101 protein-coding genes (2 of these 101 cut by a window edge) are annotated in these 115343 nt (G+C 73.7%); 43 read left to right on the top strand and 58 right to left on the bottom strand.

Going from position 1 to position 115343, the window contains the following annotated elements; genetic code table 11:
- From ABD208_RS18230 to argC, 4 genes are all read right to left on the bottom strand, one after another.
- A protein-coding gene (locus tag ABD208_RS18230) for an acetylornithine transaminase (RefSeq protein WP_425561130.1) crosses the window boundary here: on the bottom strand, window positions 1-1245 show its 5' portion. 102 nt of this gene lie to the left of the window's left edge; 1245 of the gene's 1347 nt are visible here — the first part of the coding sequence; the start codon lies at window positions 1243-1245; the stop codon falls past the left edge of the window.
- Window positions 1246-1493: 248 nt separating this feature from the next.
- Window positions 1494-2390, bottom strand: a complete 897-nt coding sequence (gene argB / locus ABD208_RS18225) for an acetylglutamate kinase (protein WP_344105701.1) — start codon at window positions 2388-2390, stop codon at window positions 1494-1496.
- Entirely contained in the window at window positions 2387-3583 is a 1197-nt protein-coding gene (argJ, locus tag ABD208_RS18220) for a bifunctional glutamate N-acetyltransferase/amino-acid acetyltransferase ArgJ (RefSeq protein ID WP_344105699.1), read from the bottom strand. Before argJ ends, argB begins: the two co-directional genes overlap by 4 nt.
- Window positions 3580-4632 carry an N-acetyl-gamma-glutamyl-phosphate reductase gene (gene argC / locus ABD208_RS18215; protein WP_344105697.1) on the bottom strand — a complete coding sequence of 351 codons (1053 nt, stop codon included), beginning with the start codon at window positions 4630-4632 and terminating at the stop codon, window positions 3580-3582. The genes argJ and argC overlap by 4 nt, the downstream gene beginning before the upstream one ends.
- Window positions 4633-4747: 115 nt before the next feature.
- Here argC and ABD208_RS18210 point away from each other — a divergent pair, with 115 nt between their 5' ends.
- The 6 genes from ABD208_RS18210 to ABD208_RS18185 all read left to right on the top strand — a co-directional run bounded on the left by ABD208_RS18210 (window position 4748) and on the right by ABD208_RS18185 (window position 10998).
- Window positions 4748-5707, top strand: coding sequence for a cation diffusion facilitator family transporter (locus ABD208_RS18210; protein WP_344105695.1), 960 nt, complete (start codon window positions 4748-4750; stop codon window positions 5705-5707).
- Window positions 5708-5716: 9 nt separating this feature from the next.
- Window positions 5717-6703, top strand: coding sequence for a quinone oxidoreductase family protein (locus ABD208_RS18205; RefSeq protein ID WP_344105693.1), 987 nt, complete (start codon window positions 5717-5719; stop codon window positions 6701-6703).
- A gap of 79 nt (window positions 6704-6782) precedes the next feature.
- Window positions 6783-8114 carry an MFS transporter gene (locus ABD208_RS18200; RefSeq protein ID WP_344105691.1) on the top strand — a complete coding sequence of 444 codons (1332 nt, stop codon included), beginning with the start codon at window positions 6783-6785 and terminating at the stop codon, window positions 8112-8114.
- Window positions 8115-8219: 105 nt separating this feature from the next.
- Window positions 8220-8900, top strand: a complete 681-nt coding sequence (locus ABD208_RS18195) for a DUF2306 domain-containing protein (RefSeq protein ID WP_344105689.1) — start codon at window positions 8220-8222, stop codon at window positions 8898-8900.
- A 14-nt stretch (window positions 8901-8914) separates the two neighbouring features.
- Entirely contained in the window at window positions 8915-10348 is a 1434-nt protein-coding gene (locus tag ABD208_RS18190; RefSeq protein ID WP_344105688.1) for a sensor histidine kinase, read from the top strand.
- On the top strand, window positions 10345-10998 hold the full coding sequence (locus ABD208_RS18185) for a response regulator (RefSeq protein WP_344105686.1): 654 nt from the start codon (window positions 10345-10347) through the stop codon (window positions 10996-10998). The genes ABD208_RS18190 and ABD208_RS18185 overlap by 4 nt, the downstream gene beginning before the upstream one ends.
- 1 nt (window position 10999) lies before the next feature.
- On the opposite strand, the gene ABD208_RS18180 is transcribed toward ABD208_RS18185, so the two are convergent.
- Window positions 11000-11584, bottom strand: a complete 585-nt coding sequence (locus ABD208_RS18180) for an SRPBCC family protein (RefSeq protein ID WP_344105684.1) — start codon at window positions 11582-11584, stop codon at window positions 11000-11002.
- A gap of 286 nt (window positions 11585-11870) precedes the next feature.
- Here ABD208_RS18180 and ABD208_RS18175 point away from each other — a divergent pair, with 286 nt between their 5' ends.
- The 3 genes from ABD208_RS18175 to ABD208_RS18165 all read left to right on the top strand — a co-directional run bounded on the left by ABD208_RS18175 (window position 11871) and on the right by ABD208_RS18165 (window position 13807).
- Complete coding sequence (locus ABD208_RS18175) at window positions 11871-12437, top strand: TetR/AcrR family transcriptional regulator (protein ID WP_344105682.1); 567 nt, start codon at window positions 11871-11873, stop codon at window positions 12435-12437.
- A gap of 112 nt (window positions 12438-12549) precedes the next feature.
- On the top strand, window positions 12550-13329 hold the full coding sequence (locus tag ABD208_RS18170) for an LLM class F420-dependent oxidoreductase (RefSeq protein ID WP_344105680.1): 780 nt from the start codon (window positions 12550-12552) through the stop codon (window positions 13327-13329).
- Between the two features lie 31 nt (window positions 13330-13360).
- Window positions 13361-13807, top strand: a complete 447-nt coding sequence (locus ABD208_RS18165; RefSeq protein ID WP_344105678.1) for an SRPBCC family protein — start codon at window positions 13361-13363, stop codon at window positions 13805-13807.
- Between the two features lie 30 nt (window positions 13808-13837).
- Here the strand turns inward: ABD208_RS18165 and ABD208_RS18160 are convergent, their stop codons facing one another.
- From ABD208_RS18160 to infC, 9 genes are all read right to left on the bottom strand, one after another.
- Window positions 13838-15658 carry a glycoside hydrolase family 15 protein gene (locus ABD208_RS18160; RefSeq protein ID WP_344105676.1) on the bottom strand — a complete coding sequence of 607 codons (1821 nt, stop codon included), beginning with the start codon at window positions 15656-15658 and terminating at the stop codon, window positions 13838-13840.
- A gap of 73 nt (window positions 15659-15731) precedes the next feature.
- Window positions 15732-16706: an SDR family NAD(P)-dependent oxidoreductase gene (locus ABD208_RS18155; protein ID WP_344105674.1), complete on the bottom strand. Its 975-nt coding sequence runs from the start codon at window positions 16704-16706 to the stop codon at window positions 15732-15734.
- On the bottom strand, window positions 16699-19314 hold the full coding sequence (gene pheT, locus ABD208_RS18150) for a phenylalanine--tRNA ligase subunit beta (RefSeq protein ID WP_344105672.1): 2616 nt from the start codon (window positions 19312-19314) through the stop codon (window positions 16699-16701). The genes ABD208_RS18155 and pheT overlap by 8 nt, the downstream gene beginning before the upstream one ends.
- Window position 19315: 1 nt before the next feature.
- Window positions 19316-20416, bottom strand: a complete 1101-nt coding sequence (gene pheS / locus ABD208_RS18145; RefSeq protein WP_344105670.1) for a phenylalanine--tRNA ligase subunit alpha — start codon at window positions 20414-20416, stop codon at window positions 19316-19318.
- A 316-nt stretch (window positions 20417-20732) separates the two neighbouring features.
- A complete protein-coding gene (gene thpR, locus ABD208_RS18140; RefSeq protein WP_344105668.1) occupies window positions 20733-21359 on the bottom strand; it encodes an RNA 2',3'-cyclic phosphodiesterase in 627 nt (208 codons plus the stop codon).
- Between the two features lie 82 nt (window positions 21360-21441).
- Window positions 21442-22359 carry a TrmH family RNA methyltransferase gene (locus ABD208_RS18135; protein ID WP_344105774.1) on the bottom strand — a complete coding sequence of 306 codons (918 nt, stop codon included), beginning with the start codon at window positions 22357-22359 and terminating at the stop codon, window positions 21442-21444.
- 57 nt (window positions 22360-22416) lie between these two features.
- Window positions 22417-22800, bottom strand: coding sequence for a 50S ribosomal protein L20 (gene rplT / locus ABD208_RS18130; protein ID WP_344105666.1), 384 nt, complete (start codon window positions 22798-22800; stop codon window positions 22417-22419).
- 69 nt (window positions 22801-22869) lie between these two features.
- Window positions 22870-23064 (bottom strand): 50S ribosomal protein L35, encoded by a 195-nt coding sequence (gene rpmI, locus ABD208_RS18125; protein ID WP_344105664.1) that lies wholly within the window; start codon window positions 23062-23064, stop codon window positions 22870-22872.
- 111 nt (window positions 23065-23175) lie between these two features.
- Window positions 23176-24222: a translation initiation factor IF-3 gene (gene infC / locus ABD208_RS20485; protein ID WP_425561128.1), complete on the bottom strand. Its 1047-nt coding sequence runs from the start codon at window positions 24220-24222 to the stop codon at window positions 23176-23178.
- 311 nt (window positions 24223-24533) lie between these two features.
- On the opposite strand from infC, the gene ABD208_RS18115 reads away from it, so the two are divergent.
- The 3 genes from ABD208_RS18115 to ABD208_RS18105 all read left to right on the top strand — a co-directional run bounded on the left by ABD208_RS18115 (window position 24534) and on the right by ABD208_RS18105 (window position 26330).
- Window positions 24534-24887: a DUF1844 domain-containing protein gene (locus ABD208_RS18115; protein WP_344105662.1), complete on the top strand. Its 354-nt coding sequence runs from the start codon at window positions 24534-24536 to the stop codon at window positions 24885-24887.
- 151 nt (window positions 24888-25038) lie between these two features.
- On the top strand, window positions 25039-25578 hold the full coding sequence (locus tag ABD208_RS18110; RefSeq protein WP_344105660.1) for a hypothetical protein: 540 nt from the start codon (window positions 25039-25041) through the stop codon (window positions 25576-25578).
- Complete coding sequence (locus tag ABD208_RS18105; protein WP_344105658.1) at window positions 25575-26330, top strand: S1 family peptidase; 756 nt, start codon at window positions 25575-25577, stop codon at window positions 26328-26330. Before ABD208_RS18110 ends, ABD208_RS18105 begins: the two co-directional genes overlap by 4 nt.
- A gap of 21 nt (window positions 26331-26351) precedes the next feature.
- On the opposite strand, the gene ABD208_RS18100 is transcribed toward ABD208_RS18105, so the two are convergent.
- From ABD208_RS18100 to ABD208_RS18075, 6 genes are all read right to left on the bottom strand, one after another.
- Complete coding sequence (locus tag ABD208_RS18100; RefSeq protein WP_344105772.1) at window positions 26352-27083, bottom strand: SseB family protein; 732 nt, start codon at window positions 27081-27083, stop codon at window positions 26352-26354.
- Between the two features lie 77 nt (window positions 27084-27160).
- Window positions 27161-27901: a bifunctional 1-(5-phosphoribosyl)-5-((5-phosphoribosylamino)methylideneamino)imidazole-4-carboxamide isomerase/phosphoribosylanthranilate isomerase PriA gene (gene priA, locus ABD208_RS18095; RefSeq protein ID WP_344105656.1), complete on the bottom strand. Its 741-nt coding sequence runs from the start codon at window positions 27899-27901 to the stop codon at window positions 27161-27163.
- A gap of 113 nt (window positions 27902-28014) precedes the next feature.
- On the bottom strand, window positions 28015-28674 hold the full coding sequence (gene hisH / locus ABD208_RS18090; RefSeq protein ID WP_344105654.1) for an imidazole glycerol phosphate synthase subunit HisH: 660 nt from the start codon (window positions 28672-28674) through the stop codon (window positions 28015-28017).
- Window positions 28674-29276: a hypothetical protein gene (locus tag ABD208_RS18085; protein WP_344105652.1), complete on the bottom strand. Its 603-nt coding sequence runs from the start codon at window positions 29274-29276 to the stop codon at window positions 28674-28676. Before ABD208_RS18085 ends, hisH begins: the two co-directional genes overlap by 1 nt.
- Window positions 29277-29281: 5 nt before the next feature.
- Entirely contained in the window at window positions 29282-29902 is a 621-nt protein-coding gene (gene hisB / locus ABD208_RS18080; protein ID WP_344105650.1) for an imidazoleglycerol-phosphate dehydratase HisB, read from the bottom strand.
- Window positions 29899-31023: a histidinol-phosphate transaminase gene (locus tag ABD208_RS18075; protein ID WP_344105770.1), complete on the bottom strand. Its 1125-nt coding sequence runs from the start codon at window positions 31021-31023 to the stop codon at window positions 29899-29901. Before ABD208_RS18075 ends, hisB begins: the two co-directional genes overlap by 4 nt.
- Window positions 31024-31284: 261 nt before the next feature.
- On the opposite strand from ABD208_RS18075, the gene ABD208_RS18070 reads away from it, so the two are divergent.
- A complete protein-coding gene (locus ABD208_RS18070; protein ID WP_344105648.1) occupies window positions 31285-33933 on the top strand; it encodes a RecQ family ATP-dependent DNA helicase in 2649 nt (882 codons plus the stop codon).
- Between the two features lie 182 nt (window positions 33934-34115).
- Here ABD208_RS18070 and ABD208_RS18065 read toward each other — a convergent pair whose 3' ends face one another.
- From ABD208_RS18065 to hisD, 4 genes are all read right to left on the bottom strand, one after another.
- Window positions 34116-35465, bottom strand: a complete 1350-nt coding sequence (locus ABD208_RS18065) for a carbohydrate-binding protein (RefSeq protein ID WP_344105646.1) — start codon at window positions 35463-35465, stop codon at window positions 34116-34118.
- Between the two features lie 237 nt (window positions 35466-35702).
- Window positions 35703-37427, bottom strand: coding sequence for a cellulose-binding domain-containing protein (locus ABD208_RS18060; RefSeq protein WP_344105644.1), 1725 nt, complete (start codon window positions 37425-37427; stop codon window positions 35703-35705).
- A gap of 157 nt (window positions 37428-37584) precedes the next feature.
- Window positions 37585-40911 (bottom strand): DEAD/DEAH box helicase, encoded by a 3327-nt coding sequence (locus ABD208_RS18055; protein ID WP_344105642.1) that lies wholly within the window; start codon window positions 40909-40911, stop codon window positions 37585-37587.
- Window positions 40912-41085: 174 nt separating this feature from the next.
- Window positions 41086-42423, bottom strand: a complete 1338-nt coding sequence (gene hisD, locus ABD208_RS18050; RefSeq protein WP_344105640.1) for a histidinol dehydrogenase — start codon at window positions 42421-42423, stop codon at window positions 41086-41088.
- A gap of 81 nt (window positions 42424-42504) precedes the next feature.
- On the opposite strand from hisD, the gene ABD208_RS18045 reads away from it, so the two are divergent.
- Window positions 42505-42762, top strand: coding sequence for an RNA-binding S4 domain-containing protein (locus ABD208_RS18045; protein ID WP_344105638.1), 258 nt, complete (start codon window positions 42505-42507; stop codon window positions 42760-42762).
- A gap of 130 nt (window positions 42763-42892) precedes the next feature.
- Here ABD208_RS18045 and ABD208_RS18040 read toward each other — a convergent pair whose 3' ends face one another.
- The gene (locus ABD208_RS18040; RefSeq protein WP_344105636.1) at window positions 42893-43474 is read right to left on the bottom strand and encodes a hypothetical protein; all 582 of its coding nucleotides are present in this window, start codon (window positions 43472-43474) and stop codon (window positions 42893-42895) included.
- A 133-nt stretch (window positions 43475-43607) separates the two neighbouring features.
- Here ABD208_RS18040 and ABD208_RS18035 point away from each other — a divergent pair, with 133 nt between their 5' ends.
- Together ABD208_RS18035 and ABD208_RS18030 are read left to right on the top strand one after the other, a co-directional pair.
- A complete protein-coding gene (locus ABD208_RS18035; RefSeq protein ID WP_344105634.1) occupies window positions 43608-44297 on the top strand; it encodes a response regulator transcription factor in 690 nt (229 codons plus the stop codon).
- Window positions 44290-45774, top strand: coding sequence for a sensor histidine kinase (locus ABD208_RS18030; protein WP_344105632.1), 1485 nt, complete (start codon window positions 44290-44292; stop codon window positions 45772-45774). Before ABD208_RS18035 ends, ABD208_RS18030 begins: the two co-directional genes overlap by 8 nt.
- Before the next feature lie 6 nt (window positions 45775-45780).
- Here the strand turns inward: ABD208_RS18030 and ABD208_RS18025 are convergent, their stop codons facing one another.
- Window positions 45781-46713, bottom strand: coding sequence for a hypothetical protein (locus ABD208_RS18025; RefSeq protein ID WP_344105630.1), 933 nt, complete (start codon window positions 46711-46713; stop codon window positions 45781-45783).
- Between the two features lie 187 nt (window positions 46714-46900).
- Between ABD208_RS18025 and ABD208_RS18020 the strand changes: the two genes are divergently transcribed.
- Together ABD208_RS18020 and ABD208_RS18015 are read left to right on the top strand one after the other, a co-directional pair.
- Complete coding sequence (locus ABD208_RS18020) at window positions 46901-48235, top strand: sensor histidine kinase (protein ID WP_344105628.1); 1335 nt, start codon at window positions 46901-46903, stop codon at window positions 48233-48235.
- Window positions 48232-48834 carry a response regulator transcription factor gene (locus ABD208_RS18015; RefSeq protein WP_344105626.1) on the top strand — a complete coding sequence of 201 codons (603 nt, stop codon included), beginning with the start codon at window positions 48232-48234 and terminating at the stop codon, window positions 48832-48834. Before ABD208_RS18020 ends, ABD208_RS18015 begins: the two co-directional genes overlap by 4 nt.
- 53 nt (window positions 48835-48887) lie before the next feature.
- Here the strand turns inward: ABD208_RS18015 and ABD208_RS18010 are convergent, their stop codons facing one another.
- From ABD208_RS18010 to ftsZ, 11 genes are all read right to left on the bottom strand, one after another.
- Complete coding sequence (locus ABD208_RS18010) at window positions 48888-49292, bottom strand: pyridoxamine 5'-phosphate oxidase family protein (protein WP_344105624.1); 405 nt, start codon at window positions 49290-49292, stop codon at window positions 48888-48890.
- A gap of 73 nt (window positions 49293-49365) precedes the next feature.
- Entirely contained in the window at window positions 49366-49974 is a 609-nt protein-coding gene (locus ABD208_RS18005; protein WP_344105622.1) for an NUDIX hydrolase, read from the bottom strand.
- Window positions 49971-53519 carry a DNA polymerase III subunit alpha gene (gene dnaE / locus ABD208_RS18000; RefSeq protein WP_344105620.1) on the bottom strand — a complete coding sequence of 1183 codons (3549 nt, stop codon included), beginning with the start codon at window positions 53517-53519 and terminating at the stop codon, window positions 49971-49973. The genes ABD208_RS18005 and dnaE overlap by 4 nt, the downstream gene beginning before the upstream one ends.
- Window positions 53520-53569: 50 nt before the next feature.
- The gene (locus ABD208_RS17995; protein ID WP_344105618.1) at window positions 53570-54499 is read right to left on the bottom strand and encodes an RluA family pseudouridine synthase; all 930 of its coding nucleotides are present in this window, start codon (window positions 54497-54499) and stop codon (window positions 53570-53572) included.
- The gene (locus ABD208_RS17990) at window positions 54499-55140 is read right to left on the bottom strand and encodes a signal peptidase II (protein WP_344105616.1); all 642 of its coding nucleotides are present in this window, start codon (window positions 55138-55140) and stop codon (window positions 54499-54501) included. Before ABD208_RS17990 ends, ABD208_RS17995 begins: the two co-directional genes overlap by 1 nt.
- Before the next feature lie 192 nt (window positions 55141-55332).
- Window positions 55333-55794, bottom strand: coding sequence for a TraR/DksA family transcriptional regulator (locus ABD208_RS17985; protein WP_344105614.1), 462 nt, complete (start codon window positions 55792-55794; stop codon window positions 55333-55335).
- A gap of 182 nt (window positions 55795-55976) precedes the next feature.
- Window positions 55977-56615 (bottom strand): DivIVA domain-containing protein, encoded by a 639-nt coding sequence (locus ABD208_RS17980; RefSeq protein WP_344105612.1) that lies wholly within the window; start codon window positions 56613-56615, stop codon window positions 55977-55979.
- A gap of 188 nt (window positions 56616-56803) precedes the next feature.
- Window positions 56804-57103, bottom strand: a complete 300-nt coding sequence (locus tag ABD208_RS17975; protein ID WP_344105610.1) for a YggT family protein — start codon at window positions 57101-57103, stop codon at window positions 56804-56806.
- Between the two features lie 62 nt (window positions 57104-57165).
- The gene (locus ABD208_RS17970) at window positions 57166-57636 is read right to left on the bottom strand and encodes a cell division protein SepF (RefSeq protein ID WP_344105608.1); all 471 of its coding nucleotides are present in this window, start codon (window positions 57634-57636) and stop codon (window positions 57166-57168) included.
- A 201-nt stretch (window positions 57637-57837) separates the two neighbouring features.
- Complete coding sequence (locus ABD208_RS17965; protein ID WP_344105606.1) at window positions 57838-58710, bottom strand: purine nucleoside phosphorylase YfiH/LACC1 family protein; 873 nt, start codon at window positions 58708-58710, stop codon at window positions 57838-57840.
- A gap of 25 nt (window positions 58711-58735) precedes the next feature.
- The gene (ftsZ, locus tag ABD208_RS17960; RefSeq protein ID WP_344105604.1) at window positions 58736-60037 is read right to left on the bottom strand and encodes a cell division protein FtsZ; all 1302 of its coding nucleotides are present in this window, start codon (window positions 60035-60037) and stop codon (window positions 58736-58738) included.
- A 341-nt stretch (window positions 60038-60378) separates the two neighbouring features.
- On the opposite strand from ftsZ, the gene murG reads away from it, so the two are divergent.
- Genes murG through ABD208_RS17945 form a run of 3 tightly spaced genes read left to right on the top strand, consistent with a single transcriptional unit; the run spans window position 60379 to window position 64009 of the window.
- Window positions 60379-61503 (top strand): undecaprenyldiphospho-muramoylpentapeptide beta-N-acetylglucosaminyltransferase, encoded by a 1125-nt coding sequence (murG, locus tag ABD208_RS17955; RefSeq protein WP_344105602.1) that lies wholly within the window; start codon window positions 60379-60381, stop codon window positions 61501-61503.
- Window positions 61500-62951 (top strand): UDP-N-acetylmuramate--L-alanine ligase, encoded by a 1452-nt coding sequence (murC, locus tag ABD208_RS17950; RefSeq protein ID WP_344105599.1) that lies wholly within the window; start codon window positions 61500-61502, stop codon window positions 62949-62951. The genes murG and murC overlap by 4 nt, the downstream gene beginning before the upstream one ends.
- Window positions 62951-64009 carry a cell division protein FtsQ/DivIB gene (locus ABD208_RS17945; RefSeq protein ID WP_344105597.1) on the top strand — a complete coding sequence of 353 codons (1059 nt, stop codon included), beginning with the start codon at window positions 62951-62953 and terminating at the stop codon, window positions 64007-64009. The genes murC and ABD208_RS17945 overlap by 1 nt, the downstream gene beginning before the upstream one ends.
- A 123-nt stretch (window positions 64010-64132) precedes the next feature.
- Here ABD208_RS17945 and ABD208_RS17940 read toward each other — a convergent pair whose 3' ends face one another.
- Window positions 64133-65359, bottom strand: coding sequence for an FtsW/RodA/SpoVE family cell cycle protein (locus ABD208_RS17940; RefSeq protein ID WP_344105594.1), 1227 nt, complete (start codon window positions 65357-65359; stop codon window positions 64133-64135).
- Window positions 65360-65641: 282 nt separating this feature from the next.
- Between ABD208_RS17940 and ABD208_RS17935 the strand changes: the two genes are divergently transcribed.
- Window positions 65642-67063 (top strand): hemolysin family protein, encoded by a 1422-nt coding sequence (locus ABD208_RS17935; protein ID WP_344105592.1) that lies wholly within the window; start codon window positions 65642-65644, stop codon window positions 67061-67063.
- A complete protein-coding gene (locus ABD208_RS17930) occupies window positions 67060-68073 on the top strand; it encodes a CNNM domain-containing protein (protein ID WP_344105590.1) in 1014 nt (337 codons plus the stop codon). The genes ABD208_RS17935 and ABD208_RS17930 overlap by 4 nt, the downstream gene beginning before the upstream one ends.
- 121 nt (window positions 68074-68194) lie before the next feature.
- Here ABD208_RS17930 and murD read toward each other — a convergent pair whose 3' ends face one another.
- Genes murD through ABD208_RS17910 form a run of 4 tightly spaced genes read right to left on the bottom strand, consistent with a single transcriptional unit; the run spans window position 68195 to window position 74260 of the window.
- Window positions 68195-69739 (bottom strand): UDP-N-acetylmuramoyl-L-alanine--D-glutamate ligase, encoded by a 1545-nt coding sequence (murD, locus tag ABD208_RS17925; RefSeq protein ID WP_344105588.1) that lies wholly within the window; start codon window positions 69737-69739, stop codon window positions 68195-68197.
- A complete protein-coding gene (gene mraY, locus ABD208_RS17920; RefSeq protein WP_344105586.1) occupies window positions 69724-70809 on the bottom strand; it encodes a phospho-N-acetylmuramoyl-pentapeptide-transferase in 1086 nt (361 codons plus the stop codon). The genes murD and mraY overlap by 16 nt, the downstream gene beginning before the upstream one ends.
- A complete protein-coding gene (locus ABD208_RS17915) occupies window positions 70806-72452 on the bottom strand; it encodes a UDP-N-acetylmuramoyl-tripeptide--D-alanyl-D-alanine ligase (RefSeq protein WP_344105584.1) in 1647 nt (548 codons plus the stop codon). Before ABD208_RS17915 ends, mraY begins: the two co-directional genes overlap by 4 nt.
- A gap of 2 nt (window positions 72453-72454) precedes the next feature.
- Entirely contained in the window at window positions 72455-74260 is a 1806-nt protein-coding gene (locus ABD208_RS17910) for a Mur ligase family protein (RefSeq protein ID WP_344105581.1), read from the bottom strand.
- A 260-nt stretch (window positions 74261-74520) separates the two neighbouring features.
- On the opposite strand from ABD208_RS17910, the gene ABD208_RS17905 reads away from it, so the two are divergent.
- The 9 genes from ABD208_RS17905 (at window position 74521) to ABD208_RS17865 (ending at window position 87182) form a co-directional block, all read left to right on the top strand.
- Window positions 74521-77319: a cellulose binding domain-containing protein gene (locus ABD208_RS17905; protein ID WP_344105578.1), complete on the top strand. Its 2799-nt coding sequence runs from the start codon at window positions 74521-74523 to the stop codon at window positions 77317-77319.
- Between the two features lie 227 nt (window positions 77320-77546).
- Window positions 77547-77984 (top strand): division/cell wall cluster transcriptional repressor MraZ, encoded by a 438-nt coding sequence (mraZ, locus tag ABD208_RS17900; protein WP_344105767.1) that lies wholly within the window; start codon window positions 77547-77549, stop codon window positions 77982-77984.
- Between the two features lie 252 nt (window positions 77985-78236).
- The gene (rsmH, locus tag ABD208_RS17895) at window positions 78237-79319 is read left to right on the top strand and encodes a 16S rRNA (cytosine(1402)-N(4))-methyltransferase RsmH (RefSeq protein ID WP_344105576.1); all 1083 of its coding nucleotides are present in this window, start codon (window positions 78237-78239) and stop codon (window positions 79317-79319) included.
- Window positions 79316-79762, top strand: a complete 447-nt coding sequence (ftsL, locus tag ABD208_RS17890) for a cell division protein FtsL (protein WP_344105574.1) — start codon at window positions 79316-79318, stop codon at window positions 79760-79762. The genes rsmH and ftsL overlap by 4 nt, the downstream gene beginning before the upstream one ends.
- A complete protein-coding gene (locus ABD208_RS17885) occupies window positions 79759-82020 on the top strand; it encodes a penicillin-binding transpeptidase domain-containing protein (protein WP_344105572.1) in 2262 nt (753 codons plus the stop codon). The genes ftsL and ABD208_RS17885 overlap by 4 nt, the downstream gene beginning before the upstream one ends.
- A gap of 360 nt (window positions 82021-82380) precedes the next feature.
- The gene (locus ABD208_RS17880; protein ID WP_344105765.1) at window positions 82381-83358 is read left to right on the top strand and encodes an AAA family ATPase; all 978 of its coding nucleotides are present in this window, start codon (window positions 82381-82383) and stop codon (window positions 83356-83358) included.
- Between the two features lies 1 nt (window position 83359).
- The gene (locus ABD208_RS17875; RefSeq protein ID WP_344105571.1) at window positions 83360-84676 is read left to right on the top strand and encodes a DUF58 domain-containing protein; all 1317 of its coding nucleotides are present in this window, start codon (window positions 83360-83362) and stop codon (window positions 84674-84676) included.
- Window positions 84673-84831, top strand: coding sequence for a hypothetical protein (locus tag ABD208_RS17870; protein ID WP_344105570.1), 159 nt, complete (start codon window positions 84673-84675; stop codon window positions 84829-84831). The genes ABD208_RS17875 and ABD208_RS17870 overlap by 4 nt, the downstream gene beginning before the upstream one ends.
- Window positions 84828-87182: a transglutaminaseTgpA domain-containing protein gene (locus ABD208_RS17865; RefSeq protein WP_344105567.1), complete on the top strand. Its 2355-nt coding sequence runs from the start codon at window positions 84828-84830 to the stop codon at window positions 87180-87182. The genes ABD208_RS17870 and ABD208_RS17865 overlap by 4 nt, the downstream gene beginning before the upstream one ends.
- Before the next feature lie 239 nt (window positions 87183-87421).
- On the opposite strand, the gene ABD208_RS17860 is transcribed toward ABD208_RS17865, so the two are convergent.
- From ABD208_RS17860 to ABD208_RS17850, 3 genes are all read right to left on the bottom strand, one after another.
- Complete coding sequence (locus tag ABD208_RS17860) at window positions 87422-87835, bottom strand: DUF3040 domain-containing protein (protein WP_344105565.1); 414 nt, start codon at window positions 87833-87835, stop codon at window positions 87422-87424.
- A 111-nt stretch (window positions 87836-87946) separates the two neighbouring features.
- Window positions 87947-89161: a DNA polymerase IV gene (gene dinB, locus ABD208_RS17855; protein WP_344105563.1), complete on the bottom strand. Its 1215-nt coding sequence runs from the start codon at window positions 89159-89161 to the stop codon at window positions 87947-87949.
- Window positions 89162-89212: 51 nt separating this feature from the next.
- Entirely contained in the window at window positions 89213-89689 is a 477-nt protein-coding gene (locus tag ABD208_RS17850; protein ID WP_344105561.1) for an SAV_6107 family HEPN domain-containing protein, read from the bottom strand.
- A gap of 92 nt (window positions 89690-89781) precedes the next feature.
- Between ABD208_RS17850 and ABD208_RS17845 the strand changes: the two genes are divergently transcribed.
- Window positions 89782-90843: a spermidine synthase gene (locus tag ABD208_RS17845; protein ID WP_344105559.1), complete on the top strand. Its 1062-nt coding sequence runs from the start codon at window positions 89782-89784 to the stop codon at window positions 90841-90843.
- A 102-nt stretch (window positions 90844-90945) separates the two neighbouring features.
- On the opposite strand, the gene ABD208_RS17840 is transcribed toward ABD208_RS17845, so the two are convergent.
- The 5 genes from ABD208_RS17840 to ABD208_RS17820 all read right to left on the bottom strand — a co-directional run bounded on the left by ABD208_RS17840 (window position 90946) and on the right by ABD208_RS17820 (window position 96027).
- A complete protein-coding gene (locus ABD208_RS17840) occupies window positions 90946-91149 on the bottom strand; it encodes a cold-shock protein (RefSeq protein WP_344105557.1) in 204 nt (67 codons plus the stop codon).
- A 222-nt stretch (window positions 91150-91371) separates the two neighbouring features.
- Window positions 91372-92397 carry a proteasome assembly chaperone family protein gene (locus tag ABD208_RS17835; protein WP_344105555.1) on the bottom strand — a complete coding sequence of 342 codons (1026 nt, stop codon included), beginning with the start codon at window positions 92395-92397 and terminating at the stop codon, window positions 91372-91374.
- Between the two features lie 135 nt (window positions 92398-92532).
- Window positions 92533-92958: a response regulator gene (locus ABD208_RS17830; protein ID WP_344105553.1), complete on the bottom strand. Its 426-nt coding sequence runs from the start codon at window positions 92956-92958 to the stop codon at window positions 92533-92535.
- A 58-nt stretch (window positions 92959-93016) separates the two neighbouring features.
- Window positions 93017-94699, bottom strand: a complete 1683-nt coding sequence (locus tag ABD208_RS17825) for a sensor histidine kinase (RefSeq protein WP_344105551.1) — start codon at window positions 94697-94699, stop codon at window positions 93017-93019.
- Window positions 94696-96027 (bottom strand): PP2C family protein-serine/threonine phosphatase, encoded by a 1332-nt coding sequence (locus tag ABD208_RS17820; RefSeq protein ID WP_344105549.1) that lies wholly within the window; start codon window positions 96025-96027, stop codon window positions 94696-94698. Before ABD208_RS17820 ends, ABD208_RS17825 begins: the two co-directional genes overlap by 4 nt.
- Before the next feature lie 264 nt (window positions 96028-96291).
- On the opposite strand from ABD208_RS17820, the gene ABD208_RS17815 reads away from it, so the two are divergent.
- The 3 genes from ABD208_RS17815 (at window position 96292) to ABD208_RS17805 (ending at window position 102307) form a co-directional block, all read left to right on the top strand.
- Window positions 96292-98559, top strand: a complete 2268-nt coding sequence (locus tag ABD208_RS17815; RefSeq protein WP_344105547.1) for a HelD family protein — start codon at window positions 96292-96294, stop codon at window positions 98557-98559.
- Window positions 98560-98655: 96 nt separating this feature from the next.
- Complete coding sequence (gene serA / locus ABD208_RS17810) at window positions 98656-99900, top strand: phosphoglycerate dehydrogenase (RefSeq protein ID WP_344105545.1); 1245 nt, start codon at window positions 98656-98658, stop codon at window positions 99898-99900.
- A 154-nt stretch (window positions 99901-100054) separates the two neighbouring features.
- Window positions 100055-102307, top strand: a complete 2253-nt coding sequence (locus ABD208_RS17805) for an ATP-dependent DNA helicase (protein ID WP_425561127.1) — start codon at window positions 100055-100057, stop codon at window positions 102305-102307.
- A gap of 302 nt (window positions 102308-102609) precedes the next feature.
- On the opposite strand, the gene lexA is transcribed toward ABD208_RS17805, so the two are convergent.
- Complete coding sequence (lexA, locus tag ABD208_RS17800) at window positions 102610-103389, bottom strand: transcriptional repressor LexA (RefSeq protein ID WP_344105541.1); 780 nt, start codon at window positions 103387-103389, stop codon at window positions 102610-102612.
- A 196-nt stretch (window positions 103390-103585) separates the two neighbouring features.
- On the opposite strand from lexA, the gene ABD208_RS17795 reads away from it, so the two are divergent.
- The 3 genes from ABD208_RS17795 to ABD208_RS17785 all read left to right on the top strand — a co-directional run bounded on the left by ABD208_RS17795 (window position 103586) and on the right by ABD208_RS17785 (window position 104946).
- Entirely contained in the window at window positions 103586-104041 is a 456-nt protein-coding gene (locus ABD208_RS17795) for a LysM peptidoglycan-binding domain-containing protein (protein WP_344105538.1), read from the top strand.
- Window positions 104042-104196: 155 nt separating this feature from the next.
- Window positions 104197-104697: a transcriptional regulator NrdR gene (nrdR, locus tag ABD208_RS17790; RefSeq protein ID WP_344105535.1), complete on the top strand. Its 501-nt coding sequence runs from the start codon at window positions 104197-104199 to the stop codon at window positions 104695-104697.
- 60 nt (window positions 104698-104757) lie between these two features.
- The gene (locus ABD208_RS17785) at window positions 104758-104946 is read left to right on the top strand and encodes a DUF5302 domain-containing protein (RefSeq protein ID WP_344105532.1); all 189 of its coding nucleotides are present in this window, start codon (window positions 104758-104760) and stop codon (window positions 104944-104946) included.
- A gap of 121 nt (window positions 104947-105067) precedes the next feature.
- Here ABD208_RS17785 and ABD208_RS17780 read toward each other — a convergent pair whose 3' ends face one another.
- Window positions 105068-106090, bottom strand: a complete 1023-nt coding sequence (locus ABD208_RS17780) for a LacI family DNA-binding transcriptional regulator (RefSeq protein WP_344105530.1) — start codon at window positions 106088-106090, stop codon at window positions 105068-105070.
- Between the two features lie 114 nt (window positions 106091-106204).
- Window positions 106205-107737, bottom strand: coding sequence for a GTPase HflX (gene hflX, locus ABD208_RS17775; protein WP_344105528.1), 1533 nt, complete (start codon window positions 107735-107737; stop codon window positions 106205-106207).
- A 163-nt stretch (window positions 107738-107900) separates the two neighbouring features.
- Between hflX and ABD208_RS17770 the strand changes: the two genes are divergently transcribed.
- A complete protein-coding gene (locus tag ABD208_RS17770) occupies window positions 107901-108524 on the top strand; it encodes a class I SAM-dependent methyltransferase (protein ID WP_344105526.1) in 624 nt (207 codons plus the stop codon).
- Here ABD208_RS17770 and ABD208_RS17765 read toward each other — a convergent pair.
- Genes ABD208_RS17765 through miaA form a run of 3 tightly spaced genes read right to left on the bottom strand, consistent with a single transcriptional unit; the run spans window position 108442 to window position 111215 of the window.
- Complete coding sequence (locus ABD208_RS17765; protein WP_344105524.1) at window positions 108442-109236, bottom strand: TMEM164 family acyltransferase; 795 nt, start codon at window positions 109234-109236, stop codon at window positions 108442-108444. The genes ABD208_RS17770 and ABD208_RS17765 overlap by 83 nt on opposite strands.
- 57 nt (window positions 109237-109293) lie before the next feature.
- Entirely contained in the window at window positions 109294-110235 is a 942-nt protein-coding gene (gene dapF / locus ABD208_RS17760) for a diaminopimelate epimerase (protein ID WP_344105522.1), read from the bottom strand.
- Window positions 110232-111215 (bottom strand): tRNA (adenosine(37)-N6)-dimethylallyltransferase MiaA, encoded by a 984-nt coding sequence (gene miaA / locus ABD208_RS17755; protein WP_344105520.1) that lies wholly within the window; start codon window positions 111213-111215, stop codon window positions 110232-110234. Before miaA ends, dapF begins: the two co-directional genes overlap by 4 nt.
- 110 nt (window positions 111216-111325) lie before the next feature.
- Here miaA and miaB point away from each other — a divergent pair, with 110 nt between their 5' ends.
- Window positions 111326-113008, top strand: a complete 1683-nt coding sequence (gene miaB, locus ABD208_RS17750) for a tRNA (N6-isopentenyl adenosine(37)-C2)-methylthiotransferase MiaB (protein WP_344105518.1) — start codon at window positions 111326-111328, stop codon at window positions 113006-113008.
- Between the two features lie 13 nt (window positions 113009-113021).
- Here the strand turns inward: miaB and ABD208_RS17745 are convergent, their stop codons facing one another.
- Together ABD208_RS17745 and ABD208_RS17740 are read right to left on the bottom strand one after the other, a co-directional pair.
- Window positions 113022-113594 (bottom strand): type III secretion system chaperone family protein, encoded by a 573-nt coding sequence (locus tag ABD208_RS17745; RefSeq protein ID WP_344105515.1) that lies wholly within the window; start codon window positions 113592-113594, stop codon window positions 113022-113024.
- Complete coding sequence (locus ABD208_RS17740) at window positions 113591-114190, bottom strand: type III secretion system chaperone family protein (RefSeq protein ID WP_344105513.1); 600 nt, start codon at window positions 114188-114190, stop codon at window positions 113591-113593. Before ABD208_RS17740 ends, ABD208_RS17745 begins: the two co-directional genes overlap by 4 nt.
- A gap of 98 nt (window positions 114191-114288) precedes the next feature.
- Between ABD208_RS17740 and ABD208_RS17735 the strand changes: the two genes are divergently transcribed.
- The gene (locus tag ABD208_RS17735) at window positions 114289-114960 is read left to right on the top strand and encodes a hypothetical protein (protein ID WP_344105511.1); all 672 of its coding nucleotides are present in this window, start codon (window positions 114289-114291) and stop codon (window positions 114958-114960) included.
- 142 nt (window positions 114961-115102) lie between these two features.
- On the top strand, window positions 115103-115343 hold the 5' end (the start) of the coding sequence (locus ABD208_RS17730; protein WP_344105763.1) for an amino acid ABC transporter ATP-binding protein. It continues 518 nt past the right edge of the window; 241 of the gene's 759 nt are visible here — the first part of the coding sequence; its start codon is at window positions 115103-115105; the stop codon falls past the right edge of the window.

The raw sequence follows: 115343 nt of genomic DNA, 5'->3' as shown, positions 1-115343 counted from the left end.
GCCGGCGGGCAGCGCCGCGAAGAACGCCGCGGCGTCCCTGGCCTGCTCGGCGGTCAGGATGAGCGGCGGCGCCAGCCGGATCGCGTCGGGCGCGACGGCGTTCACGATGAAACCCGCCGCCAGCGCGCTCGCGGCGACCTCGGCCGCCACCGGCTCGGCGAGCTGCACCGCGAGCAGCAGGCCCCGGCCGCGCACCCCGGTGATCAGCGGGTTGCCGCAGTTCTCGATCTGGCGCCGCAGGAGTTCACCGGTCTCCCGTACCTGGGCCAGGAGCCCGTCACGCTCGATCACGCCCAGCGTCGCGAGACCCGCCGCAGCCGCGACCGGATTGCCGCCGAACGTCGACCCGTGCTGGCCACGACCCAGCAGGCCGGCAGCTTCCCCGCCGAAGGCGATCACGGCACCGACCGGGAAACCACCGCCCAGGCCCTTGGCCAGCGTGACCGCGTCCGGGAGCAGGTCAGCGTCCACCCGGGGCCGTGCGTCACCAGGCAGTTCGCCGGTTCCGGACGAGGCCGTGAGGCCCAGCGCCTCCGGCGACTGGAAGGCGAACCACTCCCCCGTACGGCCGATGCCCGTCTGCACCTCGTCCAGGATCAGCAGCGCGCCGTGCTCCCTCGTCAGGTGCCGCGCGAGCCGCAGATACCCGGACGGCAGCGGGCGGACCCCTGCCTCACCCTGGATCGGCTCCACGACGAAGGCAGCGACCTCGCCGCGCTCGGCCACGGCAGCGGGAGAGAACGCCGCCTCCAGCGCCGCGGCGTCGCCGAACGGCAGGTGCTCGACCCCGCCCGGCAGCGGCTCGAACGGCTCGCGGTACGCGGGCTTGTGCGTGAGTGCCAGCGCCCCCATCGACCGGCCGTGGAAGGCACCCTCCAACGCGAGAACGCGGGTACGGTGCCCGGCCCCACTGGACGCCGGGACGCGCCGCGTCATCTTGAAGGCCGCCTCCAGGGCCTCCGTGCCGGAGTTCGTGAAGAACACCCGCGACCCGGACGGCGCACCCGCGAGTGCCAGCAGTCGCTCCGCCAGCGAGATCTGCGCGGGCGTCCCGAAGAAGTTCGACGTGTGCCCCAGCGTGCCCAGCTGCGCGCTGATCGCCGCCGTCAGCGTCGGATGCGCGTGACCCAGCGTGTTCACCGCGATGCCCGCCAGCAGGTCCAGGTAGCGCCTGCCGTCCGCGTCCCACACGTAGGCGCCCTCGCCCCGCACCAGCACGCGCTGCGGCGGGCCGAACGTGTCCATCACGGCGCCCTGGTAGCGGTCCGTCCAGGCGGCCACCGAGTCGCCCGCCGGAGCGACCGCACCCTTCAGCCCGGCGGCACCGGTCGCCGTGGTCACGCCATCCGTCCGGGGCGCACCCGTCGATCCGGGCCCGTTCGCCACCGGCTCGTCCGTGGCGAGATCGTCGACGGTCGGCTCGTGCCCGGCGGGCTCGTTCACGATCGCGTCCTTTGCGGTCGAAGTGGTCGTCTCAGTCGTCGTCGGATCGCTCATTCCGGTACCACCATCGTTCCGTTGCCTCGGGTCGTGAACACTTCCAGCAGCACGCTGTGCGGCTGCCGCCCGTCGATCACCGTCGCCCGCGGCACACCCCCGTCGACGGCCCGCAGGCACGCCTCCATCTTCGGGATCATGCCCGACGCCAGGCTCGGCAGCAGCGAACGCAGCTGGTCCGCGGAGATCTGCTCCACGAGCGAGTCCTTGTCCGGCCAGTTCGTGTACAGGCCCTCGACGTCCGTCAGCACGATCAGCTTCTTCGCGCCGAGCGCCACCGCGAGGGCGCTCGCGGCGGTGTCCGCGTTGACGTTGAGGACCTGGGTGGGGTCGGTGACATCGGGTGCGATCGTGGAGACGACCGGGATCCGGCCCGCGTCGAGCAGATCCTGCACGGCGCGGGGATCCACCTGGACGACATCGCCCACGAGGCCGACGTCGACCGGCTTGCCGTCCACCGTCGCGTGCCGGCGGGCTGCGCCGAAGAGGCCGCCGTCCTCGCCGCTCAGCCCGACGGCGTTCGGCCCGTGCGCGTTGATCAGGCCGACCAGCTCACGGGAGACCTGACCGGTGAGCACCATGCGCACCACCTCCATGGTCTCCGGCGTGGTGACGCGCAGGCCACCCTGGAACTCGGAGTCGATCCCGAGCCGTTCGAGCATCGCGTTGATCTGCGGGCCGCCGCCGTGCACGACGACCGGCCTCAGCCCGACCTGGCGCAGGAACACCATGTCCTGCGCGAAAGCGGCCTTGAGGTCCTCGCGCACCATCGCGTTTCCGCCGTACTTGACCACGACGAGCGCGCCCGCGAACTCCTGGAGCCACGGCAGCGCCTCGATCAGGACCTCGGCCTTCTGGTCCGGGGTGAGCCCCGCGACGACGTCACTGGTCATGAGGTGTACGCGCTGTTCTCTTCGACGTAGGCGTGGGTGAGGTCGTTGGTCCAGAGCGTGACCTCGGCGTCCCCCGCGTGCAGGTCGATGTCGACGGTGACGTCCCGGGCCGAGGCGAGGTCGACGTTGTCCGGCGACTCGTGGGCGCCGCCCGCTTGGCACACTTTTACTCCGTTGACGGAGACGTCGAGCTCTGCCGGGTCGAAGGGCGCGACCTCCTCAGGGACCGTGCCGACCTGCGCCAGGATGCGGCCCCAGTTGGGGTCGTTGCCGTAGATCGCGGTCTTGAACAGGTTGGAGCGCGCGACCGCCCGGGCCACGGCGAGCGCCGCGTCCTCGGTGGTCGCGTTCCTCACCGTGACGGCGATGTCGTGGGACGCCCCCTCGGCGTCGGCAAGGAGCTGGCGGGCGAGATCCGCGCAGACCTCCTGGACGGCGGCGGCGAAGGCGTCCGCGTCCGGGGTGACGCCGGAGGCGCCGGAGGCCATCAGCACCACGGTGTCGGAGGTGGACTGGCAGCCGTCGGAGTCGATGCGATCGAACGTGGTCCGGGTCGCCTCGCGCAGGGCCACGTCCAGGTCCGGGCCGTCGCCGGGCCCGGCCTGGGCGACGGCGTCGGTGGTGATGACGCAGAGCATCGTCGCGAGTGCCGGGGCGAGCATGCCAGCGCCCTTGGCCATGCCACCGATGGTGACCGTCCCCGCCGGCGTCTCGATGGTCCGCACGGCGAGCTTCGGGACGGTGTCGGTGGTCATGATCGCCCGGGCGGCGGCCTCACCGGCGCTCACCTCGGCGGAGAGCGCACCCGCGACGACGGGGATGCCCGCCAGGAGGTTGTCCCGCTTGAGACGCACGCCGATCACGCCCGTCGAGGCGACGAGCACGTCGATCGCGCCGATGCCGAGTTGCCCGGCGACGGCCTCGGCGGTGGCGTGCGAGTCCTGGAAGCCACCCGGTCCAGTGCAGACGTTGGCCGAGCCGGAGTTCAGCACGACGGCCCGGGCCACGCCGTCCTTGACCGCCTGACGCGACCACAGGACAGGGGCGCCCACGACCCGGTTGGACGTGAACACCGCGGCCGCCCCGAAACGGGGCCCGTCGTTCACCACGAGGGCGAGGTCGTCCTTGCCGGACGGCTTGAGCCCGGCGGCGATCCCCGCCGCCCGGAAGCCCTGTGCTGCGGTGACACTCATGGCGCGACTCCTTCGGTTCCGAGGCCTGCCGTCTCGTCGATGCCGAGCGCGAGGTTCATGGACTGGATCGCCTGCCCGGCGGTGCCCTTGACGAGGTTGTCAATGGCGGTGACGGTCACGACCCGCCCGGCCGCCTCGTCCACGGCGACCTGCACCAGCGCCGTGTTGGCGCCCAGCGTCATGGCCGTGCTCGGCCACTGGCCCTCGGGCAGCACCTGGACGAACGGCTCGCCGTCGTAGGCGGACAGCCAGGCCTCACGCACCTGCTCGGCGGAGGTGCCGCCGAGCAACGGCGCGCTCACCGTGGCGAGAATGCCGCGCGACATCGGGACGAGGGTCGGCGTGAAGCTCACCCGCACCTCCGGCGCACCCGCCGACGTCAGGTTCTGGATGATCTCGGGAATGTGCCGGTGCGTGCCGCCCACGGCATAGGGCTGCGCCGAACCGAGCCCTTCAGCGGCCAGCAGATGCGGCTTGAGGCTCTTGCCGGCCCCCGAGTAGCCGTTGGCGAGCACGGCCACGATCCCGGCCGGGTCCACCAGCCCGGCCGCGACGCCGGGCTGCACGCCGAGCGTCACCGCGGTCACGTTGCAGCCGGGCACGGCGATCCGCCGCACGCCGGCCAGCTTGTCGCGCTGCCTGGCGCCGCCGGCGAGCAGCAGCTCCGGCAGGCCGTAAGGCCAGGAGCCCGCGTGCGCGCTCCCGTAGAACTTCTCCCACGCCCGGGGATCGGTCAGCCGGTGATCCGCGCCCAGGTCCAGGACGAGCGTCTCGTCCGGCAGCTGCACCGCAACCTCCCCCGACGCGCCGTGCGGCAGGGCGAGCACCACGACGTCGTGGCCGGCAAGTACCTCCGGCGTGGTCGGCTCGATCACGCGATCCGCGAGCGAACGCAGGTGCGGTTGATGCGCGCCGAGCAGCGAACCGGCCGACGTGTGCGCCGTCAGCGCACCCACCTCGGCGAGCGGGTGAGCGGCCAGCAGACGCAGCATCTCACCCCCCGCATACCCGGAGGCGCCGGCGACCGCGACACGGATCGTGGAAGACATATTCGCGATACTACATACTTATTCAGAGCCTCGCAACAACCTTCCTGCCTGCGAAACCACGTGCCCGGCAGGACACTGGAGCGAGGGAAGGGCGAACTGTTCGAGGATGGGGATGATGACGGACCACCACGCTCCCGGCCACCGGCCCGCGCACGGGCACGCCCACACCCCTGCGGCCGATCCCTCGGCGCCGGGGCACCGGCGCCGGCTCGGCATCGCCTTCGCCATCGGCCTCGCGGTGCTGCTCGCCCAGGCGGCCGGCGCCTGGCTCACCGGCAGCCTCGCCCTCCTGGTCGACACCGCCCACGTCCTGACCGACGTGGCGGGCGTCGGCATCGCGCTCGTCGCCGCGACCCTCGCCCTGCGCCCGCCGACGGCGCGACGCACCTGGGGCTTCCGGCGCGCGGAGGTGCTCGCGGCGCTCGGCCAGGCGGCGGTACTGCTCGCCGTCGGGATCTACGCCCTGGCCGAGGGCGTACGGCGGCTGTTCGAACCCGCCGGGGTGCCCGGCACCGAGCTGCTGGTCTTCGGGGTCATCGGCCTCGCCGGGAACGTGGCCGCGCTGCTGGTGCTGGCCGGCGCGCGGTCGTCGTCGTACAACCTGCGGGCGGCGTTCCTCGAGGTGCTGAACGACGCCCTGGGGTCGGTCGGCGTGATCGCCGCGGCGATCGTGATCGCCACCACCGGCTGGCAGCGCGCGGACGCCGTGGCCGGGCTGCTCATCGCCGCGCTCATCGTGCCGCGGGCGGTCCGGCTGCTGCTGGAGACGGCGTCGGTGCTGCTGGAGTCGACGCCTCCCGGGCTGGACCTGGACGCCGTGCGCCGGCGGCTGCTCGCACAGGACCACGTCGCCGACGTGCATGATCTGCACGCCTCGCTGGTGGCCACGGGGCTGCCGACGCTCACCGCGCACGTCGTCGTCCACGAGGCCTGCTTCCGTGAGGGCTGCGCGCCGCAGGTCCTGGACGCGCTGCAGCGCTGCGTCGCCACGGAGTTCGACGTCAGCATCGAGCACTCGACGTTCCAGCTCGAACCCGCAGGTCACCTCGGACACGAGCGCGCGCACCACGCGTAAGCTCGCAGCATGCGTGCAGTCGTGGCCCGCGAGGCGGGCGGTCCCGAGGTCCTCGTCGTCGAAGAGCTGCCGGATCCGCAGCCGGGACCCGGGCAGATCCTGGTCCGGGTCGCGGCCGCGGGCGTGAACTTCATCGACACCTACCGGCGGTCGGGCACCTATCCGATGGAGTACCCGCATCGGGTCGGCGCCGAGGGTGCCGGGACGATCGAGGCCCTCGGGGACGGCGTCACGGCCTTCGCCGCCGGCGACCGCGTCGCCTGGGCCGAAGGAGGCCCGGGCTCCTACGCCGAACTCGTCGTGGTCGACGCCGCCCAGGTGGTCCGCGTCCCCGACGGCCTCGACCTGGAGACCGCCGCCGCGCTCATGCTCCAGGGCATGACGGCGCACTACCTGGTCACCTCGACGTTCGAGGTCGGGCCCGGTCACGACGTCCTGCTCCACGCGGGGGCGGGTGGCGTCGGGCTGCTGGCCACCCAGCTCGCCGTCGCGCGCGGCGGACGCGTGGTCACCACCGTCTCCACGCCCGAGAAGGCCGCGCTCTCGGCGGCCGCGGGGGCCGCCCACACCATCGACTACGCGGCGATGCCCGACCTCGGCGCCGAACTCCCCGCCGCCGTCCGCGACCTGACCGACGGCGAGGGCGTGCACGTCGTGTACGACGGCGTGGGCCGGGCGACCTTCGAGGCCTCGCTCGACTCACTGCGGCCGCGCGGGATGATGGTGCTGTTCGGCGGGGCCTCCGGACAGGTTCCGCCGCTCGACCCGCAGGCCCTGAACCGGAAGGGTTCGCTGTTCCTGACGCGACCGAAGCTCGGCGACTACCTCGGCACGCGCGGCGAGCTGGAGTGGCGCGCGGCGGACGTGCTGGGCTCGGCGGCGTCGGGCGGGCTCGCGGTGCGGATCGGCGGGCGCTATCCGCTCGCCGACGCCGCTCAGGCACATCGCGCGCTCGAGGGGCGCGCCACCACGGGCAAGGTGCTCGTGCTTCCGTGACGAGCGGGACCCGCGCGCCCGTCGGCGATGAGTTCCGCCCCGCTTCGTCGTCCTACGAACCATGGGACAAGATCAGACCATGAACGAGACCGCGGCTCCCGACGCCGGTACCCCGGCGGGTACCGAGATGCCCGGGTGGAAGAGGAACGTCGCCCTGTTCCTGACGGGGCAGACGTTCTCCCTGCTGGGTTCGATGATCGTGATGTACGCCGTCATGTGGCACCTGACGATCGAGACACGATCCGGGTCGGTGCTCATGCTGAGCATCGTGTTCGGCATGCTGCCGCAGGCGTTCGTGTCGATCTTCGGCGGGGTCTGGGCGGACCGGCATCATCGCAAGTTCCTCGTCATGGGGGCCGACACGGTGATCGCGGTGGCGACCCTCGCGCTCGCTTTCCTCATGGCCTCCGGGGTGGACTCGCTCTGGGTGATCTACGCGGCGCTCGCCGTGCGCTCGGTGTTCGCCGGGATCCAGACGCCGGCGGTGAGCGCGATGATCCCGCAGATCGCACCACCCGATCAGCTGATGCGCGTGAACGGCATGTTCCAGTCGATCCAGTCCGCCATGATGCTGATCGCCCCGGCCGCCGCCGCGGCCATCTACGCGAGCTTCGACATCGTGTCCGTCTTCTTCCTGGACGCCGTCACGGCGCTGATCGGCGTGGGCATGCTGGCCTTCGTCCCGGTACCGCGCCTGATCCGGTCCGACGCCGGTGCGCCGGTGAGCTACTTCGGGGACCTGATCGCGGGCGTCCGATACATCCGCTCGCACGCACCCGTGCGCTGGCTGATGACCCTGTTCGCGCTCACGATGTTCCTGGTCGGCGCGCCGAGCTACCTCACCCCGCTCATGGTCACCCGCACGTTCGGCGACGAGGTGTGGAAGCTGACCGCCAACGAGTTGTTCTGGGGCTTCGGCATGCTCGCCGGTGGCGTGGCCATGGCGGCGCTCGGGCCGAGGATCGTGCACCGGATCCGCCTGCTCGTCGGTGCGGTGATCGCCACGGGCGTGCTCGTGTTCGGGCTCGGGATCGCCACGAACATGTGGGTGTTCTTCTCGATCGGCCTGCTGATCGGCGTGACCTTCGCGGCGCAGAGCACGCCGTCGATGACCATCATCCAGGAGCGCGTGGAACCCGAGATGCAGGGCCGCGTGTTCGGGTTCGTGGGCATCGTGATGACCGTGGCCATGCCGCTGTCGATGGTGGTGTTCGGGCCGCTCGCCGACCGGTTCTCCGTGGAGTCGCTGCTGGTCGTGGCGGGGCTGCTGCTGTTCGCGGTGGTCGCGGCGATCCTGGCGGTGCCGACGGCCCGGCGGTCGCTGGCGCAGATCGACGTCGCGCCGGAACCCGCCGGGACCGGCGAGCCGGCGCCCGCGGGCGAGGCCGTTCACGCCTCACCTCGGGAGTGACCCGCTTCCCCGAGGCGCCGTGGCCTCGGAGCCGGCCATCCGGCCGGTGAAGTCCGGCCGGATGGCCGATAGCGGTTGGCCTGGCCGACGGCGAAGACTCTGGGCATGGCCCTCACCACCGTCCCTGGAAGTCCTCGCGTCCGGCCCGCTGACTGGCTCGTCCCCGCCGGGCTCGTCCTGGTCTCCGTCATTCCGGTGCTCGCCGGCGCCGCGCGCGTCGGCGAGCTCGCCGGCGAGCCGGCGGCCACGGAGGAGAACGCGCGTTTCGTCACCGCGCCGGTTCCCGTGATCGTGCACATCGTCGCCGTGACGATCTACTCGATCCTCGGCGCCTTCCAGTTCTCCCCCGCGTTCCGGCGGCGCCACAACGGCTGGCATCGCACCGCCGGGCGCGTGCTGGTGCCCGCGGCCTTCGCCACCGCGTTGTCCGGCCTGTGGATGACCGCGTTCTACGACCTGCCGGCGAAGGACACCGTGGTGGTCAACTCCGCGCGGTACGTGGTCGGCGTGGTCATGCTCGTCGCGCTGGTCCTGGCGGTCCGCGCCCTGCTCCGGCACGACTACGCGACGCACGGTGACTGGATGACGCGGTCCTACGCGCTGGCGATGGGGGCGGGTACGCAGCTCCTGCTCCTCGGCCCGTGGACGGTCATCGCGAGACCCGAGCCGGACGACCCGGCCACGCCGGTGGTCAACACGATCCTGATGACGCTCGCGTGGGTCGTCAACGCCGTGCTGGCGGAGTGGATCATCCGCGGCCGGATCCGCGACCGGGCCCGGCGATGACTACGATTCCCCGCGTGCGGGCTGTCAGCGGGCAGGCTCCCCGGCGCCCGCTCCGTGCGGCGGCCGGGCGCCCGGCCGCGCCCGGAGCGCAGCCTCCTGCCGCCGGTGACTGGCTTCTCGTGGCGGTAGCGGTGACGCTGGCGATCACCGAGGCCGCGCTCCGCCCGGACATCCCCTGGCCAGCCGCCTCCGCGGCCGCGAGCACACTGTCGCTCGCCGTGCTGCCGTGGCGCCGCGTGCACCCGCTGGCGGTGCTCACCTGGGCCGTCGCCGCCGGTTCGACCCTGGAGATCGTCCAGATCGCCCAGGGCGTGGTCCCGGTCGGCCTGTACTCCGGCGTGGTCGGCATCCTCGCGCCGTACGCCCTGTTCCGCTGGGGGTCCGGGCGGGCGATCCTCGTCGGCGCACCTGTGGTGACCGCCGGCGTCGCCGTGTCGGTCCTGGCAGGCGGCGGCCGGTTCGACGACGCCGTCGGCGGCCTGACGCTGCTGGTCCTCGTCGCCCTCTTCGGCGAGGTGGTACGCCAGCGGGTCGCTGCCCGCGCCCGTGAGCTGGAGCGGGTCCGCGCGCAGGAGCGCGAGCTCATCGCCCGCGACCTGCACGACACCGTCGCCCACCACCTGTCGGCCGTCGCGGTCCGGGCCCAGGCGGGCCAGATCAGCGCCGCGGCCGGATCCGGGGACCCGGCCGCGGCCGTCGAGGCCCTGCGGATGGTCGAGGACGAGGCCCGCCTCGCGCTGACCGAGATGAGATCGCTCGTCGGCATGCTCCGCAACGAACGGCCACCGGACCCGGTACCCGGGATCGAGCGGCTGAGAACGCTGGTCGATCCCGGCCCGCCACCCGTCACGGTCCACATCGCCGACGACGCCGCGCCGCTGCCCGCCGCGACCAGTACCGCGCTGTTCCGCATCGCCCAGGAATCGGTCGCCAACGCCCGCCGCCACGCGCGGGACGCCACCCGCATCGCCGTCGAGCTGGCACGGCGCGAGGGAGGCGTCGTCCTGACCGTGCACGACGACGGCGCAGCCGTTCCGCAGCTCCGGCGCGCACCCGGCCACGGCCCGCCGCCGGACACCGGGTACGGGCTGACCGGCATGCGCGAACGCGCACGCGCCCTGGGTGGCAGCCTGCAGGCAGGGCCGGACGGCGATCACGGCTGGATGGTCCGGGCGAACCTGCCGGCAGGGCCGTCGGAACGCGGCGGCGGGGCTGGTCAGGACCATCGCACGTATCGCGACAGCACCGCCGGTCAGAAGCGCGACGCCCGCCGAGGCAGCGACCCCCGCGAGAGTCACGACCCCCGCCAGGATCACGACGCCCGCCAGCGCCGCGACACCCGCCGGGGTCACAACACTCTCCCGGGCCGCGACCCTCGTGAAGGCGGGGACGACAGCGGCGCCTGGCTCGACCCCAGGCCCGGTCACGGGCAGACGGAGGCACGATGACCGTACGGGTACTCGTCGCGGACGATCAGCCGATCGTGCGCACCGGGCTGCGCACGATCCTCGACGCGCAGCCGGGCATCGACGTCGTTGCCGACGTGGCCGACGGGCAGGAGGCGGTCCGCGAGGCGCGGCGGCTGCGCCCCGACGTCTGTCTCCTGGACATCCGGATGCCGGTGCTCGACGGCGTGTCCGCGACCCGCGTGCTCGCGGGACCTGGTGTCGACGATCCGATGGCCGTCGTCGTCATCACGACCTTCGACCTCGACGAGAACGTGCACGCCGCGATCCGGGCCGGCGCCCGGGGCTTCCTGCTCAAGGACGCCGGCCCCGCCCTGCTCGCGCAGGCGGTCCACGCCGCCGCGAACGGTGACGCGCTGATCGATCCGGCCGTCACCGTCCGGCTGCTCGCCCACTTCGCCGGACGAAGCCCCGATGCCGCCCCGCGTCCGCCGGGCGAGCCGCTCACCGCCCGCGAGGAGGCGGTGCTACGGCTCGTCGCGGCGGGGCGCACGAACCTCGAGATCTGCGCCGAGCTGAACCTCGGCATCAGCACGGTCAAGACACACCTGGCCGCGATCATGGCCAAGACCAGGACCCGCAACAGGGTCGAGGTCGCACGCTGGGCGTTCGAGTCGGGCCTGGCTTCCTGAGTCAGCCGACGGACTCGGCTTCCGCGGCTGCCTTCCAGGCGTCCAGCGAGTCGCGCATCATCCGCGCGATCGTGCCGTTCACCACGCTGCTCAGGACCGGTCGCAGGATCCCCGCCGTCGGCTGGAACGAGTACGTCCACGTGATGCGGGTGCCGCCCGGGACCTCCTCGTAGACGAAGCTCGCCACCGCGTACCGGATGGCCAGCCGGCGCTGCGGGTTGGTGAATCCCCAGATCATGTACCGGAACTCGGCCGGCGAATCGGCAAGAACCTCCTCGGCGAGATAGTGCCCGTCGGCGAACTCGACGCTCCGCCGGTGTCCCGTGCGGTCCTCGGCCGGATCCCAGGAGCCGGACAGCGGCACCGTGGCGACGACGCGGGTCGAGTCGTCGTCGGTGGTGACCAGATCGCCGAGTTCCCGCCCCGGCGCGTTCATCCAGGCCAGGTACTCCTCCCGGGACAGGCCGACGACGACGTCCTCGGCGAGCGTGACGTAGCCGTCCGCGGCCGGAGCCGGCCGCGGCTCGTCATACCGCGGCGGGTCCGACGGCGGCGCTCCCGCCCACACGGCCGCTGCTCCGGCCACGGCCACCACCAGGCCGAAGAGGCCCAGCCGCCTGCCCCGGCCCGTGCCTGATCCCCGTGCCGAACCGTCTCCCGTCGAACTGCTCCTCGCAGGGCCCTCTGCCGCGCCGTTCCCTGCCGAGCCGCTTCCTGCTCGGCCCTCCGGCGCCGAGCCGTTCGCCGCGGCAGTTGCCGCCGCACCGCCCGAAACTTGATCCGTTCCCATGACGACCTCCTAGGTTGACAACGTCAACCGCAGGCTAGGACCATCAGGTTGACGCCGTCAACCTGATGGTTAGATTCGATCCATGGACTCCACCAGGGACCGGATCGTCCGCGCGGCCGCGGAGCTGGTCGACCACGGCGGCCCAGCCGCCGTCACACTGCGCGAGGTAGGAACGCGCGCGGGGGTCTCCCGCGCCGCGCCCTACAAGCACTTCACCGGCAAGCGCGACCTCCTGGCCGCGGTCGCGGCCACCGAGCTCGACCGGCTCGCCGGGACGATCCGCGCCGCGGCCGCCGGCACCCGCTCCCGTGTCGAGGCCTTCGAGACCGCGACCCTCACGTACGTGCGGTGGGCGCAGGAACATCCCGAGCGGTTCGAGCTGGTCTTCGGCCGCTGGGACGACGAGGCGCACCCGGAACTCGACGCCGCGGCCGAGCGGGCGACGACGGCGCTGCTCGGCCTCGCCCACGACGCGGTGGCGGCCGGCGAACTCCATGGGTCCCCCGACCGCATCGCCGTCCTCGTCTGGTCGCTCGGCCACGGCGCCGCCGCGCTGGACGTCGCGGGCCACCTGCACAAGAAGCCCGGCGGCCCGTCCGCGGCGGACCTGGTCCGCGACCTGCTCGGCCTGCTCCGCGAGCACCCCTGACCGGGATCCGTGACCCAGCCGGGAACCCCGGAGGAGCTCGCCCGGGTCGCATCCGGTTCCGAGATCGCCCATCACTGGCCAGCCCGCACCAGGCGCGCCTAGGCTGACCGGCATGACCTCTCGCGCACTTCGTATCGCGGTCCAGCTCCAGCCGCAGCACGCCGACTACTCCCAGCTCCGCGACGCCGTCCTGCGCGCCGAGGACCTGGGCGTCGACGTCGTCTTCAACTGGGATCACTTCTACCCGCTCAGCGGCGACCCCGACGGCAAGCACTTCGAGTGCTGGACGATGCTCGGCGCCTGGGCGGAGCAGACCGAGCGCGTCGAGATCGGCGCCCTGGTCACCGCGAACTCGTACCGCAATCCTGACCTCCTGGCGGACATGGCGCGTACCGTCGACCACATCTCCGGCGGCCGGCTGATCCTGGGCCTGGGCGCGGGCTGGTTCGCGAAGGACTACGACCAGTTCGGCTACGAGTTCGGCACCGCCGGCACCCGGATCGCCGCGCTCGCCGAGGCCATGCCCCGGATCAAGAGCCGTCTCGCGGCGGGCAACCCGGCCCCCACCCGCGAGATCCCGGTCATGATCGGCGGTGGCGGGGAGAAGAAGACCCTCCGCATCGTCGCGGAACACGCGGACATCTGGCACACGTTCGGCGACGTCGACACCCTGACCCGCAAGTCGGGGATCCTCGACGAGCACGGCGCCGTCGTCGGACGTGACACGGCGGCGCTCGTCGAGCGTTCGGTCGGGGTCGACGGCGTCGACCCGTCCGAGACCGGCGAGAAGCTCGTCGCGGCCGGGGCCACCCTGTTCACGATCGGGGCGAGCGGGCCGGACTACGACCTGTCGCACGTCCAGAAGTGGCTCGCCTGGCGGGACGCCCGATGAGCTCCGCCCGCCGCCGGCCGGTGGCCCGCTGATGGCCTCGTACAGCGTCTCCGCGGAAGTCGCGGCACCGCCCGAGGCGGTCTGGCGGGTCGTGTCCGACGTCGAGTCGATGCCCGGGTGGACCGCCTCGATGAGTTCGGTCCGGGTCGTCGAGGGCCCGAACCCGCCTGCCGTGGGATCGGCCGTCCGCATCGAGCAGCCCGGGCTGCCGCTGGCCGTGTGGACCGTGGACGAGTGGGACCCGCCGCGCAAGTTCGGCTGGACGAGCGCCGTGCCGGGCGTGCGCACGCAGGCGGAGCACGTCGTCGAACCGGCGGGCGACGGCAGGAGCCGGGTCACGCTGGCGATCACCCAGGTCGGCTGGCTGTCCGGCGTCGTCGGCGCGCTGCTGCGCCCGAAGATCCGCCGCCTGGTCGACGCCGAGCTGGCCGGGCTCAAGGCCCGGGCCGAGTCCGGGGCTCCGGGCGCAGGCGTCTGATCGGTCCCGCCCTGCGCACGCACCGCCGGCTCAGGCGGTGACTGCCTCCCGGGCCGGGGCGCCGGCCGGGCCCAGGTCGAGGCCGAGCCGGAGCGCGGAGTTGACCAGGCCGAGGTGACTGAACGCCTGGGGCGTGTTGCCGAGCAGCCGGCCGGTGGCCGGGTCGTACTCCTCGCTGAGCAGGCCGAGGTCGTTCCGCACCCCGAGCAGCCGCTCGAACAGCGCGACCGCCTCGGCGCGGCGGCCGATCCCGTGCAGCGCGTCGACCAGCCAGAAGCTGCACACCAGGAAGGTCGCCTCGGAGCCGGGCAAGCCGTCCACCCGGCCGTCGGCCTCGGTGCGATAGCGCAGCAGGAAGCCGTCGTGCGACAGCTCGCGCCGGACGGCCTCGACCGTTCCGATCATGCGGGGATCGTCCCAGGGCAGGAAGCCGACGTGCCCCATGAGCAGGAGTGCGGCATCGACGCCGTCCGACCCGTAGAACTGGGTGAACGTGTTGCGGCGGGCATCGGATCCCCGCTCGCAGACGTCGGCGTGGATGGTGTCGCGCACCGCGCGCCAGCGGTCCACGGGGCCCTCCAGCCCGTACTGCTCCACGGCCCGCACCGCGCTGTTCATCCCCGCCCACGCCATGAACCGCGAGTGGACGAACGCCCGCCGCGGGCCGCGCACCTCCCACAAGCTGTTGTCGAGGTCCTGCCAGTGGCCCTCGAGGAAGTCGAGCAGCGTGCGCTGGAGCCGCCAGGCGTCGTCGTCGGCCTCCAGACCCGCCGTCCGGGCCAGGTCCAGCGCCTCGAGCGTCTCGCCCCAGACGTCGAGCTGGAGCTGGGAGACGGCCCCGTTGCCGATCCGCACCGGGCCCGACCCCTCGAAACCGGGCAGCCAGTCGAGGATGATCTCCGGCAGCCTGCGCCGGCCGTCCAGGCCGTACATGATCTGAAGGTCCGCCGGGTCACCCGCCACCGCGCGCAGCAGCCACTCGCGCCAGGCCCGCGCCTCGTCGACGTATCCGGTGCCCACCAGCGCCTGCAGCGTGAAGGCGGCGTCGCGGAGCCAGCAGTACCGGTAGTCCCAGTTGCGCGTGCCGCCGAGCTCCTCGGGCAGCGACGTCGTGGCCGCGGCCGCGATCCCGCCGGTCGGGGCGTACGTCAGCGCCTTGAGCGTGATGAGCGAGCGTTCCACGGGCTCCGCCCAGGGGCCGTCGTAGGTGGAGCGGGAGATCCACTCCCGCCAGAACGACTCCGTGCCGTCCAGCGCGTCGCCGGCGTCGACGGGACCCGGGGCCGCGACGTGCGACGGATGGTGGACCAGCACGAACGGGACGCGCTCACCGGCGGAGACGGTGAACGCCGCGCGCAGCTCGCCGCCCTGGTCGTCGGCGTGGAACTCCATGGCGACAGGGGTGTCGAGGGCGAGCGCATCCGGCCCGGCGACGGCGTGCACCCGGTCGCCCGCGGCGGTGACCCAGGGCGCCACGTTCCCGTAGTCGAAGCGGGGCCGTAACGTCGTGGCCACCGGCACCCTGCCGCTGATCCCTTCGACGACGCGGACGACGTCGGGCCGCTCGCCGCGCGGCGGCATGAAGTCGATCACGCGCAGGCTGCCGCCGGGCAGGTCCCACTCCGACTCGAGCACGAGCGTGCCCGGGAGGTACCTGCGACGCGTGCACTCGCCGCCCGCGGCCGGGCCGAGTCGCCACGTACCGTGCCGTTCGTCGCCCAGCAGGGCCGCGAACTGGGCGGGCGAGTCGAAGCGCGGCAGGCACATCCAGTCCAGCGCACCGTCGCGACCGATCAGCGCTGCGCTCTGGAGATCCCCGACAATTCCGTAATCTTCGATTCGACGCGGCATCGGGTTCCACGGTAGATGCCGGGCGGCCCGATCGCAGGCCCAGCGGCCGACGACGTCGCCCCGCGCCGCTCCCTCAGCGGCCCGTGAACGTCTCCGCCAGCGGGTCCGACGCGGTCTCCGCGGGCAGGACGCGCAGCCGGCGGCGTGCCGTCGCGGGCACCACGTTCCGTGCGGCCGCATCCGCGGCGAGCTCCCGCAGGGACTCCGGGGTGTCATGGGTGGCGCGGACCAGCCAGCCCGAGCAGGCGTCGAGCGTGCCCGCCGCGATCGCGTCCACCAGGTCCGTGACCCGCGCGGGCGGTGTCCACTCGGTGCGGTGCGCGTGGATCGCCAGCGCGGTGGACATCTCGGTCCTCACCACACCCGGTGCGACCTCGAAGACGCGCAGGCCCTGTGCGAAGCCCTCGGCGTGCAGCGCCGCGCCCAACCGGACCAGGGCGGTCTTGCTCGCGTTGTACGCGGAGTGACCGGCCGGGCCCTCGTGCGTGCTGGCGCCGGAGGCGAGATCCACGATCCTGCCGCCGCCGCGCGCGATCATGCCGGGAACCACGTACCGGTCGAGCAGGAAGGCGCCGCGCACGTTGACCTCGAAGGTGGCCCACCACTCATCCGGGTCCGCCGTCCACAGCGGCGCCTCGGGCTCGAGGCGGCCGGCGTTGTTCACCAGGAGGTCGACGGAGCCCAGGCCGCCGTCGGCGGGCGCCGCCTCGACCTGCTCGACGGCGGCGCGGACGTCCGCCTCGGATGTCACGTCACAGGGCACGACGACGACGCGCCGGCCGAGCTCGCGGAGCTGTTCCGCGACCTCGGCGAGGCGTGAGACGTCCCGGGCGAGAAGGGCCACGTCGCACCCTGCCCGGCCCAGGGCGAGGGCGATCTCGCGGCCGATACCGCGAGACGCCCCCGTGACCAGGGCGGTGCGGGCGGGCGCGACGACGCGCCCGCCCGGCACCGCGCCCTGCGTCGGCAGGCCGGCCGGCGCGGGCGCTGCACCCGGCACCGAGCCCGCGCCCTGGGCAGGCTGCGAAGGCCGCGCCTCGTCAGGCACGCAGCACCGCCCCCGTCTTCTCGGCGGCGGCGACGATCGCCTCCCGCGCGCCCCGCACCTCGTCCGCGGACAAGGTGCGGTCCGCGGCGCGCAGGCGCACCGCGTAGGCGAGCGACTTCTTGCCCTCGCCGAGCTGCTCGCCGGTGAAGACGTCGAACAGCTGAGCGTCCTCCAGCAGGTCGCCGCCGCCGGTGAGGATCGCCGCGCGGACGGACGCGGCAGGAACGCTCGCGTCCACCACGAAGGCGAGGTCCTCCTTGGCCGCGGGGAACGCGGAGACCGGCATCGCGGTCACCGGCTCGCCCGGGGCTGCGGCGGCGAGCCCGGAGAGGCTGACCTCGAACGCGCAGGAGCGGGCGGGCAGGCCGACCGCCTCGACCACCTTGGGGTGCAGCTCACCGGCATGGCCGATCAGCCGGCGGTTCCCCGCGGCGTCCACGGCCTCCAGCCTGGCGCAGCGGCCCGGGTGCCAGGGCAGGTGCTCGGCGTCCGGCGTGACGACCACCTCCACCCCGGCGCGCTCGGCGACGAGGCGCGCCGCGGCGAGCGCGTCGGACCAGTCGGCCTTGCGGCCCGCGCCCCACCAGCCGGCGGGCTCACGATTGCCCGCGAGCACGCCGGCGACGCGGCGGTTCTGGTCCGGTGTCGCGGCGGCCAGGGCCGCCAGCTCGGCATCGGACGGGCGCACCCCGCCCGGCAGCGCGGGTGCCGCCGGTGCGTCCGCCGCCGGGCGGGTGACGAGGCCGACCTCGAACACCGCGACGTCCGGCAGACCGCGTGACACGTTGCGGCGCGCCGTCTCCAGGAGCGTGACCAGCAGGTTGGTCCGCAGGTAGGGGCGGTCGTCGGCGAGCGGGTTGGCGAGCCGGACCGAGACCCGGCGCGGGTCGCCGGCGGGCAGGCCGAGCGCGTCGTAGTCCTGGGCTCCGACGAACGGGTAGCTCAGCACCTCGGTGAAGCCGGCCTCGGCGAGCGCCCGGGCGACGGAACGCCGCATCCGCTGCTCGGCGGTGAGGCCGTTGCCGCCGGGTGCCTGCGGCAGGATCGACGGGATCTGGTCGTAGCCCTGGATCCGCACGACCTCCTCGACCAGGTCGGCCGGGCCGGTCAGGTCGGGCCGCCAGGTGGGCGGGGTGACCTCGAACGTCGCGGTCTCGCCCGCGGGCGCGCCGTCGGCGACGGTGCAGCCGATCTCCTCCAGCGTGCCGTGCACCTGCCCGGGCGCGTACTCCACGCCGGACAGCCGCGTCGGCTCGGTGACCTTGAGCGTGATCGGCGCGGGCGCCGTCGTCTCGTCGAGGTCGCTCACCGCCGGGTCGGCGGTGCCGCCGCCGTGCTCGACGAGCAGGTCGACGACGCGCTGCGCGGCCACGGCGGGCAGCCGCGGGTCGACACCGCGCTCGAACCGCTTGGCGGCCTCGCTCGGCAGCTTGTGCCGGCGGGCCGTGCGCGCGACCGTGATCGGGTCGAAGTGCGCGGCCTCGATCAGCACGTCGGTGGTCGTGTCGCTCACCTCGGTGGACTCGCCGCCCATGACGCCGGCCAGGCCGAGCACCCGGGACGCGGCGGCGCCGCCGGGCGAATCGGTGATGAGGAGGTCCTCCGTGTCGAGCTTCCGCTCGACGTCGTCGAGCGTGGTGAGCTTCTCCCCCGCGGCCGCGCGGCGCACCACGATCGGGGCGGCGACCTTGCCCAGGTCGTAGGCGTGCAGCGGCTGGCCGAGGTCGAGCATCACGTAGTTGGTGACGTCCACGGCGAGCGAGATGGCGCGCATGCCGGCCTGCTCCAGGCGGCGCTTCATCCACCCGGGCGACGGCGCGGACGGGTCGATCCCGCGCACGATCCGCGTGACGAACCGGTCGCAGCCCGTGCGGCCGTCGATCGGCGCGGCGTCGTCGACCCGCACCTCGAAGCCGTCCGGCGTCGCGGCGGGCTCCGCGACCGCGGGCAGCCCGCGGTCGGTGAACCTCGCGCCCGTGGAGTGGGCGTACTCGCGCGCCACGCCGCGGTAGCTGAACGCGTACCCGCGGTCCGGGGTGACGTTGATCTCCAGGATCTCGTCGCCGAGGCCGAGGAGCGCGATCGCGTCCTGGCCCGGGGCGAGCTCGGCGGCGTCGAAGCCCAGGTCGCGCGGGAGCACGATGATCCCGGCGTGATCCTCGCCGAGGCCGAGCTCCTTCTTGGAGCAGATCATGCCGTCGGACACGTGGCCGTACGTCTTGCGCGCGGCGATGGCGAACCCGCCGGGCAGGACGGCGCCGGGCAGCGAGACGACGACGAGGTCCCCGACGCCGAAGTTGTGCGCGCCGCAGATGATGCCGCGCGCACCGCCGTCGGGTACGTCGGCGTCGTCGACGCCCTTGATCTGCGTGACGTTGTGCTCCGGCCCCACGTCGACCAGGCACCAGTTGATCGTCTTGCCGTTCTTCTGCGGCTCGGGGTTCTGCGCGAGCACGCGGCCCACGACGAGCGGGCCGGTCACGGCGGCCGCGTGGATCTCTTCCTCTTCCAGGCCCACCTTCACCAGGGCCTCCGCGAGCTGCGCGGCGGTGAGGTCCTCGGGCAGCTCGACGTGCTCGGCGAGCCAGTCCTTCACGATGCGGGGCACGTCAGATCTCCGTCCCGAACTGGGTGGAGAAGCGGATGTCGCCCTCCACGATGTCATGCATGTCGGCGATGGCGTGGCGCAGCATCAGCGTGCGCTCGATGCCCATGCCGAACGCGAAGCCGGAGTACTCCTCCGGGTCGATCCCGGCCGACCGGAGCACGTTGGGGTTGACCATGCCGCAGCCACCCCACTCGATCCAGCCCGCGCCGCCCTTCTTCTGCGGGAACCACAGGTCCATCTCCGCGCTGGGCTCCGTGAACGGGAAGAAGCTCGGGCGCAGGCGCGTCCTCGCCTCGGGGCCGAACATGGCGCGCGCGAACGCGTCTAGGGTCCCCACGAGGTTCGCCATGGTCAGGCCCTTGTCCACCGCGAGGCCCTCGACCTGGTGGAAGACGGGCGTGTGCGTCGCGTCGAGCGCGTCGGTGCGGAACACCTTGCCCGGGCACGCGATGTACAGCGGGACCCCGCGTTCCAGCAGCGTGTGCGCCTGCACCGGTGAGGTGTGCGTACGCAGCACGAGGTTCGCCGGCGTGTCGCGGGCCGTGGCCTTCACCTCGCCGCCCGCGGCCTCGACGCCCCCGACGTAGAAGGTGTCCTGCATCTGGCGCGCCGGGTGGTCCGGGCCGAAGTTGAGCGCGTCGAAGTTGAACCACTCGGACTCGACCTCGGGGCCGTCGGCGATCTCCCAGCCGAGACCCACGAAGAAGTCGGCGACGCGCTCCTGGATCAGCTCGATCGGGTGCCGGGCGCCGGACAGGACGCGCGAGACCGGGAGGGTGACGTCGACGGACTCCTCCACCAGCACCTTCGCGTCCCGCTCGGCCTCGAGCTCGGCCTGGCGCGCGGCGACGGCCTGGTTGACGCGGCCACGGCGCGGGCCGACCAGCTTGCCGGCCTTCGCCTTCTCGGGACCGGGGAGCGAGCCGATCGCGCGGTTCGCGAGCGCGAGCGCGCTGCGATCCCCCGTGTGATCGGTACGGACGGCCTTGAGCGCGTCGAGATCTGCGGCCTGCGCGATCTCGGCGAGGGCCTGGTCGACTGCTGCGTCGAGGGCCGCCTCGTCGAGCGGATCGACGGCGGCCTGAACGTCGGGCGTGGACATGCTTGCCTTCCTGGCGGGATCGGGAGCCTGCGCCGGGCCACCGGATGAGGCGGCACCGCACGCGGCACGTGCAGTCTATTTGCCCGCCGAGACCCTGGGCGCGTTATCCACAGGGGCGGATCGCGCGATGTTCAGCGCACGCGGACGGCGTGCGCCACGAGGCCCTCGACGGGCCCGGTAAATCGGTGATCACGCCGGCTCATGGTCGCCATCCTGGCACAACGCCCTGCCCGCCGTCACACGCATTCGGGCGCGCCGCGCTTGGCACACTTTTATCTCAGACCCGGGCCTGGAACCACGAGGCGGGCGACTGCGCTCAGCCGCGCAGCTCGAAGTGCTCCCGGATCCTGTACAGCGAACCGCCCTGCGGGCCTTCACCGGGGAGCGACTCGACGAGCGCGAACGACTCCGCGGTCCACGCCGGCCCGGCGTACACCGACAACGCGTGCGCCACGGGATCCAGCTGGGACCGCGCGTCGGAGAAGTCGGCGCCGGATCGGCCGCCGCGCGCCTTGCCCCAGCGGTCCCGCCCGCGCGGCGGCCGCACCTGGCCGGCCCGCGCCCGCGCGATGGTGAGATGCGGGCGATGCGGCTTCACGTCGTCGGGCACCTCGCGCACGGAGGCGTCGAGGCAGTCCGCCGCGAGATTGCGGAGCGGGCTCAGCTCGCCGTCCACCCCGATCCACAGCACGCGGCTGCCGAACGACCCGGCGCCGCGCAGCCGCAGGTCCAGGGGCCCGTGCTTGCCCGCGACGACGGCGAGCCCCTCCGACAGCTCGTCGACGGTACCCTCCGGCACGTCCGCGTAGAACGCCAGCGTGACGTGCTGCGTCTCCCGGGGCATCCAGCGCGGCGAGACGCCGTTGCTGCGCACTCCGTGGATGGCGAGATCGAGATGATCGAGAACCTCGTCGGGCGGGAAAATCGCAGCAAACAGGCGCACGCGCCGATCGTAGGCCGCCCGTGCCCCCAGGAAAAGGGAATTCGCTGAGGGCGCTACCGCACCCGCAGGCGCCCGCGGGGTGTCACCGGGAAGGGCCGGCCGCGCCGCCCCGGCGCTGGGCGCGGCTGCTGGCGTAGAGGCAGACGGTCGCGGCCGTGGCGAGGTTGAGGGACTCGGCCCTGCCGCGGATCGGGACGCGGACGACGGCGTCGGCCAGGGCGCGATCATCGGCGGGCAGACCCCAGGCCTCGTTGCCGAAGATCCAGGCCGTCGGGCGGGACAGGTCGGCGGAGCGGTCCTCGGCCGGGCGGGCCGGCAGATCCTGCAGGTCGTCCAGGTCGAGGTCGCCGGCGCCGTCGGCCGCGAGGACCTGGCAGCCCTCGCCGCGGACGCCCGCGACGACGTCGGACAGCGGGACGCCCGTCACCACCGGCAGGTGGAACAGCGAGCCCGCCGTGGACCGGACCGTCTTCGGGTTGTGCAGGTCGACGCTCTCACCGGCCAGGACGACGACGTCGGCGCCGGCCGCGTCCGCGGCGCGGATCACCGTGCCCGCGTTACCGGGGTCACGGACGTTCGCGAGGACGGCGACGAGCCGCGCACCGCGTACGGCCTGCTCCAGGGACGGGGTCTCCACCCGGAGGACGGCGAGCACCCCCTGCGCGTCCGGGCTCATCGCCTCCAGGACCTCGGGGGTCGCCACGTGCGACCGCAGGTTCGAGGTACCCCCGGAGGAACCACCGCCCGCAGCCGTCTCTCCCGGGGCGCCCCGGCCCACGGCGTCGTCCACCGCCGCCACGATCTCCGGGTAGCGGCCGGCCGCGGCCGCCGTGAGATAGACGTCACGGATCCGACCGGGCGCCCAGCGCACGGCCTCGCGGACGCCCTGCGGTCCCTCCACCAGGAAGAGACCGTGCCTGGAGCGTGCCGAACGCCCGGACAACGCCCGCACCTGCTTGACGCGGTCCGCCCGCGGGTTCGCGAGCGTGACGTCTAGCATGCTGCTGGGCAACTGATGACGCTGTCCGGGCGTTCCTTGCAGTTCCTCCGTCAAACCTCAGGCCGCGGCCGGGGCGTTGACGTCCTCCGGGAGGGCGTTCTTGGCGACCTGGACGAGCGCGTTGAACGCTGCCACGTCGTTGACCGCGAGCTCGGCGAGCATGCGGCGGTCGACCTCGACCTCGGCGGCCTTCAGGCCCTGGATGAGGCGGTTGTAGGTGAGGCCCTGCGCGCGCGAGGCCGCGTTGATGCGCTGGATCCACAGCTTGCGGAAGTCGCCCTTACGGGCCTTCCGGTCGCGGTAGTTGTACACCAGCGAGTGGGTGACCTGCTCCTTGGCCTTACGGTAGAGACGCGAGCGCTGGCCGCGGTAACCGCTGGCGCGCTCGAGAGTCGTACGGCGCTTCTTCTGGGCGTTGACTGCCCGCTTCACGCGTGCCACGTGATGCTCCTTGTGTCCTTCGGGCTGGAAGTGGGACCTGGGCACCGCATCTGGGCGGTGCCGCGCGGATCACTTGCCGAGCAGCTTCTTGATCTTCTTGACGTCGGCCTGGGCGACCGGCTGGTCCGACGCCAGGCGGCGGGTGCGCGTGGTCGGCTTGTGCTCGAGCAGGTGGCGGCGGTTCGCCTGCTGGCGCATGACCTTCCCGCTCCCGGTGATCCGGAAACGCTTCTTGGCGCCCGAGTGCGTCTTGTTCTTCGGCATGACTGCCGTCTCTCCTCATGTCGGCCGGAACCTGGCAGGTCCTGGCACTGCGTACCGGGCCCGGTGGGACGGTCCCGGTGTCGGATTGGTCTTGGGGTTGTCCCCTCAGCCCTAGTTCGGCGCCTGCGGCTTGGGGGCCGGCTTCGGCGCCGCCGGCTTGGCGGCGGGGGGCTTGGGGGTGGCAGGCTTCGCGGCCGGCGGCTTCGGCGTGGCGGGCTTGGCCACCACGGGCTTCGGCGCCGCCGCGCTCGGCGTAGCCGGTGCGGCCGTGCGCGGCGCAGAGGCGGGCCTCGGGGCCGTGGCCGGCCTGGCGGGCGAGGCGGACCTCGCCGCGGGGGGCCGGGATGCGGACGTGGTGCGCGGGCGCGGCGGGGTGGCGGGCTTGTCGGTGTCCGACGGCGCCTCCGCGGGCCCGGGCTCCGCCTTCGGCGCGGCGGACGTCCGGGGCTTCACCGTGGTGGCCGCCGCGACCTGCGCGACAGGGCTCGGGGCGGGCTCCGGAGCGGGCGGCGCGGACGCGGCGACCTCGGCCGCCTCCGCGGCGCGACGTGCCTGCGACCTGCTCAGCTTCTCGCGGGTCGGCGCCTTCACCGGGCGCTCCTGCTTGGCTTCCGCCTTCTTCTTGACCGGGCCGATGACCATGGTCATGTTACGGCCGTCCTGCTTCGGCATGGACTCGACGAAACCGAGCTCGGCGACGTCGTCCGCGAGGCGTTCCAGCAGGCGGCGGCCCATCTCCGGGCGCGACTGCTCGCGGCCGCGGAACATGATCATGACCTTGACCTTGTCGCCCGCGGCCAGGAAGCGCTCGACGTGACCCTTCTTGGTCTCGTAGTCGTGCGGGTCGATCTTCAGACGGAAACGGATCTCCTTGAGGATCGTGTTCGTCTGGTTCCGCCGCGCCTCACGCGCCTTCATGTCGGACTCGTACTTGAACTTTCCGAAGTCCATGAGCTTGGCGACGGGAGGACGGCTGTCCGGGGCGACCTCGACGAGGTCCAGGTCAGCGTCCTGGGCGAGCTTCAGGGCGACCGCCGTGGCAACTACGCCGACCTGTTCCCCGCCTGGGCCGATGAGCCGGACCTCGGGAACACGGATCCGGTCGTTGATGCGAGCCTCGCTGATGGTAATGCTCCTAGGAAGTTGCAGGTGGACCACCAGGTACGAGAAGGGCCCCCGCCCTGAGCACAGGTGGAGGCCATCATGGGAAGGGCGAACCGCACCACAGGGGGTGCGGTACTGCCCGACCGGGACCCGGACACTGTCGGCGGCTGGCGCACTGTCGCGACTCGGGTGGGATGGGATCCACTTGTTGCACCCAGGACATGGCCCTGGGTTGGTCGGCTACTACGGTAACACGAGCGGCGGCGCCCGCGATCCTGGGCGGGACCGGCCCCGCGGAGCACGGCGCGGACCAGGGCGCGAACCGCGGGTACGCGAATCCGGCACCGGGTGAAATGATGTCCCCCATGAGTACCACCAGCGAGAACGACGCCAGCGCCGCGACCCGGGACATCGCCGAGGTCGCCGCCGTCGAGGTCATCACCACCGCCGCCGTCCACCTCATGAGCGCAGCAGCCGTGAAGTGCGGTCTGGCCGAGGGCGACGACGCGGCGGACCACCTGGACCTCGACGAGGCACGCAAGCTGATCACCGCGCTCGCCGCGCTGGTGACGGCGTCGGCCCCCGACCTCGGCAACCAGCACGCGCGTTCGCTGCGTGACGGGCTGCGCTCGCTCCAGCTCGCGTTCCGCGAGGCGTCCGTCATCCCCGACGAACCCGGCGAGGGCCCCGGCGAGAAGTACACCGGATCCGTCGTCTGACCCTGTCCGCGACCGAAGCAGGCCTATGACAACCCGTCTTCCCCCCGTCCCGCCGCCGCCTCCCGAGCGGGCGGCGCGCCCCGCGCCCCCGGCCGTGTCGCGGCCGGCGGCACGTGCCGTGCCCCTGCCTCCCCCGCCACCGCCGCCCGCGATGCCGGGGCCACCGGCCCTCGTGGCACCGGCGCGGCGGGCGCGTCCGGGCGCCGCGCCCTGGCTCGCCCTCGCCCTCGTGGCGACGCTGGTCCTGGCCGGATACCTGTGGGTGACCACGACGCAGTGGCAGGCCACCTCGGCGCAGTGGGAGAGCGAGGCGCACCGGTACGCCTCCCAGGTGGCGACGCTGGACCTGCAACTCGACGGCGCGAACGCGGAACTCGCCGCCGCGCGCGATCAGCTCGCGACCGCGACGGGCCGGATCAGCGAGCTCGCCAACGAGAAGGCGCAGCTCGGCGACCAGCGCGTGGCCTCCCAGCAGTACCTCGACTACCAGATGCGGGTGAGCGAGGCCGCGGCGAAGGTCGCGGTCGCCCTGGGCCAGTGCGTGGACGGGCAGGACGAGCTGATCACCTACCTCGGGGACGCCGACGCCTACGACCCGGGCGATCTGCGGCGCTTCCGGAACCAGGTCGACGACCTGTGCGACCAGGCGCGCGACGCCAACCGGGCGCTCCAGCAGGAGCTCGACCAATGAAGCGGGGTACGCGGCGGCCCGCGGCGCGCCGCGCCGTCGTCCCCGTGGTGATCGCCGTCGCCCTCGGGACCACCGGCTGCGGCGTGCTCCCCTCCCTGCCGGAACCCGTGCCCAGCAACATCGTGCCGTCGCGCCCCGCGGCGCTCGAGCCGGCCGGCGGCGGCGACTCGCTGTCGCCGGACGGGTTCGACGCCGTGCAGCGCATGGCGGTCCGGATCCGCAACGTGGGCTGCGACGAGCTGTCGACCGGATCGGGGTTCGCCGTCGGCGACCACACGCTCATCACCAACCGGCACGTCGTCGCGAACAGCGACAACCTGCAGGTCAGCACCTACGACGGACGCGACATCGAGGTCGGCACCGCCGCGACGGCGGGCCTCGCCGACCTGGCGATCGTCCGCACCCGGGAAGAACTGCCGTCGTTCCCCGAGCTCGCGCGCCGGGACCCGGAGCAGGGCGACGAGGTGATGATCGCGGGCTACCCCTCGGGCGGCGAGCTGACCATCACGTCGGGCCGGGTCGTGGGCTCGACCCGCGACCCCCTGCACGCGAACCTCGGCGAGGTGCTCGTCACGGACGCGAAGGTGGAACCGGGGAGCTCCGGATCGGCCGCGCTGGACACCCGCGGGCGGGTGATCGGCGTCGTCTACGCGAAGACCGCCGAGGACGACAGCCTCCTGGTCCCGATCTCCACCGTCCGCGAGATGCTCGCCGACGCCGACGAGTTCACGGCAGTGGCGGGCTGCCGCTGAGGGTCGCGCGCCGCGCGTGGGTCAGCGCGCCGCGCCGATCCGGATCTCCAGGGAGTCCACCCGGCGGGAGATCACGTCCGAGGCGCCCAGGCGAGCGTTGACCTGGGACAGCACCCTGTCCAGGCCCGCGCGGTCCAGGCCCGGGTCGAGGGCCAGCACCACCGCGACCTCCGCCTTACGGCCTGGCTCGGCGTGCGCGCGAACCACGTGCTGCACCGGCGCCGCCGCGACCGCGACGGCCTCGGCGACCTCGCGTTCCACGCGCAGCCCGTCCTCGGTGGGTTCCAGGGCGGGACGCCAGGTCTCCCCCTGGGCCAGTGCCCACACCGCGGGCCGCGGCACCGAGGCCGTGACCGGACCGGCCGGGTCGACGACGAGCAGGGACCAGTCCTCGTTCACCGCCGACAGCGCCGCCCGCGGCGCCTCGACCGGAACCGGCCGGGCGTCCGCGCGCCAGGCCGCCATCGTGGCCACGGAGGTGAACACGGGCAGCGCCTTGCGGCCGTCGGGTGCCTGCAGCGCGACGACGCCGGAGGACGCCTCCTTGTCCACGTGCAGCGTCGCACCGCCTGAGGTCACGACGTCCTCGCCCACGGCCAGCTCCGCGAGCACCGGCACGAGCACCCGGGTGATCGCGAGGCGCGCCACGACGTCGGACAGCGGGACCACGCCCGTGCCGTGCGCCTCGAGGAGACGGGTCAGTTCCGGGTCGGCCGAGCCGTCGTCACCGGCGAACTGGCTGGTCGGCTGGATCGACCGGCCCGTGGGCGCCGGACGTGGGCCGCCCGCGCCGTCGCCCGCGTCCGGGCCGGCGCCCCCGGCCGCGTCCGTCACGGCCGCCCCGCCACGTCCAGCGCCTCGGGCAGCGTGAAGCGGCCCGCGTAGAGCGCCTTGCCGAGGACCGCGCCCTCGATCGCCTTCCCCTCCGGGGTGCGCAGCTCCCGCAGCGCCCGCAGGTCGTCGAGCGACGAGATCCCGCCGGAGGCCACCACCTGCGCCGGGGTACGCTGCGCGACGTCGACCAGCAGCTCGAGGTTCGGCCCGCGCAGGGTGCCGTCCTTCGTGACGTCGGTGAGGATGTAGCGCGAGCAGCCCGCCTCGTCCAGGCGCGCGAGCACCTCGTACAGGTCGCCGCCCTCCTTGGTCCAGCCGCGGGCGGCGAGCGTCGTGCCGCGCACGTCCAGGCCGACGGCGACGCGGTCGCCGTACTCGGCGATGACGCCCGCGGTCCACTCAGGGTTCTCGAGCGCGGCGGTCCCGAGGTTGACGCGGCGCGCACCGGTCGCGAGCGCCCGCTCCAGGGAGGCGTCGTCGCGGATGCCGCCCGACAGCTCCACCTGCACGTCCAGCTTCGCCACGACGTCGGCGAGCAGCTCGGCGTTGGAGCCGCGGCCGAACGCGGCGTCCAGGTCCACGAGGTGGACCCACTCGGCGCCCCCGGCCTGCCAGTCGAGCGCTGCGGTGAGCGGGTCGCCGTAGGAGGTCTCGGAGCCGGCCTCGCCCTGGACGAGGCGGACGGCCTGGCCGTCGGCGACGTCGACGGCGGGCAGCAGCACGAGTCGGTCGGTCATGAGGTTCCTCTTCTTCGCTCTGGTGGTTCGCTGTGGGGCGGCGGGCGGTGGTGCGTGACGGACGGGAGCGGCCCGGGCGCCGTCGTCGGACATGGACTTCGTGGTGCCGGGTCTCAGCCGAGGCCGCGGACCCAGTTCTCCAGGAGGCGGGCGCCGGCGTCGCCGGACTTCTCGGGGTGGAACTGGGTGGCGGCGAGCGGTCCGTCCTCGACGGCGGCGACGAAGCGCGTGCCGTGCCCGGGCGTGCCCGCGCGCGCCCAGGTGACCAGCGGCGGGCTGAACCGCGGGTCCGCCTTGTCGTCGTGGCCCTGGGCGAACGTCCGGGCGGCGTAGGAGTGGACGAAGTAGAACCGCTCGTCCTCGACGCCGTCGAACAGCCTCGTGCCGGCCGGGGCCTCGACGGGGGCCCAGCCCATGTGCGGCACGACGGGGGCGTCGAGGCGTTCGACGGTTCCGGCCCACTCCCCCATGCCCTCGGCGCGTTCGCCGTGCTCCACGCCGGCGTCGAACAGGATCTGCATGCCGACGCAGATGCCGAGCACCGGGCGCCCGCCCGCGAGGCGGCGGCCGATCACCTCGTGGCCGCGCACCGCCCTGAGGCCCGCCATGCAGGCCGCGAAGGCGCCGACGCCGGGGACCACCAGGCCGTCCGCGTCCTGCGCGGCGGCGCGGTCGGCGGTGAGGGTGACCTCCGCACCGACCCGTTCGAGCGCGCGGGTGGCGGACCGGACGTTGCCGAAGCCGTAGTCGAGGACGACGACGCGTGCGCCCATCAGCCCTCGTCCTTCCGGCCGGGCTTGCCGCGGCCGCCCTTGCGGGCCCTCCGCGCGGCGGACGTGAGCATGCGCATGGCCTTGAGCCGGCCGATGGAGCCCGAGTGCACGACGCCGGGAAGATCCCCCACCTTGGCGAACCCGGTGATGATGTCCTCGACCTGCTCCGGCGCGCCGCCGAGCAGCAGCGCCGGGGAGATCTCGTCCCCCCGCTCGCCGTCGGACCAGCGCACGCACGTGAGCTGCTCGCCCTTGCGCGTGACCTGCACGAGCGGGACGCCGCGGACGATCTGCGAGAGGGCCGCGGCGGCCTCGTCGGGCTTGCTGCCGGAGGTGTCGCGCAGGATCGCGAGCGCGCCCACCTCGGTGGGGACCGCGTCGAGGTCGAGGCCCGCGATCGAGGCGGCCGCGGCGAGCGGCTCGGCGCCGGCGATCTGGGTGACGAGCAGGGCCAGGTCCGGGTCCGTCGGCTGGGTGAGCGCCGACAGGTCGTCGGGGATCTCGAGGTCGAGGTCGCCGAGCGAGCTCAGGTCGTCGGGGATCGCCGGGAGATCGCCGGGGGTCTCGTCCGGGTCTCCTGCGGGACGGGGTGTGTCGGTCATGGGCGTTACAGCGCACCCTTCGTGGACGGGATGCCCTCGACGCGCGGGTCGCGCGCGACGGCGGCGCGCAGCGCACGCGCCAGGGCCTTGAACTGGGCTTCGACGATGTGGTGGGGATCGCGGCCGGCCAGCACCCGCACGTGCAGCGTGACGTGCGCGTGGTGCGCGACCGACTCCAGCACGTGCCGGGTCAGGCTGCCGGTGAAGTGGCCGCCGATGAGGTGGTACTCCTGCCCGGCGGGCTCGCCCTCGTGCACCAGGTAGGGGCGGCCGGACACGTCCACGACGGCGAGCGCGAGCGCCTCGTCGAGCGGCACCGTGGCGTCGCCGTAGCGGGCGATGCCCTGCTTGTCGCCGAGCGCCTGGCGCAGCGCCTGGCCGATGACGATCGCGACGTCCTCGACCGTGTGGTGCGCGTCGATGTGGGTGTCGCCGTCGGCGTGCACGGTGAGGTCGATCAGGGAGTGCTTGCCGAGCGCGGTGAGCATGTGGTCGTAGAACGGCACGCCCGTGGCGATGTCGGTGCGGCCCGTGCCGTCGAGGTCGAGCTCGACGGTGACCTTGGACTCGGAGGTGGCGCGCTCGATGCGGGCGGTGCGCCGCCCGGCGGCGTCGGACGTGGTCATGCGGTCTTCGTCTCCTCGATGACGTGCGTGAGGGCGTCGCGGAACGCGGCGTTCTCCTCCGGGGTGCCGACCGAGACCCGCAGCCAGCCGTCCGGGCCGGTCTCGCGGATCAGGACGCCGCGGTCCAGCAGCCCCTGCCAGACCGCGTGGCGGTCGGCGAAGGTGCCGAACAGCACGAAGTTCGCGTCGGAGTCCGGGACGTCCAGGGCGCGGCCGTCGGGCGCACGCTGTTCGCGGAGCCAGGCGACCAGGGCGTCGCGTTCGGCGCGCAGGGTGTCGACCTGCGCCAGGAGCGTCTCGCGGTGCCGCAGCGCGGCGCGGGCGACGGCCTGGGTGATCGCGGACAGGTGGTACGGCAGGCGCACCACGCGCAGCGCGTCCACGAGCTGCGGACCGGCGGCGAGGTAGCCGACGCGGGCGCCCGCGGCCGCGAAGGCCTTGGACATCGTGCGGGTGACCGCGAGGTTGGGGTGGCCGGCCAGGAGCCCGACGGCGCTCGGCGTGCCGGCACGGCGGAACTCGGCGTAGGCCTCGTCGACGACGACGACGGCGGGCGTGTCCGGATCGGCCTGCGACGCCGCCGCGAGGACGGCCTCGACCGTGCTGAGCGGGAGTGCCGTGCCGGTCGGGTTGTTCGGGCTGGCCAGCAGGATCACCGATGGACGGTGCTCGGCGATCCCGGCGGCCGCGCGGGCCGGGTCGACGGTGAAGTCGGTCTCGCGGCGGGCCGTGACCCAGCGGGTGTGGGTGTCCCGCGCGTACTCCGGGTACATGGAGTAGGTGGGCGCGAACGAGAGCGCGGTGCGGCCGGGGCCGCCGAAGGCCTGCAGGAGGTGGAGCATGACCTCGTTCGACCCGTTCGCCGCCCAGACGGCGAGCTCGTCCAGGCAGGCGCCGGACTCCAGCGCGAGGTAGGCCCTCAGATCGTCGCGGAGCGCGGTGAACTCCCGGTCCGGGTAGCGGTTCAGCGTGGCCGCGGCCCGGGACACCTCCGCGGCGATGGTCGCGATGACCTCGGCGGACGGCGCATACGGGTTCTCGTTCACGTTGAGCAGCACCGGGACGTCGAGCTGCGGCGCACCGTACGGATGCTCGCCGGCCAGCTCCGGCCGGATCGGCAGGTCGCCGAACGGGCGGGCGGCGCCGGGGTCCGTACCCGGGCCCGTGGCCTGTGTCTCGGTACTGGTGGTGCTCACGGCGCCAGTCTACGGATCGTGGCCGACACCAGCTGGCGGGTCTCATCGCCCGGGCAGGGGCGTGGTCCGCCTGCCGCGCTCCGCGCGACGCCATGACCTGGCGGGACGGACCCCGCCGAGAAGTTTTCCACAGGCGGCGGGGCCGCACCCCGACGAATGTCGGTGGTCGCACCTACGATCGCTACCGTGACCAACGATCCCTTCGCAGACCTCCCGTTCAGCGCCGAGGAGCCGCCCGACGAGGCCTTCCTCGACGGGTTCGGCGACCCCGCGCCGCCGCCGTCGGCCCGGAACACGCCCGAGGCGCAGGCCGCCCGGCTGAAGATGCTGCGCGGGATGCTCGACGAGACGGGTGTGGCCGGGATCACGCCGGGGGACAAGGGCAAGCGGGGCAAGGGCAGGGGTGCGGCGGACGGCGCCGGGCACGAGAGCCCTCCCGGCGAGGCCGCCGATCCGTCAGGTGCCGGGCACGAGGACGCCGCGCCGGGCGGCGCCGTGGCCTCGTCCGCCGTCACCGAGCCGGCTCCGGAGGCGCCGGGCGCCGGGCTCCCCGATCCCGTCGTCGTCGCCGCCGAGCCCGGCTCGGAGCTCCGCCAGGAGGCGGAGGCCGCGCTCCGGACGCTCGTGGGGCGCGACGACGCCGCCCTGCGCGAGGATCAGTGGCGCGCCATCGAGGCCCTGGCCGCGTTCCGCCGCCGCGCCCTGGTGGTGCAGCGCACCGGGTGGGGCAAGTCCGCGGTGTACTTCGTGGCGACGAAGCTCCTGCGCGCCCGCGGCGCCGGGCCGACGGTCATCGTCTCGCCGCTGCTGGCCCTCATGCGCGACCAGATCTCGGCCGCGGAGCGCGCGGGGATCCGCGCCGTGACGATCAACTCCGCGAACGTCACGGAGTGGGAGCAGGTGCACGCGGACATCGAGGCGGGCACGGTGGACGTGCTGCTCTGCTCGCCGGAGCGGCTGAACAACCCGGCGTTCCGCGACGAGGTGCTGCCGCGGCTGGCGGCGGACGCCGGGCTCGTCGTGATCGACGAGGCCCACTGCATCTCCGACTGGGGGCACGACTTCCGGCCGGACTACCGGCGCATCCGCACCCTGCTGGCCGATCTGCCGCCGGGCATCCCGGTGCTGGCGACGACGGCGACCGCGAACCAGCGCGTCACCGACGACGTCGCCGAGCAGCTCGGCGTGACGGGCGGCTCCGCCGAGGCGCACCAGGAGGTGCTCGTGCTCCGCGGCGGCCTCGACCGGAGGTCCCTCCACCTGGCGGTGCTCGAGCTCGGCGACCAGCCGACCCGGGTGGCCTGGCTCGCGCAGGCGCTGCAGGACGTCGAGGGGTCGGGCATCGTCTACTGCCTCACGGTGTCGGCGGCCGAGCAGATCGCCGAGCAGCTCCGCACGGCGGGCCTGGCCGTGGCCGCCTACACGGGCCGCACCGAGCCGACGCAGCGCGAGCAGCTCGAGTCCGATCTCAAGGAGAACCGCGTCAAGGCCCTGATCGCGACATCCGCGCTCGGGATGGGCTTCGACAAGCCGGACCTGGCGTTCGTGGTGCACCTCGGGGCGCCGGCCTCCCCGATCGCCTACTACCAGCAGGTGGGCCGCGCCGGGCGCGGTGTCGACCAGGCGGTGGTGGTGCTGCTTCCCGGGCACGAGGACAAGGCGATCTGGGACTGGTTCGGCTCGCAGGCGTTCCCGGCGGAGTCCCAGGTGCGGGCCACGCTGGAGGCACTGCGCCAGGCAGGCACGTCCCTGTCGACGGTGGCCCTGGAGACGCACGTGGACCTCAAGCGCTCCCGGCTGGAGACGATGCTCAAGGTGCTCGACGTCGACGGCGCGGTCCGCCGCGTCAAGGGCGGCTGGGAGTGGACCGGGCGGGAATGGGCGTACGACCGCGAGCGCTACGAGCGCGTGTCCGCCACCCGGGCCGCCGAGCAGCAGGCGATGGTCGACTACGTCGCCTCACCCGGATGCCGCATGGCGTTCCTGCGGGCCCAGCTCGACGACCCCGACCTGCGGCCCGGCTGGACGTGCGGGCGCTGCGACCGGTGCGGCGGCGTCGACCTGCCCGAGCCGCCGGACCCGGAGGCCGTCACGGAGGCGAGGGCCGAGATGGACCGGCCGGGCGTCGCCGTCGAGGAGCGCCGGATGTGGCCGAGCGGCCTGTCCACGCTCGGCCTGGACCTGCACGGGAAGATCCCCGCCGGCCAGCAGGCCGAGCCGGGTCGTGCGGTCGCGCGGCTGGACGGCCTGGGCTGGTCCGGCCCGCTGCGCGACCTGTTCGCGCCGGGCACGCCCGACGGCGAGCTCCCGGTCGCGCTGCGGCGTGCGGCCGCCCGGGTGCTGGACGAGTGGCCGGACCTCCGCGAGCGCCCGGACGACGACGAGGCGGCGCCGGCGGGCCCGGTCTCGGACGACCGTGCGGAGTTCGCCGCGGCCGCGGGCGATCACGCGACGCCGTCGCCGGGCGCGGAACCCGGCAGGCTGCTGGTGGAGGGCGTCGTCGGCATCCGGTCGCTGACCCGCCCGCAGCTGTCGTACCACCTGGCCACGGGCCTGGCGGCCTACCTCGGCGTGCCGATGATCGGGGCGATCGGCCCTGTCCCCGGCCAGGAGCAGCCCGGGCGCCACGACCTGAACTCGGCGATGCGCCTCGCGGGCGTCGCCCGCCGCCTGCAGCTCCAGCTCGCCGAGCCGGCGCTGCGCGGCCTGCCGGGACGCACCGTCCTGCTGGTCGACGACTACACCGACTCGGGATGGACCCTGACCGTGGCCGCCCGCCTGCTCCGCGAGGCGGGCGCCGCCAAGGTCCTCCCGTTCGTGCTGGCCGTGCGCTAGGTTCCGGCGCCGGCCGGCCGCCTGAGCACCGGGCGCCGCGTCGGACCGGGCACCGCCGCGATGCCCGGCGCCGTCGCTCCCGGGGCTCAGTGGCGTGGCGGCGGGAACCGAGAGGTTCCGCCGCCACGCCGCGGGCCGCATGAACCGGGAGGTGCCGCAACAGCGCAGGCCCCATGAACCGGTCAGCGCCCCTGCAGCGCCCTGACGTTGTCCGCGAAGGTCCAGCCCTTCGAGCCGTCCCAGTTGATCGACCAGGTCATGAGCCCCTTCAGCTGCCCGTCGTACGACGAGTACGCCTGGCTCACCAGCGACGGCGCCATGTACCCGCCGCCCGCCCCCTGCTGCGCGGGGAGCCCGGGGACCTGCTTGTCGTACGGCACGCGGATGGTGACGCCCTGGATCACCAGCCCGGCGTTCAGGCAGTCCGTCTGCGCGACGAAGCCCGCCACGGTCCCGGCGGCGTACGAGTTGCCCCGGCAGTCGTACATGGACCCGTTGTAGTACTGCATGTTGAGCCACCAGAGCCGGCCGTTGTCCGCGTACTTCTTGACGACCGGCAGGTAGGCACCCCAGATGCTGCCGTAGGTGACGCTCCCGCCCGTGACGTAGGCCGTCTCCGGGGCCATCGTCAGGCCGAACTCCGCGGGCATCCGCGCGAGCACCCCGTCGATGATCCGGATGAGGTTCGCCTGCGTCGTCGACAGCGTCTTGATGTCGCCGCTGCCGGTCAGCCCGGCCTCGATGTCGATGTCGATCCCGTCGAAGTGGTTGTCGCGCAGGATCGGCACGATCGTCTCGACGAACCGGTCCGCCACGGCCGCACGGGTCAGGTCGACGCTCGCGGTGGCGCCCCCGATCGACAGCAGCAGGCGCGTGCCGTCGGCCTTCGCGGCGCACATCTCCGCGGGGGTCGGCACGTCGACGCCGGTGTCCATCCCGTCCTCCCACCTCACGGTCCCGTCCGGCAGGATCACGGGGAAGGCGAGCATCGCGACGTTGTACCCGTGCCCGGAGATCCGCGGGTCGTCGACCGGGATCCACCCCATGCCCGGGTGCACGCCGTTCGAGGCGCCGTCCCAGTTCTCCCAGTAACCCTGCAGCACCTTGCCCGCCGGGCGCCCCTGCACGCCGCAGTCGCCCGCCGGCGGGGTGCTCCCGGTCGGCGACGGCGTGGGAGTGGGCGACGGGGTGGGAGTCGGCTGCGTCGTCGGGGTGGGCGACTGCGTCGGGGTAGCGGACGGCGTCGGCCCGGACCCTCCCTCGCAGACGCCGCCGTCGGACCACAGCGACGGCGTGTCCCGGGGATTCCAGCCCGTCCCGGCCCAGGCGGTGTGCGTGACGAGCGCGGTGTAGGTGTGCCCCTGGTAGGTCACCTTCTGCCCGGCGGTGTACGAGCCACCCTCGGCCCACACCGTCGCCGCACATTCCGCGGCCACGGCGGGCCCGGCCAGCCCCGGGACGACGACGGCCCCGGCGGCGAGAGTCACGGCCGCGACGGCGGCGACGAGAAACGGCGTACGACGGGATCTCATGGGAATCACCTCGGTGGGGTCCGCTGCCGCCGGGCGATCCAGCGGCTATTTGTTCGGGACCCTAGCAACGCCGCGCTCCGCCCCACATGAGGGATTGCCACACGCGGGCCCGGCCGGCCGTGCCCTTGCGGACCGCCTGCGGTGCCCGCCGGATGCCACCGAGGCAGCCGCTCCCCCCACGGAGAGCGACTGCCTCGGCGTTGCCCGGAATGCGGGAATCCGCACCCGGGAACCTCGTCAGCTCAGGCTCGGCGTCGTCCAGGTGCGCCACTGGCTCAGGTTGCCCGGCTTGCTCGACGAGACCTGGAACACGCCGGGCGCACTGCCCGACCCCTTCAGGAACGCCTGCAGGTTCTGCTGCAGCGGCGTGCGCCACTCGGAGCGCGTGGCGCAGTGCGTGCCGTCCGAGACGTTCGAGATGTAGGAGATGTTCGGCTGCACGCCGAGCGCCGCGTAGATCTCGCGCCCGGCCAGCGCCGCGTTCGCGCCCGACCGCGCCCCGAGCCAGTCCACGTGCGGGTTCTCCATGATGAACAGCCCGCGCGGCGCGATCATGCCGATCACCGAGTGGGTGTCGACGGGCAGCCCCGACGTGTTGTTCTGGTAGCCGGCGAACGCGTCGCCCAGCCACGGCTGTTCACCGTAGGACGAGGACGGCGACTGGGCGCCCGCCTCGGACGCCAGCCCGCGCAGGATCGGCGAGCCGCCGCCCCCGGACTCGATCGGCATGGTCAGGTCGATGCGCTGGTCGAACGCGCCCGCGACGAACGCGCCCTTGCCGTAGCGCGAGCAGCCGGTCACACCGAACGAGTCCGTCCGCAGCACCGCGCCACCCGCCGCCTCGACCACGTCGATGATGCGGCTCGCGCCCCAGCCCCAGGCCGCCAGGAGCCCGGTGCTGCTGTTCGCCCCGTAGATGCCGTAGAACGCACCCTGCTTGTTGCCGCGCGACGTGCCCTCGGCGCCGACCTTCGTCGGGTCGTAGCTGATCACGGCTACGCCCTGCCCGGTGATCGTGCTCGTGTCCGCACCGAACCCGCCGTACACGATCACCGCGGGGAACGGCCCGGTGCCGCCCGGCGTCTGCACGCTCGCCGAGAAGCTCGAGGACCTGCCCTGGTGCGACACGTTCACGGTGATGTTCGACGACGTCACCGTGCCCGTCACCCGCTCCGGCTTGCCGGGCTTGGCGCCGTAGATCGTGTTCTCGGCGAGCTTCTTGATCTCGGCCCGGCGGCAGCGCCAGTCCGACTTCTGGTCGATCCGCGTGCCGTTCAGGCCGAGGAACGGGTCCGGCAGCCGGGAGTCCGAGCCGGGGCCGTCGCCCGAGACGTCGCAGCCGGCGCCGTCGAACTCGCCGCCGCCCGCCGGTGTCGTCGGGGTCGAGCCCGGCGTCGTGGGGTCGGGGCTCGGGGTGGGGCTCGTGGTGGGGGTGGAGCTCGGCGTCGCCGGGGACGACGACGGCGTGCCGCCGCCGACCTGACCGGTGCACGCGACGCCGTTGAGGGTGAAGCCGCCCGGCGCCGGCGACGACGCCCCGGAGCCGATGAACCCGAAGCTCGCGGACTGCCCCGTGGCCAGGCCGCCGTTCCAGCTGACGTTCCTGGCGGTCACCTGCGTACCGCTCTGGGTCACGGTCGCGTTCCAGGCCTGGCTGACTCCCTGCCCCGAGGCGAACGTCCAGGCCAGCGTCCACGAGGAGAGCGCGTCGCCGAGGTTCGTCACCGAGACGTTCGCCTGATAGCCGCCCTGCCAGGTGTTGACGACGGAGTACTGCACCGAGCACCCCGTGGCGGCGGTCGCGGCGGGAGCGGTCATCGCGGTCACCGCGCCCGCGGCGAGCAGCGAGACCGCCGCGCCCAGCGCGGCGAGCACCCGGCGGCCGTGCGCGGCACGGGTGCGGGAGGTCGATCCGGTACGGCCCGGCAGCGTCGGAGGCCGTGGTGAGCGTGCGACGTTCATGGTGATCTCCTTCGATCGATGATGACGCCGCCACGCTACGAAAACGTTTGCAGAGCGGGAAGTGTGGAAAACGTTTAATGCCCGGAAATCCCAACGGGGCAACCGATCGCAGAGCTGCCCGGACACCTGATGCCCGGGCCGGCGCGGCGCCCCGGCGTCAGCCCTCCAGCAACCCCCGGATGTCCTCCGGGGTCAGCCCGCCGGTGAACGCGCCCTCGTCGTCGTTCATCACCGCGTCGAAGAGCTTGGCCTTGCGCTCCTTGAGGGCCATGACCTTCTCCTCGATGGTCCCCGCCGAGACCATGCGGAACACCATGACGTTGCGGGTCTGCCCGATGCGATGCGTGCGGTCCACCGCCTGCGCCTCCGTGGCGGGGTTCCACCACGGGTCCAGGAGGTAGACGTAGTCGGCCTCGGTGAGGTTGAGGCCGAAGCCGCCCGCCTTGAGCGAGATGAGGAACACGGGCGCGTCGCCGTCCTTGAACCGCTGGATCACCTCGGCGCGGCGCGTGGTGGAGCCGTCGAGGTACTCCGTGGCCAGGCCGGCGGCCGCCAGCCGGTCGCGGGCCAGCCGCAGGAACGACGTGAACTGGCTGAACACCAGCGCCCGGTGCCCCTCCGCGGCGACCTCGGCCAGCTGCTCGGTGAGCACGTCCAGCTTCGCCGAGGGCACGGCGTCGTAGGCCTCGGGGTCCACCAGCGACGCGTCGAGGGCGAGCCGCCGCAGGATGGTCAGCGAGCGGAAGATCGCGATCCGGTGCGTGTCGAAGTCCTCCAGCAGCCCCAGCATCCGGGACCGCTCGCGCTGCAGGTGCCGGTCGTAGACCACCCGGTGCTTCGCGTCGAGGTCCACGCGCAGCACCTGCTCCTGCCGCTCCGGCAGCTCGGGGGCCACCTGCTGCTTGGTGCGCCGTAGCATCAGCGGCCGGATCCTGCGGCGCAACCGAGCCACCGCCGCGTCCGCCTGCTGCCCCAGCTCCGGGTCCTTCGCCGCCGCCTCGACCACGCGCACGTAGTCCTCGCGGAAGCGCCCCGCCGACCCGTACAGCCCGGGAGCCGTGATCGCGAGCATCGCCCACAGCTCCATGAGGTTGTTCTCCATCGGAGTGCCCGTGATCGCCAGCTTGAACGGGGTGCGCAGCAGCCGGGCCGTCTCGTTGGCGCGGGTGGCGTGGTTCTTGGCGAACTGCGCCTCGTCCAGGATCAGCCCGCTCCAGTCGACGTCGCGGAACTCGCCGTGGGCGAGGCGGAAGATCGCGTAGCTGGTGACCACGACGTCGGCGTCGTCGGCCACCTCCTCGACCGTGGTGCCGAGGCGTCCGGGCGTGGAGGCCAGCGCGGTGACCTTCAGGTCCGGGGTGAACCGTGCGGCCTCCGCGACCCAGTTGCCCACGACGGAGGCGGGTGCCACGACAAGGAACGGCCGGTCCCCCGGTTCCCTGCCGGGCTGCCCGCCGAGCCCTTCGCGCGCGCGGGCGAGGAAGGCCAGGGTCTGCACCGTCTTGCCGAGCCCCATGTCGTCGGCGAGGATCCCGCCCAGTCCGTGCTCGGCCAGGAAGCACAGCCATGCGTACCCGTGGCGCTGGTACGGCCGCAGCTCCGCCTTCAGCCCGGTCGGGAGCGGCACGTCCTGATCGGCTCCGGCGAGATCCCCCGCCGCCCCGGGCCCGGCCGCCAGCGCGAGCAGGTTCCCGACCGACCGCTTCCACGCGTCGCTCTGCTCGACGACGTCGGCCAGCTCGGACAGATCGCCCCACAGGCTCGCGTTGTACCGCGACAGCCGGAGCGACCCGGGCTGGTCGCTGAGCCGGACCGCCTCCTCGACGAGCGCCCGCAGCCGCCCGAGGGAGGGGTGGTCCGTGCGCAGCCACGCGCCGTCGGGCAGCACGACGCGGTCGTCGCCCCGGGTCAGCGCGGCGAGCAGCACCGGCAGCGAGACCTGGCGCTCCGCCACGCTCACGGTCACGGCCAGATCGAACCAGTCCATGTCCCCCGACTCGGTCGCGGACACGGCGACCTCCGGCGCACCCGCGAGCTCGGTGTACTCGGGGCGCTCGTGCGTCTCGACGCGCACCCCGTCCACCGCCTCGAGCGCGGGGAGCACCTCGGTGCCCAGCTCCAGCACCGCGAGCCCGCCCACCTCGTGCCGCCCCACCAGCCGGAACCCGGAGAACCTCGTGCTGCGGCGCACGGCCGCGGACGCCTCGGCGGCGATCCGCGACTCCTGGGCGACGTCCCGCAGGTCCGTGCCGTCCGGGTCGCCGACGGCGTAACGCCGCGCGGCCACGCCCGTGCCGTACTGCCAGGACCAGGTGACGCTCGCCGACGCCGAACCGGCGAACGCCGCCGCGCACACCAGCACCGGCGTGGCCCGTTCCGGGAGTTCCAGGCCGTCGCCCGCGCGCACCGTCACCCGGCTGCGCAGGCGCGGGTAGTAGTCCGTCAGGAACTCCGGCACGTCCCCGGCCGGGACCTCCAGCGCGGGCATCACCATCGCGTCGAGCTGGGCCTCGCTCAGCGGTTCCGCCGTCGGCCCCAGCACGATCAGCCGGCCGGCGCCCCGCGGCGTCACCGCGAACAGACCGTGCTCCCCCACCGCGCCCGTGACCGATCCCGGCCCCGGCGGCTCGCCGTCGAGCGTCACGGCCGGCGCGAGCCGCAGCGCGCCGCCGGCGGACGGCTCGAGCTCGAGCGTCATCGCCGATCCCGGCGCCACGCGCACCTCGTCCCCGCGGCCCACCCCGACCAGGGGGATGCCCAGCCCCTCCGCCTCGCCCAGCAGCGGCCACAGCATCCTGCCGAAGTCGCCGAGGTCGCGCCACGCGCCCGTCCCGTAGCGGTTCCCGCCCAGCTCGCCGAGATCGGCGAACCACGCGGCCACCCGCCCGTCCACCCGGGCGCGGGCACCGCCCGACCAGCCGTAGCCGTACCCGAACCGCACCATGTCCCACGTGAGGTCCGTGCTCTTGGACCAGGTGCCCTTCTGCGTGCGGCGCACCGGCTTGGCCTGGAGGGCCATGCCGTCGGCGCGGTCCTTGACCTGGATACCGAGCGCCAGCTCCGGCTCACCCGGCGGCGCGGCCTCCCGTGGCGCGGGGGCGGGCGCCGACGTGACGCGCTGCATCCAGCCGCGCCAGGCCGCCCGGCGCGGCGAGGCCGCCGCCTCACCCGGGCCGCCGTCGTCCTCCAGGACGTCGAGCAGGACGGCGACCACGTGCTTGCAGTACGCGCCCACCGGGCAGCTGCACTCGGTGTCCCGGACGGAGAACCTGCCCAGGCTGCTGACCGCGTACCGGATCACGGTCTCGTACGGGTGCGGCGCGTTGCCCGCGACCACGCCGGTGATCGCGAGCGCCGCGAAGTCCCAGGTCCAGTCCTCCACGTGGCCCGAGCGGTGGTACGCCTTGCCCCGCTCGAACGCGCCGCCGCCCACGAGTCGCTTGATCGACTCGGTGTCGATGCGCGGCACGGGGATCAGGCTCATGCCCCGATCCTTCCACGGGAGTCCGACATACCCCGGGAGTCATCCACAGGGCACGCCGGACGTTAAGCGTTTCAGGTCGGCCCTTCACAGCTCCCGGCCGAACCGGTCACCAAGCCGCCGCCGATCCGGCGCATTGCGGAGACCGCCGCACGAACCACGACGAGACCGAACTCGTCAGGCAAACCGCCCCCGGACCGCCTCGCCGTGCGCGGGCAGGTCCTCGTCGTCGGCCACGGCGCTGATCTTCCCGGCGACCTCCCGCAGCGCGTCCGCCGTGTACTGGATCACCTGCACCGGCTTGAGGAACGAGTGCACGCCGAGCGCGCTGGCGAACCGCGCCGTGCCGCCGGTCGGCAGCACGTGGTTGGAGCCCGCGAGGTAGTCCCCCAGCGACACCGGCGACCACGGCCCCACGAAGATCGCGCCCGCGTTGCGCACGCGGTCCGCGAGCGCCGCGGCGTCCCGCGTCTGGATCTCGAGGTGCTCGGCGCCGTACGCGTCCACGACGGCGAGGCCCGCGGCGACGTCGTCCACGAGCACGATCGCGGACTGCGGCCCCTCCAGGGCCGTGGCGACGCGCCGGCCGTGCTTGGTCGCGGCGGCGAGCTCGCCGAGCCGCCCCGCGACGTCGTCGGCGAGTTCCGGGGAATCGGTGACTAGCACGGCGGCGGCCATCGGGTCGTGCTCCGCCTGGCTGACCAGGTCGAGGGCGACGTGCGCCGGGTCGGCGGTGTCGTCCGCGAGGACGGCGATCTCGGTGGGCCCGGCCTCGGCGTCGATCCCGACGACGCCGCGCACCAGCCGCTTGGCGGCGGCGACGTACACGTTGCCGGGGCCGGTCACGACGTCGACGGGCTCGCACAGCGTCGCGCCGTCCTGCGGCTCGGACCCCGCGGCGCCGTAGGCGAACATCGCCACGGCGGACGCGCCGCCGACGGCGAACACCTCCTCGACGCCGAGCAGCGCGCAGGCGGCCAGGATCGTGGGGTGGGGCAGCCCGCCGTGGTCCTTCTGCGGCGGGGAGGCGAGCGCGATGCCGGGCACGCCGGCCTCCTGCGCGGCCACGACGTTCATCACGACGCTGGAGGGGTAGACGGCGAGCCCGCCCGGCGCGTACAGCCCGACGCGCCGCACGGGCACGTACCGCTGCCGCACGACGGCGCCGGGCGCGGGTTCGGTGACGTGCTCGGCCGGGACCTGGGCGGCGTGGACGGCGCGCACGCGGCGGATCGCCTCGGTCAGCCCGTCGCGGACGGCGGGGTCGAGTCCCTCGAGCGCGGTCGCGAGGGCCGCGGCGGGCACGCGCAGGTGCTCCGGCCGGACGCCGTCGAACCGCTCGGCGTGATCGCGCAGGGCTGCGGCGCCCTGCTCGCGCACCTGATGCAGCATCGGCTCCACGGCCCGGACGGCGTCGTCCACGCGCACCTCGGCGCGCGGGAGGATGGCGAGCAGGTCGCGGCGTGCGTCGGGGGTGGCGAACTCCCGCCCCCGCAGGTCGATGCGCTGGATCACGCGGCCAGTCTACGTTTGCCCTCCGGCGGCATCGATCGAATTCTGCCGGGCGATGTCAGTCATGGCTGCGATGATGGTCGGGTGCGTATCCGTGACCCCCAGCCAGGTGCCCTGCCCGAACCAGAGCGCGTCCCCATCCGGGACAGTTCGATCCGGCTCGGGCAGTTCCTCAAGCTGGCGAACCTCGCCGAGGACGGCGCCGAGGCGCGCGAGCTCGTCGTCGGCGGGGACGTCAGGGTCAACGGCCAGACGGAGACCCGCCGGGGGCGCCAGCTGACCACGGGCGACCGGGTCGACGTCGCCGGCCCCGCGGGAGAGCGCAGCGCCGTCGTCGGCTGATCGGACCGTCCGACGGCGTCCGCCCTCCCGGCGGGTTCCCCGAGCGACCACGAGGATTCCGTCATCGGTTCTCGGGCGATGCCCGGCAAACTCGTTGTCGCTCGGCGAACCTCGTCGTCGCGACCGGGTGTCAGTCGTCGTCGCGGTCGTCGTCGCGCTGGTCGTCGCGGTCGTCGTCGCGGTCCTCGCTGTCGTCGTCCTGGTCGTCGTCCTTGTCGTCGCTGCCCGCGCCGTCGTCGTCGCGGTCCTCACGCTCGTCGTCCCGGCCGTCGTCGTCACGGTCACCGTGGTCGTCCTTGTCGTCGTCGCGACCCTCGCGGTCGTCGTCGCGGTCGTCCCGGTCGTCGTCGCGGTCGTCCCGGTCGTCGTCGCGGTCGTCCCGGTCATTGCGGTCGTCGCCACGCTCACCGTCGTCGTCGCCACGCTCACCGTCGTCGTCGCGACCTTGACGGTCGTCGTCCCGGTCGTCCCGGTCGTCGTCCCGGTCGTCACGGTCGTCGTCCCGCTCGTCACGGTCCTCGCGCTCGTCCTGGTCGTCCCTGTCGTCGCGGTCGTCGTCCCGGTCGCCGCTCGTCGTCGTCCCGGCCTGGGACGCGGACGTGCCGGCGTCGTCCGACTCGGTGGCCGACGCCGTGCCGCACGCGGCGAGCGTGCCGGCCAGCAGCAGGGACGTGGCGATCATCGGGAGCCGGCGGAAGGTGCGGTTCGTCATGGCGGGGTCCTCTCGGTACGGCGACCTGCCGTTCAGGTCGTGACCCCAGCCTCGCCCGTGGCGCCTGAAGCCAGCCTGAACGATGCTGAGGACTCCTTCAGGTCCCCGCGCGGGAGTCTGCGAGACTCGTCGGATGCGCCTGCTGATCGTCGAGGACGAGACCCGCCTCGCCCGCTCCCTCGCCGCCGGGCTGACCGCGGACGGCTTCGACGCCGACGTGGAGCACGACGGCACGCGCGGCCTGCGCCGCGCCGTCGAGCAGCCGTACGACCTCGTGATCCTCGACGTCATGCTGCCCGGGACCAACGGGTACGACGTCGTCACCTCCCTGCGCGCGATGGGCCTCGACGTCCCCGTGCTGATGCTGACCGCCAAGGACGGCGAGTACGACGAGGCCGAGGGACTCGACTCGGGCGCCGACGACTACCTCACCAAGCCGTTCTCGTACGTGGTGCTCCTGGCCCGCGTCCGCGCGCTGCTGCGGCGCGCGCGGGCAGGGCGGGCGGACCTGCGGGTCGGGGATCTCGTCGTCTCCCCCGGCTCCCGGCGGGTGACGGCGGCGGGGCGGCCGGTGCCGCTCACGGCCAAGGAGTTCACGGTCCTGGAACTGCTCGCCGCCCGGGCGGGCGACGTGGTCCCCAAGCGGGAGATCCTGGAGCACGCCTGGGACCTGGCCTACGACGGCGACGTGAACATCGTGGAGGTGTACGTCAGCGCGCTGCGCCGCAAGATCGGGCCGGACCGCATCGAGACGGTGCGCGGCGCCGGCTACCGGCTCGTCGACGCCGGTGACGCGGGCGACGCCGGAGGAACCGGTGCGTAGCGTCCGCGCCCGCGCCACGCTGGGCGCCACCCTGGTGGTCGCGGCGGCGCTGCTGCTGACCGGGATCCTGACGATCCGGGTCCTGGAGGACCGCCTCCTGAACACGATCCAGCTCCGCGCGGAGTCCACCGCGCTCACCGTCGCGGCCGAGGTGCAGGGCACCGCGCGGCGCGACCTGGACGGCCTGGCGGGCGTGGTCGGGAGCGAGACCCCGGTGCAGGTCGTGACCCGGGACGGGCGGGTGCTGGCGTCGTCGGCCACGCTGGCCTCCGAGCCCGCGATCGCGGACTTCCACCGGCCGCGGGCGGCCGTCCCGACGCCGCCGGGCGACGCGGACGGGGGAGACGACGATGACGATGATGATGACGACGACGACGAGAGCGACGACGGAAGGTCCCCGGCCGCGTCGCCCCTCCCGGGTCTCGACATCGCGTCCCGCACCCTGACCCTGCCGGTCACCCCGGACGGCGGGATCAGCTTCGGCGACGCCGCGAGCTCGCCCGGCGAGCGCTTCCACGTCGAGGCCGCCCGGACCGTCACCGCGGACGGCACGCCGGCCGTCGTCTACGCGGCCGCGTCCCTGTCGCAGGAGGAGGAGACCGTCACGAACCTGACCCGGCTCCTGCTCGTGGGCGGCCCGGCCGTCCTGGTGGTCGTCGCGCTCGTGACATGGCTGGTCACGGGCCGGGCGCTGCGGCCGGTGGAGGCGATCCGGGCCGAGCTGGCGGCCATCACCGCGGGCAGCGACCTGCACCGCCGGGTCCCGGAGCCCGGCACGGGCGACGAGATCGCCCGCCTCGCGCAGACCACCAACAACACCCTCGACCACCTGCAGCGCTCCGTGGACCGGCAGCGCCGGTTCGTCGCCGACGCCTCCCACGAGCTGCGCTCCCCGATCGCCTCCCTGCGCACGCAGCTGGAGGTGGCCGTCGCCCACCCGCAGCTCCTGGACCTGCCCGAGGTGCTGCACGACGCGGAACGCCTCCAGGAACTCGCCGCCGACCTGCTCCTGCTCGCCCGCCTCGACGCCGGGGAACGGCCGGCCTCGGGCCGGGTCGACCTCACGCTCCTCGCGCACGAGCACGCGGCACGGCGCCCGATCGTCGACGTCGTCGTCCACCGGCCCGCCGAGACGAACGGATCGGCCTCGCAGCTGGGACAGGTGCTGCGCAACCTGCTCGACAACGCCGAGCGCCACGCCGCCGGGCGCGTCACGCTCACCGTCGGGCAGGAGGGAACCACGGCCGTCGTCGCGGTCGGCGACGACGGGCCGGGCGTCCCGCCGGCGGAACGGACGCGGATCTTCGAGCGTTTCGTCCGGCTCGACGACGCCCGCAGCCGGGACGACGGCGGGGCCGGGCTCGGCCTGGCGATCGCCCGCGACGTGGCCCGGCGGCACGGCGGCGACGTCGTCGTCTCCGACGCCCCGGAGGGCGGCGCGCGGTTCGAGCTCCGGCTGCCCGCCGCCCGGGACTGACAGCCGTCAGGCGACGGCGGCGGCCACGACTGCGAGGGCGAGCAGGATGTCGTAGACCACGCAGGACTCCGCGTACCAGCGGTAGACGACGGCTCCGGCGCGGTGGTGGAACGCGTCCCAGACCGCGTGACCCAGCAGCCCCGCCGCCAGGACGAAGGCGGCCGCCGTGGTCGCGCCGAGCGCCACGGCGACGAGCGCGATCCCGGCGAACACCACCAGGCCCGCCAGCTGCAGCCGCCACATCGGCAGGCCGCGGATACTGCGGCGCAGCGCGCCCATCACCGGGTAGACGGCCGCGACGGGCGCGAGGATCCAGGCGGGCACGTCGCCGCCCCCGAGCAGGGTGAGCGTCATGAGCGCGAGCGCCGGGAGCACCGGCCAGCGGCGGGCGAGCCAGCGCAGGTCGAGGCCGTGGGCTCCGGCGTGCCCGGCCGGGTGCCCGGTGTACTCCGCGCGGCGCCACCACATCGCCGCGGCCATGGCCGGGACCATCACCACGTGGCTCCAGACCATCAGGCCGGGGCCGTCCAGCACGCCGGCCCACAGCAGCGGGAGCAGCACCAGGTACGGGGCCGCCATCGCGGCGTCCATCTCCGCGATCGCCCGCCAGGCGTGGCGGCGCACGCGCATCCAGACGGTCATCGCGACGAGCATGTCGGCCAGCATGACGAGCGCGCCCACGTCCGGCCGCGCCAGGACGCGCTCGGCGCCGACCGCGGCCGCGCCCAGGTCCCAGAGCGGGGCGAGCAGCACCATCCCCGCCACCATGGCGACGATCATCTCGGCGAGGTGGAGCAGGAACCGGAGCGTGGCGCGGGCCGGCGACGGCCGGCCGGCCCGGTCGCGGCGTCGCGCGGCGGGCGGGTGCTCGTCCGCGTCGCCGTGCGTGCGCGGGGCGACGTCGTGCGGAACGTCATGATGCAGGGCGTTGTCGGTCATGGTCGTCTCCCTCGTCCCGTCGCGGCGGACCTCGCCGCGACCCCTCCTACGCTCCCGTCCCCCGCGGCGTCGTCGTAGTGCCGGATCACGACCGATCGGCCAGCGGGTGTCACCGGCCGGCATGACAGATGTCATCCACCGCGCCGGCGACGCCCCTGAGCAGCCCCGCCGCTGCCACAATGGCGGCATGGACACGTGGTCGCGATCCGCCGCGGATCCGGTTCCCGGAGCGGGCCGGGTCGCGGGCACCCGACCGTCCGGGACCGGCGCGGGCCCGGCGGTCCCCGACGCCGGGCTCACCGCGTTCCGGCGCAACGTGTGGTGGGGGCTGGCAAGCACGGTCGCGTGCATCCTGGGGCTGATCGTCGGGGACTGGATGCTCGACCCGGCGGTCCCCCTGGGCGCCCGGGTCGTCACCGGCCTCGCGGCCGCGGCCACGATCGTGATCTCCGGGGTGCTGCTGTCCGCCCGGCTGCGCGACGAGCCGCCGTCCCGCGCCCTGGTCGCGGGGCTCGCCGTCGCCGCGGCCGCGGGCGGGATCGTACCGCTGGCCGCGGGGAACTTCGGCATGTGGTCGCTGGTCCCGGCCGCCGCGCTCGCGGTGCTCGTGCTGTTCCTGCCGCCGCGGGGCGCCTGGACCGGGCTCGGGGCGGGCGCGGTGGTGCTGCCGCTGGCCGGAGCGGCGGCGGCCCTGGCCCAGGGCGAGCCCGACGTCGCGCACGCCACCTGGATGCCCCTGCTGATGGTGGCGGCGTTCGGGCCCGCGATGCTCGGCATGCTGCGCGCCTGGCAGGTGGCCGCGCGGCTGGAGGAGGCCCGGCGGCTGGCGGGCGCGCTCGCCGTCGCCGACGAGCGCCTCCGCTTCGCCGCCGAGCTGCACGACGTCCAGGGCCATCATCTCCAGGTCATCGCCCTGAAGAGCGAGCTCGCCGCGCGGCTGGCCGACGCCGACCCGCAACGCGCCGCGGCCGAGATGCGCGAGGTCCAGCGCCTCGCGGGCGACGCGCTGCGCGAGACGCGCGCCGTGGTGCAGGGCTACCGGCGCACCACGCTCGACGCGGAGATCACCAACGCGTCGCGCGTCCTGGCCGCGGCCGGCGTGGACGCCCGCGTCGCGGTCGACGACGCCGTCGCCGGGCGCCTCGCCGGATCCCACCGCGGCCTGCTCGGCCTCGTCGTCCGCGAGGCCACCACGAACATCCTGCGCCACAGCCATGCGGCGCACGCCACGATCACCCTCCGGGACGACGCCGGCCGCGCCCTCCTGGAGATCACCGACGACGGCGCCGCGCCCGGGCGCACCGGCGACGACGTCGCGGGCCCCGTCGGCCCGGCCGGGACCGGGGGACACGCCGGGTCACCCGCCGGCCAGGCACCGCCCGGCCCCGAACGCTCCGGGGGGACCGGGCTCGTGTCGCTCGGCGAACGCCTCGCCGTCGTCGGCGGGACGCTCACCTGGGAACGGACCGGCACCGGCTTCGCCGTGGCGGCGCTCGTGGACCCCGCGGCGGTAGCCGCATGATCCGCCTGCTCGTCGCCGACGACGAGACGATGCTGCGCGAGGCCCTCACCGCGCTGCTGGAGCTGGAGGACGACCTGACCGTGGTCGCGCAGGCCGCGACCAGCACCGACGCGGTCGAGCTGGCACTGCGGCACCGGCCCGACGTCGTCGTCCTCGACCTGGAGATGCCGCCCGCCGACGGCCTGCACGCGGCCGAGCGGATCCGCCGGGAGCTGCCCGCGCACTGCGTGCTCGTCACGCGCCACGCCCGCCCCGCCGTGCTGCGGCGCGCGCTGGCGGCCGGGGTGCGGGGCTTCGTGCCGAAGTCGACGCCCGCGTCGCGCCTCGCGGAGATCATCCGCGACGTCGCCGCCGGGCGGCGCTACGTGGACCCGGAGATCGCCGCCTCGGCGCTGACCGAGAACGACTGCCCGCTCACGGACCGCGAGCTGGAGGTGCTGCGGGCGGCCCGCTCCGGCGCGCCGGTGAACGAGATCGCCGCGGCCGTCCACCTCGCGCCCGGCACGGTCCGCAACTACCTGTCGGCGGCGATGGCCAAGCTCGGCGTCGCGACCCGCCACGCGGCGGCCCACCGCGCCTGGGAGGAAGGCTGGATCTGACCTCCCGCGGTCCCGCCGGCCGCTCCTCGCCCGCGGGCGGGGGGCGGATCCGGTCAGGCCATGTAGGTGCTGGACATGGACCTGTCGGGGGTGAGGCGCAGGACGATGCGGTCGGGGTTCTCGCCGAGTTGCCGGTAGCGGCGCGCGTAGCGGGCGACGGCGTCGGCGATCTCGGCCGGGTCCTCGACCGCCTCGATCGTGCCCTCCAGGGTGAGCCAGCGGCCGCCGTCCACCTGGCAGAGCGCGGCGCGCGGCGGCGCGCCGTCGGCCGCGTAGCCGCGGGCGTTGCGCGCCTTGGCCGAGTTCCGGTTCGTCGTGACGCGGGCGACGCCGGCGCCCGCGTCCCAGGTGAAGGCCACCGGGACGACGTGCGGCGTGCCGTCCGCGCGGAGGGTGGTCAGGGTGGCGAGGTGCCGCTCGGTCACGAAGACGAGCCGCTCGGGGTTGAGCTGGATCACCGGGCGAGTGTAGGCACGTGAGGTGCGTGCACGACGACGACGCCGGCGTGGCCCTCGGCTCACCCGGTGGCGGTCAGAAGCCCAGGGCCAGGACGCGGGGCACCTCCGGGCCGCCGGACTCCCGCGCGCTCAGGGCCGCCAGGACCGTCGCCTCGTGCGGCACGACCGGGTCCGGGAGGGCGTCGGGCCGGAACCAGGCGAGCCCGGCAGCCTTCCCGGGCTCCTGGATCGCCGGGGTGCCCTGCCATGTCGTGGTCTCGAAGAAGAAGTCGACGCGCTGCTCGATCGCCGGGCCGCCCGGCTCGCCGCGGTGCAGCACCGTGAGCGGGCGCAGGTCGGCGGGGTCCACCGTGACGCCGAGCTCCTCCCGGGCCTCGCGCACGGCCGCCGTCAGGACGGACTCGCCCGCCTCGACGTGCCCGGCCGCCGCGCAGGCCCAGTGACCGTCGCGGTACCCGGTGTTCTGCCGCAGCTGCAGCAGCACCTCGGGTGAGCCGTCCGCGCCGGACCGGCGCAGCATGACGTACGCGGCCGGGACCAGGGCGAAGCGCTCGTGGTCGCGGTCGTCGTAGCGGCCGTTCGCGTCCGGGCCCGCCAGGCGGTCGCCGTCGCTGGGACCAGCCGGACCCGCGGTGGCACCGGCAGCGGAGGTCCCGCCGCCCGGCGTCGTCGTCCCGCTCATGACAGGCAGTTCTGGCCGAGGAGCGCCTTGAGGTCGCCGAACAGCGCGGGCGTCTTGTCGACGCGGAGCGCGTCCGCCGCGCGGACCACCGTGCGCTTGCCCGGCTCGTCCACCGCGACGTGGACCTCGGCGGAGCCCGGGTGGTCGGCGAGGACCTCGCGCAGGCGCACCATCACCGGTTCCACGGCCCGGGTGTGCGGGACCGTGACGGCCAGCGGCGAATCGGCGCCGACCGTGACGTCCGGCAACGCGACCTCCATGGCCTGCAGCGAGACCTGGTCGTCGCGCTTGCGCACCTTGCCGCGCACCGCCACGACCTGGTCCTCGGCGAGCACCGTGGAGTAGGCGAGGTAGGTCTCGCCGAAGAACATGACCTCGACGGCGCCCTCCAGGTCCTCCAGCGTGACCGCCGCCCACGGGTTGCCGTTCTTGCTCATCTTGCGCTGCACCGAGGTGAGCAGGCCCGCGACCGTGACCACGGAGTTCTCCGGCCGGTCGCCGTCGCCGATGAGCGACGCCACCGACGTGTCCGACGAACGGGACAGCACGTGGTCCAGGCCGGACAGCGGGTGGTCCGACACGTACAGGCCGAGCATCTCGCGCTCGAAGGCGAGCTTCTGCTTCTTCTCCCAGTCCGGCAGGTCGGGCACGTCGACCGCGAAACCCATCGCGGCGTCGTCCGCGCCGCCGCCGAGGTCCGAGAACAGGTCGAACTGCCCCTCCGCCTCCTTGCGCTTGACGCTGATCACCGAGTCCACCGCCTGCTCGTGCACCACGAGCAGGGAACGGCGGGTGTGCCCGAGCGAGTCGAACGCGCCCGCCTTGATCAGGGACTCGATGGTGCGCTTGTTGCAGACCACGGCCGGGACCTTGTCGAGGAAGTCCGTGAACGAGGTGTAGGCGCCCTTCTCGTCGCGGGCGGCCACGATCGCGTCGACCACGTTGCGCCCCACGTTCCGCACGCCCGTCAGGCCGAAGCGGATGTCCCCGCCGACGGCCGTGAACTTCGCCGAGGACTCGTTGACGTCCGGCGGCAGCACGGTGATGCCCATGCGACGGCACTCGTTGAGGTAGAGCGCCATCTTGTCCTTGTTGTCACCCACGGACTGCAGCAGGGCGGCCATGTACTCGGCCGGGTAGTTCGCCTTGAGGAACGCGGTCCAGTACGCGACGAGGCCGTAGCCGGCGGAGTGCGCCTTGTTGAACGCGTAGCCCGCGAACGGGACCAGGGTGTCCCAGACGGCCTTGATCGCGGCGTCGCTGTAGCCCTTCTCCTTGGCGCCCTTCTCGAAGTTGACGTACTCCTTGGCCAGCACCTCGGGCTTCTTCTTGCCCATGGCGCGGCGCAGCAGGTCGGCCTGGCCGAGCGAGTAGCCGGCCATGATCTGGGCGGCGCGCTGCACCTGCTCCTGGTAGACGATGAGGCCGTAGGTCTCGTCGAGGATCTCCGCGAACGGCTCCTTGACCTCCTGGTGGATCGCCTCGATCTGCTGCTGGCCGTTCTTGCGCAGCGCGTAGTTCGTGTGCGAGTTCATGCCCATCGGGCCGGGCCGGTACAGGGCGATGACGGCGGAGACGTCCTCGAAGTTGTCGGGCCGCATCTGCCGCAGCAGGGCGCGCATCGCGCCGCCGTCGAGCTGGAACACGCCGAGCGTGTTGCCGCTGGCGAGCAGCTCGTAGGTGGCCGGGTCGTCGAGGCCGACGTTCTCGATGTCGACGGCGTCCTTGCCGTTCATCTCGATGTTCTCGAGGGCGTCGTCGAGGATCGTGAGGTTGCGCAGACCCAGGAAGTCCATCTTGATCAGGCCGAGGCCCTCGGACGTCGGGTAGTCGAACTGCGTGATGATCGCGCCGTCCTGCAGGCGCTTCATGATCGGGATGATGTCGATCAGCGGCTCGCTCGACATGATAACGCCCGCGGCGTGCACGCCCCACTGCCGCTTCAGGCCCTCGATACCGCGCGCCAGCTCGACCACGCGCTGCGCCTCGGGGTCGGTGTCGTGCAGCTGGCGGAACTCGGCGGCCTCGGAGTACCGGTCGTGCTTCGCGTCGAAGATCCCGGACAGCGGGATGTCCTTGCCCATGACCGCGGGCGGCATCGCCTTGGTGAGCTTCTCCCCCATCGCGAAGGGGAACCCGAGCAGGCGGGCGGAGTCCTTCAGGGCCTGCTTGGCCTTGATGGTGCCGTAGGTGACGATCTGCGCCACGCGGTCGTCGCCGTACTTCTCGGTGACGTACCTGATCGCCTCACCGCGCCGGCGTTCGTCGAAGTCCACGTCGACGTCGGGCATGGACACGCGCTCGGGGTTGAGGAACCGCTCGAAGATCAGGCCGTGCTCCAGCGGGTCGAGCTCCGTGATGCCCATGACGTAGGACACCATCGAGCCCGCGGCCGAGCCGCGGCCCGGCCCGACGCGGATCCCCTGGTCCTTGGACCAGTTGATGAAGTCCGCGACCACCAGGAAGTACCCCGGGAAGCCCATCTGGATGATGACCTCGGTCTCGTACTCCGCCTGCTTGCGGACCTCGTCCGGCACGCCTCCCGGGTAACGCCGCTGCAGGCCCCGCTCGACCTCCTTGACGAACCACGAGATCTCGTCCTCCCCGTCGGGCACGGGGAAGCGCGGCATGTAGTTCGCCTTCGTGTCGAACGACACCTCGCACTGCTCGGCGATGAGCAGCGTGTTGTCGCACGCCTCGGGCAGCTCGCGGAAGACCTTGCGCATCTCGGCGGCGGACTTCACGTAGTAGCCGGTGCCGTCGAACTTGAACCGGTTCGGGTCGTCCAGCGTGGAGCCGGAGTTGATCGCGAGCAGCGCCTCCTGGCTGGTGGCGTCGTCCTCGCGCACGTAGTGCAGGTCGTTCGTGGCCACGAGCCGCGCGCCGATGTGCTCGGCCAGCCGCAGCAGTTCCTTCGTCACCCGGGTCTCGATCTCGAGCCCGTGGTCCATCAGCTCCACGTAGTAGTTCTCGGCCCCGAAGATCTCCTGCAGCTCGCCGGCCTGCCGCACCGCCTCGTCCCACTGCCCCAGGCGCAGCCGCGTCTGGATCTCGCCCGACGGGCAGCCCGTCGTCGCGATGAGCCCCTCGGAGTACCGCTCCAGCAGCTCGCGGTCCATGCGCGGCCACTTGCCCATCTGCCCCTCGAGCGACGCGAGGGACGAGGCCCGGAACAGGTTGCGCATGCCCGTGTTGTTCTTGCTCAGCAGCGTCATGTGCGTGTAGGCGCCGCGCGCCGAGACGTCGTCGGACTCCTGCCCCGGCTCGCCGTACCGGACGCGCGTCTGGTCGAACCGGCTCGTGCCGGGCGTGATGTACGCCTCGACGCCGATGATCGGCTTGACGCCCGCCTTCTGCGCCTGCGACCAGAAGTCGTACGCCCCGAACAGGTACCCGTGGTCCGTGGTGGCGATCGCCGTCTGGCCCTGCCTGGCGACCTCCGCCATGAGGTCACCGATGCGCGCCGCCCCGTCCAGCATCGAGAACTCGGTGTGGACGTGCAGATGGACGAAATCGGACCCGGCAGAGGTGGTGGCGGTCGGCATGGAGCGATCTTATGCGGCCCCTCTGACACGGCAGCGGCGACGCGCGATCCTCAGCGGTAGTCGCCTCCCACGGCGTCCAGGGCCGCCGCCAGGTCCCGGGGGTACACCGAGGCGACCTCCAGCCACTCGCCCGTGCCCGGATGCGTGAAACCCAGCCGCAGGGCGTGCAGCCACTGCCGGGTCAGCCCCGCCCGCGACGCCAGCACCGGGTCCGCCCCGTACGTGAGATCGCCCACCAGCGGATGCCGCACGGCCGCGAAGTGCACCCGGATCTGATGGGTCCGCCCGGTCTCCAGGTGCACCTCGACGAGCGAGGCAGCGGGCAGCATCTCAAGCGTCTCGTAGTGCGTGACCGACGGCTTCCCGTCCGCGGTCACCGCGAACTTCCAGTCCGAGCCGGGATGCCGCCCGATGGGCGCGTCGATCGTGCCCGACGTCGGGTCGGGATGCCCCTGCGCGAGCGCGTGATACACCTTCTGGACCGTCCGCTCCTTGAACGCCCGCTTGAGCTCCGTGTACGCGTGCTCCGACTTCGCGACCACCATCAGGCCCGACGTGCCCACGTCCAGCCGGTGCACGATGCCCTGGCGCTCCGGCGCCCCCGACGTCGAGATCCGGTACCCCGCCGCGGCGAGCGCGCCCACCACGGTCGGGCCGGTCCAGCCCGGCGACGGGTGGGCGGCCACCCCGACCGGCTTGTCGACGACCACGAGGTCGTCGTCGTCGTGCACGATCCCCATGCCCTCCACGGGCTCGGCCACGACCTCGGCGGCCGGCCGCTCGTCCGGCACGTCCACCTCGAGGCCGGCCCCGGCCACGACGCGGTCGGACTTGCCGACCTCCGCCCCATCCATCCGCACCGCGCCCGACGCCGCCAGCTCGGCGGCCCGGGTCCGCGAGAACCCGAGCATCCGCGCGAGGGCGGCGTCCACGCGCTCGCCGTCGAGCCCGTCCGGGACGGGCAGCATGCGCAGCGCCATCAGGCGGCGGACCCGTCGGCGTGCCGGGCCTCGCCCGGGCCGCCGGGCTCCGCCCCGCCGCCGTCCGACGACGCCGGGGCCTGCTCGCCCTCCCGCCGGCCGTCGACGCCGATGCCCCGGACCGACAGGACCGCGATCCACACCGCCGCGACCACGATCGCGATGTCGGCGACGTTGCCGACGAAGAGGCCCGCGTAGTCGATGAAGTCGACCACGTGCCCGCGCGCGAAGCCGGGGTCCCGGGCAAGGCGGTCCACCAGGTTGCCGACGGCGCCGCCCAGCAGCAGGCCGAGCGACACGGCCCAGCCGCGCGAGCCGATCCGCCGCATCAGGCGCAGGATCGCGATCACGACGACCACCACGATGATCGTCAGGACCCACGTCATGCCGGTGGCGATGGACAGCGCGGCGCCCGGGTTATACACGAGACGCAGCTGGAGCAGCTCCCCGACGAGCTGGACGGGCTCACCGCCCGGGCTCAGCGCGGACTCCGCCCACCACTTGGTCAGCTGGTCCACGACCAGGACCGCGACGGCCAGGGTCCCCGTGAGGACCAGCAGCGCCCGGTTCCCCCCGGAGGCCCGGGCCGGGCCCGGGCGACCCTCGCCGGTCACGTTCTCGTTCTGCGCGCGTGTTGACATCACCGGAATTCTGCCATGCCGCACGGCGGGCGCCGTCCCGGGCCGGAACCCCATTGCGCCCGGGTACGGCAACGGCCGGATTCACGGTACGAATCCGGCCGATGGCGGCTATTCATTGAATGGTCGGCGAAATGCTGGAAAGTCGGAGCATTTCGCCGGTCCTCGTGGCTTTCCGGTCCGGCCGGAAAGGGTTCAGCGACGTTCTTCCCGGGCCTTCGCCTCCACGGAAAGCGTCGCCCGGGGAAATGCCTGGAGCCGCGCCTTTCCGATGGGAAGCCCGGTGACCTCACACGTCGCGTACGTGCCCGCGGCGATGCGCTCGATCGCGTGGGACGTCTGGTCGAGCAGGTCCCGCATGTTGTTCACCAGCGTGAGCTCCTGCTCGCGCTCGAGCGCGCTGGAGCCGTAGTCGGCCTGGTCGTCGCCGGCGCCGTCACCCGAGTTCCGCAGCAGGTCACTGAGCTCGGCGTCGGCCGCGCGCAGCTCGCCCTGGAGGCGCTCCTTGTCGTCCAGCAGGAGGGCCGCGAGTTCCTCGACCTCGTGCAGGGTCCACGGCTCCTCGCCGTCGCGCACCGGGAAGTGCTTCACATCCTTGGCAAGGTTTGGAAACGACTGCTTCAGCACCTCGCGCGTCGTCATCGAAATCTTGGTCATCCGAATCCCCTTCACGTACCACCCCGGTCAAGTCCGAGCAGCGTAAGCACAAGAAGCGGTCCGCACAACGGGACTCGCCGATCGAACGACGATTCCCAGGTTGTACGGACCGCTTCCGATGCCGCCGCGCGCCGGTGGCACTGAGGTCGTGGACGACGCCGGCGCTCGGCGTCAGGCCTCGCTCAGATGCCCTGCGCCATCTCGGCCGGGCGAGCCTGCGGCTGCGCACCCCGGCCCTGCGGGAGCGCGGAGCCCCGGGCGTCCAGGTCACCGAGCAGGTTCTGCAGGAAGCTCTTGAGGCGCGTGCGGTAGTCCCGCTCGAAGAGGCGCAGCTCGTCGATCTTGCGCTCCAGCAGCGAACGCTCCTGCTCGAGCTGCGACAGCGTGCGGTGGCTGGTCTCCTCGGCGTCGCGCACGATGCGCGCCCCCTCGGCCTTCGCCTCCGTGATCAGGCGGTCACCCTCCTCCTGGCCCGAGCGCACGTAGTCGTCGTGCAGCTTCTGGGCCAGCTGGAGCATGCCCGTGGCGTTCTCCGGCTCCGGGGCGGCCTGCGGCATCGGGGCGGCCACGGGCGCGGCCACCGGGGCGGGAGCGGCGACCGGCTGGCGCCCGGCGGCACCCTCGCCGCGCGAGAGCTCGGCGATCCGGCGCTCGGCCGCGGCCAGCTTGGAGTGCAGCCCCTCGTTCTCCTCCTGGACGGAGGTGAGGGTGCGCACGACCTCGTCGAGGAAGTCGTCGACTTCCTCCACGTCGTAGCCCTCGCGGAACTTCGTTGCGGAGAACTTCTTGTTGAGGATGTCCTCAGCGGTCAGCAGTGCCATGCATGTTCACCTCAATGCCTTGAAGCCGAAATTACTCGCCGATACGCAACCGGGCTCACCCTGCGGGAAGCCACGACGCACCTGCCGGGAACCCACGTTAGCGGATCGAAACCGTGGCGGACACCAGGACTGGGCCCGATCACGAATTCATCACAAGCGTACCGGAGCCCGCATGACGCGGCTCACACTCATGCCGAAGCGACGGCAAGAGTGTTGGCGATGGATCTGGCAATAACCACCAGAAAAAAGAGAGCCATGAAAGCAAGATCCAACTGGATGGCGCCCAGGCGCAGCGGCGGGATGATCCGCCGCAGGAGCCGCAGGGGCGGGTCCGTGACGGTGTAGATCGCCTCGGCGAGCACCAGCACGATGCCCGACGGGCGCCAGTCACGGGCGAAGTACTGCACCCAGTCGAAGATGAGGCGCCCGATGAGCAGCAGCATGTAGACGAACAGCGCGAAGCCGATGATTCCCCAGAACAAAGCCACGGGACCAACTTACACGGACGACGGTCCGGCCCCCCGTCGGGGCCGGACCGTCGCCGGGAGAGTCAGCTCTGGTTGTAGAAGCCGCCCTTGGAACCGGGCTGCGGCTCGGTGACCTGCTCCTCGCCCGCGATCTCGACGTGCTCGGGCGACAGCAGGAAGACCTTGTTCGTCACGCGGTCGATGGAGCCGTGGAGGCCGAAGATCAGGCCGGCCGAGAAGTCCACCAGGCGCTTCGCGTCGGCGTCGTCCATGTCGGTGAGGTTCATGATCACGGGCGTACCGGAGCGGAACGCCTCGCCGATCATCCGCGCGTCGTTGTACGAGCGCGGGTGGACGGTGGTGATCCGGCGCAGCTCCGTCGTCGACAGCGGGACCTCCGGCGTGCCGGCGGGATGCAACGGGGTGACCTGCGCGTGTCGGTGATCCTGCACGGTCTCCTCCGCGTCCTCGTACTCGTCGTAGTACGTGTCCCGCTCGCCCTGCTCGTCGGCGAGGCCCAGATACAGCATGGTCTTTCGAAGCGCTCCGGCCATCGCACTCTCCGTTCGTCCGCCCTCTAGCGAATCCTTCTTCCGGCCCTGACTGTCAACCCACTGACACCGCACGACGCGTGCGGCTTGACAAACGTAGCCCGGCGCGATCCGACACCGAAGTGCGACACGCCGCGCGGTGACCAACTTTGCCAAAGTTGTTCAGCGACCGCAGCCTGAATTACGCCGCTGTGCTTGCGCAGGTCAGACGAGCGCGACGACCCCGGCCTGCCGGCCGGTGGTCGCGCCGCGCGCGGTCGCCCGGCGATGGGAGTAGAACGCGTCGTCCTCGAGCGTGCAGTGCGGGACCCGGGTCACCGTGACGCCGGCGGCTGTCAGCTGCCCCGCCACGGCGGCGGGCAGGTCGAGCGCCGGGGTGCCCCACGACGTCTCGGCGAACGCCTCGGGCACGACGCCGACGACGTCGTCGCGCATCGCCTCCGGCACCTCGTAGCAGCGGCCGCACACCGCCGGGCCGACCGCGGCCCGCGTCTGGCCGGGCTCGGCCCCCTGCTCCTCCATGGCCGCGAGCGCGCGCAGCACCACCCCGGCGGTGGTCCCCTTGCGGCCCGCGTGCGCGACGGCGACGACGCGCGCGACGGGATCGGCCAGCACCACCGGCACGCAGTCGGCGACCAGCACGCCCAGGCCGAGGCCGGGCTGGGCGGTCACCAGCGCGTCGCCCTCGCCCGCCGTGTCGGGGGTACCGGCGGGGCCCGCGGACCACGCCTCGCGCTCCGCGGCGCCGAGCACGATGACCCGGTCCGAGTGCACCTGCGTCGCGAACGCGACGGGCACGCGCTCGGGGTCGCCGCCCGGCGGCCCGGCCGGCGCGCGCCCCAGCTCCGCGGCGAGACGTGCCCGGTTCGCCCGCACCCGCCCGGCGTCGTCGGACACGTTGAGGCCGAGGTTGAGGCCACCGCCCGCGGGCCCCGCCCAGGGCGCCGGCGAGACCCCGCCGGCCGCGGTCGTGAAGAACGCCCTGACGCCCGCGCCGAGGTCGACCCGGATCGCGGCGACACCAGCTTCCGCGCCGGCGCTCGTCGAGGCCGCCGGTACGGTGATTCCCCCTGTCACGCCGACGAGCTTATGCGCTGCCGGGTCACTTGAGGAAGTCCGGGACGTCGAGCTCCTCGACCACGCGGCGCGGCTGCTCGTCGTACACCGGCGGCACCTCGATGTTCTGGCGGTTGAACGCCGGGGTGACCACCACCGCGGGCTCGTCGAAGCTGTCCGGGACGTCGTCGCCGCCGTCGTCGGCGACGACGCGCGGCAGCGCGGTCACCGCCGCGGGCGGGTAGGACGCCGGGCGGCCGTCCGCCGGCGGCGCCGGGACCGGCTCCGGCGCCTTGCGTGCCGCGTCCGAGGTGACCGCAGGCAGCTGGGTGGTCGGCGGGCGCGACGAACGGCCGCCCGCGACCGTGCCCAGCGCGCCGGAGTCCTTGCGCTGCTGCGGGACGCCGCCGTCGAACCCGGCGGCGATGACGGTGACCCGCACCTCGTCGCCGAGGGCGTCGTCGATGACCGTGCCGAAGATGATGTTCGCCTCCGGGTGCGCGGCCTCCTGGACGAGGCGGGCGGCCTCGTGCACCTCGAACAGGCCCAGGTCGCTGCCGCCCTGGATGGAGAGCAGCACGCCGTGGGCGCCGTCGATCGACGCCTCCAGCAGCGGCGAGCTGATCGCCAGCTCGGCGGCCTGCACCGCGCGGTCCTCGCCGCGCGCCGAGCCGATGCCCATGAGGGCGGACCCGGCGCCCTGCATCACGGACTTCACGTCGGCGAAGTCGAGGTTGATCAGGCCCGGGGTGGTGATGAGGTCGGTGATGCCCTGGACACCGGAGTGCAGCACCTGGTCGGCCGAGTGGAAGGCGGAGATCGCCGAGACGTTCCTGTCCGACATCGACAGCAGCCGGTCGTTCGGGATGACGATCAGCGTGTCGACCTCCTCGCGGAGGTTCTCGATGCCCTGGTCCGCCTGGACGGCGCGGCGCCGGCCCTCGAACGTGAACGGGCGCGTCACGACACCGACGGTCAGCGCGCCGAGCCCGCGCGCGATCCGCGCCACGACGGGCGCGCCGCCCGTGCCCGTGCCGCCGCCCTCGCCCGCGGTGACGAAGACCATGTCCGCGCCGCGCAGCACGTCCTCGATCTCCTCGGCGTGGTCCTCGGCGGCCTTCTTGCCGACCTCGGGGTCCGCGCCGGCGCCGAGGCCGCGGGTGAGCTCACGGCCGACGTCGAGCTTGACGTCGGCGTCGGACATCAGGAGGGCCTGGGCGTCGGTGTTGATCGCGATGAACTCGACGCCCTTGAGGCCGACCTCGATCATGCGGTTGACGGCGTTCACACCACCGCCCCCGATGCCGACCACCTTGATCACTGCCAGGTAGTTCTGCGGAGTTGCCACGTCGTCGCCTTTCGATCCGGGTCCTTGCGACCTCGCCCCTGACCCCCTGGTGTCCTGAGAAGTCTCAGGTTAAGGTAGAGGGTTAGCGTTATGTCACGTTGTCTCTGACACCGACGGTATGTGCGTGCCACGGCGGGGCCAAGAACATCGTCGCGCGTGTCGCGCCGCGATGCACACGCAAATCACAGGCATGTAGTTCGATCGTGACGTCCCGGGAGCCCTCGGGGCGCGCGCGGCGACGTCCCCTCGGCGATGTCCCCGGACGTCCCCGGATGCCGCCGCCCCTTGCAGTAGCGTGGGCGCCGCAGGCAGCTGATCGCGCATTCGTTACAGAGGTGAAGATGGCAGACGTCCAGTCCGTGGTGCTCGCCGGAGGCGGCACAGCCGGACATGTGAACCCCTTGCTCGCGGTGGCGGACGAGATCCGCCGCCGGGAGCCCGGCGCGCGCGTGCTCGCGCTGGGGACCGCGACCGGCCTGGAGGCCGAGCTGGTCCCGTCCCGGGGCTACGAGCTGCGGCACGTGCCGCGCGTGCCGCTGCCGCGCCGGCCGTCCGCGGATCTGTTCGCGCTGCCCGGCCGGCTGCGCGAGGCCGTGCACGCCGCCGAGGCCGCGATCGACGAGATCGGCGCGCAGGCCGTGGTCGGGTTCGGCGGCTACGTCTCGACCCCGGCGTACCTCGCGGCGCGCCGCAAGGACATCCCCGTGGTGATCCACGAGCAGAACGCCCGCCCGGGCCTGGCCAACAAGCTCGGCTCGCGCTGGGCGGCCAAGGTGGGCCTGACGTTCCCGGGCACGCAGCTCAAGGGCGGCGTGCTGACCGGGCTGCCGCTGCGCGCCGAGATCGCGCAGCTGGTGGGCGAGCTGGAGCAGGATCCCGCGGGGACACGCGCGCGGGCCGCCGCGGCCCTGGGCCTCGACCCGGCCCGCCGCACCCTGGTGGTCACCGGCGGCTCGCTCGGCGCGCTGAACCTGAACCGCGGGATCAGCGGGGCGGCGTCGTCCCTGCTCGCGACCGGGGCGCAGGTGCTGCACCTGACCGGCAAGGAGAAGGACGGCCCGGTCCGCGAGATCGTGGCGGCCCTGCCGCCCCACGACGCCGCCCGCTACCAGGTACGCGACTACCTGTCCGAGATGCAGCTCGCGCTGGCCGTCGCGGACCTCGTCGTGTGCCGCGCCGGCGCCGGCACGGTCAGCGAGCTCGCCGCGCTCGGCGTCCCCGCCGTCTACGTGCCGCTGCCCATCGGCAACGGCGAGCAGCGGCTCAACGCCGCGCCGGTGGTCCAGGCGGGCGGCGGCCTGCTGGTCGACGACGCCGATCTGACCCCGGACTGGATCGCGGGCACCGTCCCGGGCCTGCTCGGCGATCCCGAGCGGCTCGGCGTGATGGCCAAGGGCGCCGCCACGGCGGGCATCCGGGACGGCGCGGCACGCGTCGTCGACCTGGTCGCGGAGGCGATCGCGTGACGCACGACGCCGCCGGGCTCGCCGCCGATCTCGGCCGGGTCCACATGATCGGCATCGGCGGCGCCGGCATGTCCGTCATCGCCCACCTGCTGCACGCCCGCGGCGTGCCGGTGCAGGGGTCCGACGGCGTCGACTCGGACGCCGTCGCGCGGTTGCGCGCGGCGGGCGTCCCCGTCCGGGTGGGGCACGACGCCGCGTACGTGGCCAGCGCGGACACCGTCGTCGTCTCCAGTGCCGTGCGGGAGACCAACCCCGAGCTCGCCGCCGCGCGGGCGGCCGGGACCCGCGTGCTGCACCGGTCCGAGGCGCTGGCCGCGCTGATGGCCGGCGGCCGGGGCGTGGCGGTGGCGGGAGCCGCGGGCAAGACGACGACGTCGGCGCTGCTCGCGGCCGTGCTGCGGGAGGCCGGGGCCGATCCGTCGTACGCCATCGGCAGCACCGTGCGCACCGCGGACGGCGAGACGCCGGGCGGGCACCTGGGCGGATCCGACATCCTCGTGGCGGAGGCCGACGAGTCCGACGGCTCGTTCCTCAACTACGAGCCCGTCGTCTCGATCGTGACCAACGTCGAGCCGGACCACCTGGACCACTGGGGCACGGCCGAGGCCATCCACGACGCGTTCGTGGAGTTCGCCGGCCGGCTGCGGCCCGGGGGCACGCTCGTGGCCTGCGCCGACGACACCGGGTCGCGGACGGTCGCCGGCCGGGTGACCGCCGCGGGCGGGAACGTGGTGACCTACGGCGAGTCCGCGGACGCGGGCGTGCGGATCTCGGACGTGGCCACGGCCGCGGACGGGTCGACGGCGGTGCTCACGGGTGACGTCCTGGGCAGCAAGCCGCTGACGCTGCGGCTGTCGGTGCCGGGCCGCCACAACGTGCTCAACGCGACCGCGGCGGTCGTGGCCGCCGTGCTGCTCGGCGTCCCGGCGCCGGACGCCGTGGCCGCGGCCCGCGCGTTCGTGGGGACGGGCCGCCGGTTCGAGCTGAAGGGCGAGGCCGGGGGCGTGCGCGTCGTCGACGACTACGCGCACCACCCCACCAAGGTGGCCGCGCTCCTGGAGGCCGCGCGGACCGTGGCGGGCGAGGGCCGGGTCGTCGCCCTGTTCCAGCCGCACCTGTTCTCCCGCACGCGGGACTTCGCAGCGGACTTCGCCCGGGTGCTCGGGGCGGCCGACGTCGTCGTCGTCACGGGCGTGTACGCGGCGCGCGAGGACCCGGACCCGTCGGTGGGGCCGCGCACGATCACCGACCTCATGCCGGCCCGGACCGCGCACGCGGTCGACGACATGCACGAGGCAGCGCGCCTCGCCGCGGGCCTCGCCCGGCCGGGCGACCTCGTGCTCACGGTCGGGGCCGGGGACGTGACCAAGCTCGGCCCGGAGATCCTGGCCCGCCTCGCCGAGCGCGAGGCAGCCGGCGAGCTCACCCCCGCAGGGACCGCCCGCTGATGCGGCCGCCGTCGTCCCCGGCGGGGAGGAAGCCCACGGGCCCGGGCAGGCCCGGCAGCAAGCCTGCCCCCGCACGCGGATCCTCCGCCGGGACGACGGCGCGCAGGTCCGGCCGGCACGGCGACAGCACGGCGAGCGGCCCGCCTGCGGCCGACGACGCGAGGACGACCGGCGGACCGGGCGACGCTCCGGCAGCAGGGACGGCACAAGGCAGGGCGGTATCCGGAACGGCGAGCGGCACGGCACGCAGATCACCTGTCCGCGCGCCGAGGCCGGCCGGCGGGCCCGACGCCCGAGGCACCGGGACGAGCGGACCGGTCAGCGTCGTCGGCCGCATCGCCGAACGGGACGCCGAACGCCGCGCCGAGGACCGGCGCCGGTTCTGGCGCCGCGCGGCATGGGCCGCGGGCGGCGCGGCCGTCGCGCTGGGCCTGGTCTGGGGGGCCTTCTTCTCGCCGCTGTTCGCGCTCGACCCCGCCGAGGTGACCGTGACCGGCACGGGCACGACGATCGACGCCGCCGACGTGCGCGCGCAGATCGACCCGGCACGGGGCGTCCCGTTGCCCCGGGTGGACACGGTGACGCTCCGCGCGCGGCTGCTGACGCTCAACGGCGTCAAGGACGCGCGGGTCGCCCACGCCTGGCCGCACGGCCTGACGATCCGGCTCACGTCGCGCGAGCCCGTCGTGGCCGTGCCGGCCGGCGGCCGGTACGCGCTGCTCGACGACGAGGGCGTGCGGGTCGGCACGACGACGGCGCCGGGTGACGTGCCCGTCGTGGACGCCCCGTTGTCCGACGACGACACCGCCCGTGCGGCCCTCTTCGCCGCCCTCGACGTGATGGCGGCCCTGCCCCGCGGCCTCGCCAAGCAGGTCACGGCGGTGCAGGCGCGCACGCAGGACGACGTGCGCACCCGCCTGCCGGACGGCGCCGAAGTCATCTGGGGCAGCAGCGACCGGCTGGAGCTCAAGATCGAGGTCGCGACCACGCTGCGCAAGGCCGAGCCGGACGCGTCGGTCTACGACGTCTCGTCCCCGGACCTACCGGTCACCCGCTGACGGGGATCGCCCGAGCCGGGTGCCCTGGCTCGCCGTCGCGGCCGCCCGTCACGATGTCCGCTGCAGCGCCGCCCCTCGCCTTCTCCGCCGCGTCGCCGCAGGCGTGATCGCTTCGCCTCGTCCTCACCCGCGCCGCCGGGTCGCCGCCCCCAGCACCGCGAGCGAGCGGCGCACCACGCTGCCGCGGGCCGCGAGCGCCTCGGCCGCGCCGGGTTCGGTGCGGGCGAAGGAGATCACCATCCCGAGCGCGCCCATCGTGGTGATGAGCGCGGACCCGCCCGCGGAGACGAGCGGGAGCGGCACGCCGATGACGGGCAGCAGCCCGATGACGACGCCGATGTTGACCAGGCCCTGCCCCACGATCCAGCACGCCACGGCGGCCGTGGTCACCTTGACGAACGGGTCGGTGTGCCGCCGCACGATGCGGCTCATCGCGAGCCCGAGCACGGCGAACAGGCCGAGCACGAGCAGGGTGCCGAGCAGGCCGAGCTCCTCGCCGATGACGGCGTAGATGAAGTCGTTGTGCGCCTCGGGCAGGTAGGACCACTTCTCCCGGCTCGCGCCGAGCCCGACGCCGAGCAGCCCGCCCGTGCCGAGGCCGAACATGCCGTGCAGGGACTGGTAGCACTCGCCGGCGGCGTCGCAGTCCGCGCCGTAGGTCGCCAGGATGCGGCCGAGCCGGTCGCCGCTGTCCTGCAGCACGACGGCCACCCAGCCGACGACGCCGGCCCCGAGCGCCCCGGCGGCCAGCAGGCCCGGCGGGACGCCCGCCACGAGCAGGGCGCCGGCGACCAGCAGCCCGAGGATGATCGCCGTGCCGACGTCGCCCCCGGCCAGCACGAGCCCGAGCACGACGACGGCGCCGGGCACGGCGGGCATCACCGCGTGCGACCACGACCCGAGCAGCGCGTGCTTGCGCCCGAGCACCGTGCCGATCCACAGGGCGAGCGCCAGCTTGGCGAGCTCGGACGGCTGGAAGCTGACGGGCCCGAGCACGAGCCAGTTCTGCTGCCCGTTGCGGATCTCACCGAGGAAGATGACCAGGAGCAGCAGCACGACGACGGCGAGCAGCGCGGGCAGCGCGATCCGCTTGTACCAGCGCACGGGGATGCGGATGGCGACCACCATCACGGGCAGCCCGATGAGCGCGTACTGCGCCTGGGAGAGGAACTGGGCGTACGGCGACTCGCCGTCGGCGATCGAGGTGACCGCGGAGCTGGACAGCACCATGACGAGCCCGATCACGGTCAGCAGCCCGGTGGCGCCGATCAGCAGGAAGTAGCTGGTCACGGCATTGTTCCACTGCTGCCCCAGCCATTCGCGTTCGGGGGCGGGGGTGCGGGCGCTCACGCGCCGATTCTCGCAGAGGACTGTGCGTCTGCCGGGCCGCGGGCCCGGCGTGTGCCGGATGAGCATCTTCGAGCGGCCGGCGCGTTGCCCCGAGCCGCATGGATGGCGCGGAACCGGCGAGGTCTCCAGTACGTTGGTACCGGCGGCACCCATCGTGGGTGCCGCTTCTGACCATCCGGTCCCTGAGAAAGTTCAGGATCGGCGACCTCCCGGAAGGATCATGGACGACAGTCGAAGTACGAACACCCAGGCACACGCACAGCTCTTCGGGAGGTGTGCCCGATGACCTGGGTGCTCTCTCTTCTGCTGGGCGTGGTGGTCATCCTGGCCATCACCGCACTGACCGGCTACTTCGTGGCCCAGGAATTCGCCTACATGGCCGTGGACCGCTCCCGCCTCGCGGCCCGCGCCGAGGCCGGTGATGCCGCCGCCCGCCGCGCCCTGTCGGTCACCCGGCGCACCTCCTTCATGCTCTCGGGCGCCCAGCTCGGCATCACCGTGACCGGCCTGCTGGTCGGGTACGTCGCCGAACCGCTGGTCGGCGCCGCGCTCGGCGACGGTCTCGACGACGTCGGCGTGCCCACCGCCGTCGGGGTCGGTATCGGTACGGTCGCGGCGCTCGTGTTGTCGACGGTGGTGCAGATGGTGTTCGGGGAGCTGTTCCCGAAGAACCTCGCCATCGCGCGCCCTGAGGGCGTGTCGCTGTGGCTGGCGCGCTCCACCACTCTGTACCTTGCCGCGTTCGGCTGGCTCGTGCGGGTCTTCGACGCCGCCTCCAACGCCCTGCTGCGGCTGCTGCGGATCGAGCCGGTCCACGACGTCGAGCACTCGGCCACGGCGCGGGACCTGGAGCACATCGTGGCGGACTCGCGCGAGAGCGGCGACCTGCCCCCGGATCTGTCCAACCTGCTCGACCGGATCCTGGATTTCCCGCGCCGGGACGTGGGGCATGCGATGATCCCGCGCTCCCGCGTGGACACGGTGGCGCCCGACGTGACGGTCGGTGAGGTCAAGGCGCTCATGGCGCGCAGCCACTCGCGGTTCCCTGTCGTGACTCGGGACGAGGCGGTCGGCGTCGTGCACATGACCGACCTGCTCTCGGGCCGAGTGCCCGATGATGCCCCGGTCACGACCGTCGCGCGCCCGCCGCTGGTGCTCCCGGCCGCGATGGCGCTGCCTGACGCCCTGCGGGAACTGTCCTCCAGCAGCAACGAGATGGCCTGCGTGATCGACGAGTACGGTGGCTTCGCCGGCGTGCTGACACTCGAGGACCTGGCCGAGGAACTGGTCGGCGAGATCACCGACGAGCATGACGACCCGGAGCAGCCGCCGCTCACGTCTGATGACGACGGCGTCTGGATCATGGCCGGTGACGTGCACCTGGATGAGGTGGAGCGTGCCGTGGGGCATGACCTGCCCGCGACGGAGCACGAGACCATTGCCGGCCTGGCGGTCGCGACGCACGGCTCGCTGCTGGAGGTGGGCGAGTCGGTGGACATCGACCTGCCGGACGACCCGGCCGACCTGGCCGACCCGGAGCCGCCACCAGACCGGGTGCTGCAGGTGCGGGTCCTGGAGATCTCGCGCCACGTGCCCGCTCAGGTGCGTGTCACGGTCGAGGAACGACCGCGCGGCGCACGACAGCGCCACACCACCCAGGAACACGCCCCGGCACACACCGAGTCCGAGGAGGCCGCCCGATGAGCGACCCCGTGGTCGTGACCGTTGTCACCCTCCTGATCATTGCCGCCAGCGCATTCTTCGTCGCGATCGAGTTCGCCGTCCTGGCCGCCAAGCGGCACCGCCTGGAGGACGCCGCCGCATCCAGCCGGTCGGCGCGCGCCGCGCTCCGGTCGTCGAACGAGCTGACCGTCCTGCTGGCCGGGTCACAGCTCGGCATCACGATCGCCACCCTGGCCCTGGGCGCTGTCACCAAGCCCGCCGTGCACCACTGGATCACACCGGTCCTGGGGACCTGGGGTGCGCCGCACTGGGTGGCCGACGTCGCCGGGTTCGTCCTGGCGCTGATCGTCGTCACGTTCCTGCATCTCGTGGTCGGCGAGATGGCGCCGAAGTCGTGGGCGATCGCCCACCCGGAGACCTCGGCGACCCTGCTGGCCCTGCCGATGCGCGCATTCATGTGGCTGACCCGCCCCGTGCTGATCGCGCTGAACGAGGCCGCGAACTGGTGCCTGCGCAGGGTGGGCGTGGAACCGACCGGGCAGGTCGCCTCCGGGCGCTCCCCGGACGACCTGCGCCACCTGGTGGAGCACTCGGCCGACGTCGGCGCGCTGGATGCCGTGTACTCCGACCAGATCTCCGGCGCCCTGGACCTGCGCCGCCTCACGGTCGCCGACCTCGTGGCGGGCCACGCCCCGCTCGCCGCCGTCCCAGGTGCGGCCACGGCGGCAGACGTGCGTGCCGCCGCCGACCGTTCCGGTCACCTGCGCATCCTGGTCCAGGACAGCGACGGCGACCCGACCCACGTCGTGCACGTGCGCGACGTGCTCCTCGAACCGGACGACCGGCCCGTCACCGACCTGGCACGCCCTGCCTACACCCTGGATCCGGCCACGCCGCTGCACACCGCCCTGGCCTCGATGCGTGAGACGCGCAACCACCTCGCCGTCGTGTCCACCCCGGAAGGCATCGGCGTGATCACCCTGGCCGACGTGCTCGCCCGGATCTTCCCGCGCACGGCCGCGGCCGCCTGAGGCACGATCGGCGCGTCAGGCAGAAATCGCGCATGAGAGCGCGTTCTCAAGCGATTTCTGCCTGCACCGTCCACGCGCGGCGAAGCACCGGCCGCGGAGGCCGCGCGCCGGGGCGGGAACGTCAGGACGAGGCGGCCAGGTCCCGCACCGCGGCGGCAAACGCCTCACCGCGGTGCCTGTAGGAGGTGAACTGGTCCATCGACGCCCCGGCCGGGGCCAGCAGGACCGTGTCGCCCGGCTCGGCCAGGTCGCGGGCTGCGGCCACCGCGCGCTGCATGACCGTGGCGGCATCGTCCGGATCGACGCGCGCCACGGGGACCCCGGCTGCGTGGCGCTCCAGGGCGCCCGTGATCGGCGCGGCATCGGCCCCGATCACGACGGCCGCGCGCAGCCGGTCCGCGCGCGCCGCGACCAGTTCGCCGAACTCCGCGCCCTTGGCCAGGCCGCCCGCGATCCACACGACCGTGCCGTGCGGGAAGCCGGCCAGCGAGGCGGAGGCCGCGTGGGCGTTGGTCGCCTTGGAGTCGTTGACGTAGGCGACGCCGTCCAGGTCCGCGATCCGCTGGATCCGGTGGTCGCCCGGGGTGAAGGCGCGCAGCCCGTCGCGCACCGCCGCCGCCGGCACTCCGTGCGCCCTGGCCAGCGCGGCCGCGGCCAGTGCGTTGGTCACGACATGCGCGGGCGGGACGCCGCCCCCGGCGAGGTGCTCCAGGTCGGCGAGGGTACCGAGCTCGGCGGCGCTCTTCTGACGTTGCCGGTCACCGACGGGCAGGTGGAACGCACGGTCCACGAGGACGTCGTCGACCAGCCCGACGTCGCCCGGTCCCGGCGTGCCCGCCGCGAACCCCACGGCGAGCGCCCCCTCGATGACCTCGGCCTCGCGCACCAGGCCCTCGGTGCGCTTGTCCGCCCGGTTGTACACGCAGGCGACCTGCGCGCGCTCGTAGATCCGGCCCTTGTCCGCCGCGTAGGCGTCCAGTGAGCCGTGCCAGTCGAGGTGGTCCGGCGCGACGTTGAGCACCGCGGCCGCCTGCGCGGACATCGTGTGCGTGTAGTGCAGCTGGAAGCTGGACAGCTCCACCGCCAGCACGTCGAGCTCCGGGTCGAGCGCCGCCTCGATCGCGGGGCGTCCCACGTTCCCGACCGCCGCCGAGCGCAGCCCGGCCGCCCGCAGGATCGAGTCCAGCATCTCGACGGTCGTCGTCTTGCCGTTGGTCCCGGTCACGCAGAGCCAGGGCGCGGGGCCGCGCCCGGCGCCGTCGCCGGGCGACGACGCCCGGTCGGCCCGCAGCCGCCAGGCCAGCTCGATCTCGCTCCAGATCGGCACGCCGGCGCGCTCCGCGGCGACGAGCAGCGGGGACGACGGCGCCCACCCGGGCGAGGCCACCACCAGGTCGGCGTCGTGCACGAGCCCGGCAACGGCGTCGTCGTCCGCGGAGAGATCACCCGCGAGCCGCACATCGGCGTCGTCGGCCCGCGCGTCGACCGTCACGACCGACGCGGCACGGCCCGCCAGGGCCGCCGCGACCGCTCGCCCCGTGACCCCGTAGCCGGCCACGACGACGCGCGCCTCCGCCAGCGGGACCGGCGACTCCACCCCGGCACCGGAAGCACCACCCCGCGGCGCGGGAGCCGCGGCGCCGAAGTCGGTCACGACACCACCCATTCCGCGTAGAAGATGCCCATGCCGAGGGCCGCGAACAGGCCCGCGATGAGCCAGAAGCGGATGACGATCGTCACCTCGCCCCAGCCGGACAGCTCGAAGTGGTGGTGCAGCGGCGCCATCTTGAACGCGCGCTTGCCCGTCAGCTTGAGCGAACCGATCTGGATCGGCACCGAGGCGACGATGATGACGAACAGGCCGCCGATGATCACCGAGAGCAGCTCGGTGCGGGACAGGATCGACAGGCCGGCGAACGCGCCGCCGAGGGCCAGCGAGCCGGTGTCGCCCATGAAGATCTTGGCGGGGTTGGCGTTCCACCACAGGAAGCCGAAGCACGCGCCCATCACGGCCGCGGCGATGATCGCGAGGTCCTGCGGGTCGCGCACCTCGTAGCAACTCGGGCCCGCCGCGGCGAGCCGCTGGCAGGACTGGTTCAGCTGCCACACGCCGACCAGCACGTACGCGCCGAACGTGATGAGGGAGGCGCCGGTGGCCAGGCCGTCGAGGCCGTCGGTGATGTTGACCGCGTTGGACCAGGCGGAGATCAGCAGGTTCGCCCAGACGACGAACAGGATCAGGCCGACCGTCATGCTGCCGAAGAGGGCGAGGTCCAGGTCCGTGTCGCGCAGGAAGGAGATCTTCGTGGACGCGGGCGTACGGGAGTTCTCGTTCGGGAACTGCAGGGCGAGCACGGCGAACGAGATGCCGATGAAGCCCTGCCCGAACAGCTTCTGCTTGGCGGTCAGGCCGAGCGAGCGCTGCTTGCGGATCTTGGTGAAGTCGTCGAGGAACCCGACCAGGCCCAGGCCCACCATGAGGTAGAGGCACAGCAGCGCCGAGACGCTCGGCAGGCGCTGGCTGACCACCATGGACGCGGCGACCCCCACCAGGGTGCCGCCGATGATGACCACGCCGCCCATCTGCGGCGTGCCGCGCTTGGTGAAGTGGCCGGTGGGCCCGTCCTGACGGACGAACTGCCCGTAGTTCTTGCGGACGAGGAACTTGATGAACAGCGGCGTGCCGAACAGCGACACGACCAGCGCCGCCGCGGCGCTGACCAGGATCGCGATCACTGAACGGCCTCCTGACCCGCCGTCGCGATGGCCTCGCCGGTCCCGGCGAGATGGTCGCCCAGGCGCCACAGCCCCGACCCCAGCGACGACTTGACGAGCACCACGTCACCCGGACGGAGCTCGCCGTCCAGGAAGTGCGCCGCCTGTTCGATGTCCGGCACGAACACCGTCTCCTCCCCCCAGGAACCTTCCTGAGTTGCTCCCTCGTGAATGTGATAGGCCCCGTCGCCGACGACGACGAGAAGCTTGATGTTGAGCCGCACCGCCAGCAGGCCCACGTCGTGGTGCGCCACGCGCGAGTCGTCCCCCAGCTCCCGCATCTCGCCGAGCACGGCCACGGAACGCCGCTCGCGCCCGGCCATGACCGCGAGCGCCTTCAGCCCGGCGCGCATCGAGTCGGGGTTGGCGTTGTAGGCGTCGTCGATGACGGTGATGCCGTCCGGCCGCTCGGTGACGGCCATCCGGTGCGGGCTGGCGGGACCGGCGCCGGCAAGGCGCTCCGCGATGGTCGCGGGCGCCAGCCCGAGCCGCAGCGCGACGGTGGTCGCGGCGAGCGCGTTCGACACGTGGTGCTCGCCCACGAGGGCGAGGGTCACCGGGGTCTCGGTCGCCGCGTTCGCGCTGTCCGACGACGACGCCGGGGCGCCCGCGCCGTCGCCTGCCACGGTCGCGACGGACCCGGCGTCGTCGGCCACGGTAGCGGCCGACCCTGCGCCGTCGTCCGCCACAACCGCGGCCGACCCCACACGCTCGTCCGCCACAGCCGCGGCCGACCCGGCGTCGTCGGACGTCCCGCTCGTCACCGAACGGTTCACGCGGAGCGTGAACGACGCGCGGCCGTCCTTGCCGAGGGTGATGTCCTGGGCGCGGACGTCGGCGGACGGGATGGTCCCGAAGGTGACGACCGCGGTCCCGGCGGCGCGGTCGACGCGGCCGGCCATGGCCGCGACGCGCATGTCGTCGGCGTTCAGGACGACGACGCCGCCCGGGCGGGTGCCCTCGGCCATCTCGCCCTTGGTCCGCGCGATCTGCTCGACGCCGCCGAACTTGCCGACGTGCGCGACGCCCACGGCGAGCACGACGCCGGCGTCGGGCGGCGCGATCGAGGTGAGGTACGCGATGTTGCCGGGGCCGTCGGCGCCCATCTCGAGCACCAGGTAACGGGTGTCCGGGGTGACGCGCAGCACGGTCAGCGGCAGCCCGACCTCGTTGTTCAGGGAGCCGGCGGGCACGATCGTGGGGCCCTCGGGGCCGAGCAGCGCGCCGAGCAGGTCCTTCGTGGTGGTCTTGCCGACCGAGCCGGTGATGCCCACGACCCGCAGGCCGGGGTTCGCCGCGCGGACCCGCGCCAGCACGTGGCGGGCGAGGTCGCCGAGCGCGCGCTGCGGGTCGTCGGTCACGATCACGGGCACGCCCGCGTCCGGCAGCTCGCGCGCCGCGAGCACCGCGACGGCGCCCGCCTCCACGGCGGACGGCACGAACGCGTGCCCGTCCGCGGACTCGCCCTCCCAGGCGACGAACAGCGACCCCGGCTCGGCCTTGCGCGAGTCGGTGATCACCGGCCCCGCGATCCTCAGCTCCGGGTCGCCGTGCAGCGTGCCCCCTGTGGCTGCGGCGACGTCCGCCGCAGTCAGCTCGATCATTCTCAGTTGGTCCTTTCGGGATCGACCGCGGTGTGGTCGGTCGTCAGGCGGAAATCGCGCGTGAGAGCGCGATCTTGCGCGAGTTCCGCCTGTTCCGCGATTTCTGCCTGCCGGGCCGCGAGCGCCGCGCGGGCCTCCTCGCGGTCGTCCAGGAGGTGGTCCTCGCCTGCGATCTCCTGGATCGTCTCGTGGCCGCGGCCCGCGACGAGGACGGTGTCGTCGTCGTCGGCCGCGGCGACGGCGTGGGCGATGGCCGCGGCGCGGTCGGCGATCTCGGTGATCTCGACGGTGGTGCCGTCCTCCGCCAGCGCCTCGTGGGCGCCGTCCAGGACGGCCTTGCGGACGCTCGCGCGGTCCTCGCCGTGGGGGTCGTCGTCGGTCACGACGACGACGTCGGCGCCGCGCACGGCGGCGGCTCCCATGAACGGGCGCTTGCCGGGGTCGCGGTCGCCGGTGGCGCCGAAGACGACCGACAGCCTGCCGGCCGTGGTGGGCCGCAGCGCGGCGAGCGCCAGTTCCAGCGCCTCGGTGTTGTGCGCGAAGTCGACGACGACGCGCGGGCGGCTCGCCAGCACCTCCATGCGGCCGGGCACGGTGGCGGCGAGGCCGTCGATCCGGGCGAGCGCGCCGGCGACGGCGTCGAACGGCGCGCCGGACTCCAGCACCATGACCACGGCGAGCGCCGCGTTGGCGACGTTGTAGCCGCCGGGCAGCGAGGTGCGCGTGCGCAGGCTGCGGCCGTCGGCGTGGGTCAGCGTGAAGGCGGAGCCGGTGCCGTCGGGCGCGACGTCCGAGACGGTCCAGTCCGCGGAGTCGTCGAGCGGGCGGACGCCGGTCCCGGTGGACAGCGTGGCCACCGGCACCTCGGCGCGCTTCGCCAGGGCCACGCCGTGCTCGTCGTCGACGACGACGACGCCGCGCCGCGAGCGCGCGGGCGTGAACAGCTCGGCCTTGACGGCGAAGTAGGACTCCAGGTCGCCGTGGAAGTCGAGGTGATCCTGGGTGAGGTTGGTGAACCCGGCGACGTCGTACACGATGCCGTCGACGCGGTGCTGCGCGATGGCGTGCGAGGAGACCTCCATCGCGAGCGAGTCGACGCCGTCCTCGACCATGGCGGCGAGGACCGCCTGCAGGTCGGCGGCCTCGGGCGTGGTCAGCACGCTGGGCAGCACACGGTCGCCGGAGCGGGTCTCCACCGTGCCGACGAGCCCGCCCTTGTGCCCGATCCCCCGCAGCAGGTGGTCGAGCTGGTAGGTGGTGGTCGTCTTGCCGTTGGTGCCGGTCAGGCCGAACGTGGCGAGGCTCTCGGCGGGCGACCCGTACACGTGGGCGGCGGCGGGCCCGGCCGCGGTCCGCGGATCGGGCACGACGACGACGGGGACCGCGGGCGCACCCGTGCCAGCGCCGCCGGGCTCGTCGCCACCGGACGCGGCGGTACCGGACGCGGCGGCACCGGACACAGCGGCGCCAGTCGCGGCGGCACCAGTCGCGGCGGCGGCTGTCACGCCGGACGCCGGCGCCGCGTGGAACGGGACGCCTTGCGCGGCCAGCTCCTCGACGCCGGCGGCGTCCGTGAGGACGGCGCTCGCGCCGCGGGCGACGGCATCGGCGGCGAACCGTGCGCCGTGCACGCGGGCGCCGGGCAGGGCCACGAAGAGATCGCCGGGCTGGACCGCGCGGTTGTCGGAGGCGACGCCGGTCACCCCGGCGTCCGCCGCGGGAACCTGCGCCCCGAGAGCCGCCGCCAGGTCGCTCACCCGGCGTGGTGTCACGGCGGCCGGGCGGATCCGGGAGTGCGGGGATGTCACGAGGTAGAACCTACCGTCTGGACGGCTGGATGCCGTACGCAGCCGCGCGGCGCACGCGGGATCGTCACCCTGCCCGCACCTCGGCGGGCGTCGGCCCCGGACCGGGCCCGGCCGCCCTCATGAAGCGCTTAAGCGATTAGGAGCTATCCATCGTCGAAGCGCTTCAATAGCCTGTCGCCCGCCGGGCACGAGGTCGTGCCCCGCCGGGTGCCGGGCGGTGACGCGCGGCCCCGACCACCATCACGAAGAGGTGACCACGGATGAGATTCCGGCCAGTGATCGCAGCCCTCGCAGGGTTCGGTCTCGCCGCGACCGGGCTGGGGGCGGCCGCGGCGAGCAACGCGGCGGAGCGCCTTCCGGGCTCCGCCCCCGCAGCAGTTCCCGCGGCCGCGCAGGCCGCCGCCGAGACGTACGAATGGGGCAACGTCGAGATCGTCGGCGGCGGCTTCGTGCCCGGCATCGTCTACAGCGAGGCGCAGCAGGGGCTCGTCTACGCCAGGACCGACGTCGGCGGCGCCTACCGCCGCGACCCGGGATCCACCCGCTGGGTCCCGCTCCTCGACCACGTCGGCTGGACCGACTGGGGCCACAGCGGCGTCCTGTCGATCGCACCCGATCCGTCGGACGCCTCCCGCGTGTACGCCGTCGTCGGCTCCTACACCAACGGCTGGGACCCGAACAACGGCGCCGTCCTGCGCAGCGCCGACAAGGGCGAGACCTGGACGAGGACCGACCTGCCGTTCAAGGTGGGCGGCAACATGCCGGGCCGCGGCATGGGCGAGCGCCTGACCGTCGACCCCAACGACCCCGACACCCTCTACCTCGGCACCGAGTCCGGCAACGGCCTGTGGCGGTCCACGAACGCCGGGGCCACCTGGGCGAAGGTCGCGAGCTTCCCGAACCCCGGCAACTACGTCGCCGACCCGGACGACACAGGCGACTACCTCACCTCGAACCAGGGCGTCCTGTGGGTCAAGTACGACGCCGCCGGCGCCGCGGCGGGCTCGCCGTCCCGCACGATCTACGTGGGCGTCGCCGACAAGGAGAACAACCTCTACCGCTCCACCGACGCCGGAGCCACCTGGCAGCGCGTGGCCGGGCAGCCCACGGGCTTCGTCCCGCACAAGGCCGTCCTGGACACCGCCGGCGGCCAGCTCTACCTGGCGACGTCGGACACCGGTGGCCCGTACGACGGCGCCAAGGGCGACGTCTGGCGGATGGACACCGGCACGGGCACGTGGACGAACATCAGCCCCGTCCCCTCCACGAGCCCCGACGCCTACTTCGGCTACTCCGGCCTGACGATCGACCGCCAGGACCCGGACACGATCATGGTCGTGAGCCAGATCTCCTGGTACCCGGACATCCAGATCTACCGGTCCACCGACCGCGGCGCGACCTGGTCCCCCATCTGGGAGTGGGCGGGCTACCCGGCGCGCACCCTCAGGTACTCCCTCGACCACTCCGGCGCGCCGTGGCTCGACTTCGGCAAGCAGGCCGCCCCGCCCGAGGCCAGCCCGAAGCTCGGCTGGATGACGGAGTCCTTCGAGATCGACCCGTTCGACTCGGACGACTTCCTCTACGGCACCGGCGCCACCGTCTACGGCGGCGAGAACCTCACCGCCTGGGACACCGGCGGCACGGTCAGGATCGGCGTGCGCGCCCAGGGCATCGAGGAGACCGCGGTCCAGGACCTCGCCGCCCCGCCCGGCGACGTCGACCTCATCTCCGGCATGTATGACATCGGCGGCTTCGTGCACGACGACGTCACCCGGGTGCCGGGCAGCTTCCAGTACACGCAGCCGTACCAGACGGGCGTGCTCGGCGTGGACTTCGCCCAGGAGAAGCCGGCCACGATGGTCCGCGTCGGGAACTCCGAGGCCGCGGGCGGTCACCTCGGCGTCTCGACCTCGAGCGGCGGCTCCTGGTGGGCCGGGCAGGAGCCCGCGGGCGTCACGGGGCCGGGCACGGTCGCGGTGAACGCGGACGGCTCGCGCATCCTGTGGAGCCCGGCGGGCGCCGGCGTGCACGTGTCGACGACGCTCGGGTCGAGCTGGACGGCGTCGTCCGGCGTCCCGGCCGGCGCACGCGTCGAGGCGGACCGCTCGGACCCGCAGCGCTTCTACGCCGTGGCCGCCGGGACGTTCTACCGGTCCACGGACGGGGGCACCACGTTCACCGCCTCGCCGGCCACCGGCCTGCCGACCGGCGACGTGAACTTCGGGGCGGTCCCGGGCCGCGCCGGCGAGATCTTCCTCGCCGGGAGCGAGGACGGCAGCGCGTACGGGCTGTGGCGCTCGACCGACGGCGGCACCACGTTCACGAGGGCGCCCGGCGTCGACGAGGCCGACGCCGTCGGCTTCGGCAGGGCCGCGCCCGGCGCGAGCCACCCCGCCGTGTACGTCTCGGCCAAGGTGGGCGGCGTGCGCGGCCTGTTCCGGTCCGACGACGGCGGCAGCACGTGGGTGCGCATCAACGACGCGGAGCACCAGTTCGCCTGGACCGGGAAGACCCTCACCGGCGACCCGGACGTGTGGGGCCGCGTGTACGTGGGCACGAACGGGCGCGGGATCGTCATGGGCGACGCGACGGGGAACCCGCCGTCGCCGTCGCCCACGCCGACCGTCAGCCCTTCGCCGACGACGTCGCCGTCCCCCACCGGGCCGACGTCGTCGCCGTCCCCCACCGCCACCGCGTCCCCGACGCCGAGCGACCCGGGTACACCGGACCCGGACGCGGGCTGCACGGCCCGGTTCACGGTCGTGAACACCTGGGGCACCGGCTTCCAGGGCCAGGTCACCGTGACCAACGGGAGCACGGCGCCGGTCGACCCGTGGCGGGCCGGCTGGAGATTCGGTGAGGGTATCCAGCTGTCCAACGGCTGGGGCGCCACGGTCACCCAGTCCGGTACGGCGGTCACGGCCGCGGCGCCGTCCTGGAGCCCGAAGCTGGCCCCGGGCCAGTCGGCCACGGTCGGCTTCACGGCCACGATGCCCGCGGGCCGCACCCCGTCTGCCTCCGCTTTCACCCTCAACGACACCACCTGCGGCGCGCCCTGACCTGACCTCGACCGCCACTGGCACAGAACCCCATCCCCGGCACGCCGGGGATGGGGTTTTTCTCCACCATGAGTTTCTGTTCTTGACCTGCACATTGGCATTACAAGTACAAGTTGACGTCATCAATTCTCAGGCCCTGTGGAGCAAAGTGGAGTAGCGTGGAGGCCACGGGAGTGCGAGGGGAGGTGCAAGCCGTGGACGCGACACCTGATGGGACGTTCACCGGCCTGGGCCTCCTGCTCGGGACATTCACCCCGAAGCTCGACGAGAAGGGCCGGCTCATCCTTCCCGCCAAGTTCCGGGGCCGCCTGGCCGGGGGCCTGGTCATGACCCGCGGTCAGGACCGGTGCCTGTTCCTGCTCCCGATGGACGAGTTCGGCCGGATCTACGAGCAGGTCCGTTCCGCGCCGGTGACGAGCCAGCAGGCGCGCGACTACCTGCGGATGTTCCTGTCGAGCGCCTCGGACGAGGTGCCCGACAAGCAGGGCCGGGTGTCGGTTCCCGCTCCCCTGCGCGAGTACGCGGGGCTGGATCGCGACGTCGTCGTGATCGGCGTCGGGACTCGCGTGGAGGTCTGGGACGCGACCGCCTGGGAGACGTACACGCAGGAGAAGGAGGCGGGCTACGCCGAGATCGCGGAAGCGATCACGGACCTAGGGATTTAGGGAGTCACCCGGTTCCGAGCGCCGCCGGAGACGGTAGCGACGACGCGAGGAACAGGCGGAGCCCGGCGGCTGCGGGAAAACCGTCCGGTGAGGCCTCCTCCCGCGGCATCTGGCGCACTTCCCCGGCGCCAGAAACGCGGAGGGAGACCTGACCGGACGACCCCGCCACACCGGCGTCGTGCGCGTCACGCAAGCAAAAGCAAGGAAATACGTGCACCACGAGAACGGCACGGAAACGGAAGGAGGACGGACATGATGAACGCTGTTCAGGACAAGGGCCGCCACGGCTCGCACGACGAGCGCGGGGAGGCCGCGGGCCGGCACCTGCCCGTCCTCCTGCAGCGCTGCGTCGACCTGCTCGCACCGGCCCTGGCGGAGCCCGGCTCGATCCTCGTCGACTGCACGCTCGGCATGGGCGGCCACACCGAGGGCGTCCTCGAGCAGGTCCCCACCGCGCACGTCATCGGCATCGACCGTGACCCGCAGGCCCTGGAGCTCGCCTCGCGGCGCCTGGCCCGGTTCGGCGACCGGTTCACGCCGGTGCACGCGGTCTACGACGAGATCGGCGACGTCGTCACCGAGCACACCAGGGGTCGCGCCGCCGCCTCGCCCACCCCGGGCGCCGCGCAGGCCGTGCTCATGGACCTCGGCGTCAGCTCGCTCCAGCTCGACGAGACGGACCGCGGCTTCGCGTACGCCCAGGACGCCCCGCTCGACATGCGGATGGACCCCACGCGGGGGCCCACCGCGGCGGACGTGCTCAACACGTACGGCGAGCGCGAGCTCGCCCGGATCCTGCGCGTGTACGGCGAGGAGCGGTTCGCGCCGAAGATCGCCCGCGCGATCGTCCGGCGCCGCGAGCAGCAGGGGCCCTGGGAACGCTCCGCCGACCTGGTCGACCTGCTGCGCGCCACGATCCCCGCCGCCACCCGCAAGACCGGCGGTCACCCCGCCAAGCGCACCTTCCAGGCGCTGCGGATCGAGGTGAACGGCGAGATCGAGGTGCTGGAGCGGGCCGTCCCGGCGGCCGTCGAGGCGCTGGCCGTCGGCGGTCGCATCGTCGTCGAGTCGTACCACTCCCTGGAGGACCGCATCGTCAAGCAGGAGTTCGCCCGCGGGACGACGTCGTCGGCCCCGCCGGACCTGCCCGTCGAACCCGAGACCCACAAGCCCTACCTGGAGGCACTGACCCGCGGCGCGGAGCTCGCCGACGAGGCGGAGCTGGAGCTCAACCCCCGTTCCGCGTCGGTGCGCCTGCGTGCCGCGCGGCGGCTGCGCCCCACCCCAGACCACCTGCGACACCGCACCACCCAGCGCAAGGAGGACCGCCGATGAGCGCCGCCACCGCATCCGCCAGGGCCTCGGCCGCACCGGCCCGCACCCCGTCACGAGCCGGCGACCGCCCCGCGGACCGCCGGCCGCCGCTCCAGGCGATCCAGGGCGGGGCGGGCACGCGGCGCCGGTTCGAGTCGGTCCGGGCGCCGCTGCACGCGCGCTCCAAGATCCCGTTCGTCGTGCTGTGCGCGGCGATCCTGGTCGGCGCGCTCGTCGGCGCGCTCGTGCTGAACACGACGCTGGCCCGCGGGTCGTACGAGATGGCGCGGCTGCAGAGCGACGTGGGCCGCACCGCGCAGGACGTGCAGGGCCTGCAGGAGGACATCGCGCACGCCGAGGCGAACCTCGCGCGCACGGCACGCTCGTACGGCATGGTGCCGGCCGAGAACCCGGCCATGCTGTCGGTCGAGTCCGGCAGGGTGGTGCAGGGGAAGGGCAAGTGACGCGGGCAGCTGAAGGGCGCTCCCGCGCCGCGTCGTCGTCGGACGGGAAGAAGCAGGCGACGACGCGGGCGGGCGCGCCCGCGCGGCGCACCGGGCAGCCGAGCGCCTCGGGCGCGCGGACCGGGCGCACGACCACGCCGCGGAAGACCGGCGACCGGGCCGCAGCACCCAGGAAGACGGCCGGTCCCGCCGCCACGCCGGGCAAGAAGCCGGTCGCTGCCGCCCCCGAGCCGGGCAGGAGGACAGCCGGCTCCGCCGCCACGGGCAGGACGGCGGCCGGCCGCTCCGCCGCCACGGGCAAGAAGACGGCCGGCCGCGCCGCCGCCACGGGCAGGACGGCGTCGGGCAAGCGCACGGCCGCGCCCCGCAGGAAGCCCGCGCGCCGGACCACGGCCCCGTCGCGGCTGCGCTCGGAGGCCGCGCCCGAGCGCGGCTCGGCGGGCGCGCGGCGGGCGGCGCCCCTGCAGGGGCGCCGGTACACGCCCGTGCGGCCGCCACCGGGACGGCCCGAGGTGCGGCAGCGGTGGCTGATCGGGCTCACCGCGATCATCGTGCTGGCGTACGTCGTGCGGCTCGTGCAGGTGCAGGTCATCGAGGGGCCGGCGCTGGCGGCCGACGCCCAGGAGGCGCGGCTGGCGACGTCGGTCACCCCGGCGCACCGCGGCGACATCACCGACGCGAACGGCGTGGTGCTGGCCACGTCCGTGGACCGGTACACGGTCATCGCCGACCCGGTCGCGATCGCGGGGTTCCGCGGCGACGGGCGCGTGGACGCCGGCGGCAAGCCCGTGCAGGACGGTGCGCTGGGGATCGCGCAGCTCATCGGGCCGCTGCTGGACCTGCCCCAGGCCGAGCTCGCCGCGCGGCTGCTCGGCGACTCGCGCTACGTGGTGCTCGCCAAGGACGTCGCGCCGCGCGCGCAGCGGGCCGTCTCCGAGCTGGAGCTGCGCGCGTACATCCGCACGGAGCTGGTCAGCAAGCGGACCTACCCGGCGGGCAAGGTGGGCGCGGGCCTGCTCGGGTTCGTCGACGGCGAGCAGTCGGGCGTGGCGGGCGTCGAGGCGGCGTACGACGACGTCCTGGCGGGCACCCCGGGGTCGCAGACCTACGAGCGGTCGCTCGACGGGCTGCGCATCCCGACCGCCGAGCAGGAGAACGTCGAGGCGGTGCCGGGCCAGGACGTGCACCTCACGCTGGTGCAGGACGTGCAGTGGAAGGCGCAGGACGCCATCGACCAGGCCCAGGCCGCCACGGGCGCCGCGTACGGCATCGCCGTCGTGCAGGACACGCTGACCGGCGAGATCATCGCGCTGGCGGATTCCGACGCGCCCGATCCGAACGACCGGACCACGGCGGCCGTGGCCAAGCCCTCCAACGCCGTGACGGCGGTCTTCGAGCCCGGCTCGACCGGGAAGGTCATCACCATGGCGGCGGCGCTGGAGACCGGGGCGTGGAAGCCGACGTCGCGGTTCACCGTGCCGGACCGGTGGACGGCACCGAGCGGCCAGACGTTCTCCGACTCGCACCCGCACGCGGTCGAGCGGCTGACGCTCGCGGGCGTGCTCGCGGAGTCGTCGAACGTGGGGACCGTGATGGCCGGGGAGAGGATCCCGCTGGACGTGCGGCTGGAGTACCTGAAGAAGTTCGGTTTCGGCGAACCGACGGGGCTCGGCCTGGCCGGTGAGTCCGCCGGGCTGATGCCGCCGGACGACGTGTCGCAGTGGGACGACCGGACCAAGGACACCATCCTGTTCGGGCAGGGCGTGGCGGTCAGCGCCATGCAGACCACGGGCGTGTTCTCCACGGTCGGCAACGGCGGGATCCGGGTCCCGCCCACGCTCCTCGCCGGGACGACGACGCCCGAGGGCACGCACACCCCCGCCGAGCGGCCCGCGGGAACCCGCGTCATCTCGACCGACACGGCCGGCACGCTGCTGCACATGCTCGAGGCCGTGACGGACGAGGAGGGCACCGCGGCCGACGCGAACGTGCCCGGGTACCGGGTGGCGGGCAAGACCGGCACGGCCCAGATGTGGCTGGAGAACGGGAACCAGACGTACATGGCGAGCTTCGTGGGCGTGGCGCCCGCGGACGACCCGCGGTACACGGTGGGGGTGTTCCTGCGCTCCCCGCAGTCGTCGATCTACGGGGGCGAGGTCGCGGCCCCGGTGTTCGCGGACATCATGGGCTTCACGCTGCAGACGATGGACGTGCCGCCGAGCGACGAGAGGTACGAGGCGGTCAGGACGACCTGGTGAGGTGCCTGCTCTCCCGTGCCTCCCCACGTCTCTCCCAGGGTCTTCGCGGGACGGGCCCGGCGTGCCGTCGGTCACACGCATTAGGCTGATCGGACACAGCCCGCGCACGGTGCCGGCTGGACGCGCTTCTCCCCAGATGTCCCAGGCCCACGGAGGTTCACGACAGTGCAGCACGATCCCCGATCCCCGGGCCTGTACGAGTCGCCCGAGCCGAACGGCCGTCCCGGGGGGCCGGTGCCTCCGGTGCCGGTCCGTACCTCGGCGGGCGTGGTCCCCCTGTACGTCCCGGCGCGGGCGGGCGACCCCGCGCACAACGGCCACCCCGGTGACCCCGCGCAGCACGGCCACCCCGGCGGCGCGGTGCAGCACGGCGCGCCGCAGCTCGCCGAGCTGGTGGAGGCCACGGGCCGGGTGCGGGCCGCGATCGAGTCCGTCGTGACCGGCCGGCCCGGCCTCGCGGACATCACGATCGCCGTGCTGCTCGCCGAGGGACACCTGCTGGTGGAGGACGTGCCCGGCGTCGGCAAGACGACCCTCGCCAAGGCGCTGGCCCGCAGCATCGACTGCGAGGTGGGCCGGATCCAGTTCACCCCGGACCTCCTGCCCAGCGACCTGACCGGCGTGAACATCTTCCGCAGCGGCACCCACGAGTTCGAGTTCCGGGCCGGGCCGGTGTTCAGCAACATCGTGATCGGCGACGAGATCAACCGGGCCTCCCCCAAGACGCAGTCCGCGCTGCTGGAGTGCATGGAGGAGGGGCAGACGACGGTGGACGGCACGACGCACGCCCTCCCCCGCCCGTTCCTGGTGGTCGCCACGCAGAACCCGGTCGAGATGGAGGGCACCTACCCGCTGCCCGAGGCCCAGCGCGACCGGTTCATGGCCCGCATCACCGTGGGCTACCCGGACCTGGCCGCCGAGCTGCTCATGCTGGAGCGCCAGGAGGCCACCACGCCGCTGAGTCACCTGCAGCCGGTCACCGACGGCGCGTCCATGCTGCGCTACGCCGCGCTGGTCCGCGGGGTGTACGCGTCCAGCTCCGTGAAGCGCTACGTGCTCTCGCTGGTCACCGCCACGCGCGGGCACCAGGGCCTGAAGCTGGGAGCGTCGCCACGGGCGTCGCTGCAGCTGCTCAAGGCGGCCAAGGCGATGGCCGCGATGTCCGGCCGCCACCACGTGCTGCCCGACGACGTGCAGCGGCTGGCCCGGCCCGTCATCGCGCACCGGCTCATCCAGACCACCGAGTCGCGCCTGAGCGGCGTGACGCCGGAGCAGCTGGTCGACGAGATCGTCCAGCGCACGCCCGTGCCGGCGCTCGACCCCGCCGACCGCCGCTGACATGCGGCTCGTCACCGCACTGCGGCGTCTCGGCCGGGTCCGGCCGACCAGCCGCGGCGTCGGCGCCTGCCTCGTCGGGACCGCGCTCGCGCTGGTCGGGCTGGCGCTGGCGCTGCCGGACCTGGTCGGCGTGGGTGCCGCCGCGCTGCTCGCCGTCGCGCTCGCCTGGCTGGTCACGGGCCTGCAGCGGCTCGAGGAGGGGCGGGGGGCGCTGGTCGTGCGGCGCCGCGCGACGCCGAGCCCCGTGGTCCGCGACGCGCGCACCGAGGTGCGCCTCTCCGTGTCGGCCGCCGCGCCCACGGGCGCCGCGTACGAGCGCCTCTCACGCCTGCGGCTGTCCGAGCAGGCCGCCCACGAGCTCGCGGGTCACGAGGGCATCCGGGCCCGCGTGCACGCCCGCCCCGAGCGCATCGACGTCGTCTACGCGCTGACGCCCTCCCGGCGCGGCCGCTGGCCGCTCGGGCCGCTGCTGACGTCACGGACCGACGTGTTCGGCCTGGTCCGGGCGACGCAGCCGCTCGGCGGGACGACGGCGGTCCCGGTCTGGCCGCGCACCACCGAGCTGGTGGTGCGCACGCGGACGCTCGGCGACGTCGACCGCGCGTCCGCGGGCGGGCGGCTGCAGTCGTCCGACGACGCCGTGCTGCGCGAGTACGTCCCGGGCGACGACCCGCGCCGCGTGCACTGGGCGAGCGCGGCGCGCCGCGGCCAGCTCCTGGTCCGCGCGGACGAGAGCGCCGGCGTCCGGCCGGTCAGCGTGCTCCTCGACCGCGGGCTGCTGCCGCACCAGCAGGACAACGGCACCGCGTTCAGCAGGCCGGCGGCCGTGGCCGACGGCGAGTGGGCCGTCGACCTGACCGCATCGCTCGCGACGTCGTTCCTCGACGCCGGGCATCCCGCGCGCATCCTGGCCACGAGCACCGCGCCCGCCGTGGAGGGCGAACGGTTCGTGCCCACCCGCGCCTCCCGGCACCTGCTGCTGGACGCCTGCGTCGACCTGCACGGACATCGCGGCGCGGGCGAGGCCGAGCAGGCCGCGGGCGCCACGGCGCGGGCGCTGCGCCTGGCCCGGAGGCCCAGCGAGCTGCTGGTCGCGGTGATCGGGCCGCAGGGCCCGGACACCCGCCGCGAGCTGGCGGCGCTCGGTGCCGACGGCTCCTGCTGGGCGCTCGTCGTGACCCCGCACGGCAAGGGCCCGGGGCACGACGCCGAGGACACGGTCGCCGAGCTGACGGCCGCCGGCTGGCGCGTGGCCCGCTGCGCGGCGCGCACGGAGATCGAACGCGCGTGGGCGCTGCTGACCGAGGAGGCCGCGTGATCGAAAATGGCGAAGCCGCGATCACGACGGCCGACCGGGTGCGGGTTTTCCCGCACGAGCACAGTGGAGGCCTCGTGATCGACCATGGCGGAGCCCCGATCGCGACGGCCGACGAGGTGCGGGTGTCCCGCACGAGCACAGTGGAGGCCGCGTGATTCCCGCACAGCACGGGGCGCTGACGCGGACCGTGGCGAGCACGGCGCTGGTCGCCGTCGCGACGCTCGCGTCGATGTTCGCGCTCACGGAGGTCGTCGAGGCGGGGGCGTGGACCCGGGCCGGTTTCGTCGGCGTGCTGTTCGTCGCGCTGGTCACCGGGCTGGTGCGGTACCTGCTGCTCGCCCGTGCGATGAACCGCGGCGGGGGCGACGGCGCGACGGCGGGACGGAACCGGGACCAGGCGGCCGACCGGGCCGCGGGCACCGTGTCGTTCCTGGCGACGCTCGCCGGGCTGGCGGTCGCCACCTGGTACGTGCTCGCGCGGTACGGCGGCCCGGACGGCGGCGGCCCGGTCTTCTTCACCGGGCCCGACGAGTGGCGGGCGGTGGTCGCACGGTTCTCGGAGGCCACCGAGATCATGGTCACCGAGCGGGCGCCGGTCGCGGACAGCCTGCCGATGGGGCTCGTCGCGGTGAGCGGCACGCTCCTGATGTTCCTCGTCGCGGACTCGCTCGCCGGCGCGCGGATGCCAGCCCTCGCGGGGCTCCCCCTGCTGGTGCTGTGGACGCCGGCGCTGTCGATCATGGGGCGCGTGCCCGCCGGGACGTTCGTGGTGGCGGTGACCGCGGCCCTGCTCCTGCTCACCCTCGACCAGTCCGGTGCCGTCTTCGCCCGGAACGGCGGCGAGGGCCCGGCGATCGCCCGGGCCCGGCGGTCGCGGGCCTGGATCACGGCGGTGTCGTCCGTCGCCGTCGCCGCCCTCGCGCTCGGCACCGGCATCGGCATCGCCGCCGTGCCGGGCGTGAGCGGGAACTTCTCGCAGCTGCTGCGCACGCAGGGACAGTCGCTCGAGCTGTCGGACGAGTTCGACATGCGCGCCGGGCTCGGCCGGCGCTCCACGGCGGAGGTGCTCCGCTACGAGATCTCCGGCGAGGAGCAGCGCGGTCCGCTCCGGGAGCGCACGTTCACGGCCTGGGACGGGCGCCGCGTGAGCTGGGACCCGGGCGACGGGCCGCTGGTCGAGTTCGGCCCGGCCGACGCGCTCATGTCGGGCCCGGAGGAGACCGCCGGCGGCTCCACCCGGCTGGCCGTGACGATCGTCTCCGAGCGGGACGGCCTGCTGCCGATCCCCGTCGGGCCGCGGCGGATCGGCCTGCCGGAGGTGAGCCGGGGCGCGTGGCGCTGGGACCCCGTGCTGGACGAGGTCCGCAGCGACGACCGGCTCGCCGAGGGCACGCGGTACGAGGTCGAGATCCTGCACCGGCGCCTGACCGCCGCCGCGCTGCGGGCCGCGCCCGACCGCCTCCCCGCGAACGGCGACCACACGGCCCTGGTGGAGACCGAGCACCTGGCCGACACGGCCGCGCTGGCGGCCGAGATCACCGAGGGCGCCGGCACGCGGTACGACCAGGCGGTCGCGCTGCAGAACTGGCTGCACCACGCGGGCGGGTTCACCTACACCGCCGACACCGCCCCCGCCCGCACCGACGACGCCACCTGGGACTTCCTCACGGACAAGCAGGGGTACTGCGTGCAGTTCTCCACCGCGTTCTTCGTGATGGCGCGCTCGCTCGGCATCCCCACCCGGATCGGCGTCGGCTACCTGCCGGGCAACGACGAGAACGACGACGGCGTCTGGAGCGTCACCGGCGAGGACTCGCACTCGTGGCCCGAGGTGTGGTTCGACGGGTTCGGCTGGGTGCGGTTCGAGCCGACGCCGCAGGTGCAGACCGGCGCGCTGCCGGACTACGCCGACATCGCCGAGCAGTCCGGCGGTGCGCCGAGCCGCGCGCCCGAGGATCCGCGCCCGACGCGGAACCCCCAGCAGGAACCCGAGCAGGAGCCCACCGAGGACGCCGAGCCCACCCCGGAGCCCGCGGCGGGCGGACGGGGCGGCGGTGCGCGCGGCGGGCCCCTGCCGTGGTGGGTGTGGGCGGGGACGATCGTGCTGGCCGCGGCCGGGGCCGCCGCGTGGCTGCTCCTCCGGCGGAAGGCCGACGCCGTCGTGCTCGACCCGGAGCGGGCCTGGGACCGGGTGGTGGCCCTGTGCGGCGCACGCGGTGTCGGCCTCGGTCCGTCGACGACGCTGCGGCGCGCCCCGGAGGAGATCGCCGGGCAGGTCGAGCGGCGGTCCGGGAACCGGCTGCCCGACGAGGCGGCGGACGCGCTCGTCACGCTCGCGAGGGCGGCGGAGAACGAGCGGTACGCCCTCGACTACGTGTCCCCGGGCCCGGCCGAGCTGGAAGAGCTCACGGACGCCGTCGCCGCGGGACTGACGGCCGCCCTGGGAGAACCGGACGAGACCCCCGCCGCGCAGGCCGCGAGGATCATCCAGTCGCTCAAGCGGTGAGTTCTGAAGCCGGGCGCTGAAGACAGGCGACGAAGCCGGGCGCTGAACCACGAGCCGCACGGGCGCCGCTCGATCAGCGGGCGCGGCGGGCCGGCGCACCAGGTGTCGCCGTCTCCCCGCCGTACCGCCTGCCGCACTCGTCCCGCAGGCGGCGGTCACGCAGCCGACGGCGAAGGCCGCCCGATGTCCCGGGCGGCCCTCGTCAGCAGTTCCCCGGTTCGGTTACCGGCTCTCGCCCCTCAACGGCCCTCGTCGCGGCGGCGGTCCCAGCGTTCCTCGAGGCGGGTCAGGAAACCCGACCAGCCCCCGGGACCGGACGACCTGCGCTTGCGCGCGCCGCCCTTCGGTGCGTTCACGTTCCCGTCGCCGTCGACGACGCCGGCCGGGCCGGACTTGCGCCTCGGCGCCGCGACCGCGAACACCACGCCCGCGAACATCAGGACGAACCCGATCACCCCGACCAGGGTGTTCGGCGACGCGACCCCGATCACCAGCAGCAGCAGCCCGACGACGACACCGACGCCGGCCAGGACATATCGCAGGACCGAGCGGCGCCCGGTGGACTGCAAGGTGTTGGCGAGACGCGGGTCGTCGGAGGTGAGGGCGCGCTCCATCTGCTCCAGCACTCGCTGCTCGTACTCGGAAAGCGGCATCGAGACCCCCAGATCCGCAAAGTTACGGTGACACCCTCAGGATAAGCCGGTCGGGGCCTGTACGGTAGTCGACATCACGGACGAAGCGGTAACCGCCGATGTCCGGATGACTCATGCACCCAGGTCGATCGCCGTCCGGCCGAACTTCTGCCGCACGGCGTCGAGCGCGACCTCGGCATCCCGCTGTGCCCCCGAACGTGGATCGGCCGCTTCCTCCAGGGTCGGCTGGGCGGCAAGCCCCTCACGTCGCAGAACCCGCTCGCCCCGGACCCCGACCAGCCGGACCGGAAGGCCCCGCCGGTCCACGGAGGAGACGAGTTCACGAGCTACAAGATAGATGGTCCGGGCCACGTCCGTGGGCGTGTCCAGGGTACGGGAGCGGGTGATCGTCACGAAATCACTCGTGCGCACCTTCACCGACACGGTACGCGCCACCACTCCCTGCCGCCGCATCCGGGCCGCGACCTTGTCGGCCAGCTCCAGGACCCGCTTGGCCACCACCACCTCGTCGTGCACGTCCGCGCCGAAGGTCGTCTCCGCGCCGACGCTGTGCTCCTCGCGCCCGGGGGTCACCGGGCGCGGATCGCGCCCCCAGGCCAGATCGTGCAGGTGCGCGCCGCTCACCCGGCCGACCGCCGACTGCAGGCTCGGCAGGTCCGTGCGCGCGAGCTCCGCGACCGTGGTGATCCCCCAGGACGCCAGCGCATTCTCCGTCTTCTCCCCCACGCCCCACAGGGCCCCGACCGGCAGCGAGTGCAGGAACGCGACCGTGGCGGCGTCCGGGACCAGCATCAGCCCGTCGGGCTTGGCGTGCGTCGAGGCGAGCTTGGCCACGAACTTGTTCCGCGCCACCCCCACCGACGCCGTCACCCCGAACTCCCGGTGGATCCGCTCGCGGATCATCGCGCCGATGCGGGTGGGCTCGCCCAGCCGCCGCCGCGCGCCGGCGACGTCGAGGAAGGCCTCGTCCACGCTCACCTGCTCCACCAGGGGCGTGACCTCCCCGAGGACCCCCATCACGCCACGTGAGACTTCCGAGTACAGCGCGTGGTCGGGCGTGATGACGACCGCCTGCGGGCACAGCAGCCGGGCCTGCCGCATCGACATCGCCGACTTCACCCCGTACGCGCGGGCCTCGTACGTGGCGGCCGTCACGACGCCACGATCCTGCCCGCCGACGATCACCGGCAGGCCCCGCAGCGCGGGACGCCGCGCGATCTCGCACGACGCGAAGAACGCGTCCATGTCCACGTGCATCACGGCGCAGCCGGACTCGTCCGAGCCCCAGTCCCGCCGCGCGCCCGCGGATCTCGGTGCCCGGCTCACGGCCTGGCGCTCCCCGTCACCGGGAACTCCCCGCCACGCCGCCCCCGCCCATCAGGACGCCTCCGGGACGAGCCGCAGGTGCGGCCGGTGCGCGAACGCGGCGTCCGGATCGGCGAGCATCGCCACCTCGTCGCGGAAGTCCTCGGCGCAGGCGATCAGCTCGTCCGCGCGCGAGCGCGGCACCTCCCCCGCCCGTCCGGCGTCCACCGCGGCCCGCAGGGGCGCACCGGCCGCGAAGTACCCGGACCAGGGCGCGAGCGCGGGCTCGACCCGCGACAGCATCTCCCAGACCGTCCGTGCCCCCGAGCGTGCGGGAGGGCGCCCGCGCAGGGCCAGCACCGCGGCCGCCGAGCGGATCGCGGCGAGGTGCGCGTGCCGGAACCTGTCGTCCGGGTCGGAGGCCGCGTGCGCCTGCGCCAGCTCGGCGTCCGCCCGGCGCAGCAGCGCCCGGACCCCCGGGGGCACCACGCGCGGTACGTACATGCTCGCGGCGACGACATCCGACCCGCTGCCCTGCGTCATCCCCATGGTGCCCTCCGGATCCGGTTCCCTCTCCGTCAGTGTCGAACATTTGTTCGACACTGTCAATCCGCGCCGGGAGCCGCGAGACACTTGTCCTCATGGCCCGACGCACGTCCCGCAACGCCCGACGCGATCCATTGAACACGGGGTCACTGACATCGACGACGGGCGCGGCGGCGGGCGATGGCCGAGGTGCCCCGGCCCCCGCCCGGAGCCGGGCGCGAGGAGAGGGCGCGAAGAACGCGACGCTGCCGGACGGCCCCGTCGCGATCAGCACCGGGACCGCCGAGGTCGTCCGCGACCCGGACCATCCCGAGCGCGTGACCCTGCACGTCAACGGCGTCCCCAGCTCGGGCCTCGACCTCGCCGACCCCGGCTTCCTCGACTTCGAGTACATGCAGCAGATGGCGGCGGTCCTGGCGCTCCTGCCCCCGGGCCCGCTGCGCGTGCTGCACCTCGGCGCCGCGGGCAGCGCCCTCGCGCGTCACGTCGAGCACGAGCGCCCGGGATCCCGCCAGCTCGGCGTCGACCTCGACGCCCGCCTGCTGGAACTCGTCCGGGAGTGGTTCGCGCTCCCGCGCGCGCCCCGCCTGCGCCTGCGGGCGGACGACGCCGGGCGCGCCCTGGCCGGGACCCACCCGGAGTCCTGGGACGTCGTCGTCCGGGACGTGTTCGCCGGGGAGGTCACGCCCGCGCACCTGGCCGGGACCGGATTCGCCGCGGCCGCCCTGCGGGCCCTGCGCCCCGGCGGCGTCCTGCTGCTGAACTGCGCCGACCGCCCGCCGCTCACGCTGGCCCGCCGGGAACTCGCCAGCCTGGCGCAGGTCTTCGGCCCCGGGGCGGCGGCGTCGGGCCGCCTCGCGGCGATCGCCGAGCCCGCGATCCTCAAGGGCCGCCGGTACGGCAACCTCGTCCTGGCCGCGGTCCGCGGGAGGCCGGACGACGAGGCGGCACGCGCCGTCGCCGAACGCGATCCCGCCGGGTCACGGCTCGATGAAGCGCGGGATCTCGACCTGCGCGACCCCGCGCTCGGGCGGGCGCTGCGGACGCTCGCCGTGCCCGCCACGCTGCTCGCGGGCGACGACGCCACGCGGTTCGCGGGGACGGCCGCGCCGCTCGGGACCGCGGAGCCGCCGGCCGGGTTCGCGCCTCAGCCCTGAGGCACCCCCTGCGGCCCGCCGCGGCCGCGGCTCCGGCCGGCCCCGGAACGGACAGGGCCGCGACCCGTGCGGGTCGCGGCCCTTGTCAGGAGTCCCGGGCTGTCAGATCGGGACGACCGACTCCGCCTGAGGGCCCTTCGGGCCCTGCGTGATCTCGAACTCGACCCGCTGGTTCTCCTCGAGCGAACGGTATCCCTGAGACTGAATCGCGGAGTAGTGGACGAAGACGTCGGCTCCGCCGCCGTCCTGGGCGATGAACCCGAAGCCCTTTTCCGCGTTGAACCACTTCACAGAACCCTGCGCCATGCGTCGTTCGACCTTCCGTAGCCTGCAGCGCGGACCGTATGCCCACGCCGTGCCGCAATGCGTCTGCCCGGCCCACGACACATGGACGTGGCTTCGGTAGTCCGCGGTGCAACGAGGGCCAGTGTGGCATGGACCACTGCCCAGCGCCACGTATCACGAATATTCCACCCTGTCGGTTGGATCCGGACACGGGCGGATCCAAGCCGCCGCCCGCCCGGGATCTCAGGAGTCCTGCGGGTCCTGCTGCGCCAGGAAACGCTCGAACTCCGCGCCCAGCTCGTCCGCCGTCGGCATGGAGGCCGCCTCGGCCAGCAGGCTCGGCCGGCCGACCGACCGCGCGAAGGCGTCGTACTGCTCCTCGAGCGCCTTGACCACCGCGGCGATCTCGCCCGACTCCTTGACCTGCTGCTCCACCTCGATCCGCGCGTCCACCGCGGCCTCGTCGAGGGCACCGACCCGCAGCGCGAGGCCCGTCGTGCGCTCGATGTGCTGCAGGGCCACCACGGCGGCGGGCGGGTACTGGGACTGGGCCAGGTAGTTCGGCACGTGCATGGCGAAGCCGAGCGCGTCGTGCCCCGCCTCGCCGAGCCGGTACTCCAGCAAGGAGGCCAGCGATCCGGGCACCTTCACCGATCCGAACCACGAGGTGTAGTCCTCGATCAGCCCCGAGCGCGTGGCGTGCGCGGTCAGCGACATCGGCCGGGTGTGCGGCACGCCGATCGGGATGCCGTGCACGCCGACGACGAGGCTCACCCCGAACCGCCGCACGAGCTGCTCCACGGCCGCCACGACGCGCTCCCACTGCAGGTCCGGTTCCGCGCCGTGCAGCAGCAGGAACCCGGCGCCCTCGGCGTCGGTGACGTGGTCGATGACCAGCTCGGGCGTGTCGTAGCCGACCCAGCGGTCGTTGTCGAAGGTCATGGTGGCGCGCTTGCTGCGGTAGTCGAGCAGCTGGTCCACGTCGAACGTGACCAGGCGCTCGGTCCGCAGCTCGCCGACCAGGTGGCTGACGGCGATCGCGCCCGCCGAGCCCGCGTCGACGAACCCGCGCATCGAGTGCAGCATGACCGGGCCGTCGTCGCGGCGCGCCTCGGGGCCGCGCTCCTGGCCGACGACGATCTCCCGCCCCGGCCGTTCGCCGAGCAGGCCGGAGGGCCGTGCTCCGGGCTCCCCGAGCGCGTACGCCGCGCCCAGGGTCCGGGCCACCGCGGCCTCGTCCACCTCGTAGATTCCCTGCGGGTCCAGCACGTTTGTGTCCTCGTCTCGTGTCCGACGATCCCCTGCGCGCCTATGACAACGCCGGACAGGGGCCGGAAACTTCCCGGGCACGGCCGGGGATCACCGATCAGCTGTCAGCAGAACGGCCGTGGTCAGTGCGGAACCCTACTGGCCCGGGCGCAGTACCGTCGAGACGAAGAACTCGTCGATCTGCTTGACGACCGCCTGGAACTTGTCGAAGTCGACGGGCTTGGTCACGTAGGCGTTCGCGTGCAGCGAGTAGGAGCCGACGACATCCTCCTGCGCGTCCGACGTCGTGAGCACGACGACCGGGATGTGGCGCAGCATCGGGTCGTTCTTGGCGACCGCCAGGACCTCCATGCCGTCCATCCGGGGCAGGTTCAGGTCGAGCAGCACCAGGTCGGGGTTGCGGATGGCCGGGTCGCGGAGGTACTCCAGCGCCGCGACGCCGTCGCCGACGACGGAGACGTTGACGGGCGTGTCGTGCTCGGCGAACGCCTCCTGCGTCATGAGGACGTCACCGGCGTCGTCCTCGACCAGGAGGATCTCGATCGTCCTGCGGTCTTCCACCTGAGAATCCCCTCGACAGCCATGTCTTCGTTAGCGTTCGCGCCGGTCACGGCCGGGCTCATCCGAGCGTAGTCGACTGCGCCCGTTCGGTCGACGTACGACGCGCGCCGCCCGAGGTCACGCTGCGCGCCAGCGTGAAGCGGACGGTGGTCCCGCCGCCCTCGGTCTGCTCGATCCAGACGTGCCCGCCGTGGTGCTCCACGATCCGCTTGACGAGCGCGAGGCCGATCCCCGTGCCCGAGTACTGCCCGCGCGGGTGCAGCCGCTGGAAGATCACGAAGACGCGGTCGGCGTACTGCGGCTCGATGCCGATCCCGTTGTCCACCACCGAGATCTCCCACGCGGTGCGCATCGACCGGACCTCGAGGTGGATCCGCGTCTCGCGTTCCGGCTCGCGGAACTTCAGCGCGTTCGACAGCAGGTTCGCCATCACCTGGTGCAGCAGGCGCGGCTCGCCGCGGACCGTGGGCAGCGGGTCGTGCGTGATCGTCGCGCCCGTCTCGAAGATGGTGGTGGCCAGGTCCGCCTCGACGTCGCTCAGGACCGCCTCCAGGTCGACGGGCGCGTGCTCCTCCCCCGAGCGACCGACCCGCGAGAAGCTCAGCAGGTCCTTGATCAGCTCCTGCATGCGTTTCGCGCCGTCGACGGCGAACTCGATGTACTGGTGCGCCTTGTCGTCGAGCTGGTCGCCGTACCGCTGCTGCAGCATCTGGGTGAACCCCGCGACCTTGCGCAGCGGCTCCTGCAGGTCGTGCGAGGCGACGTAGGCGAAGTGCTCGAGGTCCCGGTTGCTGCGCTCCAGCTCGCGCGCCTGGTCCCGCAGCAGCACGTGGGTGTTCTCGACCTCCTGCTGGGCCAGGCGCATGTCCTCCATCTGGTGCAGCAGCTCGACGCGCATCGCCTCGACGTTGAGCGCCAGGGACGTGATCTCCCCGGCGCCGACCGGCTTGATCCGGCTCTCGATCGACCCCTGCGCGACCGCTCGCACCGACGTCGTCAGCGCGCCCACCGGCCGGATCACCCACCGCTCCAGGGCGATCCACATCAGGCTGCCCAGCAGCACCACGACGAGCGCGAGGGTGACGATCGCGCCCACGAGCACCATGTCCCACCCCCTGCGCTCCGCGACCGTCTCCGACCGCGCCTCGAACACCAGGCCGAGGTACTCCTCGAGGGCCGCCCGCACCTCGGCGATGTTCCCCCGGGCGAGCGGGGGCGCCGCCCGCTGCGCGTCGGCGATGCACTCGGACCAGGCGCCCTCGTCCTCGACGCCGCCGCCGTCCACGCCCGCCTCGTCGCGCGCGGCGTCCGCGGCGGCGATCGCCGGGCGCGCGTACTCGTCGAGCCAGTTCTCGATCGCCGCCAGGGCCCGGGCGCGGGCCTGGGCGATCTCGGGCCGGTCCCCGAGGATCCGCTCGTCCGCGGGCAGCGCGAGGGCTTCCGGGGTCCGCGTGGCCCGGTGGAACGGCGTGAGCACCTCGGGCCGGCACGTCTCGAGGTACGTCCGGACCGCCGGTTCGGCGTCCACCAGCGCGATCCGGGCGTCGGCGCCCGCGCGCAGCGCGCCGAAATAGGCCCCGTCCACCAGGCTGGTCGCCCGGGCCGCCTGGACCCAGGCCAGCAGCGCGACCGTCAGCGCGACGACGATCGCCGCCGCCACCGAGCCCTGCAACCGCGCGAGCCGCCTGCGCATCGACACCTGGGCGAGCGGCCGTTCCCAGGGTTCCGGCAGGAAGGTCATGCGCGGCCCCACTCGGTGGAATCGGCGAGCGTGGAGGTGCGTTCCCCGGGGCCGGCGCCGGCGCCGGTCCACCCCGCCAGCAGGAGCGCGGCGTCGTCGGCGAGCGGTCCGCCGTGCAGCTTCCGTACGCGGCGCAGCACGCGCGGGACGACGTCGTGCTCCGAGGTGGCGAGCTCGCGTTCCACCACCGCGCGCAGGCCCTCGGTGCCCAGGCGCGGCAGCCGCCCGTGCGCGTCGGCCTGCCGCGTGGCGCCGTCGTCGTCGACCGTCACCTTCGACTCGACCAGGCCGTCCGTGTACAGCACGACGGTCCACGGATCGGTGAGGTCCACGTGGTGCGGGCTCCAGTGGCCGGGCGCGGGGATGCCCAGCGCGCGGCCGCGGCCCGCGGCGGTCAGCTCGGTGCACACCAGACCCCCGGCCGGCGTGGTCACCAGCAGCGGCGGCAGGTGCCCCGCGAGGTACACCTCCATCGAAGCGCGGTCGGCGGCGATCACCACCTGGCAGAGCGTGACGAAGATCTCCGGGCCGTGCCGCTCGGGCAGCAGGACGCGTTCCAGGAGCGGCAGGATGTCGTCGGGCGCCGTGCCGGACAGCACGAGCGTGCGCCAGGCGGTGCGCATCGCGGCGCCGAGCGCCGCCTCGTCCGGCCCGTGCCCCGCCACGTCGCCGACGACGATGAGCAGGGTCCCGTCCGGCCGCTCGACCGCGTCGAAGAAGTCGCCGCCGAGCAGCCCGCTGCCGCCGGGCAGGTAACCGACCCGCAACGAGATCCGGTCGTCCCGCACCACGGCCTCGGGCAGCAGGGCCCGTTCCAGGCGCATCGTCTCCGCCGCGCGCACCTCGCTGCGGTAGAGCGCGAGCTGCTGCGCCGCGGACCGCCGGCGCAGGGCGGCGTAGCGCAGCGCCCGCGCGAGGCGGTCGCCGTCGACCTCGCCCTTGACGAGGTAGTCGTCGGCGCCCGACGCCATGGCCTTGGTGCCGGCGTCGACGGCGGTGTCCCCGGTCAGGACGACGACGGCGGGCGGCGCCGGCAGCTCCTCCATGCGGGCCAGCACCCGTTCCAGGGCGCCCAGGCCGACGGCGTCGGGCAGGCCGAGGTCGAGCAGGAGGCAGTCGACCGGCGCGCCGGCGAGCAGGCCGAGGGCCTCGGCGACGCTGCGGGCGCGCCGCAGCTCCGCCCGGACGCCCGCGAGCTCGAGCAGATCGGCGACCAGGAGCGCGTCGGCGTCGTCGTCCTCCACGAGCAGGACCCGCAGCGCCTCGCCGCGCTCCGGGCCGAAGGGCAGGTGCGCGCCGTCGTTCGGTGACACACCGGCCTGGTCCATGGCGGCGATCCTACGCATCCCGGACCGCCGTGTCAGCGCGTCGCCTGTGGTTGGTGCCGGGGCGCGGAGGTGCCCGGCGGCCCGGCAGGAGGGCGGCCCGGGCGGGCCCGCACCGGCACGCAGGCGCACGGTGCTTGACCGCGGGGAGATAATGGTCGGCCGGTATTTCACCGCCGGGCCCGGGTCGCGCATGGACCCGGCCAAGGGCGCCACGAGGCACCGGCACGATCGCCGTCATCACCGTCCCAGATCAGGAGGTCACGCGTGACAGGTATCGGGAGCGAGCTGAACCACGAGCAGGCCGTCGTCGACGTCCTGTATGCCCGCCTGGACGAGCTGCGCGCGGCGACGCGCGCCCGCCTGCGCGACGTGCGCCTGCAGGGCGCCGTCGGCACCCACCAGAACCGCAGCGAGCGCGACGCGTTCGCCACGCTCTACGAGGACCGCGCGGCCCAGCTCGACGCCGTCGAGGAGCGCCTCGTGTTCGGCCGCCTGGACCTGACCGGCGGCGAGGTGCGCTACGTCGGCCGCATCGGCCTGAACGACGCCGAGCACCGCGGCATCCTCACGGACTGGCGCGCCCCCGCCGCCGAGGCGTTCTACCGCGCAACGGCGCTGCATCCGGCGGATGTCCGACGACGCCGCCACCTGGTGACCAAGGCGCGCGCGGTGACCGGCCTGGAGGACGAGGTGCTGGACCTCGACTCGGGGATCGAGGCCAGCTCGCTTTCCGGCGAGGGAGCCCTGCTCGCCTCGATGGCGACCGGCCGTACCGGCCGGATGACCGACATCGTGGCCACGATCCAGGCCGAGCAGGACCGGATCATCCGGTCGGAGCTGACGGGCGCGCTGGTGGTGCAGGGCGGGCCGGGTACCGGCAAGACCGCCGTCGCGCTGCACCGCGCCGCCTACCTGCTGTACGCGCACCGGCGGATGCTCGAGCGGTCCGGCGTGCTGCTCGTGGGGCCGAACCGGTCCTTCCTGCGGTACATCGACCAGGTGCTGCCGTCCCTCGGCGAGACAGGCGTGGTCGCGACCACGATCGCCGAGCTGATCCCGGGCGTCGAGGCGACGGGCCTGGACGCGCCCGACGTCGCACGGGTCAAGGGGCGGCCGCTGTGGCGCCGCGTCATCCGGCGGGCGGTGCGCGCCCGCGAGCGCGTGCCCGCCGCGGACACGCAGGTGAGGATCGACGGCCAGGACTTCGTGATCCGGCGCCGGGACGTCGAGGGCGCGATCGGGCGCGCGCGGCGGTCGCACAAGCCGCACAACGAGGCGCGCACGACGTTCGTCAAGGACATGCTGGGCCGCATCGCGGACCAGGCGACGAGCTTCGACGGCACCCGGCTGGCGGCCGAGGAGCGGGCGGCGCTGATCGAGGACCTGCGGTCCGACCGGGACGTGCGGGTCGCGCTGAACCTCGCGTGGTTCCCGATCACGCCCCAGAAGCTCCTGGAGGACCTGTACGCCAAGCCGCACCGGCTCGCCGAGGCCGCGCCCGAACTGAGCCTGGCGGAGCGCGACCTGCTGCGGCGCGCGCCGGGCGGCGCGTGGACCGAGGCGGACGTGCCCCTGCTGGACGAGGCGTACGAGCTGCTCGGGGAGGACGACTCGCTCGCCCGCGCGGAGGCCGCGATGGCGGCGCGGGAGCGCTCCGAGGCGCTGGAGCACGCGCGCAGCGTGCTCTCCTCGGGGTCGACGGCGAGCACGATGATCCAGGTGGACGCGGAGACGCTCGCCGACCGGTTCGCGACGTCGGGCCCGTCGCTGACGACGGCGGAGCGGGCCGCGGCCGACCGCGCCTGGACGTTCGGCCATGTCGTGGTGGACGAGGCGCAGGAGCTCTCCCCGATGGCCTGGCGCGCCCTGGTGCGCCGGGTGCCGACGCGGTCGATGACGATCGTGGGCGACGTCGCGCAGACGTCGTCGGCGGCGGGCGCGCGGGACTGGGGCGAGATGCTGACGCCGCTGCTGCGCGAGAGCTGGCGGCTCGCGGAGCTGACGGTCAGCTACCGCACGCCCGCGACGGTGGCCGACACCGCGCAGCGGGTCGCGCGGGCGGGCGGGCTGCCGGTCAGCGAGCTGACCGCCGCCCGGGACGTGACCGGCGCGATGGCGTTCGTGCGGGTACGGGCCGACGACGGCGCCGGGGCGCTCCCGGCCGAGGTCGCGCACGAGGCCGCGGCGCTGGCCAAGGAGTACGTCGAGGCCGACGCCGGGCGGGTGGCCGTGCTCGCCGCGGCGCCCCGCACCCGGGAGCTCGCCGGCGCCGTCACCGCCGCGCTGCGGAGCGCGCTGGGCGAGGACGAGGCGGAGCGGATCGCCGCCCAGCAGCCGGAGGACCGTCAGGTCACGGTGCTGGACCCCCGCGAGACCAAGGGACTGGAGTTCGACGCGGTCGTGCTGGTGGAACCCGCCGAGATCGCGCTCGGCCCCGGTGGGCTCAGTGACCTCTACGTGGCGATGACGCGGCCCACGCAGCGGCTCGTCGTCGTCCACGGACGGGAGCTGCCGGCGGGGTTCGAGGAGTAGTCCCGGGCGGGGGTCCGGGGCGGCGGCCCGCGGCGCGGAATATCGCATCGCGGAACTCATTTGTCTCAGGGTGCGGGAGCGGCGGAAGATGGGCCCGTGCAGCATCGAGCCCTCCTGCTGGAGAACATTCATCCCGGCGCCGTCAAGAACCTCGAGGCGGCCGGCTTCGAGGTCGAGACCCGCAAGGGAGCCCTCGACGAGGACGAGCTGATCGCCGCCCTCGACGGCGTCCACGTGCTCGGCATCCGGTCCAAGACCGAGGTGACGCGGCGTGTGCTGGCGTCCTCCGACTCCCTGCTCGCCGTCGGCGCGTTCAGCATCGGGACGAACCAGATCGACCTGGCCGCGGCCGCCGAGCGCGGCGTCGTCGCCTTCAACGCGCCGTTCTCCAACACGCGCAGCGTGGTGGAGCTGGCCATCGCGGAGATCATCTCCCTGACGCGCCGCATGACGGAGCGCGACAAGTCGCTGCACGCCGGCGTCTGGGAGAAGTCCGCCACCGGCTCCCACGAGGTGCGCGGCCGCACGCTCGGCATCATCGGCTACGGCAACATCGGCTCGCAGCTGTCGGTGCTGGCGGAGAACCTCGGCATGTCGGTCGTGTTCTACGACCTGCAGGAGCGGCTCGCGCTCGGCAACGCGCGCCGCGCCGAGACGCTCGAGGAGCTCCTGGCGGCGTCGGACATCGTGACCCTGCACGTGGACGGGCGCTCCGGCAACGCCGGCCTGTTCGGCGCGGAGCACTTCGCCGCGATGAGGCCCGGCGCGATCTTCCTGAACCTGTCGCGCGGGTTCGTGGTCGACGTCGAGGCGCTGCGCGACAACATCGTCTCCGGGCACCTCGCGGGCGCGGCGATCGACGTCTTCCCGACCGAGCCGAAGAAGGCGGGCGAGCAGTTCGACTCGCCGCTGCGCGGCCTGCCGAACGTCATCCTCACGCCGCACGTGGGCGGGTCCACGGAGGAGGCGCAGGAGAACATCGGCCAGTTCGTGTCGAAGAAACTGCGCGACTACATCACCACCGGCTCGACGATGCTGTCGGTGAACCTGCCGAACCTGCAGCTCGAGCAGACCGGCGTGGCCGGGCGCATCGCCCTGCTGCACCGGAACGTGCCCGGCGTGCTGGCGCGGGTGAACCAGATCTTCGCGGACCACGGCGCCAACATCGAGGGCCAGATGCTCGCCACGAAGGGTGACCTCGGGTACGTGGTCACGGACATCTCGGATGTCACCGAGCGCGGCTCCTCGAAGTTCCTCATGGAGATGGAGACGACGGTGCGCCTGCGCATCAACGACCAGTTCGAGCGGCCCGAGTTCCCGCCGGGACCGGCGGCGAAGTAGCCCCGACCGTCCCGGACCCGAGCCCCGCCACGGATGCCGTGGCGGGGCTCGTCCGTGCGGTGGCAGGGCTCGTCCGTGCCGTGGCCCGGCGCCCGCGGCCCCAGGGCGGCCGCCCGGGCGGCAGGACGTCCGTGTCCACAGGGCGGGGCGCCGCATGTCAGTGGGTCGCCGTACGATCGAGGGCGTGACCAACGCTACCGACGCGCCCGCTACCAGTACCGATGTGCCTGACATCGACGATCTGCTCGATCTCGCCGTCGGGGAGCTCGGTGGCGCGCGGCGCGAGGGGCAGCACCAGATGGCGCGGGCGGTGACCGCCGCGATCGAGAGCGGTGAGCACCTGCTGGTGCAGGCGGGAACCGGTACGGGCAAGTCGCTCGGCTACCTGGTGCCCGCGGTGCGGCATGCCGTGTCGGCCGGGGAGAAGGTCGTCGTGTCGACGGCCACACTGGCGCTGCAGCGGCAGGTCATCACGCGGGATCTGCCGCTCGTCGCCGACGCCGTGGCGCCGAAGCTCGCCCGCACCCCGCGGCTCGCGCTGCTCAAGGGCTGGCACAACTACCTGTGCAAGCACAAGGTCGCGGGCGGCTACCCCGGCGACGACACCACGCTCTTCGACCTGCCGGGCGGCCAGGAGCACGCCGCGCCGGAGGCGCCGGCCAAGCGCGCGGGCAGGTCCCCGGGTCGCGGCAGGGACGACGCCGCCTCGCTGGCCGATCACGTCCGCCGCCTGAACGACTGGGCCTCGGAGACGACGACGGGCGACCGGGACGACCTGGTGCCCGGCGTGCCGGACAAGGCCTGGCGGCAGGTGTCGGTCACGCGGCTGGAATGCCTCGGCAACAAGTGCCCGATGCTCGCCGAGTGCTTTCCCGACCAGGCGCGTGCGGCCGCCCGCGAGGCCGACGTCGTCGTGACGAACCACGCGATGCTCGGGATCGCCGCGGGCGGCAACCCCGGGGTGCTGCCGGAGCACCAGGTGCTGATCGTCGACGAGGCGCACGAGCTCGTGGACCGGGTGACGGCGTCCGCCACCGTGGAGTTGTCGGCGGCGTCGGTGGACCACGCCGCACGCCTGGCGCGCCGGCACGGCGGGGCCGACACGACCGCGCTGGAGGATGCCGGGACGGTGCTCGGCACCGTGCTGGTCACCGCGCAGGGCGACCGGTTCCCGCAGGGGCTCCAGGGGGAGCTGCGCGACGCCGTCGCCGGCGTGCGGGACGCGGCGCGGGACGTGCTGAGCGAGCTCAAGCCCGAGAAGCAGGCGGGCGGATCGAAGGGTGGCGGGTCCCAGGCCGCGTCCGACGGCGACCCGGGGCTCAAGCTCGCCCAGGGGGCCGTGCTGCAGCTCTTCGAGGTGGCGGAGCGGATGGCCGCCGAGGACACCACGGCCGACGTGCTGTGGCTGAACCGGCCGGACGCCGCCTGGGGCGGGTTCGGCGAGTCGGTCTCCCGGCTGCATGCGGCGCCGCTGCACGTCGCCGGGCTGATCCGGACGCACCTGCTCGGGGAGGCGACGGGCGTGCTGACGTCGGCGACGCTGGCCCTGGGCGGGACGTTCGAGCCGATCGCGAGCACGTTCGGGCTGGGCCGGAAGGCGGCCGGCTCGGGTGGAGCGCCCGGGGGCGCGGGATCCGGAGGTGCGGCCGGTGGTGCGCCGGACGGCGCGGGGGCCCGCGGCGCGGGAGCCGACGGCGCGGGCGCGCGAACCGCGGGCGGCGCGGCGACCGACGACACGCCCGTCTGGCAGGGCCTCGACGTCGGCAGCCCGTTCGACTACGCGAAGCAGGGCATCTGCTACATCGCCCGGCATCTGCCGAAGCCGGGCCGGGAGCCCACCACCGACGCCCAGCTCGACGAGATCGCCGAGCTGGTCACCGCCGCGGGCGGGCGGACGCTGGGTCTGTTCTCGTCCCGCCGGGCGGCGCAGGCGGCCGCCGAGGCGATGCGGGAACGTCTCGACCTGCCGATCCTGGTCCAGGGCGACGACCAGCTGCCGACCCTGGTCCGGGAGTTCGCCGCGGACCCGGCGACCTCCCTGTTCGGCACCCTGTCGCTCTGGCAGGGCGTCGACGTGCCGGGCCCGTCGTGCCAGCTCGTCATCATCGACCGGGTCCCGTTCCCGCGGCCGGACGACCCGGTCAAGGCCGCCCGCGCCCGGGCGATCGAGGAGAGGGGTGGCAACGGCTTCATGGCGGTCTCCGCCACGCACGCCGCGCTGCTGCTCGCCCAGGGCGCGGGCCGCCTGATCCGGAGCACGAAGGACCGCGGCGTCGTCGCCGTCCTCGATCCCCGCCTGGCCACGGCCCGCTACGGCTCGTTCCTGATGCGCTCCATGCCCGGCTTCTGGCCGACGTCGGACACCACGCTGGTCCGCGCGGCGCTCCAGCGCCTGAACCAGGCCTGACCCTCCGTCCGCGCGCGGGCGGACGGGGAGGGCTGGAAGTTCACCACCAAGCCCGGCGGCGCCAGCCGTCCGCGCGCGGGCGGGGATTCGCCGGACTCGGACCATGGCCCGCCTGACCGGCCATGTTCTCCACGGAACCGGGCCCGCCTGGCTCCGTACGGAGCCAGGCCCGGCGTGGCCGGGCGGACGGACACAGATGAGGGCCCGCCGTGACGGGAGGAGCTGGGCACGGAACCGGGCCCGCCATGGCTGGCGAGCCCGGTGCAGGCCCCGGCGGGCGACCGGGGCGGGCCCGGCAGGGATCAGAGGCTGCGCAGGACCGCCACGATGCGGCCCAGGATCTGGGCCTCGTCGCCCGGGATGGGCTCGTAGGCGGCGTTCTGCGGCAGCAGCCAGACGTGGCCGTCCGTCTGCTTGAACGTCTTGACCGTCGCCTCGCCGTCGATCATCGCCGCGACGATCTCGCCCTGCTCGGCCACGTTCTGGCGCCGCACCACGACCCAGTCGCCGTCGCAGATCGCGGCGTCGACCATCGAGTCACCGGCGACCTTCAGCAGGAAGAGGTCACCGTCGCCGACGACCTGACGCGGCAGGGCGAAGATGTCCTCGACCGCCTGCTCCGCCAGGATCGGCCCGCCGGCGGCGATCCGGCCCACGAGGGGGACGTAGGACGCGGCGGGCGCGGCCGTGCTCTCCTCGGTGGCCGAGCCCCAGTGCGCCTCGCCCGACGGCGGGTTCTGGCGCTCGCCCGTGTCCGGGTCCACCAGTTCCATCGCGCGCGGCCGGTTCGGGTCGCGGCGCAGGAACCCCTTGCGCTCCAGGACCTGCAACTGGTGCTTCACGCTGGAAGGGCTCGCCAGGCCGACGGCATCGCCGATCTCACGCATCGAAGGAGGGTAACCGCGGGCCTCGAAGGACTCACGGATGCAGGCCAGCACCTTGCGCTGGCGCGGGGTCAGGCGATCGGCGACCTCCCCCAGGTCGATCGGTTCCTCGGAGTGCCGGGCGATGGTGCCCACACTGCCCAGACTGCCCGGCATCATGCCCGTCGTGCCGGCACGTCCCGACATGCGTCCCGTCATGCTGTACCCCTCCCCATCGGTTGATGATCCCCACTCTAGATCGGGTGTCGGGGAATCTCAAACGGATGTTCGAGCGTGTCTCGACACGAGCGGTGTCGCGTGCTACACAATGGTACGAGTGTTCGTCGTACGGGTGTTCGCCCACGCGACGTCAGCGCACGAGTGTTCGACACGTCAACGTCCCCGGGAGGCAGTCATGGGCACCACGGCCACGGCAGAGGTCCGGCGGGTGCGGCACCTGTACGTGGTGCCGCCGCCGGAACAGGCGCCCCCACGGCCGGGGCGGCCGGCCACGGCCCGGCGGCCGGTCGCCCCCCGGCGGCCCGCTGCCGCCAGGTCCTCCGTCGCGGCCCGGTTCGACCTCGACGGGCTGCGCCTGACCACCCGCGGCCGCGTCGTCGTCGCCCTCGCGGCCTTCGCGCTCGCCGCGCCGCTCGTCTGGGGCGCGACGGCGGCCGCGAACCCGCCGTTGCCGCCGCAGGAGCTGCGGGCCCACGCGGTCGCCCCGGGCGAGTCGCTCTGGGCCCTGGCGGCGTCGGTCGCGGAACCGGGTCAGGACGTCCGCGACGTCGTCCGCGAGCTGCAGGATCTGAACGGGCTGGCGACCGCCTCGCTGCAGGTCGGGCAGACCGTCTACCTCCCCGAGGGATGAGGCCTGACGACGTCGGAAGGTCGTCGGTAGCGGGTGAAGTCGCAAGGCCGGTCCACCATATTGCTGCGGTCGTGTTGCATGGGTGTGGTTTGCCCGCATACGGTCAAGTCCCGGCCGGGAGTACCCGGTCGCCGGCCGAGCCCGCAGGAGACCGCATGCACTGCCCGTTCTGTCGTCACGCCGACTCGCGCGTGGTGGACTCGCGCACCGCGGACGACGGTTCGTCGATCCGCCGCCGGCGGGAGTGCCCGTCGTGTCACAAGCGATTCACGACCATCGAGACGGCGAGCCTGACCGTGGTCAAGCGCTCGGGGGCGACGGAGCCCTTCGTCCGCGACAAGATCGCGATCGGCGTCCGCAAGGCGTGCGCCCCGCGGCCGGTGAGCGACGACGACCTGGCCCTGCTGGCCCAGCGCGTCGAGGAGACGCTGCGCAGCACGGGCAGCGCCGAGATCGAGGCGCAGGAGATCGGCAAGGCGATCCTCGGCCCCCTGCGGGAGCTCGACGTCGTCGCCTACCTGCGGTTCGCGAGCGTCTACCAGGACTTCTCCTCGCTGGAGGACTTCGAGGCGGCCATCACGGACCTGCGCAAGGAGGCCGAGGACGCGGACGCCCAGGAATCTCACAGCCCGAAAACAGCTGGCGAGATGGCCTGACGTGGGAGAGTCTGGTCTGACTGCCCTGGCAGGGCAGCGAGAGACGAGGAGGTGGTCGGCGTGACGTCGAAGAACACGAACGACAGCACGAAGCCCAGTGAGGACGCCAAGGCCAAGTTCCGCGAGGCTCTGGACCGCAAGAACAAGGCGAGCCACCGCTCGGCGGAATCGGACCGGAACACGGGCTCGGTGCACGGCTCGGAGACGACGGGCCCGACGCAGAAGATGTTCCGCCGCAAGAGCGGCTGAGACTCCTCGGCCGAGGCCGCCTCCCAGGCACCTGACCTGGTCGGCGGCCTTTGTCGTGCCGGACGGCGCCGCGGCGGCGGTCCCGTGCCGATGCCGCCGGGCCGGCCGACCCCGCCGGACGCTACCGGCGCTCGTGCACCGGCGCGGCGCCCGTGGACTCCCGCCACAGCACGGTCGCGATCGGCCCCGGCTCCCCCGGCGCCGCCTCGCCGCGCAGCACGGCCAGGAGCGACGCCGCGGCGTGCCGCCCCAGCATGTGGTGGTCGTGGCTGACCGACGTCAGGCTGGGCAGCATCACCGCGGCGACGGGGTTGTCGTCCCAGCCCGTGACGCTGAGGTCCCGCGGCACCTGCCAGCCGCGCTCGGTCGCGGCCCGGATCGCCGCGGCGGCCAGGACGTCCGTGGCCGCGACGACCGCCGTCGCGCCGTCGGCGGGCAGGCCCCGGATCGCCTCCAGCGCGCGCCCGGGATCCCAGTCGCAGTCGACGACGTCGTACGACTCCGCCCCGAGCCGCACCGCGGCCTCCTCGAAGACCCGCCGCCGCTCGCGGGCGCTCGTGTGGGCGTGGTCCCCCGCCAGGTGCAGGAAGCGGCGGTGCCCGCCGGCGGCGAGGCGATCCATGATCTCGTGCAGGATCGACGCGTCGGCCAGGTCGCCGATGCTCCGCATGTTCTCGTCGTAGCGCGGCACGACGAGCAGGGGCGTCCGGGGCTCCTCCGCCGCCAGGCCGGGCAGCGGCATCAGCGAGACGATGCCCTCGAAGAACCCGGCGTCGGACAGCTCCAGGACCCGTGCGCGGCGCGCGTCCGGCGCGCCGCTGAGGGTGATGACCTCGACCGTGTACCCCGCCGCCTCGGCGGTCTGGCGCACGCCGTCGAGGATCGCCAGGGAGCTGACCGCGAGCCCGCTCGGCAGGGCCACGGCGAGGCGGCCGGTGCGCCGGTCGCGCATGGCGCGCGCGAGCAGGCTCGGGCGGTAGCCGAGCCGCGCGATCGCCTCGTCGATCCGCGCCCGGGCGGCCTCGTTGACGGTGTCGTCACCGCGCAGGTGCCGCGACACCGTCTGGTGCGACAGGCCCGCGAGGCCGGCGACCTCGCGGATGGTCGGCCGCCGGGCGCCGGGGGAACGAGATGCGGAAGTCATCGCTGCATCAGTACCACAGGAACCCGCCCGGCACGGCGCGCGCACCGCGGCCGCCCCACGACGCCGCCGGACGGGGAGCCGTCGCCGGACGACGCCGGAGCGGCCCCCAGGGCCTCAGGACGCGGCGGCCACGGCCTGCTGGAGCTCCGCCGCCAGCTGCTCGTCCACGCGGCCCCGGACGAGCGTCCCGGCGGCCACGTGCTCCGTGTGGTCGATGTCGCCGTGCTCGTGCACGCGATGCACCAGGTCACCCCGGGAATACGGGACCACGAGGTCGATCTCGACGCCGGGCCGGGGCAGGTCGTGCGCGATCCGCGCCTTCAGCTCGGCGATCCCCTCGCCCGAGTGCGCGCTGACCACCGCGGTGTGCCGCTCGCGCCGCTGGATGCGGCCCACGACCTCGGGGTCGGCGACGTCGGCCTTGTTGAGCACGACGATCTCGTGCACCTTCTCGATGCCCGGGATCTCCGCCAGCACCTCGCGGACCGCCGTGATCTGCCCCTCCGGGTCCGGGTGGGAGGCGTCCACGACGTGCAGCAGCAGGTCGGCGTCGCCCACCTCCTCAAGCGTGGAGCGGAACGCCTCGACGAGCTGGTGCGGCAGGTGCCGGACGAAGCCGACGGTGTCGGCCAGCGTGTACACGCGGCCGTCGTCGGTGCGCGAGCGCCGCACCGTCGGGTCCAGCGTGGCGAAGAGCGCGTTCTCGACGAGCACGCCGGTGCCTGTCAGCGCGTTGAGCAGGGAGGACTTGCCGGCGTTGGTGTAGCCGGCGATGGTCACGGCGGGGATGGCGTTGCGCTTGCGGTTGAGGCGCTTGGTCTCGCGCGCGGGCTTCATGGCGGCGATCTCGCGCCGCAGCTTGGACATGCGGTCGCGGATGCGACGCCGGTCGAGCTCGATCTTGGTCTCACCGGGGCCGCGCGAGCCCATGCCCGCTCCGGCGCCGCCGACCTGGCCACCGGCCTGCCGGGACATCGACTCACCCCAGCCGCGCAGGCGCGGCAGGAGGTACTCGAGCTGCGCGAGCTCCACCTGCGCCTTGCCCTCCCGGGACTTGGCGTGCTGGGCGAAGATGTCGAGGATGAGCGCGGTGCGGTCGACGACCTTGATCTTGATGACGTCCTCCAGCGCACGGCGCTGGGAGGGCGCGAGCTCGCCGTCGACGACGACGGTGTCCGCGCCGACGGCGAGGACGATCTCGGCGAGCTCCGCGGCCTTGCCGGAGCCGAGCCAGGTGCCCGGGTCGGGCTTCTGGCGGCGCTGCAGCATGCCGTCGAGCACCTCGGAACCGGCGGTCTCGGCGAGCGCGGCGAGTTCCCGCAGGGAGATCTCGGCCTCGCGCGCGGCGGCCTCACCGCCGGAGTACATGCCCACCAGCACGACCTTCTCGAGGCGCAGCTGCCGGTACTCGACCTCGGTGACGTCCTCGAGCTCGGTCGAGAGCCCGGCGACACGGCGCAGCGCGCTGCGCTCGGCGAGCTCGAGCTGGTCGCCGTCGTGCGCGGCGTGCACGGTGTCGCCCTCGGCACGTGCGGTCCCTGCCCGAGCGAGGACCCGTGCCACGACGTCGTTCGCGATCGCCTGGGCGCCGCGCGGGTCGTCCGGCTCGGTGGCCGGGGCGTCGGGTTCGGTCGGGACGTGGGTCATGTACTGCCTTTCTCAGGGAACTACGTGTTCCCCCAGGATCCCACGGTCCCCGCACGCTTTCCACGGGATTTCGCTGTGCGCGTCATGTATGACGGCGGCACCCGGCGACGGCACCCGACGAGCGGAGTGCCCGGCCTGCTCGTGCCCTGCATAGGATCGTGCCGTGCCCCAGGACGACGCCGCCCCCAGCGACCACTACTTCACCGCGCAGCCCGCCTCCGCCGAGGACCTGCGGACCATCCGCGTGCGGCTGGCCGGGCAGGAGATCGAGGCGGACGTGGCGGCCGGGGTGTTCTCGCCGGGCGGTGTGGACAAGGGCACGACGATCCTGCTGGGTGAGGTGCCCGCGCCGCCGTCGTCGGGCGACCTGCTGGACCTGGGCTGCGGCTGGGGCCCGATCGCGCTGACGCTGGCGCTGCGGTCGCCGGAGGCGACCGTCTGGGCCGTCGACGTGAACGAGCGCGCGCTCGACCTGACCCGGCGCACCGCGGAGCGGCTGGGCCTGGACAACGTCCGCGCGGTGACGCCGGACGACGTGCCGGAGGACGTGCGGTTCGCGGCCGTGTGGTCCAACCCGGCGATCCGGATCGGCAAGGAGGCGCTGCACGAGATGCTGCGCCGGTGGCTCACCCGGCTCGCGCCGGGCGCCGACGCGTGGCTGGTGGTGAGCAAGCAGCTGGGCGCCGACTCGCTCGCGGGGTGGATCAGCTCCGACCTGGGGCTTCCGACGAACCGTGAGGCGACGTCGAAGGGCTTCCGGATCCTGCGGGCGACCCGGCCGGCCTGATCCGCGACAGCGCCCGGAACACCGCCACCTGGAGCAGGAACACGGGCAGCACCACGGGCAGCAGCGGGACCTCGTAGAGGATCGGCACGGGGATCATCGTGTGCAGCAGCTCCAGGATCCCGGCGCCCTCGGGATCGAACACGAAGAAGTAGTTCGCGCCGGGCTCCACGGTCGCCCGCAGCAGCAGCGTGACCGGCAGCACGCAGCCTGCCAGCGCCACCGTGTACGGCAGGGCGAGCACGGCGTCGCGGTAGGTCGGCCGGTACAGGCCGAGCGAGGCGATCAGGCAGCCGATGACGGCGTTCAGCGCGTGCGCCACCCAGAAGAACGTCTTGGGGTCCCACACCGGGTGCCCCCAGTACAGCGGCCCGGCCGACGCCAGCGCGAGCGCGCCGGCGATCACGCCCGGGAAGAACATCAGGACCCGCAGCGGCCGCCGGTCCGCCAGCACCGCGACGGGGAGCAGCCACGACGTGATCGTGCAGAGGTGGAGGGGCAGGTTCTGCCAGAACGGGAAGCGGACGGACTCGTCGGTCAGGTAGGCGACGTGGAAGGTCACCGAGAACAGCACGTTCAGGATCGCGAGCGCCGCGAGCGCCCGGGTCCGCAGCGGCAGCGGCCGCCGCACGAACGTCAGGTGGAACGCGAGCCCGGCCCCGGCGCACAGCAACAGGAGGACGTACCAGGGTCCCGTGAACGGCGTCATCGGCATCGGCGGGTCCTTCTCACGGCGCGGGCGCCGATGGTCACCGGCCGCGAAAGGATAGCGCTACAGCGCCAGCTGCCCCGTGTACACGAGCTCCGCCGGGCCGGCCAGCTCGACGTTGCCGTTCGGCAGCGCGCGCACGCGCACCTCGCCGCCGGGGATCTCGACGAACCACGTGTCGGGTGCCGTCTCGCCCTGCCAGGCGCGCACCGCGAGCGCCGCGGCGCACGCGCCCGTGCCGCAGGACTGCGTCTCCCCCACGCCGCGCTCGTGGACGCGCATGCGGATGCGGCCCGCGGGCTCGCCGGTGGGGGCGGTCTCGTCGCCGAGCGGGACGACGAGCTCGACGTTGGTCCCGTGCGGCGGCGTCGGGGCGACCTCGGGGGCCACGGTCAGGTCGAGGCCCTCCAGCTCGCTCGCCCCGGCCAGGGCGACCACCGTGTGCGGGTTGCCGAGGTCCACGGACAGCCCGGGGCGCGGGGCGTCCCAGCCGCGCACGGCGACGCCGGCGTCGTACCCGGCCTCGCGCGCGGCGTCGCCGCCGGGCAGCGTCCACGGGCCCATGTCGACGGCGTACCAGCCGTTGGGTTCCTTGCGCACGCGCTTGACGCCGCCGCGGGTGCCGAGGGCCAGGACGCCGTTCGACGACGACGTGGCGGCGCGGCCGCCGGTGCCGAACGAGACCAGCCCGAGCTTCTCGGCGAACGCGGCGAAGACGCGGACGCCGTTGCCGCACATCTCGGCGACGGAGCCGTCGGCGTTGCGGTAGTCCATGAACCAGATGGCCGACGGTTCCTCCGCGAGGATCTCGTCGCCGATCGTCTCGCCGGCCGCGGCGACCGACGCGGTGGAGGTGAGGCGGATGACGCCGTCGGCCCCGATGCCGCCGCGGCGGTCGGTGAGGCGCCGCACGGTGGCGGCGTCGAGCTCGAGCTCGTCCTTCGGGTCGGCGACGAGGACGAAGTCGTTGTGCGTGCCGTGTCCCTTGGTGAACTCGATCTTCATGCGCCAAGACTACGGCGGACCGGACCCTCGCCGGGCCGGGGCAGGGTCCCGGCGCCGGCCGCGGCCACGACCTGGAGCGCGTCGTCGAGCAGCGTGGGCGAGGCGGCGTCGAGCCACTGGACGCGCGGGTCGCGGCCGAACCAGCCCATCTGCTTGCGGGCCAGCCGGCGGGTGTTCGCGGTGATGTGCTCGCGGGCCTCGTGCTCGGTGAGCTCGCCGCGGAACCAGGCCAGGATCTCCGCGTAGCCGACCGCGCGGGCGGCGGTGACGCCGAGGCCCGGTCCCGTGCCGCCCTGCTCGGGCGAGGCCAGGCGCCGGACCTCGTCGACGAGGCCGGTGTCCCACATCCGTTCGACGCGCGCCCCGACGCGTGCGTCGAGCGCGGCGCGGTCGCAGTCCAGGCCGAGCTGCACGGCGGGGCGCACGTACTCCTGGCGCGGGAGGTTCGCGGTGTAGGGCGCGCCGGTCAGCTCGATGACCTCCAGGGCGCGCACGATGCGGCGGGTGTTGGCCGGGCCGATGGACGCGGCCGCGGCGGGATCGAGCCGCGCGAGCTCCTCGTGCAGCGCCCGCCGCCCCTCCCGCTCGGCCCGCTCCTCCAGCCGCGCACGGACCCCGGGGTCCGTGCCGGGGAAGTTCATGTCGTCGAGCAGGGCGCGCACGTACAGGCCGCTGCCGCCGACGACGACGGCGCGCGCGCCCCGCGCCTCGATCCCGGCGATGTCGGCGCGGGCCGCGGCCTGGTAGCGGGCGACCGAGGCGTCCTCGTGGGGGTCGAGGACGTCGAGCTGGTGGTGCGGGACGCCGCGCCGCTCCTGTTCGCGCACCTTGGCCGTCCCGATGTCCATGCCCCGGTAGAGCTGATAGGCGTCGGCGTTGACGATCTCGGCGGGCCCCGCGAGCGCCTCGGCGAGATCCAGCCCCAGATCCGACTTCCCGGTGGCGGTGGGCCCGACGACGGCGATGATCACGGCGTCCACCCTACGTCGGAGGCACGTGGCCCGTGCCGGCGCCGCTGCCGTGACGGGCCGGGATCGTGGTCAGGAGGCATTTCGGTGGCCGCCCGGGGGCGAACGTAGAATTGGCGGCGATGTCCACGCCAACGATTCCCGCACCCGTCCCTGCCTCGCCCGACGCCGGGACGCCCGACGCCGCCGAGGCGCGCCGCACCTACATGGTGCGCACGCTCGGCTGCCAGATGAACGTGCACGACTCCGAGCACATGGCCGGCATGCTCGAGCAGGCCGGTTACACGCGCGCCAGCGGCGAGGACGAGGCGGCGAGCCGGGCGGACGTCGTCGTCATCAACACGTGCGCGGTCCGCGAGAACGCCGCCACGCGCCTGTACGGGAACCTGGGCCAGCTCGCGAGCCTCAAGGCGCGGCGGCCCGGCATGCAGATCGCCGTGGGCGGCTGCCTCGCGCAGAAGGACCGCGGCACGATCGTCGAGAAGGCGCCGTGGGTCGACGTCGTCTTCGGCACGCACAACCTCGACGCGCTGCCGGTGCTGCTGGAGCGCGCGCGGCACAACGAGGCCGCCGAGGTGGAGATCGCCGAGTCGCTGCAGGTCTTCCCGTCCACGCTGCCCACGCGCCGCGAGTCGGTCTACGCGGGCTGGGTGTCGATCTCGGTGGGCTGCAACAACACGTGCACGTTCTGCATCGTGCCGCACCTGCGCGGCAAGGAGCGCGACCGCCGCCCTGGCGAGATCCTCGCGGAGGTCGAGGCGCTGGTCGCGGCGGGCGCCGTCGAGGTGACCCTGCTGGGCCAGAACGTGAACTCGTACGGCGTGGAGTTCGGCGACCGGGGCGCGTTCGCGAAGCTGCTGCGCGCCTGCGGGAGGATCGAGGGCCTGGAGCGCGTCCGGTTCACGTCGCCGCACCCGGCCGCGTTCACCGACGACGTCATCGAGGCGATGGCCCAGACCCCCAACGTCATGCCGCAGCTGCACATGCCGCTGCAGTCCGGCTCGGACCGCATCCTGCGCGCGATGCGCCGCTCCTACCGGTCCGAGAAGTTCCTCGGCATCCTGGACCGCGTCCGCGCCGCCATGCCGGACGCCGCGATCACCACCGACATCATCGTCGGCTTCCCGGGCGAGACCGAGGAGGACTTCGCCGAGACCCTGCGCGTGGTCGAGGCCGCCCGCTTCAGCTCGGCGTTCATGTTCCAGTACTCGAAGCGCCCGGGCACGCCCGCCGCCACGATGGACGGCCAGCTCCCGAAGGAGGTCGTCCAGGAGCGCTTCGAGCGCCTGCTCGCCCTCCAGGAGCGCATCTCGGAGGAGGAGGCCGACCAGCAGATCGGCCGCACCCTGGAGGTCCTGGTCGCGGAGGGCTCCGGCAAGAAGGACGGCGCGGCGCGCCGCCTGTCGGGCCGCGCGCCGGACAACCGGCTCGTGCACTTCGCGCTGCCGGTCGTGCCCGACGAGGAAGGGGTCACGGGTTCAAGTCCCGTCGCTCACCTCCCGTCCGAGCCGGAGTCGCTCGACGACCCGCGCCTGCGGGACACCGCGGACCTCCCGGCGCACCTGCCCCGCCCCGGCGACATGGTCACGGTGACGGTCACGCAGGCCGCCCCGCACTTCCTCGTCTCCGACTCGGCGATCCGGCCGGACTCGGGCTTCGCGGTCCGCCGCACCCGCTCCGGCGACGCCTGGGCCGCCCGCGAGCAGGCCCGACTGGGCGGCGGGGACGACCACCACTCCCACGGACCGGCCCCGGCGGCCGGCACGCCGGTCACCCTGGGCATGCCCACGATCGGCCCGCGCTGAGGCGCGGCGGAGCTCAGCGGGCGTCGTCGGTGATCTCGGGCGGCGGGGTCAGGGCCGAGACCGAGGCGAAGAACTGGGCGGCCGTGACCAGGCCGCAGGAGACCGTCTGGGCGAGCTGGTCGTCCGTGGCGCCGTGCTCGAAGTCGACCGAGACCTCCGAGTAGAGGGTCAGGCCGTGCTGCTCCGAGCGGGCGTAGACCTTGGGCCAGATGCGTTCGCGGTTCCAGTCGTTCGTCGCCTGCAGCACGCTCAGGCGGGACGACGACGCCGACAGGTTGCCGGCCCAGCGGCCGCGGATCTGGAGGATCTCGTCGTGCTCGCCCAGCAGCAGGAACCAGAAGCGGTTGCCGTCCCACGTGCCGGTGACGTCGCCGTCGGGGTCGACGCGGAACTTGTAGCCGCGGCGCGCCAGGTCCGCCGCGATCCGCTGGGTGCTCAGCGGGCGCGGCAGCTCGACGTCGTCCCCGGAGGAGGAACCGCGCGTGCCGTCGCCGCGCGCGCCGTCGTCCGTGCGGGGGTTGAACAGCCGGGTGAGCCAGCCGGGCGTCGCCCGGCGCGCGTTCACCCGTTCGTTGCCGGGCTTCACGGTGCGGACCTCAGCGGGTCCGGGTAAACCTCGTCCAGGTGCTCGAAGAACATCGAGCCGCAGGTCAGGCCGCACTGCAGGAGCTGGTCGAGCTGCAGGTCCGAGACGCCGTGCTCCAGGTCGACGGTGACCTCGGCGTAGACGAGCACCGCGCCGTTGTCCCGGACGCAGACGTACGTCTTGGGCCAGATCCACTCGGCGTTCCAGTCGTTGCAGACCTCGAGGACCTCCTCCAGGCGCTCGATGGTCAGGTCGCGGTGCCACTGGCCGCGCACCTGGAGCACCTCGGAGCCCTCACCCACGACAAGGAAGTGGAACAGCCAGCCGTGCCACATCCCGCCGATGTCGCCCTCGGAGTCGACGAAGTAGCTGAAGCCGTTGTCGGCCAGCCAGTTCTTGACCCGCTCGCGGTCGAGGGGTTCGGGTACGACTGCTGGATCGTCCGTCTCACCGGCGAGTTCGCGCAGGAGAACACCTTCCACCCGGGACTGCAACTCGTCGTCCGAGAGCTCCGGATGCCCGGGGCGGGGCGTACCCCGACCGGTCAGGTCACCCTCTTCCGCCGCCTCGCGACGACGTGGTCCGAAGAACCTCACCGAACCACAGTACCCGGCGCGCGGGGGCAGCACCCATGGAATCGCGAAAGTTTTCTCATGGCGGGGTCTGGACCACTCGTTCGGCTACCGTGAACCACGTGTTCACCCGAGCCGTGATCCTGCCCGCGACCCCGCTGCTCGTCCCGGGTGCGGCCGGGGCCGCCGACCCGCTGCGGGACGTGCGCCTGGCCGCCTGCGCGGCGCTGGCGGGTCTTGCCGCATCCGGGCCGCCGATGGTGCTCGCGCCGGGTCCGCACGGGTTCCGCGGGCCGGCGGTGCTGCGCCCGACGTTCGCCGCCGCCGGGATCGCCGATGCCGCGCTTCCCGCCGATGTCACGGCTCCCTGGGCCGTGGAGCGGGAGCTCGCCGGGACGGCGTCGTCGGTCCTACTGTTCTGCCTGGGCATGGCCCTGGGCGAGGACGCCGCGCGGGTCCCGGTCCTGGAGATCCCGGCCACGGCCGCCGTCGTCGGTCGTGAGTCCCCGCAGAGGGCCGCCGGCGACGACGCGGAACCCGGCTCCCGGGCGGCGTCCCTGCACGCCGCGGCCGGCGTCGTCGGGCGGCATCTGGCCGGCGGCGGGACGCTCGTGGCCGCCGCGGGCGGAACGCCCGGGCCGGCCGCCGTCGCGCCCGCCGATCCCGGCGCGCCGCACCCCGGGATCGCGGAGCTCCTCGCGCTGGCGGCCCCCGGCCTGACCGCCGCGACCCGGCCCTTCCCGCAGGAGCACGACCATCTTCCGGCGGAGTACGCCCTGGCGACCCTGGGATGAACCGGGCGGCGCCATCCCCCGATTCCGGACATCCGTTACCGAACCGTTGCCGCCCCGTGACGCCTATGTCTCAGCGATGAAACACCAGATCGATTAGGTTCAAGGGATGGACATCGCGACCACCGGCGACGCCGACGCAAGCATGGGGACCGCCGACCAGGCCGACGAGCCGCTCGTCGCGCTCCGCCGCGTGAACAAGCACTTCGGGGCGCTCCACGTGCTGCAGGACATCGAGCTGGAGGTACGCCGCGGCGAGGTCGTCGTCGTCATCGGGCCGTCCGGCTCGGGCAAGTCGACGCTCTGCCGCGCGATCAACCGGCTCGAGACCATCGACCACGGCGAGATCACCGTCGACGGCCTGCCGCTGCCCGCCGAGGGCCGCG

Source organism: Myceligenerans crystallogenes (assembly GCF_039529775.1).
GTDB classification, from domain to species: Bacteria; Actinomycetota; Actinomycetes; order Actinomycetales; family Cellulomonadaceae; genus Myceligenerans; species Myceligenerans crystallogenes.
This window is presented reverse-complemented; position numbering and strand designations above follow the sequence as displayed.

Coding starts and splice junctions, on each gene's coding strand:
- argB (WP_344105701.1), bottom strand. CDS start 2,390: ATGACCAGTGACGTCGTCGCGGGGCTCACCCCGGACCAGAAGGCCGAG.
- argJ (WP_344105699.1), bottom strand. CDS start 3,583: ATGAGTGTCACCGCAGCACAGGGCTTCCGGGCGGCGGGGATCGCCGCC.
- argC (WP_344105697.1), bottom strand. CDS start 4,632: ATGTCTTCCACGATCCGTGTCGCGGTCGCCGGCGCCTCCGGGTATGCG.
- ABD208_RS18210 (WP_344105695.1), top strand. CDS start 4,748: ATGACGGACCACCACGCTCCCGGCCACCGGCCCGCGCACGGGCACGCC.
- ABD208_RS18205 (WP_344105693.1), top strand. CDS start 5,717: ATGCGTGCAGTCGTGGCCCGCGAGGCGGGCGGTCCCGAGGTCCTCGTC.
- ABD208_RS18200 (WP_344105691.1), top strand. CDS start 6,783: ATGAACGAGACCGCGGCTCCCGACGCCGGTACCCCGGCGGGTACCGAG.
- ABD208_RS18195 (WP_344105689.1), top strand. CDS start 8,220: ATGGCCCTCACCACCGTCCCTGGAAGTCCTCGCGTCCGGCCCGCTGAC.
- ABD208_RS18185 (WP_344105686.1), top strand. CDS start 10,345: ATGACCGTACGGGTACTCGTCGCGGACGATCAGCCGATCGTGCGCACC.
- ABD208_RS18175 (WP_344105682.1), top strand. CDS start 11,871: ATGGACTCCACCAGGGACCGGATCGTCCGCGCGGCCGCGGAGCTGGTC.
- ABD208_RS18170 (WP_344105680.1), top strand. CDS start 12,550: ATGACCTCTCGCGCACTTCGTATCGCGGTCCAGCTCCAGCCGCAGCAC.
- ABD208_RS18165 (WP_344105678.1), top strand. CDS start 13,361: ATGGCCTCGTACAGCGTCTCCGCGGAAGTCGCGGCACCGCCCGAGGCG.
- ABD208_RS18160 (WP_344105676.1), bottom strand. CDS start 15,658: ATGCCGCGTCGAATCGAAGATTACGGAATTGTCGGGGATCTCCAGAGC.
- pheS (WP_344105670.1), bottom strand. CDS start 20,416: ATGTCCACGCCCGACGTTCAGGCCGCCGTCGATCCGCTCGACGAGGCG.
- ABD208_RS18135 (WP_344105774.1), bottom strand. CDS start 22,359: ATGCTAGACGTCACGCTCGCGAACCCGCGGGCGGACCGCGTCAAGCAG.
- rpmI (WP_344105664.1), bottom strand. CDS start 23,064: ATGCCGAAGAACAAGACGCACTCGGGCGCCAAGAAGCGTTTCCGGATC.
- ABD208_RS18115 (WP_344105662.1), top strand. CDS start 24,534: ATGAGTACCACCAGCGAGAACGACGCCAGCGCCGCGACCCGGGACATC.
- ABD208_RS18110 (WP_344105660.1), top strand. CDS start 25,039: ATGCCGGGGCCACCGGCCCTCGTGGCACCGGCGCGGCGGGCGCGTCCG.
- ABD208_RS18105 (WP_344105658.1), top strand. CDS start 25,575: ATGAAGCGGGGTACGCGGCGGCCCGCGGCGCGCCGCGCCGTCGTCCCC.
- priA (WP_344105656.1), bottom strand. CDS start 27,901: ATGACCGACCGACTCGTGCTGCTGCCCGCCGTCGACGTCGCCGACGGC.
- hisH (WP_344105654.1), bottom strand. CDS start 28,674: ATGGGCGCACGCGTCGTCGTCCTCGACTACGGCTTCGGCAACGTCCGG.
- ABD208_RS18085 (WP_344105652.1), bottom strand. CDS start 29,276: ATGACCGACACACCCCGTCCCGCAGGAGACCCGGACGAGACCCCCGGC.
- hisB (WP_344105650.1), bottom strand. CDS start 29,902: ATGACCACGTCCGACGCCGCCGGGCGGCGCACCGCCCGCATCGAGCGC.
- ABD208_RS18065 (WP_344105646.1), bottom strand. CDS start 35,465: ATGAGATCCCGTCGTACGCCGTTTCTCGTCGCCGCCGTCGCGGCCGTG.
- ABD208_RS18060 (WP_344105644.1), bottom strand. CDS start 37,427: ATGAACGTCGCACGCTCACCACGGCCTCCGACGCTGCCGGGCCGTACC.
- ABD208_RS18055 (WP_344105642.1), bottom strand. CDS start 40,911: ATGAGCCTGATCCCCGTGCCGCGCATCGACACCGAGTCGATCAAGCGA.
- ABD208_RS18040 (WP_344105636.1), bottom strand. CDS start 43,474: ATGACGAACCGCACCTTCCGCCGGCTCCCGATGATCGCCACGTCCCTG.
- ABD208_RS18035 (WP_344105634.1), top strand. CDS start 43,608: ATGCGCCTGCTGATCGTCGAGGACGAGACCCGCCTCGCCCGCTCCCTC.
- ABD208_RS18025 (WP_344105630.1), bottom strand. CDS start 46,713: ATGACCGACAACGCCCTGCATCATGACGTTCCGCACGACGTCGCCCCG.
- ABD208_RS18020 (WP_344105628.1), top strand. CDS start 46,901: ATGGACACGTGGTCGCGATCCGCCGCGGATCCGGTTCCCGGAGCGGGC.
- ABD208_RS18015 (WP_344105626.1), top strand. CDS start 48,232: ATGATCCGCCTGCTCGTCGCCGACGACGAGACGATGCTGCGCGAGGCC.
- ABD208_RS18005 (WP_344105622.1), bottom strand. CDS start 49,974: ATGAGCGGGACGACGACGCCGGGCGGCGGGACCTCCGCTGCCGGTGCC.
- dnaE (WP_344105620.1), bottom strand. CDS start 53,519: ATGCCGACCGCCACCACCTCTGCCGGGTCCGATTTCGTCCATCTGCAC.
- ABD208_RS17995 (WP_344105618.1), bottom strand. CDS start 54,499: ATGGCGCTGCGCATGCTGCCCGTCCCGGACGGGCTCGACGGCGAGCGC.
- ABD208_RS17990 (WP_344105616.1), bottom strand. CDS start 55,140: ATGTCAACACGCGCGCAGAACGAGAACGTGACCGGCGAGGGTCGCCCG.
- ABD208_RS17985 (WP_344105614.1), bottom strand. CDS start 55,794: ATGACCAAGATTTCGATGACGACGCGCGAGGTGCTGAAGCAGTCGTTT.
- ABD208_RS17980 (WP_344105612.1), bottom strand. CDS start 56,615: ATGGCACTGCTGACCGCTGAGGACATCCTCAACAAGAAGTTCTCCGCA.
- ABD208_RS17970 (WP_344105608.1), bottom strand. CDS start 57,636: ATGGCCGGAGCGCTTCGAAAGACCATGCTGTATCTGGGCCTCGCCGAC.
- murG (WP_344105602.1), top strand. CDS start 60,379: ATGGCAGACGTCCAGTCCGTGGTGCTCGCCGGAGGCGGCACAGCCGGA.
- ABD208_RS17945 (WP_344105597.1), top strand. CDS start 62,951: ATGCGGCCGCCGTCGTCCCCGGCGGGGAGGAAGCCCACGGGCCCGGGC.
- ABD208_RS17935 (WP_344105592.1), top strand. CDS start 65,642: ATGACCTGGGTGCTCTCTCTTCTGCTGGGCGTGGTGGTCATCCTGGCC.
- ABD208_RS17930 (WP_344105590.1), top strand. CDS start 67,060: ATGAGCGACCCCGTGGTCGTGACCGTTGTCACCCTCCTGATCATTGCC.
- murD (WP_344105588.1), bottom strand. CDS start 69,739: ATGGGTGGTGTCGTGACCGACTTCGGCGCCGCGGCTCCCGCGCCGCGG.
- ABD208_RS17915 (WP_344105584.1), bottom strand. CDS start 72,452: ATGATCGAGCTGACTGCGGCGGACGTCGCCGCAGCCACAGGGGGCACG.
- ABD208_RS17905 (WP_344105578.1), top strand. CDS start 74,521: ATGAGATTCCGGCCAGTGATCGCAGCCCTCGCAGGGTTCGGTCTCGCC.
- rsmH (WP_344105576.1), top strand. CDS start 78,237: ATGATGAACGCTGTTCAGGACAAGGGCCGCCACGGCTCGCACGACGAG.
- ftsL (WP_344105574.1), top strand. CDS start 79,316: ATGAGCGCCGCCACCGCATCCGCCAGGGCCTCGGCCGCACCGGCCCGC.
- ABD208_RS17875 (WP_344105571.1), top strand. CDS start 83,360: ATGCGGCTCGTCACCGCACTGCGGCGTCTCGGCCGGGTCCGGCCGACC.
- ABD208_RS17860 (WP_344105565.1), bottom strand. CDS start 87,835: ATGCCGCTTTCCGAGTACGAGCAGCGAGTGCTGGAGCAGATGGAGCGC.
- ABD208_RS17850 (WP_344105561.1), bottom strand. CDS start 89,689: ATGGGGATGACGCAGGGCAGCGGGTCGGATGTCGTCGCCGCGAGCATG.
- ABD208_RS17845 (WP_344105559.1), top strand. CDS start 89,782: ATGGCCCGACGCACGTCCCGCAACGCCCGACGCGATCCATTGAACACG.
- ABD208_RS17840 (WP_344105557.1), bottom strand. CDS start 91,149: ATGGCGCAGGGTTCTGTGAAGTGGTTCAACGCGGAAAAGGGCTTCGGG.
- ABD208_RS17825 (WP_344105551.1), bottom strand. CDS start 94,699: ATGACCTTCCTGCCGGAACCCTGGGAACGGCCGCTCGCCCAGGTGTCG.
- ABD208_RS17820 (WP_344105549.1), bottom strand. CDS start 96,027: ATGGACCAGGCCGGTGTGTCACCGAACGACGGCGCGCACCTGCCCTTC.
- ABD208_RS17805 (WP_425561127.1), top strand. CDS start 100,055: ATGTCAGTGGGTCGCCGTACGATCGAGGGCGTGACCAACGCTACCGAC.
- lexA (WP_344105541.1), bottom strand. CDS start 103,389: ATGACGGGACGCATGTCGGGACGTGCCGGCACGACGGGCATGATGCCG.
- ABD208_RS17795 (WP_344105538.1), top strand. CDS start 103,586: ATGGGCACCACGGCCACGGCAGAGGTCCGGCGGGTGCGGCACCTGTAC.
- nrdR (WP_344105535.1), top strand. CDS start 104,197: ATGCACTGCCCGTTCTGTCGTCACGCCGACTCGCGCGTGGTGGACTCG.
- ABD208_RS17780 (WP_344105530.1), bottom strand. CDS start 106,090: ATGACTTCCGCATCTCGTTCCCCCGGCGCCCGGCGGCCGACCATCCGC.
- hflX (WP_344105528.1), bottom strand. CDS start 107,737: ATGACCCACGTCCCGACCGAACCCGACGCCCCGGCCACCGAGCCGGAC.
- ABD208_RS17765 (WP_344105524.1), bottom strand. CDS start 109,236: ATGCCGATGACGCCGTTCACGGGACCCTGGTACGTCCTCCTGTTGCTG.
- dapF (WP_344105522.1), bottom strand. CDS start 110,235: ATGAAGATCGAGTTCACCAAGGGACACGGCACGCACAACGACTTCGTC.
- miaB (WP_344105518.1), top strand. CDS start 111,326: ATGTCCACGCCAACGATTCCCGCACCCGTCCCTGCCTCGCCCGACGCC.